Source organism: Nocardioides sp. URHA0020, from assembly GCF_000620705.1.
In the GTDB taxonomy this organism is placed as follows: domain Bacteria; phylum Actinomycetota; class Actinomycetes; order Propionibacteriales; family Nocardioidaceae; genus Nocardioides.
In genome coordinates, this window is record NZ_KK211166.1 from 607,117 (window position 1) to 719,707 (window position 112,591).

109 protein-coding genes and 1 riboswitch (1 of these 110 cut by a window edge) are annotated in these 112,591 nt (G+C 72.6%); of the genes, 38 read left to right on the forward strand and 71 right to left on the reverse strand.

Annotation, left to right across the window (positions count from 1 at the left end):
* Positions 1–148: 148 nt before the first annotated feature.
* Positions 149–838, reverse strand: coding sequence for a demethylmenaquinone methyltransferase (locus N542_RS0107440; RefSeq protein WP_028643391.1), 690 nt, complete (start codon positions 836–838; stop codon positions 149–151).
* Between the two features lie 128 nt (positions 839–966).
* Complete coding sequence (locus tag N542_RS0107445) at positions 967–1,608, reverse strand: hypothetical protein (protein WP_028643392.1); 642 nt, start codon at positions 1,606–1,608, stop codon at positions 967–969.
* Between the two features lie 64 nt (positions 1,609–1,672).
* On the opposite strand from N542_RS0107445, the gene N542_RS23810 reads away from it, so the two are divergent.
* Both N542_RS23810 and N542_RS0107455 read left to right on the forward strand, forming a co-directional pair.
* Positions 1,673–2,899 (forward strand): isochorismate synthase, encoded by a 1,227-nt coding sequence (locus N542_RS23810; RefSeq protein ID WP_036506645.1) that lies wholly within the window; start codon positions 1,673–1,675, stop codon positions 2,897–2,899.
* 64 nt (positions 2,900–2,963) lie between these two features.
* Positions 2,964–3,641, forward strand: a complete 678-nt coding sequence (locus tag N542_RS0107455) for a DUF6281 family protein (RefSeq protein WP_155992885.1) — start codon at positions 2,964–2,966, stop codon at positions 3,639–3,641.
* 1 nt (position 3,642) lies between these two features.
* Here the strand turns inward: N542_RS0107455 and N542_RS26505 are convergent, their stop codons facing one another.
* Together N542_RS26505 and N542_RS0107465 are read right to left on the reverse strand one after the other, a co-directional pair.
* Positions 3,643–4,461, reverse strand: a complete 819-nt coding sequence (locus N542_RS26505; RefSeq protein WP_155992886.1) for a hypothetical protein — start codon at positions 4,459–4,461, stop codon at positions 3,643–3,645.
* A gap of 235 nt (positions 4,462–4,696) precedes the next feature.
* Positions 4,697–5,332, reverse strand: coding sequence for an MBL fold metallo-hydrolase (locus N542_RS0107465; protein WP_028643395.1), 636 nt, complete (start codon positions 5,330–5,332; stop codon positions 4,697–4,699).
* A 36-nt stretch (positions 5,333–5,368) separates the two neighbouring features.
* Between N542_RS0107465 and N542_RS0107470 the strand changes: the two genes are divergently transcribed.
* From N542_RS0107470 to N542_RS0107480, 3 genes are read left to right on the forward strand one after another with little or no spacing between them, the layout of a single operon-like run.
* Positions 5,369–5,851, forward strand: a complete 483-nt coding sequence (locus tag N542_RS0107470; protein WP_028643396.1) for a GNAT family N-acetyltransferase — start codon at positions 5,369–5,371, stop codon at positions 5,849–5,851.
* A complete protein-coding gene (locus N542_RS0107475; protein ID WP_028643397.1) occupies positions 5,848–7,047 on the forward strand; it encodes a cytochrome P450 in 1,200 nt (399 codons plus the stop codon). Before N542_RS0107470 ends, N542_RS0107475 begins: the two co-directional genes overlap by 4 nt.
* Positions 7,044–7,874 (forward strand): NmrA family NAD(P)-binding protein, encoded by an 831-nt coding sequence (locus N542_RS0107480; protein ID WP_028643398.1) that lies wholly within the window; start codon positions 7,044–7,046, stop codon positions 7,872–7,874. Before N542_RS0107475 ends, N542_RS0107480 begins: the two co-directional genes overlap by 4 nt.
* Here N542_RS0107480 and N542_RS0107485 read toward each other — a convergent pair.
* Together N542_RS0107485 and N542_RS0107490 are read right to left on the reverse strand one after the other, a co-directional pair.
* Positions 7,864–9,723: a Na+/H+ antiporter gene (locus N542_RS0107485; RefSeq protein ID WP_028643399.1), complete on the reverse strand. Its 1,860-nt coding sequence runs from the start codon at positions 9,721–9,723 to the stop codon at positions 7,864–7,866. The genes N542_RS0107480 and N542_RS0107485 overlap by 11 nt on opposite strands.
* A 54-nt stretch (positions 9,724–9,777) precedes the next feature.
* Positions 9,778–10,686: a helix-turn-helix transcriptional regulator gene (locus N542_RS0107490; RefSeq protein ID WP_028643400.1), complete on the reverse strand. Its 909-nt coding sequence runs from the start codon at positions 10,684–10,686 to the stop codon at positions 9,778–9,780.
* A 111-nt stretch (positions 10,687–10,797) separates the two neighbouring features.
* Between N542_RS0107490 and N542_RS0107495 the strand changes: the two genes are divergently transcribed.
* Genes N542_RS0107495 through N542_RS0107505 form a run of 3 tightly spaced genes read left to right on the forward strand, consistent with a single transcriptional unit; the run spans position 10,798 to position 12,367 of the window.
* Positions 10,798–11,472 (forward strand): DUF2975 domain-containing protein, encoded by a 675-nt coding sequence (locus N542_RS0107495; protein ID WP_028643401.1) that lies wholly within the window; start codon positions 10,798–10,800, stop codon positions 11,470–11,472.
* On the forward strand, positions 11,469–11,714 hold the full coding sequence (locus N542_RS0107500) for a helix-turn-helix domain-containing protein (RefSeq protein WP_028643402.1): 246 nt from the start codon (positions 11,469–11,471) through the stop codon (positions 11,712–11,714). The genes N542_RS0107495 and N542_RS0107500 overlap by 4 nt, the downstream gene beginning before the upstream one ends.
* Positions 11,715–11,740: 26 nt before the next feature.
* Positions 11,741–12,367 (forward strand): hypothetical protein, encoded by a 627-nt coding sequence (locus N542_RS0107505; protein ID WP_028643403.1) that lies wholly within the window; start codon positions 11,741–11,743, stop codon positions 12,365–12,367.
* Here N542_RS0107505 and menD read toward each other — a convergent pair.
* Genes menD through N542_RS0107520 form a run of 3 tightly spaced genes read right to left on the reverse strand, consistent with a single transcriptional unit; the run spans position 12,333 to position 15,879 of the window.
* Positions 12,333–13,913, reverse strand: coding sequence for a 2-succinyl-5-enolpyruvyl-6-hydroxy-3-cyclohexene-1-carboxylate synthase (gene menD / locus N542_RS0107510; RefSeq protein ID WP_028643404.1), 1,581 nt, complete (start codon positions 13,911–13,913; stop codon positions 12,333–12,335). The two genes, N542_RS0107505 and menD, sit on opposite strands and share 35 nt — an antisense overlap.
* On the reverse strand, positions 13,910–14,866 hold the full coding sequence (locus tag N542_RS0107515; RefSeq protein ID WP_028643405.1) for an o-succinylbenzoate synthase: 957 nt from the start codon (positions 14,864–14,866) through the stop codon (positions 13,910–13,912). Before N542_RS0107515 ends, menD begins: the two co-directional genes overlap by 4 nt.
* Positions 14,863–15,879 carry an AMP-binding protein gene (locus N542_RS0107520; protein WP_028643406.1) on the reverse strand — a complete coding sequence of 339 codons (1,017 nt, stop codon included), beginning with the start codon at positions 15,877–15,879 and terminating at the stop codon, positions 14,863–14,865. The genes N542_RS0107515 and N542_RS0107520 overlap by 4 nt, the downstream gene beginning before the upstream one ends.
* 36 nt (positions 15,880–15,915) lie before the next feature.
* On the opposite strand from N542_RS0107520, the gene N542_RS23820 reads away from it, so the two are divergent.
* From N542_RS23820 to N542_RS28270, 3 genes are all read left to right on the forward strand, one after another.
* Complete coding sequence (locus N542_RS23820) at positions 15,916–17,160, forward strand: MFS transporter (protein ID WP_036506649.1); 1,245 nt, start codon at positions 15,916–15,918, stop codon at positions 17,158–17,160.
* Positions 17,161–17,170: 10 nt separating this feature from the next.
* Positions 17,171–18,046, forward strand: coding sequence for a 1,4-dihydroxy-2-naphthoate polyprenyltransferase (locus N542_RS0107530; protein ID WP_028643407.1), 876 nt, complete (start codon positions 17,171–17,173; stop codon positions 18,044–18,046).
* Positions 18,047–18,427: 381 nt separating this feature from the next.
* A complete protein-coding gene (locus tag N542_RS28270) occupies positions 18,428–18,559 on the forward strand; it encodes a hypothetical protein (RefSeq protein ID WP_269319763.1) in 132 nt (43 codons plus the stop codon).
* 9 nt (positions 18,560–18,568) lie between these two features.
* On the opposite strand, the gene N542_RS0107540 is transcribed toward N542_RS28270, so the two are convergent.
* A complete protein-coding gene (locus N542_RS0107540) occupies positions 18,569–18,829 on the reverse strand; it encodes a DUF4229 domain-containing protein (protein WP_028643408.1) in 261 nt (86 codons plus the stop codon).
* Between the two features lie 44 nt (positions 18,830–18,873).
* On the opposite strand from N542_RS0107540, the gene N542_RS0107545 reads away from it, so the two are divergent.
* Entirely contained in the window at positions 18,874–19,083 is a 210-nt protein-coding gene (locus N542_RS0107545) for a hypothetical protein (RefSeq protein WP_036506651.1), read from the forward strand.
* A 16-nt stretch (positions 19,084–19,099) separates the two neighbouring features.
* Here N542_RS0107545 and ccsB read toward each other — a convergent pair whose 3' ends face one another.
* Genes ccsB through hemL form a run of 6 tightly spaced genes read right to left on the reverse strand, consistent with a single transcriptional unit; the run spans position 19,100 to position 25,081 of the window.
* Positions 19,100–20,131 carry a c-type cytochrome biogenesis protein CcsB gene (ccsB, locus tag N542_RS0107550; RefSeq protein WP_028643410.1) on the reverse strand — a complete coding sequence of 344 codons (1,032 nt, stop codon included), beginning with the start codon at positions 20,129–20,131 and terminating at the stop codon, positions 19,100–19,102.
* Positions 20,128–21,738, reverse strand: a complete 1,611-nt coding sequence (gene resB / locus N542_RS0107555; RefSeq protein WP_028643411.1) for a cytochrome c biogenesis protein ResB — start codon at positions 21,736–21,738, stop codon at positions 20,128–20,130. The genes ccsB and resB overlap by 4 nt, the downstream gene beginning before the upstream one ends.
* Positions 21,735–22,496: a cytochrome c biogenesis CcdA family protein gene (locus N542_RS0107560; protein ID WP_028643412.1), complete on the reverse strand. Its 762-nt coding sequence runs from the start codon at positions 22,494–22,496 to the stop codon at positions 21,735–21,737. The genes resB and N542_RS0107560 overlap by 4 nt, the downstream gene beginning before the upstream one ends.
* Positions 22,489–23,076: a TlpA disulfide reductase family protein gene (locus N542_RS0107565; RefSeq protein ID WP_051551480.1), complete on the reverse strand. Its 588-nt coding sequence runs from the start codon at positions 23,074–23,076 to the stop codon at positions 22,489–22,491. Before N542_RS0107565 ends, N542_RS0107560 begins: the two co-directional genes overlap by 8 nt.
* A complete protein-coding gene (locus N542_RS0107570) occupies positions 23,073–23,756 on the reverse strand; it encodes a histidine phosphatase family protein (protein WP_028643414.1) in 684 nt (227 codons plus the stop codon). Before N542_RS0107570 ends, N542_RS0107565 begins: the two co-directional genes overlap by 4 nt.
* Complete coding sequence (gene hemL, locus N542_RS0107575; RefSeq protein ID WP_028643415.1) at positions 23,753–25,081, reverse strand: glutamate-1-semialdehyde 2,1-aminomutase; 1,329 nt, start codon at positions 25,079–25,081, stop codon at positions 23,753–23,755. Before hemL ends, N542_RS0107570 begins: the two co-directional genes overlap by 4 nt.
* A gap of 270 nt (positions 25,082–25,351) precedes the next feature.
* Between hemL and N542_RS0107580 the strand changes: the two genes are divergently transcribed.
* Positions 25,352–26,557: a lytic transglycosylase domain-containing protein gene (locus N542_RS0107580; protein WP_028643416.1), complete on the forward strand. Its 1,206-nt coding sequence runs from the start codon at positions 25,352–25,354 to the stop codon at positions 26,555–26,557.
* A 511-nt stretch (positions 26,558–27,068) separates the two neighbouring features.
* On the opposite strand, the gene hemB is transcribed toward N542_RS0107580, so the two are convergent.
* From hemB to N542_RS0107615, 7 genes are all read right to left on the reverse strand, one after another.
* Complete coding sequence (hemB, locus tag N542_RS0107585) at positions 27,069–28,070, reverse strand: porphobilinogen synthase (RefSeq protein WP_269319764.1); 1,002 nt, start codon at positions 28,068–28,070, stop codon at positions 27,069–27,071.
* On the reverse strand, positions 28,067–29,719 hold the full coding sequence (locus N542_RS0107590; protein WP_028643418.1) for a uroporphyrinogen-III synthase: 1,653 nt from the start codon (positions 29,717–29,719) through the stop codon (positions 28,067–28,069). The genes hemB and N542_RS0107590 overlap by 4 nt, the downstream gene beginning before the upstream one ends.
* Complete coding sequence (hemC, locus tag N542_RS23825; RefSeq protein WP_036506655.1) at positions 29,716–30,675, reverse strand: hydroxymethylbilane synthase; 960 nt, start codon at positions 30,673–30,675, stop codon at positions 29,716–29,718. Before hemC ends, N542_RS0107590 begins: the two co-directional genes overlap by 4 nt.
* On the reverse strand, positions 30,672–31,964 hold the full coding sequence (locus tag N542_RS0107600; protein ID WP_028643419.1) for a glutamyl-tRNA reductase: 1,293 nt from the start codon (positions 31,962–31,964) through the stop codon (positions 30,672–30,674). Before N542_RS0107600 ends, hemC begins: the two co-directional genes overlap by 4 nt.
* Positions 31,961–32,620 (reverse strand): redox-sensing transcriptional repressor Rex, encoded by a 660-nt coding sequence (locus tag N542_RS23830; RefSeq protein ID WP_036506657.1) that lies wholly within the window; start codon positions 32,618–32,620, stop codon positions 31,961–31,963. The genes N542_RS0107600 and N542_RS23830 overlap by 4 nt, the downstream gene beginning before the upstream one ends.
* Before the next feature lie 182 nt (positions 32,621–32,802).
* The gene (locus tag N542_RS0107610; protein ID WP_028643420.1) at positions 32,803–33,045 is read right to left on the reverse strand and encodes a glutaredoxin family protein; all 243 of its coding nucleotides are present in this window, start codon (positions 33,043–33,045) and stop codon (positions 32,803–32,805) included.
* Complete coding sequence (locus N542_RS0107615) at positions 33,042–34,640, reverse strand: class I adenylate-forming enzyme family protein (RefSeq protein WP_051551481.1); 1,599 nt, start codon at positions 34,638–34,640, stop codon at positions 33,042–33,044. The genes N542_RS0107610 and N542_RS0107615 overlap by 4 nt, the downstream gene beginning before the upstream one ends.
* Before the next feature lie 54 nt (positions 34,641–34,694).
* Between N542_RS0107615 and N542_RS0107620 the strand changes: the two genes are divergently transcribed.
* The 3 genes from N542_RS0107620 (at position 34,695) to N542_RS0107630 (ending at position 37,756) form a co-directional block, all read left to right on the forward strand.
* Positions 34,695–35,579 (forward strand): HAD family hydrolase, encoded by an 885-nt coding sequence (locus N542_RS0107620; RefSeq protein WP_028643422.1) that lies wholly within the window; start codon positions 34,695–34,697, stop codon positions 35,577–35,579.
* A 91-nt stretch (positions 35,580–35,670) separates the two neighbouring features.
* Positions 35,671–36,465 carry a sigma-70 family RNA polymerase sigma factor gene (locus N542_RS0107625; protein ID WP_028643423.1) on the forward strand — a complete coding sequence of 265 codons (795 nt, stop codon included), beginning with the start codon at positions 35,671–35,673 and terminating at the stop codon, positions 36,463–36,465.
* A gap of 79 nt (positions 36,466–36,544) precedes the next feature.
* Positions 36,545–37,756, forward strand: a complete 1,212-nt coding sequence (locus N542_RS0107630; RefSeq protein ID WP_028643424.1) for a DUF5667 domain-containing protein — start codon at positions 36,545–36,547, stop codon at positions 37,754–37,756.
* A gap of 12 nt (positions 37,757–37,768) precedes the next feature.
* Here the strand turns inward: N542_RS0107630 and N542_RS0107635 are convergent, their stop codons facing one another.
* From N542_RS0107635 to N542_RS0107655, 5 genes are all read right to left on the reverse strand, one after another.
* Positions 37,769–38,935: a lysophospholipid acyltransferase family protein gene (locus tag N542_RS0107635; RefSeq protein WP_028643425.1), complete on the reverse strand. Its 1,167-nt coding sequence runs from the start codon at positions 38,933–38,935 to the stop codon at positions 37,769–37,771.
* A complete protein-coding gene (locus N542_RS0107640; protein WP_028643426.1) occupies positions 38,928–39,980 on the reverse strand; it encodes an NAD-dependent epimerase/dehydratase family protein in 1,053 nt (350 codons plus the stop codon). The genes N542_RS0107635 and N542_RS0107640 overlap by 8 nt, the downstream gene beginning before the upstream one ends.
* 22 nt (positions 39,981–40,002) lie before the next feature.
* Positions 40,003–40,104 (reverse strand): 30S ribosomal protein bS22, encoded by a 102-nt coding sequence (locus N542_RS27095; protein WP_008356322.1) that lies wholly within the window; start codon positions 40,102–40,104, stop codon positions 40,003–40,005.
* Between the two features lie 139 nt (positions 40,105–40,243).
* Positions 40,244–40,447 carry a helix-turn-helix domain-containing protein gene (locus N542_RS0107650; protein WP_028643427.1) on the reverse strand — a complete coding sequence of 68 codons (204 nt, stop codon included), beginning with the start codon at positions 40,445–40,447 and terminating at the stop codon, positions 40,244–40,246.
* 198 nt (positions 40,448–40,645) lie between these two features.
* Positions 40,646–41,845 (reverse strand): acetoin utilization protein AcuC, encoded by a 1,200-nt coding sequence (locus tag N542_RS0107655; RefSeq protein WP_028643428.1) that lies wholly within the window; start codon positions 41,843–41,845, stop codon positions 40,646–40,648.
* Between the two features lie 168 nt (positions 41,846–42,013).
* On the opposite strand from N542_RS0107655, the gene trpS reads away from it, so the two are divergent.
* The 5 genes from trpS (at position 42,014) to N542_RS0107680 (ending at position 44,922) form a co-directional block, all read left to right on the forward strand.
* Positions 42,014–42,985: a tryptophan--tRNA ligase gene (gene trpS / locus N542_RS0107660; protein WP_028643429.1), complete on the forward strand. Its 972-nt coding sequence runs from the start codon at positions 42,014–42,016 to the stop codon at positions 42,983–42,985.
* Between the two features lie 78 nt (positions 42,986–43,063).
* On the forward strand, positions 43,064–43,480 hold the full coding sequence (locus tag N542_RS0107665) for a hypothetical protein (protein ID WP_028643430.1): 417 nt from the start codon (positions 43,064–43,066) through the stop codon (positions 43,478–43,480).
* On the forward strand, positions 43,480–43,923 hold the full coding sequence (locus N542_RS23835) for a DCC1-like thiol-disulfide oxidoreductase family protein (RefSeq protein ID WP_081795087.1): 444 nt from the start codon (positions 43,480–43,482) through the stop codon (positions 43,921–43,923). Before N542_RS0107665 ends, N542_RS23835 begins: the two co-directional genes overlap by 1 nt.
* Complete coding sequence (locus N542_RS0107675; protein ID WP_028643431.1) at positions 43,886–44,569, forward strand: TetR/AcrR family transcriptional regulator; 684 nt, start codon at positions 43,886–43,888, stop codon at positions 44,567–44,569. The genes N542_RS23835 and N542_RS0107675 overlap by 38 nt, the downstream gene beginning before the upstream one ends.
* Complete coding sequence (locus N542_RS0107680) at positions 44,566–44,922, forward strand: hypothetical protein (RefSeq protein WP_028643432.1); 357 nt, start codon at positions 44,566–44,568, stop codon at positions 44,920–44,922. The genes N542_RS0107675 and N542_RS0107680 overlap by 4 nt, the downstream gene beginning before the upstream one ends.
* On the opposite strand, the gene N542_RS23840 is transcribed toward N542_RS0107680, so the two are convergent.
* The 6 genes from N542_RS23840 to N542_RS0107710 all read right to left on the reverse strand — a co-directional run bounded on the left by N542_RS23840 (position 44,876) and on the right by N542_RS0107710 (position 49,546).
* A complete protein-coding gene (locus N542_RS23840) occupies positions 44,876–45,430 on the reverse strand; it encodes a TerD family protein (RefSeq protein ID WP_155992887.1) in 555 nt (184 codons plus the stop codon). The genes N542_RS0107680 and N542_RS23840 overlap by 47 nt on opposite strands.
* Before the next feature lie 10 nt (positions 45,431–45,440).
* Positions 45,441–45,983 (reverse strand): SRPBCC family protein, encoded by a 543-nt coding sequence (locus tag N542_RS0107690; protein ID WP_028643433.1) that lies wholly within the window; start codon positions 45,981–45,983, stop codon positions 45,441–45,443.
* Between the two features lie 2 nt (positions 45,984–45,985).
* Entirely contained in the window at positions 45,986–46,789 is an 804-nt protein-coding gene (proC, locus tag N542_RS0107695) for a pyrroline-5-carboxylate reductase (protein ID WP_028643434.1), read from the reverse strand.
* Positions 46,790–46,794: 5 nt separating this feature from the next.
* Complete coding sequence (locus tag N542_RS0107700) at positions 46,795–47,730, reverse strand: proline dehydrogenase family protein (RefSeq protein WP_028643435.1); 936 nt, start codon at positions 47,728–47,730, stop codon at positions 46,795–46,797.
* A gap of 92 nt (positions 47,731–47,822) precedes the next feature.
* On the reverse strand, positions 47,823–48,617 hold the full coding sequence (locus tag N542_RS0107705; RefSeq protein WP_028643436.1) for a sugar phosphate isomerase/epimerase family protein: 795 nt from the start codon (positions 48,615–48,617) through the stop codon (positions 47,823–47,825).
* Positions 48,614–49,546, reverse strand: a complete 933-nt coding sequence (locus N542_RS0107710) for a Ppx/GppA phosphatase family protein (protein WP_028643437.1) — start codon at positions 49,544–49,546, stop codon at positions 48,614–48,616. The genes N542_RS0107705 and N542_RS0107710 overlap by 4 nt, the downstream gene beginning before the upstream one ends.
* A gap of 47 nt (positions 49,547–49,593) precedes the next feature.
* On the opposite strand from N542_RS0107710, the gene N542_RS0107715 reads away from it, so the two are divergent.
* The 4 genes from N542_RS0107715 (at position 49,594) to N542_RS23845 (ending at position 53,112) form a co-directional block, all read left to right on the forward strand.
* Positions 49,594–50,358 (forward strand): hypothetical protein, encoded by a 765-nt coding sequence (locus tag N542_RS0107715; RefSeq protein WP_028643438.1) that lies wholly within the window; start codon positions 49,594–49,596, stop codon positions 50,356–50,358.
* 69 nt (positions 50,359–50,427) lie between these two features.
* Positions 50,428–51,066 carry a VOC family protein gene (locus N542_RS0107720; RefSeq protein ID WP_028643439.1) on the forward strand — a complete coding sequence of 213 codons (639 nt, stop codon included), beginning with the start codon at positions 50,428–50,430 and terminating at the stop codon, positions 51,064–51,066.
* Between the two features lie 41 nt (positions 51,067–51,107).
* Positions 51,108–51,818, forward strand: coding sequence for a class I SAM-dependent methyltransferase (locus tag N542_RS0107725; RefSeq protein ID WP_028643440.1), 711 nt, complete (start codon positions 51,108–51,110; stop codon positions 51,816–51,818).
* Between the two features lie 31 nt (positions 51,819–51,849).
* Positions 51,850–53,112, forward strand: coding sequence for a polysaccharide pyruvyl transferase family protein (locus N542_RS23845; RefSeq protein ID WP_051551484.1), 1,263 nt, complete (start codon positions 51,850–51,852; stop codon positions 53,110–53,112).
* Between the two features lie 20 nt (positions 53,113–53,132).
* Here the strand turns inward: N542_RS23845 and N542_RS0107735 are convergent, their stop codons facing one another.
* Positions 53,133–54,194, reverse strand: coding sequence for a LacI family DNA-binding transcriptional regulator (locus N542_RS0107735; protein ID WP_231482538.1), 1,062 nt, complete (start codon positions 54,192–54,194; stop codon positions 53,133–53,135).
* Positions 54,195–54,315: 121 nt separating this feature from the next.
* On the opposite strand from N542_RS0107735, the gene radA reads away from it, so the two are divergent.
* Together radA and disA are read left to right on the forward strand one after the other, a co-directional pair.
* Positions 54,316–55,728, forward strand: coding sequence for a DNA repair protein RadA (gene radA / locus N542_RS0107740; RefSeq protein ID WP_028643442.1), 1,413 nt, complete (start codon positions 54,316–54,318; stop codon positions 55,726–55,728).
* Between the two features lie 109 nt (positions 55,729–55,837).
* The gene (gene disA, locus N542_RS0107745) at positions 55,838–56,920 is read left to right on the forward strand and encodes a DNA integrity scanning diadenylate cyclase DisA (RefSeq protein ID WP_081795059.1); all 1,083 of its coding nucleotides are present in this window, start codon (positions 55,838–55,840) and stop codon (positions 56,918–56,920) included.
* Positions 56,921–57,029: 109 nt separating this feature from the next.
* Here disA and N542_RS0107750 read toward each other — a convergent pair whose 3' ends face one another.
* Entirely contained in the window at positions 57,030–57,830 is an 801-nt protein-coding gene (locus N542_RS0107750; RefSeq protein ID WP_028643444.1) for a hypothetical protein, read from the reverse strand.
* 62 nt (positions 57,831–57,892) lie between these two features.
* Between N542_RS0107750 and N542_RS23850 the strand changes: the two genes are divergently transcribed.
* On the forward strand, positions 57,893–58,759 hold the full coding sequence (locus N542_RS23850; protein ID WP_036507013.1) for an A/G-specific adenine glycosylase: 867 nt from the start codon (positions 57,893–57,895) through the stop codon (positions 58,757–58,759).
* A 51-nt stretch (positions 58,760–58,810) separates the two neighbouring features.
* On the opposite strand, the gene N542_RS0107760 is transcribed toward N542_RS23850, so the two are convergent.
* Complete coding sequence (locus N542_RS0107760) at positions 58,811–61,390, reverse strand: ATP-dependent Clp protease ATP-binding subunit (protein WP_028643445.1); 2,580 nt, start codon at positions 61,388–61,390, stop codon at positions 58,811–58,813.
* Between the two features lie 262 nt (positions 61,391–61,652).
* On the opposite strand from N542_RS0107760, the gene N542_RS0107765 reads away from it, so the two are divergent.
* A complete protein-coding gene (locus N542_RS0107765) occupies positions 61,653–62,606 on the forward strand; it encodes a pentapeptide repeat-containing protein (RefSeq protein ID WP_028643446.1) in 954 nt (317 codons plus the stop codon).
* Between the two features lie 121 nt (positions 62,607–62,727).
* Complete coding sequence (locus N542_RS0107770; protein ID WP_028643447.1) at positions 62,728–64,074, forward strand: hypothetical protein; 1,347 nt, start codon at positions 62,728–62,730, stop codon at positions 64,072–64,074.
* Between the two features lie 67 nt (positions 64,075–64,141).
* On the opposite strand, the gene N542_RS0107775 is transcribed toward N542_RS0107770, so the two are convergent.
* From N542_RS0107775 to N542_RS0107810, 8 genes are all read right to left on the reverse strand, one after another.
* Positions 64,142–64,477, reverse strand: a complete 336-nt coding sequence (locus N542_RS0107775; protein ID WP_028643448.1) for a histone-like nucleoid-structuring protein Lsr2 — start codon at positions 64,475–64,477, stop codon at positions 64,142–64,144.
* Between the two features lie 81 nt (positions 64,478–64,558).
* Positions 64,559–65,332 (reverse strand): type III pantothenate kinase, encoded by a 774-nt coding sequence (locus N542_RS0107780; protein ID WP_028643449.1) that lies wholly within the window; start codon positions 65,330–65,332, stop codon positions 64,559–64,561.
* Positions 65,333–65,335: 3 nt separating this feature from the next.
* Positions 65,336–66,238, reverse strand: coding sequence for a carboxylating nicotinate-nucleotide diphosphorylase (nadC, locus tag N542_RS0107785; RefSeq protein ID WP_231482548.1), 903 nt, complete (start codon positions 66,236–66,238; stop codon positions 65,336–65,338).
* Entirely contained in the window at positions 66,235–67,326 is a 1,092-nt protein-coding gene (locus tag N542_RS0107790; RefSeq protein ID WP_028643451.1) for a sulfotransferase family protein, read from the reverse strand. Before N542_RS0107790 ends, nadC begins: the two co-directional genes overlap by 4 nt.
* A complete protein-coding gene (locus tag N542_RS23855; protein ID WP_231482550.1) occupies positions 67,323–68,999 on the reverse strand; it encodes an L-aspartate oxidase in 1,677 nt (558 codons plus the stop codon). Before N542_RS23855 ends, N542_RS0107790 begins: the two co-directional genes overlap by 4 nt.
* Before the next feature lie 15 nt (positions 69,000–69,014).
* The gene (gene panD, locus N542_RS0107800) at positions 69,015–69,434 is read right to left on the reverse strand and encodes an aspartate 1-decarboxylase (RefSeq protein WP_028643452.1); all 420 of its coding nucleotides are present in this window, start codon (positions 69,432–69,434) and stop codon (positions 69,015–69,017) included.
* Positions 69,434–70,330: a pantoate--beta-alanine ligase gene (gene panC / locus N542_RS0107805; RefSeq protein ID WP_028643453.1), complete on the reverse strand. Its 897-nt coding sequence runs from the start codon at positions 70,328–70,330 to the stop codon at positions 69,434–69,436. The genes panD and panC overlap by 1 nt, the downstream gene beginning before the upstream one ends.
* The gene (locus N542_RS0107810) at positions 70,327–71,253 is read right to left on the reverse strand and encodes a Rossmann-like and DUF2520 domain-containing protein (protein ID WP_028643454.1); all 927 of its coding nucleotides are present in this window, start codon (positions 71,251–71,253) and stop codon (positions 70,327–70,329) included. Before N542_RS0107810 ends, panC begins: the two co-directional genes overlap by 4 nt.
* Positions 71,254–71,473: 220 nt before the next feature.
* Between N542_RS0107810 and N542_RS23860 the strand changes: the two genes are divergently transcribed.
* Positions 71,474–72,904, forward strand: a complete 1,431-nt coding sequence (locus tag N542_RS23860) for a bifunctional cytidylyltransferase/SDR family oxidoreductase (RefSeq protein WP_036506664.1) — start codon at positions 71,474–71,476, stop codon at positions 72,902–72,904.
* Between the two features lie 676 nt (positions 72,905–73,580).
* Here the strand turns inward: N542_RS23860 and N542_RS0107820 are convergent.
* Positions 73,581–77,153 carry a bifunctional glycosyltransferase/CDP-glycerol:glycerophosphate glycerophosphotransferase gene (locus tag N542_RS0107820; RefSeq protein ID WP_155992888.1) on the reverse strand — a complete coding sequence of 1,191 codons (3,573 nt, stop codon included), beginning with the start codon at positions 77,151–77,153 and terminating at the stop codon, positions 73,581–73,583.
* A 97-nt stretch (positions 77,154–77,250) separates the two neighbouring features.
* On the opposite strand from N542_RS0107820, the gene N542_RS0107825 reads away from it, so the two are divergent.
* Positions 77,251–80,763 carry a bifunctional glycosyltransferase/CDP-glycerol:glycerophosphate glycerophosphotransferase gene (locus tag N542_RS0107825; protein WP_028643456.1) on the forward strand — a complete coding sequence of 1,171 codons (3,513 nt, stop codon included), beginning with the start codon at positions 77,251–77,253 and terminating at the stop codon, positions 80,761–80,763.
* Here N542_RS0107825 and N542_RS26510 read toward each other — a convergent pair.
* Positions 80,753–82,843: a glycosyltransferase gene (locus tag N542_RS26510; RefSeq protein ID WP_051551486.1), complete on the reverse strand. Its 2,091-nt coding sequence runs from the start codon at positions 82,841–82,843 to the stop codon at positions 80,753–80,755. The two genes, N542_RS0107825 and N542_RS26510, sit on opposite strands and share 11 nt — an antisense overlap.
* A gap of 113 nt (positions 82,844–82,956) precedes the next feature.
* Between N542_RS26510 and N542_RS0107835 the strand changes: the two genes are divergently transcribed.
* The gene (locus tag N542_RS0107835) at positions 82,957–83,586 is read left to right on the forward strand and encodes a hypothetical protein (RefSeq protein WP_155992889.1); all 630 of its coding nucleotides are present in this window, start codon (positions 82,957–82,959) and stop codon (positions 83,584–83,586) included.
* Here N542_RS0107835 and wecB read toward each other — a convergent pair.
* Positions 83,583–84,665, reverse strand: coding sequence for a non-hydrolyzing UDP-N-acetylglucosamine 2-epimerase (gene wecB, locus N542_RS0107840; protein ID WP_028643459.1), 1,083 nt, complete (start codon positions 84,663–84,665; stop codon positions 83,583–83,585). The genes N542_RS0107835 and wecB overlap by 4 nt on opposite strands.
* Positions 84,666–84,754: 89 nt before the next feature.
* On the opposite strand from wecB, the gene N542_RS0107845 reads away from it, so the two are divergent.
* A complete protein-coding gene (locus N542_RS0107845; protein WP_269319765.1) occupies positions 84,755–86,002 on the forward strand; it encodes a nucleotide sugar dehydrogenase in 1,248 nt (415 codons plus the stop codon).
* Between the two features lie 6 nt (positions 86,003–86,008).
* On the opposite strand, the gene N542_RS0107850 is transcribed toward N542_RS0107845, so the two are convergent.
* The 13 genes from N542_RS0107850 to dacB form a co-directional block, all read right to left on the reverse strand.
* On the reverse strand, positions 86,009–87,091 hold the full coding sequence (locus N542_RS0107850; RefSeq protein WP_197025889.1) for a GNAT family N-acetyltransferase: 1,083 nt from the start codon (positions 87,089–87,091) through the stop codon (positions 86,009–86,011).
* A 69-nt stretch (positions 87,092–87,160) separates the two neighbouring features.
* Entirely contained in the window at positions 87,161–87,772 is a 612-nt protein-coding gene (locus N542_RS0107855) for a hypothetical protein (protein ID WP_028643462.1), read from the reverse strand.
* 9 nt (positions 87,773–87,781) lie between these two features.
* The gene (locus tag N542_RS0107860; protein ID WP_231482556.1) at positions 87,782–88,288 is read right to left on the reverse strand and encodes a DUF3180 domain-containing protein; all 507 of its coding nucleotides are present in this window, start codon (positions 88,286–88,288) and stop codon (positions 87,782–87,784) included.
* 7 nt (positions 88,289–88,295) lie between these two features.
* Complete coding sequence (gene folK, locus N542_RS0107865; protein ID WP_028643464.1) at positions 88,296–88,865, reverse strand: 2-amino-4-hydroxy-6-hydroxymethyldihydropteridine diphosphokinase; 570 nt, start codon at positions 88,863–88,865, stop codon at positions 88,296–88,298.
* On the reverse strand, positions 88,858–89,226 hold the full coding sequence (gene folB / locus N542_RS0107870; RefSeq protein ID WP_028643465.1) for a dihydroneopterin aldolase: 369 nt from the start codon (positions 89,224–89,226) through the stop codon (positions 88,858–88,860). The genes folK and folB overlap by 8 nt, the downstream gene beginning before the upstream one ends.
* A complete protein-coding gene (folP, locus tag N542_RS0107875) occupies positions 89,219–90,067 on the reverse strand; it encodes a dihydropteroate synthase (protein ID WP_028643466.1) in 849 nt (282 codons plus the stop codon). Before folP ends, folB begins: the two co-directional genes overlap by 8 nt.
* 425 nt (positions 90,068–90,492) lie before the next feature.
* Positions 90,493–91,113, reverse strand: coding sequence for a GTP cyclohydrolase I FolE (gene folE / locus N542_RS0107880; protein WP_028643467.1), 621 nt, complete (start codon positions 91,111–91,113; stop codon positions 90,493–90,495).
* Positions 91,113–93,185, reverse strand: a complete 2,073-nt coding sequence (ftsH, locus tag N542_RS23865; protein WP_036506668.1) for an ATP-dependent zinc metalloprotease FtsH — start codon at positions 93,183–93,185, stop codon at positions 91,113–91,115. Before ftsH ends, folE begins: the two co-directional genes overlap by 1 nt.
* Before the next feature lie 130 nt (positions 93,186–93,315).
* Positions 93,316–93,867 (reverse strand): hypoxanthine phosphoribosyltransferase, encoded by a 552-nt coding sequence (hpt, locus tag N542_RS0107890; RefSeq protein ID WP_028643468.1) that lies wholly within the window; start codon positions 93,865–93,867, stop codon positions 93,316–93,318.
* Between the two features lie 48 nt (positions 93,868–93,915).
* On the reverse strand, positions 93,916–94,716 hold the full coding sequence (locus N542_RS0107895) for a carboxypeptidase-like regulatory domain-containing protein (protein WP_028643469.1): 801 nt from the start codon (positions 94,714–94,716) through the stop codon (positions 93,916–93,918).
* 44 nt (positions 94,717–94,760) lie between these two features.
* Positions 94,761–95,738 (reverse strand): tRNA lysidine(34) synthetase TilS, encoded by a 978-nt coding sequence (gene tilS / locus N542_RS0107900; protein WP_028643470.1) that lies wholly within the window; start codon positions 95,736–95,738, stop codon positions 94,761–94,763.
* Between the two features lie 7 nt (positions 95,739–95,745).
* On the reverse strand, positions 95,746–96,783 hold the full coding sequence (locus tag N542_RS0107905; protein WP_028643471.1) for a zinc-dependent metalloprotease: 1,038 nt from the start codon (positions 96,781–96,783) through the stop codon (positions 95,746–95,748).
* Positions 96,784–96,812: 29 nt separating this feature from the next.
* Entirely contained in the window at positions 96,813–98,231 is a 1,419-nt protein-coding gene (gene dacB, locus N542_RS23870) for a D-alanyl-D-alanine carboxypeptidase/D-alanyl-D-alanine endopeptidase (RefSeq protein WP_051551487.1), read from the reverse strand.
* Positions 98,232–98,355: 124 nt separating this feature from the next.
* Here dacB and N542_RS0107915 point away from each other — a divergent pair, with 124 nt between their 5' ends.
* Complete coding sequence (locus N542_RS0107915) at positions 98,356–98,856, forward strand: inorganic diphosphatase (RefSeq protein ID WP_028643472.1); 501 nt, start codon at positions 98,356–98,358, stop codon at positions 98,854–98,856.
* A gap of 202 nt (positions 98,857–99,058) precedes the next feature.
* Positions 99,059–100,021, forward strand: a complete 963-nt coding sequence (locus N542_RS23875; protein WP_051551488.1) for a hypothetical protein — start codon at positions 99,059–99,061, stop codon at positions 100,019–100,021.
* Positions 100,022–100,147: 126 nt separating this feature from the next.
* On the opposite strand, the gene N542_RS0107925 is transcribed toward N542_RS23875, so the two are convergent.
* The 6 genes from N542_RS0107925 to N542_RS0107950 form a co-directional block, all read right to left on the reverse strand.
* A complete protein-coding gene (locus N542_RS0107925; protein ID WP_028643473.1) occupies positions 100,148–102,124 on the reverse strand; it encodes an acyl-CoA dehydrogenase family protein in 1,977 nt (658 codons plus the stop codon).
* A gap of 58 nt (positions 102,125–102,182) precedes the next feature.
* Entirely contained in the window at positions 102,183–103,469 is a 1,287-nt protein-coding gene (locus tag N542_RS23880; RefSeq protein WP_051551489.1) for a C40 family peptidase, read from the reverse strand.
* Positions 103,470–103,756: 287 nt separating this feature from the next.
* On the reverse strand, positions 103,757–104,794 hold the full coding sequence (locus N542_RS0107935; RefSeq protein ID WP_028643474.1) for a phosphatase PAP2 family protein: 1,038 nt from the start codon (positions 104,792–104,794) through the stop codon (positions 103,757–103,759).
* A gap of 27 nt (positions 104,795–104,821) precedes the next feature.
* Entirely contained in the window at positions 104,822–105,814 is a 993-nt protein-coding gene (locus N542_RS0107940) for an ABC transporter ATP-binding protein (RefSeq protein ID WP_028643475.1), read from the reverse strand.
* A complete protein-coding gene (locus N542_RS0107945; protein ID WP_028643476.1) occupies positions 105,814–107,448 on the reverse strand; it encodes an ABC transporter permease in 1,635 nt (544 codons plus the stop codon). The genes N542_RS0107940 and N542_RS0107945 overlap by 1 nt, the downstream gene beginning before the upstream one ends.
* Before the next feature lie 29 nt (positions 107,449–107,477).
* A complete protein-coding gene (locus N542_RS0107950; RefSeq protein WP_028643477.1) occupies positions 107,478–108,530 on the reverse strand; it encodes a thiamine ABC transporter substrate-binding protein in 1,053 nt (350 codons plus the stop codon).
* Positions 108,520–108,631: riboswitch (TPP riboswitch) on the reverse strand. It overlaps the preceding gene by 11 nt.
* Positions 108,632–108,688: 57 nt before the next feature.
* On the opposite strand from N542_RS0107950, the gene N542_RS23885 reads away from it, so the two are divergent.
* Both N542_RS23885 and N542_RS0107960 read left to right on the forward strand, forming a co-directional pair.
* The gene (locus tag N542_RS23885; protein WP_051551490.1) at positions 108,689–109,606 is read left to right on the forward strand and encodes an alpha/beta hydrolase; all 918 of its coding nucleotides are present in this window, start codon (positions 108,689–108,691) and stop codon (positions 109,604–109,606) included.
* Positions 109,603–110,034, forward strand: coding sequence for a GNAT family N-acetyltransferase (locus N542_RS0107960; RefSeq protein WP_028643478.1), 432 nt, complete (start codon positions 109,603–109,605; stop codon positions 110,032–110,034). The genes N542_RS23885 and N542_RS0107960 overlap by 4 nt, the downstream gene beginning before the upstream one ends.
* Here the strand turns inward: N542_RS0107960 and N542_RS0107965 are convergent.
* From N542_RS0107965 to N542_RS0107980, 4 genes are all read right to left on the reverse strand, one after another.
* Positions 110,024–110,530, reverse strand: coding sequence for an RDD family protein (locus tag N542_RS0107965; RefSeq protein ID WP_051551491.1), 507 nt, complete (start codon positions 110,528–110,530; stop codon positions 110,024–110,026). The two genes, N542_RS0107960 and N542_RS0107965, sit on opposite strands and share 11 nt — an antisense overlap.
* Entirely contained in the window at positions 110,527–111,273 is a 747-nt protein-coding gene (locus tag N542_RS23890; protein ID WP_051551492.1) for a hypothetical protein, read from the reverse strand. Before N542_RS23890 ends, N542_RS0107965 begins: the two co-directional genes overlap by 4 nt.
* Positions 111,274–111,351: 78 nt before the next feature.
* Entirely contained in the window at positions 111,352–112,407 is a 1,056-nt protein-coding gene (locus tag N542_RS0107975; RefSeq protein ID WP_028643480.1) for an MBL fold metallo-hydrolase, read from the reverse strand.
* A gap of 11 nt (positions 112,408–112,418) precedes the next feature.
* Positions 112,419–112,591, reverse strand: the 3' end of a protein-coding gene (locus N542_RS0107980) for an SDR family oxidoreductase (RefSeq protein WP_028643481.1). 634 nt of this gene lie beyond the right edge of the window; 173 of the gene's 807 nt are visible here — the last part of the coding sequence; its start codon lies beyond the right edge, outside the window; its stop codon occupies positions 112,419–112,421.

Below are 112,591 nucleotides of genomic sequence, written 5' to 3' on the forward strand. Positions count from 1 at the left end.
CCGCTGATCGAGCAGCGAAGGCCGCCAGGCCTGAGCGTCGACGAGATCCCACCAACGTAGGCAGGCGCTCGGCTGCGGGGGTCTCGACGACGCTCGCTAGCGCTCGCTGCTCGACCACCGACGACGACGCTCGCTGGCGCTCGCTGGTTCAGCGGGTGGCGCGGTGCAGGGCGACGATGCCGCCCGAGAGGTCGCGCCACTGGGGAGCGTCCCAGCCGGCGCCGGCGATCAGGGCGGCGAGGCCGCGCTGGTCGGGCCAGGCCCGGATCGACTCGGCGAGGTAGACGTAGGCGTCCGGGGCCGAGGAGACCGCGCGGGCGATCGGAGGCAGCGCCTTCATCAGGTACTCGAGGTAGACGGTCCGGAACGGCGACCACGTCGGGTGGCTGAACTCGCACACGACCAGACGGCCGCCGGGGCGCGTGACCCGGCGCAGCTCACGCAGGCCGGCCTCGGGATCGACGATGTTGCGCAGCCCGAAGGAGATCGTGACCGCGTCGAACGTCTCGTCGGCGAACGGCAGCTGGGTGCCGTCGCCGGCGGTGAACGGCAGGTGCGGCTTCGCCTTCTTGCCCACCTGCAGCATCCCGAGCGAGAAGTCGCACGGGACCACGGCCGCGCCACGGTCGGCGAAGGGCTGGCTCGACGTGCCGGTGCCGGCGGCCAGGTCGAGGACCCGCTCCCCCGGCTGCGGGTCGACCGCGGCGATGACGGCCTTGCGCCAGTTGCGGTCCTGGCCGAGCGACAGCACGTCGTTGGTGACGTCGTAGCGGCGCGCGACGGAGTCGAACATGCGACGGACGTCGGACGGCTGCTTGTCGAGCTCTGCGCGGACCACGGGCAGAGACTACTGAGCACGTCGTACGCCGTAGGAATCGACGTGTCGCCCGTCCGGCTCAGCGCGCGACGCAGCGAGCGCCGGCTGGGCCGACGCGCACGCGCTGCTCGGCGTCGAGGACCCCGGGCTCAGTCCTGCTTGAAGGTCTTGAGCAGGTTGTCGGCCACGACCACGAGATCCTTGGCCGCCACCGCGGACGAGCCGACCTGGACGGTCGCGCCGCCGTGGGTCACCTGGCACTGGCTGAAGGCCACCGGCGCCGGTTGTCCCTGCGCCTGCGCCTGGCCGTAGCTGAGGATGCACGCCCCCGCGCCGACCTTGACCAGCTCGGTGCCGGCCTGGCCGCCGGTGCTGGCGGGGTCCGGGATGCTGTTGGGGGCGAACGCGCCCCCGGTCGACTGGAACGCCTGCACGAAGACGGCCTCGGTGCCGTTGGCGACGTAGGTCCGGGTCGTCGCGGCGGTGCCGAGGACGTCGGGGAGGACCTTGTTGCCGTAGACCAGGGCGGCCTTCTCCTGCTTGACGATGTCGGCGGCCTGGGCGGCCAGCTGGCCACCCTCGAACGCCGCCGGGTCGTCGGATGCGACGTAGCCGCCGGGGAGCTTGTCGGGCAGCGTCAGGTCGAGCTCCTGGACCGCAGTCTCCGAGGCCTCGCCGCCGTTCGCCTTCGGCAGGCCGATCGCGAACGCGGCCATCAGACCGAGGACCACGAGTCCGAGCAGGATTCCGACCCAGGTGGACGTGCGGCCGGCGGCTGTGGGGGTGCTCACGCCCTCCGACGCTACCGGTCCTCCCGAGGCGGCGCCGCGCCGGGTCCGTGGGTAGTCTCGGCGCGTGACGCTGACCGTGCGCACCTCCCGGCTCGACCTCGCGGAGGCCACCCGACTCCTGGACCTGGTCCCCACCGACCGTCCGGTGACCTGGCTGCGGCGCGGCGACGGTCTGGTCGGCTGGGGCGTCGCCGCCGAGGTCCGCACGCACGGCGCGACCCGGTTCGCCGACGCGGACAAGTGGTGGCGCGAGACGACCGCGCACGCCGACGTGCGCGACGAGGTCAACGAGCCGGGCACCGGACCGGTGGCCTTCGGCACCTTCACCTTCGCCGACGAGCCCGGTGAGTCCGTGCTCGTCGTGCCCCGGGTCGTCGTGGGTCGCCGCGGCGAGGTCGCCTGGCTGACGGTCGTCGGCGACGGACCCGCGCCCGCTCTGGAGCCGGCCGAGCCGCCCGCGGCGCCGGTCGGCGTGAGCTTCGCGGACGGGGCCCTGAACGGCGAGCAGTGGATGTCCGTCGTCGCGGACGCCGTCGCCCGGATCAGCCGGGCCGACCTCGAGAAGGTCGTGCTGGCCCGGGACCTGGTCGCGACCGCCGACGCACCGATCGACGTCCGCTGGCCGCTGCGCCGGCTGACCGACACCTACCCCATGTGCTGGACCTTCCACGTCGACGGCATGTTCGGTGCGACGCCCGAGATGCTGGTACGCCGCGAGCGCGGCCTGGTCACCTCCAGGGTGCTGGCCGGCACCATCCGGCGGACCGGCGACGACGAGCGCGACCTGGCGCTCGCCGCCACGCTGGCGCGGTCGTCGAAGGACCTCGAGGAGCACGAGTACGCCGTACGCTCCGTCGCCGACGCCCTCGAGCCGCACTGCTCGTCGATGAACGTGCCCGAGGCGCCGTTCGTGCTGCACCTGCCCAACGTCATGCACCTCGCCACCGACGTCGCCGGCGTCGTCCACGACGCCGCGACGGTGTCCTCGCTGCAGCTCGCCGAGGCCCTCCACCCGTCTGCGGCCGTCGGTGGCACGCCCACCCCCGTCGCCACCGCCCTGATCGCGGCGATCGAGGGCATGGACCGCGACCGGTACGCCGGTCCGGTGGGCTGGATCGACTCCAGCGGCGACGGCGAGTGGGGCATCGCGCTGCGCTCGGCCCGCCTCTCCGGCGCCACCGTCCGCCTCTTCGCCGGCTGCGGGATCGTGGCCGACTCCGACCCGGAGGCGGAGCTCGCGGAGGCGCAGGCGAAGTTCGTGCCGGTGCGGGACGCTCTCACCTCGGACTGAGCTCCGCGGCACGAGGGAACCGAACACGCGCGCGGCCCGTCCCTCTGGTGTGAGACTCCAGAGCGTGATCGCGCGGACCCGCATCCTCATCGCCGTCGGCCTGGTCGCCGGCTCCGGGGCGCTGGTCGGCTGCGGCTCGTCCACGGAGGGCGGCGGCGGGGCGTCGGCCTCGTGCGCCGCGATCGTGGAGTACGACGGGGCCCGCTACCTCGGCACGGGCGAGGTCCACCGGACGCCGGTGACGACGGGACGCGTGATGCCGGCTGTCGCTCCCGGCTGCGATGACACCGGCGGCCAGGACGACCAGACCGTGCAGGACACGAAGGTGCAGGTGGAGGAGCTCGCCGCCGTCGACCCGCGCGTCGCGGTGCTCCTCAACGGCGGGATCTACGTCCGGGAGGGAGCCTCGGTCCCGGCCGTCGTCCGCAGCTGGCTCCGCGCGCCACGCTGCTCGACCCCCGGGGTCTTCGAGATCACCGCGGACTGGCTCGGCCTGACCGGGCCGCACGAGCCGCGCACGGACGGAGACGTCCGGCTGCCGTACCAGCTGGAGGTGCGCGTGACGGACGGCCCGGAGCGGTACGTCGGCGGCACCATCACCCTGGACGCCACCACGGCGACCGACCCGGAGCTGTCGTCCGACGACGTCGAGCAGTCCCTGTGGGAGGGCGGCCAGCTCACCGCGAGGGTGCGCTGCCTCCATCACGGGTTCGACGTCGTCGGCGTGCGCGCCGTCCGTTAGCTCAGCGCCAGAACGCGTCGATGCTGGCCACGGTCGCGACGACCAGGCCCGCCTCGATCAGCATCGTCAGCACGATCCCGAGCCACGCCCGCGCGCGGAGGCGACCGACCAGCTCGCCGCCGGCGTCCGGCTTCACGGCGTACGGGAAGGAGCTCACGCACAGCGCGACCGACGGCTTGCGGGAGTCGGCGAGCACCACGCCGTCGTCGTACGGCAGGCCCCTCAGCCTGAGCGTGCCGGGCACCCCGGCGAGCGAGTAGGAGATCTGCGTCGTGGTCGCGGGGCCGGAGTAGAAGTCTCGGGTGACGTCCCAGCCGCGTGCCTGCGGCACGATCATGTTGCTGTAGGTCACGCCCGAGTAGTAGGTGCCTTGGGAGAGCTCCTGCGCGCCGGTCACCGAGGCGACCTGGCCCCACTTCAGCAACCGCAGGCGGACCCAGCTCCTGCGGCCTCGGAGGACGACGATCGTGACCAGCGCGGCGATCAGACCCAGGGGGATGGTCCAGGGGAAGAAGCCCCAGAGGGCGATCGGTCCGGTGAAGCCGATCACGAGCCCGAACTGCTCCCACCAGCTCCACGAGAAGACCGCGAGCCGGAAGGCGATCGGCACCGACCGCGGCGGCGGAGCCAGCGGCGCGACGTCGGGTGTGCGCGGTGGGCCGGCGAAGCGGGCGGCGAGCCGGTCCACGAGCTGCGCTCCCGAGCCGCGACCGGCACCGGCGAGCTCGGCGTGCACCCGGGCGACCTGCTCGGTCGCCTCCGCCAGCTGTCGCTGGAGCTCGGCGATCCGCTCGGCGTCCAGGTCAGCCGGATCCGTCATGCCGCTCCCACCGCCGCTGGTCGCGGGTGCGACCGCCCCGATCATGGCGACGTGCGACGCCGGGCGGAATAGCCCAACCGGACCGGTCTGCGCGTGAGCGGGGTGGGCGACCTGGAGGCCCCACCAGCCCCGGGAATCACCGGTGCACCGGGGATCCCCGCACTTCTCGGGCGTTGCAAAGGCCGAGAAGTGACAGCAGTGCCCGAGAAGTACGGCGGGCCGGGCCCGGGAACCGCTACAGGTCCTCGCCGTCCGCCCGCCGCAGGTACTCCTGGCCGGCCTTCGACAGGAAGAGGTTCATCTGGCTCTCGAGGATGCCGTGCCCGGCATCGGTGTAGATCCGGTCGTGGATCGCCAGGTTGCGAGGCGCCTTCACCGCGCGGGCGAACTCGATCGCCTCGGAGGCCTTCAGCCACGGTGCCGAGGACGGCACCAGCAGCACGTCGATCTCCTGGCCGGGCTCGATCAGCGAGTCACCGGGGTGGTAGATCGTGGTGTCACCGGCGGTGATCACGTAGCCGCTGTTGAAGATCCGCGGGATCTCCGGGTGGATGACGGCGTGCAGCTCGCCCACGGCGCGCACGGACAGCCCGGCGTCGAACGTCTCGTCGGGGGCGACCACGGTGATCCGCTCGGCGAGGGCGGGGGCGTCCTCGCGGATCTTCGCCGCGACCGCCTCGACGGTGAAGACCGGTGCGTCGGCGGCGAGCAGGTTGGCCGGCAGGTAGTGGTCGGGGTGCTCGTGGGTGATCAGCACCGCGTCCGCGCCGTCGACGGCCTCCGGGTCGGTGAAGACACCGGGGTCCAGGACGATGGTGGTGCCGTCGTGCTCGATACGGACGCAGGCATGCCCGAACTTCGTGATTCGCATGGCACCCACGGTAATCGCGTTCCCTACGATGATCGGGTGACCCCCACGCTGCGGGCCGCCGTACCCGCCGACGCCGAGGCCGGTGCCGCCCTCCACGTCGCCTGCTGGCGCGAGGCGTACACGCCGTACGCCGATCCCGCGCTGCTCGCCGAGCGGCTGGCGACGCCCGACCGCTTCGAGTCGGCGTGGCGGCGCCAGCTCGTCGACGGGCCGCCGCGGGTGCTGGCCGAGGCGGACGGCGAGCTGGTCGGCTTCGCGGTGGTCGGCGACGGCCGGGATCCCGATGCGCCGACGCCGCGCGAGCTCTACGCGATCTACCTCCGGGCCGCGTGGTGGGGCACCGGACTCGGCCAGCAGCTCTGGGACGCCGTACGCCCGGAGCAGGCGTGCTCGCTCTGGGTCCTCGAGGACAACGCCCGCGCCCGCCGCTTCTACGCCCGCAACGGGTTCGTCGCCGACGGCAGCCGCGAGCTGTACGAGGGCCTCGGCACCTGGGAGATCAGGATGGTCCGACCATGAGCACCCCGCGCGCGCCGTACTTCGACCTCGCCGACCCGACCTTCGACGTCACCTCGCCCACGGTGCACGCCGCCCGTGACGAGAGCTGGTACGTCGAGACCAACTGGGGCTGGGCGGTGCTGCGGCACGCCGAGGTCAGCGCGCTGCTGCGCGACCGTCGGTTCCGGCAGGGCAACGCCCGCTGGCCGGCGCAGAACGGCATCCACTCCGGGCTCTTCTCGGACTGGTGGCAGGAGACGCTGCTCAGCCTCGAGGGCGACGACCACGCGCGGATCCGGCGACTACTGATGCCGGCCTTCCGCAACAAGACGATCGCCGCCATGCGCCCGCGCTTCCAGGCGCTCGCCGACGAGCTGATCGACGGCTTCGCGGAGCGCGGCTCGGTCGAGCTCATCAGCGAGTTCGCGGAGCCGTACGCCGCCCGCATCATCTGCGTGCTGCTCGGCCTGCCGGAGGACAACTGGCACCAGGTCGCGCAGTGGGCCGACGACCTCGGGGCGTCGTTCTCCATCGACGTCGGCAACCAGGTCCCGAAGATCGAGGTGGCGCTGTCCGGGCTCTACGCGTACGTCGAGGAGGTGGTCGCCGACCGGCGTGCGCACCCGCAGGACGACCTGGTGACGACCCTCGTCCAGGCCACCGACGACGGCGACCGGCTCACCGAGCACGAGCTCGCCGTCGCCCTGGTGTTCCTCGCCTTCGCCGGCATGGAGACCACGCGCAACCAGCTCGGCCTCGCCCTGCAGACCCTGCTGGAGCACCCCGACCAGTGGCGGCTGCTCGGCGAGCGTCCCGAGCTGGGCGACAACGCCGTGGAGGAGGTGATGCGGGTCAACCCGACCGTCACCTGGGTGACCCGGGAGGCGCTCGAGGACGTGGAGTTCCAGGGCCTGCACATCCCGCGGGGCGGCATCGTGCAGACGCTGTCGCACAGCGCCGGCACGGACCCGGCCGCGATGCCGGACCCCGCCTTCGACATCACCCAGCAGCGGCCGCCGCACCACGGCTTCGGAGCCGGCGTGCACCACTGCCTCGGGCACTTCGTGGCCCGCACCGACATGGCCGTGGCGCTGCCCCTGCTCGCTCGCCGGATGCCCGACGCCGTCCCGGACGGCCCCGGTCGCTGGCTGCCCGTCTCCGGCAACACCGGGGCCCTCAGCTTCCCCATCCGCTTCACCCCAGGAGGCACGTCATGATCGCGATCACCGGCGCCACCGGAGCCGTCGGAGGCCTGGTCGCCCGGGCCCTCGCCGAGGACCTCCGCACCGACCTGCGGCTCGTCGTGCGAGACCTCTCCCGAGCCCCCGACTACGACACCGACGTGCGTGCCTGCACGTACGGCGACGAGGAGGCCTCGATCGCCGCCCTGCGGGGCGTCGACACCCTCTTCATGGTCTCGGCCGCCGAGGCCGAGGACCGCCGCGAGCAGCACCGCACGTTCATCCGCGCGGCTGCCGCCGCCGGTGTCGGCCACGTCGTCTACACGTCCTTCGCCGGGGCCGCCGCCGATGCGACCTTCGTGCTCGCTCGCGACCACCACGACGCGGAGGCCGCGATCCGGGAGACCGGGATGGCCCACACGTTCCTGCGCGACAACTTCTACAGCGACCTGCTGCCCCACTTCGCGGACGAGGCCGGGGTGATCCGCGGCCCGGCGGGGGCCGGACGGTTCGCCGCGGTCGCCCGGGCCGACGTCGCCGACGCCGCGGTCGCGGTGCTGCGCTCGCCGGCCGAGCACGCGGGCGCGACGTACACCCTCACCGGTCCGGAGGCCCTGACGATGACCGAGGCGGCCGCCCGCGCGGGAGCCGCGATCGGCCGCCCGCTGCGCTTCGAGGACGAGACCGTCGAGGAGGCCTACGCCTCACGCCGGGCGGCGTACGACGCCGAGCAGTGGCAGCTCGACGCCTGGGTGAGCACCTACACCGCGATCGCGGAGGGCTCGCTGGCCGAGGTCACCGACGACGTGCCGCGCCTCACCGGTCACCCGGCGCGCAGCATCGAGGACGCGCTCACGCGGTGAGGTGGTGGACGTAGCACCAACGCCAGTCCTCGTCGGGCTCGACGGACTGCATGACCGGGTGGGTCGTGTCGTGGAAGTGCGCGGTGGCGTGCTGCAGCGGTGAGGAGTCGCAGCACGCGACGTTGCCGCACTCCAGGCAGCGGCGCAGCGCCACCCACTGGGTCCCGTCGTCCAGACAGCCCTGGCAGAACTCGCCCCGCGGCACGTCCGCGACCGGGTAGGCCAGCAGGTCGTCGCACTCGTCGCCGAGGTGGAAGCGCAGGGCGCTGTCCCGCTTGATCTGCTCGCGCTCCTGGGTGGCGATGTCGATCATCGACTCCTCGACGTCGAGGGACGCGAGGACCTCGGCGATCACCTCGGACGCGACCGTGCCCGACTTGCGGATCTCCAGGACCCGGCGGCGCTCCGCCCCGATCATCGCGATCCGGACGCGCGAGTAGAGGTCGCTCGGCGACTCCTGGTCAGCGGTGGTGCCCAGCCGCTCCCAGGCCGCGAAGTTGCGCTGGTCGGACCGCTGCCGGATCAGGTCGATCACGCCGTGCGGGTCGTCGTACTCCAGCTGCTCCAGCGCCTGGAAGCCGGCCTTCGAGGCCTGCTGCAGCAGGGTGGCCCGGGCCAGCGCGTCGTCCATCGGATCCGGCGGCGGCACCTCGAGCCTGCGCGCCAGCCAGGGCAGGGTGAGTCCCTGGATGAAGAGCGTGCCGGCCACCACCGTGAAGGCGATCAGCAGCAGGATCTCACGGTGGTCGAAGTCCTGGGGGATGATGAACGCCGCCGCCAGGGTGACCACTCCGCGCATGCCGGCCCAGCCGAGGATGAAGGTGTACTGCCACGGCGGACGCCGCCGGGTGACCGGGTCGGGACCGGGCCGCACCAGCGCGTAGCGCGCGATGAACACCCAGACCATCCGCAGCGCGATCACGCCGACCAGCGACGCGGTGCACACCAGCACGATCCGGCCCACGGACAGGTCGCTCTTGCCGACGTCGGCGAAGAGCCACGACGCCTGGAGCCCGATCAGCAGGAAGACGGTGTTCTCCAGCAGGAAGGCGATCGAGCGCCAGTTGATGCGCTCGGCGATCCGCGACTGTGCGGTCTGCAGGATCGGCGCCTTGTGGCCGAGCAGCAGACCCGCGACGACCACGGCGATCACACCCGAGGCGTGCGCCTCCTCCGCCAGGATGTAGGCCGCGAACGGCACCACGAACGAGATCGCGGTGTCGAGCAGCGGATCGTTGATCCGGCGGCGCACCCACGCCACGACCAGGAAGATCGCGAAGCCGATCAGCGCACCACCGGCGGCCGCCCACACGAAGTTCAGGCCGACGCGCCAGGCGGCGATGCTGCCGGCGAGCAGGGCGGTCCGCAGCGCCACCAGGGCGGTGGCGTCGTTGAGCAGCGACTCGCCCTCGAGGATCGTGACGATCCGTCGCGGCAGCCCGATCCGGCGCGCGATCGCGGTCGCGGCCACCGCGTCGGGCGGCGCGACGACGGCCCCGATCGCGAACGCCGCCGGCCACGAGACGTCGGGGATGCACTCGTGCACCAGCAGAGCGATCCCGACGGTCGTGAAGACGACCAGCCCGATGGACAGCAGCAGGATCGAGCGCCGGTTGGCGTTGAAGTCGACCAGCGAGGTCTGGATCGCGGTCGCGTAGAGCAGCGGCGGCAGCAGCCCGAGCAGGACCACCTCGGGCTCGAGGTGGACCTCCGGCATCCCCGGCGCGTAGGACACGGCCACCCCGGCCGCGATCAGGACCAGGGGCGGCGGCAGGTCGGCCCGGTCCGCGAGCGCCGTGACGGCGAGGACCCCGACCACGAGCGCGACCAGGAAGAAGGCGATTTCCACGGGCCCATCCTCGCCGACGATTGCGTCAGCGGCATGTCGCGTTCGCGCAGAGCGTCAGGCGGGCTGCGCGATCCACCGCATCGGGTCGCCCCAGCCGAGCTCGTCGACGCCGTGACGAGCGAGCGCGAGGGTCACGAGCGTGCGCCGGTGGGCGGCGAAGGTGAGCACGTGCGCGATCATCCCGCCGTACGTGAAGACCTCGGCCGGCTCGCACAGCGCATCGACGAACGTGTCGTCCAGGCGGCCGGCGTCGACCACCTCCCGCACGTGGGAGAGGTACGTCGACCCCTCCACCGCGAGCCGCTCGCGCATCGAGGGCAGCGACTCGTGGTCCTCGACCGACCAGTCGTAGTCACGGGTGGCGAGGGCGGCGTTCCACATCCCCATCTGCCCGACCAGCCGGGACAGCAGGGAGCGGATCGTCTGGTGGTCGTCGTCGACGTCGAGCTCGATGACCTGGTCGAGCTGGTCGTCCGTGAGCCGGGCGGCGACGCGGACCATCTCGCCGGTGAGCCAGACGTGGTGCTCGATCATCTTCGTGAGCAGCTCCATGGCAGTGACCTCATCTCGTGCGGGCAGCCGCAGGCTGCCGGGTGGGTGGAAGTGGACGCCGCTCGGCGCCTCGATCTGGAGATGTCCGGGCTTGCGACGCCACGCGGACGGCGCGGCGCCGTACGCCCGGGTGAAGGCGCGGGTGAACGCCTCGTGGGACCCGTAGCCCGCCTCGACGGCGACGTCGATCAGCGGGGCCGAGGTCGTGATCATCCGGTACGCCGCCCGCTCCAGCAGGATGCGCCGGCGGAAGGCCTCGGGCGGCTCGCCCGCGATCGACCGGATCATCCGGTCGAGGTGGTAGCGGGAGAAGTGCAGCCGCTCGGCCCGCTCGTCGGCGCTCAGGTCGTGGTCGTCGAGCGCCCCGGCGAGGTGGTCGACGAAGTCCGCGAAGGTGTCGGCAGCGGTCATGGCTCCATCATCGGCCGCGGATGGTCCGGGCCGCTTGATCGAAGTTGCGGACAGCCGCCAACCGATGCCATATCGTTTGTCGATACTAACGAAAAACGATATGGAGTGGCCATGAGCAAGACCTCGCGCGACCCGCTTGCCCCGATCGACATCGCGGTGACCGCGCTGCTCGCGCTCCTGGCTGGGGGTCTCGCGCTGCTCGCGGTCATCGCCATCGTCGATCTGGCGGTCCATGGCTCGACGGACGTGCGGGTGCTCGGCATCGGGCAACCGACCTGCGTGACGGCGGAGTCCGGTGACGTCCCCTGGGGAGGTAGCGGCGCCCAGGAGCCGCCGGCCGAGGGGGTCGTGGGGCTGCACACCGACGTCGCGAGGCAACGCGCGACCCAGGCCGAGGTCTGCCTGAAGGACCCCACGCCGATGCAGCAGGCAGCCGGCTCCCTGGCCACGCTCGGCGACATCGTCTTCGCGGTCGGCGGGCTGCTGCTCGTCCAGCGCGTGGTGCGCACCGCCCGCCGTCGAGGCCTCTTCACCGAGGAGACGGCCGACCGGACCCGTCAGCTCGGCTGGTTCCTGCTGGTGATGACCCTCCTGTGGCCGGTGCTGGCCGGTGCCGGCACGGGGGTCGTGCTGTCTGCTGCCGTCCGCGACGTCTCGTGGCGCCGCGGCCTGCTCAGCGCCGACCTCTCCTACACCCTGCTCGTCGTCGCGATCGGCGTGCTGACCTTCGCCCGGATCCTGCGCCAGGCCGTGCCGTTGCAGGAGGAGGTGGACTCGACCGTATGAGCGCGGCTCCGGAGGACCACCGCGTCGTCGTCCGTCTCGACGCCCTGCTGGAGGCACGCGGCATGACCCTCACCGAGCTCGCCGACCGGGTCGGGGTCACGGTCGTGAACCTGTCGATCCTCAAGAACGGTCGCGCTCGGGCGGTCCGGTTCAGCACGTTGACCGCCCTCTGCGACGCCCTCGACTGCCAGCCCGGCGACCTCCTGGGCGTCGACCGAGCCGGCGGGGACACGGCGCCCTGATCCCGGCATCCGCCTACGGTGAGGGCGTGACCTACCTGCTCCTGCCGAGCCCCCTCCTGGGCCCGACCTCGTGGGCGCGGGTCGCCGAGCTGCTCGACGCGCGGGTGGCCGATCCCCGCGGCGCGACGACGTCGGCCGACGTGCTGGCGGCGTACGTCGCTGCCGCCGAGGGCCTGAGCGACGTCGTGCTCGTCCCGCACAGCAACGCCGGCCTCTACGCGCCGCTGCTGGGCGCCCGGATCGGCGCCGACGCGGTCGTCTACGTCGATGCCGCGCTGGCCGGCGACGGTCCCGACACCGGGCTCGCGCCGGAGGGGTTCCTGTCGTTCCTGCGCGGGCTCGCCGACGCCGAGGGACTGCTGCCGCCGTGGTCGCAGTGGTGGGACGACCCGGTCGTCGACCTCGTCCCCGCCGACGGTCCACGGCTGCCGCTGACGTACTTCACCTCACGGATCGAGGTGCCTCCCGGCTGGGCGGACCGGCCGAGCGGCTACCTGGCCTTCGGCGACACCTACGCCGAGGAGATCGCCTTCGCGCGCACGCACGGGTGGCCGCTCGCCGCGCTGCCGGGGCGTCACCTGCACCAGCTGGTGGCGCCCGCCGACGTCGCGGCCGCCGTCAGCGACCTGGCTGCTCGGGCCGCAGCGCCCTGATCCGGGCGTCCAGCTCACGACGGTTGTCACGGCGTACGACGGCCTCGACGACCTCGATCCCGCCGTTGGGGCTGGCGAGCGCCTGCTCGAGCTCGGCCAGCGAGCCGACCTTCCAGTGGGGGGTCCGCGTCGCGGCGCAGAGCGCGGCGAGGTCGACGCCGTGCGGGGTGCCGAAGAGCTTGTCGAAGCGGTCGTCGTACGCCGGGTCGCCCTGCTCGAGCATCGTGAAGATCGAGCCGCCGTCGTCGTTGACCACCACGATCGTCAGGTCGGGCACGGGCTCACCGGGGCCGATCACCAGGCCGTTGGCGTCGTGCAGGAAGGTCACGTCGCCCATCAGCGCGAAGGCCCGGGTGGTGTCCGGTCGCGCGAGCGTGGCGCCCACGGCGGTGGAGATGGTGCCGTCGATGCCGGCGAGCCCGCGGTTGGCCACCACCTTGCGGCGGGCGCCGACCTCGTAGCGCGGCACCATCAGGTCGAGGTCGCGGATCGGGCTCGAGGCGCCCACGACGAGCAGCCCGCCGTGCGGGAGCGCACGGGCCACCGCACCGGCCACCTCGTACGGCGTGAGCTCCGCCTCGGCGGCGAGCAGCGCGTCGAGCCGGCGACCCACGCCGGCGTCGGCCGCGTGCCACTCCTCGAGCCAGGCGGGGTCGTCGGGCCGCTCGGCGTACGGCACGGCGACCAGCCGCTCGTCGACGGCAAAGGGTCGCTCGGTCCACACGCCCTGCGTCGGGGTGTCGACGACCTGCACGTCGGCGCGGGCGAGCAGCCGGCTGACCGGACGGGACAGGGTCGGGTGACCGCAGACGACGACCCTCTCGATCCGGTCGGCGAGCTCGCCGGCGAGCAGCAGGCGGTAGGTGCGCAGCGCGTTGGCGCCGGTGCGCGAGCCGCTGCTGGGCTCGGCGAGCAGGGGCCAGCCCCCGCCCTCGGCGAGCTGGCGGGCCTGCGGTCCGGCGTCGTCACCGGCCACCACGACGGTGCGTGGGCCGGAGGGGATCGTGATCCGCACCAGCGGCCGGGCGAGCTTCGGCGCCGGGCCGGGGGTGACCTCCGGCTCCCAGCGCGAGTCCGGCAGCAGCGGCTCGTCGAGCGGCACGTTGAGGTGGACCGGCCCGACCTGCTGCAGGTCGATCCCCGCGCTGGCGTCCTGGGTGGGGACCAGCGGCCCGAAGACGCCGAGCTGGTCGGTGGTCTGGTTGGCGTTGGTGCCGCGCAGCCGCGGCGGCCGGTCGGCGGTGACCACGACCAGCGGCAGCCCGACGTGCGCCGCCTCCAGGAGGGCCGGGTGCAGGTTGGCGACGCCGGTCCCGGACGTGCAGACGACCGCGGCCCGGTTGCCGTTCTTGGTCAGGCCGAGGGCCAGGAAGCCGGCGGTGCGCTCGTCGATGCGCGTGTGCAGCCGCACCAGGCCCGCGGCGGCGGCGTCGTACGCCGCGAAGCTGAGCGGCGCGTTGCGCGAGCCCGGAGCGATCACGACCTCGGTGACGCCGGCCTCGACCAGCGCGGTGACGACGGCGCGCGCGAGGTCGGTGGCGGTCACGGTCGACGATCCTGCCGCACGCGGTCGCTCCTGAGCGCACGCACCTCGGCCAGCCGGGCCTCCCAGTGCGCGACCCGGTCGGGCCCGGCGTGCACCAGCGACTCGTCCACGACCGGCAGCCGGACCGGCAGCGCACCGTCGACCGGCAGCAGCGACTCCGTCACGACGTCGGCCCCGAGGAGCTGCACGGTCGCCAGCCCGCAGGCGTACGGCAGCTCCGGCAGCGCCGCCGCCAGGGCCACCCCGGCCGCGATCCCGATCGACGTCTCCAGCGCCGACGACACCACCACCGGCAGCCCGATGTCCTCGGCGATCCGCAGGCAGGCGCGCACCCCGCCCAGGGGCTGCACCTTGAGGACCGCGACGTCGGCGGCCTCGAGCTCGCGCACCCGGTAGGGGTCGGCGGCCCGGCGGATCGACTCGTCGGCGGCGATGGGCACGCCGACCGCCCGGCGCACCCGCGCCAGGTCCTCGACGCTCGCGACCGGCTGCTCGACGTACTCCAGCCCGCCCGCGGAGCGCTCGAGCACCGGGATGCTCGCGATCGCGGTGTCGAGGTCCCAGAGCCCGTTGACGTCGATGCGGACCCTGCCGTCGCGCCCGATCGCGTCACGGACGGCCTCGAGCCGGGCCTGGTCGTCGGCGAGGGTCTGGCCGGGCTCGGCGACCTTGACCTTCGCGGTCCGGCAGCCACCGCGCAGCACGATCGCGTGCGCCTGGTCGGGCCCGACGGCAGGGACGGTCACGTTGACCGGCACCGAGTCCCGCACCGGCGCCGGCCAGTCACCGGCGGCGGCCTCCTCGGCGCAGCGCAGCCAGGGCTCGGCGACGGCCGCGTCGTACTCCAGGAACGGGCTCCACTCCCCCCAGCCGGCCGTGCCCCGGACCAGCACGCCCTCGCGGACGGTGATGCCGCGGAACCTCGTGCGCATCGGCACCGACCAGACCCTCATGCCAGCTCCCGGAGGGCGAGCCGGTCGGGCTTGCCGTTGCTGAGCAGCGGCATGTCGTCGAGCTCGACCAGCTGCCGGGGAGCCCAGGACCGCGGGTGCGCCTGGCCCACCCAGGTCCGGGCCGCGTCGAGCGACAGGTCACCGACGATGAAGGCGACGAGCCGGCCGCCCCACTCCTCGTCGGGCACGCCGAGCACCTCGGCCGCCCGCACGTCCGGGTGCTCGCGCAGCCGCGCGGCGACGGCCGGGGCCGGCACGTTGACGCCGCCGCTGACCACCACGTCGTCGACCCGGCCGAGCACGTGCAGGCGGCCGTCCTCGTCGAGCCGGCCCGCGTCGGAGGTCACGAACCAGCCGTCCACGAGCACCTCCGCGGTGAGGGCTGGGTCGCCGTCGTACCTCTCGAAGAGCGTCGGGCCGGCGATCCGGATCCGCCCGCCGGCGTCGAGCGCGACCGCGACGCCGTCGAGGGCGTAGCCGTCGTAGACACAGCCGCCGGCGGTCTCGGCCGAGCCGTACGTCGCGACCACCCGCACCCCGGCTTCCTCGGCCCGGCCGCGCAGCGCGGCATCGATCGGTCCGCCGCCGAGCAGCACCGTGTGGAAGCGTCGCAGCGCGTCGGCGTCGGTCTCGAGGAGGCGGTGCAGCTGGGTGGGCACCAGCGACACGAACGCGTCGGTGGTCGAGCTCGTCGGGCTCGTGGCGTCGGCCGCGTCGGCGAAGTTCGCGTGCTCGTCGAGCACCACCGGGTCGTGGCCGGCGACCAGCGACCGGCAGATGACCTGCACGCCGGCGACGTACGACGCCGGCAGCGCGAGCAGCCACCGGCCCGAGCCACCGAGGCGTCGGGCACTGGCCGAGACCGAGGCCAGGACCGCGTCACGGGACAGCACGACCCGCTTCGGGCGGCCGGTCGACCCGGACGTCTCGACCACCCACGGTGGCGGTGCGGGAGCCTCCAGCCAGTCCCGGAGCGCGTCGATCGTGGCGCGCGCGGAGCCGGCGGAATTCACGCGACCGACAGTAGTCGTGCGTGATGGGATGCCGGGGTGCCCACCCGCCTCGACCGCTTCCTGCCGCCCACCCCGCTGGCCCGACGGCTGTCGATGCAGTCGATCCTCTTCGCGTTCGGCGAGGGCGCCTTCCTCACCGGCAGCGCCGTCTTCTTCACCGAGGTGGTCGGGCTCAGCGCAGCGCAGGTGGGCCTCGGCCTGACCGCCTCCGGGATCGCCTCGTTCCTCCTCGCCGTGCCCCTCGGCAGGCTGACCGACCGGATCGGGGCGAAGCGGATGTGGGCGCTGGCGGCCGGCTGCGAGGCCGCGCTGTACGCCGTCTGGCCCTTCATCGGGGGCTTCGCGACCTTCACCGTGATGATGGTCCTGCTCGGCCTCGCCGACACGGGCGGGCGGGCGGGACGAGGGGCCTACACGATCGACGTCTTCCCCCGGGAGGAACGGGTCCAGTCGCTGGCGTTCATGCGGGCCGCGCTCAACATCGGCTTCACGTTCGGTGCCCTGCTCGGCGGCCTCGCCCTGGCCTTCGACAGCGACGCGGTGATCCGGGCGGTGCCGTGGCTGACCGCGGTGGTCCTCGCGTGCAACGCGGTGCTGATCTCGCGGCTGCCGTCGGCCGAGCACGACGTGGAGGTCCAGACGCCGGCCGAGAGGGCGCTCAGCCCGGCGGCCCTGCGCAACAGGGGCTTCCTGGCCCTGTGCACCTTCAACGGGGTGCTCGGCACCAACCAGGTGCTGCTCAACGTCGTCATCCCGCTCTGGCTGGTGCAGGAGACCGATGCCCCGCGGGTGCTGCTGGCGTGGCTGTTCGGGACCAACACGGTGATGGCCGTGCTGCTGCAGGTCCCGGCCGCGCGGGGCGTGAACTCGGTCGGCACCTCGTTGCGAGCGGCCCGGATCAGCGCCGGCTTCTTCGTGCTGTCGTGCCTGATCGTGCTGCTCACCCACGACACCCTCGGCTGGACGACGATCGCCCTGGTCTGGCTGGGCCACGTGACGGTGACCGGGGCCGAGCTCTTCCAGTCGGCCGCCCAGTGGGGCTTCCTGTCCGAGCTCTCCGACCCCGAGCGCCGGGGTGAGTACCAGGGCGCCGCGCAGCTCGGCGGCACGCTCGGCGGCGTGTGGGCTCCGGCGGCGTTCACCTTCCTCGCGATCCACTGGGGCACCCCGGGCTGGCTGCTGATCGCGGCGATCATCGGGGCGGCCGTCGCGGGGATGGGACCGGCTGCGCGGTCGGCCGAGCGCTACCTGACGCGCGCGCAGCAGCCGTCGGCTGCTTGAATCCTCCGTTGTGGCAACTTCCGCACAGTGGCTCGCCGGCGCGCGACCGCGCACCCTCCCCGCTGCCGTCTCCCCCGTGCTCGCCGGCACCGGGGTGGCGGCGTACGCCGACGGCGTCGTGTGGTGGAAGGCGCTGCTCGCGCTCGTGGTCGCACTCGCGCTCCAGGTGGCGGTCAACTACGCCAACGACTACTCCGACGGCATCCGCGGCACCGACGCCGACCGGGTCGGTCCGCTGCGGCTGGTCGGATCCGGTGCGGCGCCGGCCGCGGCGGTGAGGCGGGCGGCGTTCATGGCCTTCGGCGTGGCAGCGGTCGCCGGCCTGGCCCTGGCGGCGACGACCGCCTGGTGGCTGCTCGCCGTGGGTGCGGTCTGCGTGCTCGCCGCATGGTTCTACACCGGCGGCTCGAAGCCCTACGGCTACCTCGGCCTCGGCGAGGTGATGGTGTTCGTCTTCTTCGGGCTCGTCGCGGTCGTCGGCACGACGTACGTCCAGACCGAGACCTGGGAGTGGGCCGCGCTCTGGGCTGCGGTCGGCATCGGCGCGCTCGCCTGCGCGATCCTGGTGGCCAACAATCTGCGTGACATCCCGACCGACACCGTCGCCGGCAAGCGCACCCTCGCCGTCGTGCTGGGTGACCGCAGGACCCGACTGCTGTACGCCGTCCTGGTCGTGCTCGCCGCCGCGGCCGTGGTCGCCGTCGCTGCCGTCACCTCGTGGTGGGTGCTGGTCGGCCTCGGCTTCCTGGTGCTCGCGGTCCCCGCGACCCGCACCGTCCTCGGCGGGGCCGTCGGCCCGGGCCTGATCCCGGTGCTGCAGCGGACCGGGCTCGCCGAGCTGCTCTGGGCGGTCCTGGTGACTGCCGCGCTGGTCGTCTGCGGCTAGTCACGCGCGGCCGCCGGTGGGGGGTGGGCGGTGGGCTGTCCACCGATCCGGGCCGGGCGACCGGTGGAGGAGCCACCGCCAGCGCGGGCGGGGTGCCGCCGGCAAGGGGTAGCGGTGGGATATCCACCGATCCGAGCCGCACGACCGGTGGAGGACCCACCGCCAGCGCGGGCCGGGTGCCGCCGGCAAGGGGTGGCGGTGGGCTATCCACCGATCCGGGCCGCGCGATCGGTGGAGGACCCACCGCCAGCGCGGGCCGGGTGCCGCCGGCAAGGGGTTGCGGTGGACTATCCACCGATCCGGGCCGCACGATCGGTGGAGGACCCACCGCCGGCGCGGGCGGCCGGGCGGCGTGACCCACCGCCGGCGTACGCTCGGAGCATGTTCTGGGTGATCGTGCTGATCGTGGTGGCCGCAGTGCTCGCCTACCGCTTCCGGGTGCCACTGCTGGCCAAGCTGCTGGGCCAGGACAGGTCGCGCGTCGAGCGCCGGCTCAACCAGCGCAAGGACTGAGCGCGCAGCTCAGTCGGCGTCCTCCTTGGACCGCATCTCGTCCATCTTGGTCGTCATCGCCTCGGCACGGGTCTGCACCCGCCGGGCGAGGGCCTCGCGCTGGCGGTTGAGCAGGAAGTACGACCCCAGGCCGCTCATCAGGAACGCGATGATGATGGCCCACACCACGGGCACCTGGTCGTCGACCAGGAGCCAGATGCCGATGACGATCCCGAGCGACGCCAGGAACAGCACGACGCGCAGCAGGGTGTAGATCCAGAACTCCTTCACGGGTTCAGGGTAGGCCGTGACCAGGCGGCGCCTAGGCTGGAGGGGTGCTGAAGTTCCTCCTGGTGGTGATCCTGGTCGCGGTCGCGGTCTACCTGACGACGCGCGCGATCCAGCGCCGGGGCATCGCGCCGACGCCCAAGCCGCGCCCGCGGCGAGCCCAGCCGCCGCGGTTCATCGGTCCCGACGACGACCCCGACTTCCTGCGCGACCTCGACCGCAAGCGCAAGCACCCCGAGGATCCCGACTCCCCCTGAGGCTGAGGGTCGGACGTCAGAGGCCTCGACCCGGCGCGTGGGTCTCCGGGACGACCTGCACCTGCTTCGCCCCACCGGCGTACGAGTGCTGGGACGTCGAGGAGAAGTAGTTGATCCCGATGAAGTTGAACCACAGCGTCGCGACCCCGACCAGGGCCAGGATCGCCGCGTTGCGGCCCTTCCAGCCGGCGGTGGTGCGCGCGTGCAGGTACGCCGCGTAGACGACCCAGGTGATGAACGCCCAGACCTCCTTCGGGTCCCAGTTCCAGTACGACGACCAGGCCTGGTGCGCCCAGATCGGGCCGGTGATCAGCACCGCGAAGGTCCACACCGGGAAGCCGAAGGCGTGCAGGCGGTAGGCGGTCCGGTCGAGCACCTCGGGCTGCGGCAGGCGCGCGACGTACCCGGTCTCCTGCTGCCCGTGCTTCGCCAACCCGCGCGCCTTGACCAGGTAGAGCGCGGAGGTGATGCCGCCGAGGGTGAACGCGCCGGTCGCGATGATCGCGGACACGACGTGGATCACCAGCCAGTACGACGTGAGCGCCTCGGTCAGCGGCGCGACCGGCGAGTAGAGCCAGATCGCGGCGACCATCAGGATGGTGAGCACGAAGGTCAGCACGATCGGCGCCATCCAGGCCAGCCGGAACTTGCGGTAGAGCGCGACGTAGAGCGCGGCGACAACGAACGTGCCGGTCACCGTGAACTCGTACATGTTGCCCCACGGGACCCGGTTGGGATCCGCGGCCATGCCTCGGGCGGCCAGTCCGACGAAGTGCACGGCCACCGCGCAGCAGGTCAGCAGGAAGCCCAGCCGTCCGAAGAGCGCCGTACGCCGGGCGCGGTCCTCCGTCTGCTCGCTGTCCGGGCCGGTGGCGAGGGCCACCCCGCCCGGGATGTCGATCGAGGCGCGCGCCGCGGCCCCGGTCGCGACGGGCACCTTGCGCAACGACGCCCACTCGACGAGGTGGGACAGCAGAGCGAGGAAGTAGAGCAGTCCCGCGGCCGCGACCGCCTGGTTGCTGAGGGTCTCCCACGCTGCGTCGCTCACGACTCGTCCTCTCGTTGATGCTGCTTGCCCTGCAGGGTGTCCACGAGCTCGTCGACCACGACCGAGACGTCCCCGCCTCCGGACCGGTCGAGCGCGGCCACCTCCACCAGTGTGCCGTCACCCTGGCGACGCACCCGAACCCAGACCCGTCGCGGCCGGATGAAGAGCGAGCCGAGCAGGCCGATGAGCGCCATCACGACGCCCGTCAGCGCGATCCACTTGCCGGGGGTCTGGCTGATCTGGATCTTGTTCCAGCGCTCGAGGCCCTCGAAGGTGACCGTGCCCAGACCGTTGGGGAGCTTGGTGCTCTCACCCTCGCGGAGGTCGATGCGGAACGGCGTGCCGTCCTTCTTGGTCAGCATCGTGGTCCTCGACTTGTCCAGCGCGTAGACCGACTGCGACGCACCGTCGTCCATGCCCAGGTCGCCGGTGTAGACGAGCATCGAGATGGCCGGGTCCAGCGGCTTGCCCAGCTGCGAGAAGTAGCTGCCGGTCTGCGAGGAGAACGCGATCGTCGGGTAGAACTCGCCCTCGAGCCCGATCTGGGTCGGCTCCGCGTCGGGCGCCTTGACGACGCCGATCGACTGGAAGCTCTGGCTGGTCGGCAGGAAGATCGTCGGGCCTCCGCCGACGACGTTGCCGTCGTTGTCCTTGATGGTGATCACGGGCGCGTACCCGTGGCCGATCAGGAAGACGTCGGTGTTGCCGATCGTGAGCGGGTGGTTGACCCGGAGGTCGTACTGCTTCTCCGCCCCGTCCGGGGAGTCCTGGTAGGTGATGTGCGACTGGAAGCCGCGCGCCATGCCGGCACGCGGGCCCGTCAGCAGCCAGTCGACGTCGAAGTCGTCGATCCGGAAGGAGAACGGCTCCATGTCGTCGGCGCGGAAGAGGCTGCCGGGCTTGAACTCGTCGTACTGCGTGAGGTTGTTGGAGAAGCCGTAGTCATCGCCGACGAGCAGGATGACGCCGCCCTTGTAGCCGAACATGCCCCCCAGCGCGAAGCCGACCAGCACGACCAGCACGGACAGGTGGAAGACGAGGTTGCCGACCTCGCGCAGGTAGCCACGCTCGGCCGACACCGCGTCGGCACCGGCGTCGGTGGACCCCGTCGAGACGGACAGCCGGTAGCGGCGGCGCTTGAGCAGCGCCCGCGCGCGCTCGATGACGACCTCGGGAGCCTCGCTCGTCTCGTACGACGCGTGGTCGGGCAGCCGGTCGAGGTTGCGTGGTGCCGCCGGCGGCTTGGCGCGGATCCCGCGCCAGTAGTGGAACGTGCGCGGGACGATGCAGCCGACCAGCGAGATCATCAGCAGGATGTAGATCGCCGAGAACCACGGGGAGTCGTAGACCGAGAAGAGCCCGAGCCGGTCGTAGACCGGCGTCAGCTTCGGGTGGTCGGACTGCCAGTTGGAGGTCTTGAGGGAGTCGACACCCTCCTGCGGGATGACCGAGCCGGGGATCGCCGCGAGCGCGAGCAGCAGGAGCAGGATCAGCGCGGTCCGCATCGACGTGACCTGGCGCCAGACCCAGCGCAGCAGCTCGCGGAAGTTCAGCTCGCCCGGGCGGCGGTCGTCCTCCGGGGGGCGGGTGCTCAGCGACGTGCTCATACCGGCGTCTCCGTCGTGCCGACGAGGTGGACCTGCACCCAGGTGACCGACTCCGCCCACCAGCCGGTGAGGAGCAGCACGCCGACCACGATCAGCATCACGCCGCCCGCGCGCATCACCCACACCTGGTGCCGGCGCACGAACCCGATCGCGGAGAGCGCCTTCTCGTACGCGAGCCCGGCGAGGATGAACGGCACCCCCAGCCCCAGGGCGTAGAAGACCGAGAGGAACGCGCCGCGCCCGGCCGTGCCCTCGGTGACGGCCAGGGAGTTGATCACGGCCAGGGTCGGTCCGAGGCAGGGGGTCCAGCCGAGGCCGAAGAGGAAGCCGAGCAGCGGCGCTGCGGCCAGTCCGACGGCGGGCACCTGGTGGACGCGCCACTCACGGCTCAGGAAGGGCAGCCAGCCGGCGAAGGCCAGCCCGAGCACGATGCTGACGGCGCCCAGGACGATCGCGAGCTGCCGGTCCCACTCGACCAGCCAGGCGCCGAGCGCACCGCTGAGCGTCCCCAGGATCACGAACACGGTGGTGAAGCCGAGCACGAAGAGCACCGAGCCGAGGAACATCCGGCCCCGGCGGGTGCCGGCGACGCCGTTGGCGAGGTCGGCGCCCGAGAGACCGGTGGCGTACGACAGGTAGCCGGGCAGCAACGGGATCACGCACGGGGAGAAGAAGGAGACCAGGCCGGCGACCAGGGCCACCGGGATCGCGAGGGCGAGCGACCCCGAGAGCGCCGTCTGCTCGAACCAGTCAGCCATCGGCGGACTGCTCCGCGTCGCCCTCGACATCGGTGACCAGGTCGACGAGCGTCTGCGTGGAGGGCAGCTTGCCGATGATGCTCGCGGCGATCCGGCCGTCGCCGTCGAGCACCACGAACGCCGGGATGGTGCGCGGACCCAGGGTGCCGGGGAACTGCAGCATCGCCTTGCCGTCGGGCGAGTAGATCGACGGGTACGGCACGTCGAAGCTCCGCACGTAGGCCTGGGCGGACGTCGTCGAGGAGTCGCGCAGGTTGATGCCCACGAACTGCGCACCGTCGCCGAGCTCCTTCGCCGCGGCCACCACGTCGGGCGCCTCGCCGCGACACGGCCCGCACCACGAGCCCCAGACGACGACCACCACCGGCTTGCCGTGGAGGTCGGCGACGTCGAGCGGCTTGCCGTCGAGGTCCGTGCCGGCCAGCTCCACCGGGTCCGTGCGGTCGGCGGCGTCGATCGTGCGGATCGCGCCGTCGCCGGTCACGAAGCCCTTGTCACCGGTGCCCTGCAGCGACGTGCAGGCGCTGAGCGCGAGCAGCAATGGCACGGCCACTCCGAGGAGGGTCCGCCGCAACGTCACGGGCGCTGCTCCTCGGGCGCGCCACCGGCCGAGAACGGCGCCGACTTGTCCTTGACCGGGATCAGGTCGCCGGCGGGCTCGGAGTAGCTCACCTGGGTGATCCGGTCGCCGACGAAGTGCAGCGACGTCAGTGAGCACAGGGTGCACTGACGGTTGCGCGGGTCGTGCAGCTGACGGCGCTTCTCGACGTGCAGCCGCGTCGTCCAGATCGGCAGCTGGTGCGAGACGATCACGGCCTCGTGGCCGACCGCGGCCGCGCGGGCGTCCTCGACGGCGGCCATCATGCGGGCGACGATCTGCTGGTGCGGCTCGCCCCAGGAGGGCGTGAACGGGTTGTAGAGGTAGCGCCACAGCCGCGGCCGCTTGAGGATGGTCTTCGCCCCGTCGGCGAAGTTCAGGCCCTCGAACTTGTTCTCCGACTCGATCACCCGATCGTCGGTGACGATCTCCAGACCGCGCGCGGCCGCGAGCGGGCGCGCCGTCTCCTGCGCGCGCTCCAGCGGCGAGACCCGCAGGTGCACGATGTCGCGGTCGCCGATGCTGTCGGCGATCCGCTGGGCCATCGTGTTGCCGAGTGCCGAGAGGTGGAAGCCGTCGCGGCGCCCGTAGAGGATGCCGTCCGGGTTGTACACCTCACCGTGACGCAGCAGGTGGACGATCGTGTCGGGAGTCTGGCTCATGCGTGGGTCTCCTGGGCGCGGGCGGCGGCCCGGGCAGCGTCGGGCAGGGCGTCGAGCACGGTCTGCACGGCGCGGTCGTCGTGGGCCGAGGACAGGAACCACGCCTCGTACGCCGACGGGGGGAGGTAGACACCCGCGTCGAGCATGGCGTGGAAGAAGGCGCCGTACGCCGTCGCGTCGGTGCTGGAGGCCTCGCTGAAGTCGCGGACCCGACCGTCGACGCCGGGGCTGAGGAAGATCGAGAACATCGTGCCGGTCGACTGCACGACGTGGGTGACGCCGGCGGCGCTCAGCGCCTCGGACGCCGCGGCCTTGATGGTCTCGGCGGCGCCCCCGATGTGCGCGTAGACCTCGTCGGTCGCGAGGCGGAGCGTGGTGAGGCCGGCGGTGGTCGCGATCGGGTTCCCGGACAGGGTGCCGGCCTGGTAGACCGGGCCCTCCGGGGCCAGCCGTGACATCACGTCGGCGCGGCCGCCGAAGGCCGCGGCCGGGAAGCCGCCGCCCATCACCTTGCCGAAGGTCATCAGGTCGGGCCGCCAGCCCTCGACGGCGCCGTCGAGGCCCCACTGGCCGAGCCTGCTGGCGCGGAAGCCGGTCATCACCTCGTCGCTGACGAAGAGCGCGCCGTGCCGCGCGCAGGTCTCGGCGAGGAAGGCGTTGAAGCCCGGCTCCGGCGGGACCACACCCATGTTGCCGGGGGCGGCCTCGGTGATGAGGCAGGCGATCCGGTCCGGGTGCTCCGCGAAGACCTTCTCGACCGCGGCCCGGTCGTTGTACGGCAGCACCACGGTCAGCTCGGTCGACGACACGGGGACGCCGGGGGTGCCGGGCACCGCGAAGGTCGCAAGGCCCGAGCCGGCCGAGGCCAGCAGCGAGTCGACGTGACCGTGGTAGCAGCCGGCGAACTTCACGATGACGTCGCGACCGGTGAAGCCACGCGCCAGCCGGATCGCGGACATGGTCGCCTCGGTGCCGGAGGAGACGAAGCGGACCCGCTCGACCGGCGTACGCGCCACGATCTCCTCGGCCAGCTCGACCTCGGGCTCGGTGGGGGTGCCGTACGACGTACCGCGGGTCACCGCCTCCGCGACCCGTGCCTGCACCTCGGGGTGGGCGTGGCCGAGCAGCATCGGGCCCCACGAGCAGATGAGGTCGACGTACTCGTTGCCGTCGACGTCGGTCAGCCACGCACCGGCCGCGGAGCGGATGAAGCGCGGCGTGCCGCCGACGGCGTTGAAGGCCCGCACGGGAGAGTTCACACCACCCGGGGTCACTGCCAAGGCCCGGTCGAACAGGGCTGCGCTGGCGTCGGTCCGTCGGCTCACCGGCCCATTGTCCCCGAGTCCTCCAACCGGGCCCAGTCGAGGGCCGACCGGCGCCCTCGCGGGGTGGGCCAGGCCACGTCGCGCCTCGCGGGCGATCAGCCGGACGAGAACGGGTTTCACCGTCATGACCTGCGGGAATGGTCGTCACACCACTGAAGGGCTGCACACCGCGGACAACCGACGTACCGTAACTGGTGGAGGACTCGGTCGTTTGACGTCCGTCACAATGTGCTGTGGGAGCACCGGGTCCGAGGGAGCAGGAGCAGAGGGATGACCAGCACCAGATCACCAGCGCGCTTCGGCCGCAGCCACAAGATCATGGCCCTGGTCCCGCTCGCCATCCTCTCCGCCGCGTGGACCGCGAGCATCGCGACCACCGGCGCCGGTACGGCGCTCGCCGACTCCTCCAGCACCGAGCAGCAGCAACTCCCCGACGGCACCAGCCTGCCGACCGAGGCGATCGAGGCTCCCGCCAGCGTCTCCGCGGCGGGCGGCCTCGCGCCCGGCATCACCGGTGACGCCCAGCGGGCCGTCGCCACCGCCTCCACCTCCGGCATCCCTGCCGCCGCGCTCGCGGCCTACCAGCGTGCCGAGACGGTCATCAACTCCGCCGACTCGAGCTGCCACCTCTCCTGGCAGCTGATCGCCGCGATCGGCCGGGTCGAGTCCGACCACGGTCGCTCCAGCGGCAACACCCTCGACGCCCACGGCGTCGAGCGTCCCGGCCTCTTCGGCAAGCCGCTCAACGGCGGCAACGGCACCAGCCGGATCGCGGACACCGACGCCGGCCAGTACGACGCCGACGCCAGCTGGGACCGCGCGGTCGGCCCGATGCAGTTCATCCCCTCGACCTGGTCGGTCGTCGGGGTCGACGCCGACGGCGACGGCCAGCGCAACCCGCAGGACATCGACGACGCCGCCCTCGCGACGGCCGTCTACCTCTGCTCCGGCGGCGACGACCTGGCCAAGGCCCCCGGCCAGCAGGCCGCCGTCTTCCGCTACAACCACAGCCAGCCGTACGTCGACCTGGTCCTCTCCATCATGAACGCCTACCTCGACGGCGAGTTCACCTCCGTGCCCAACGGCGTCACGTCCGCCGGCTACGTCATCCCGCCGCTCCCCCAGCCGGTCCCCGGCACGAAGTCGCACTCGACCAAGGGTCACGGCAAGGGCCACGGCACCGGCGGCGGCTCCGGCGGCACCCCCAGCGGCAGCGCCCCGACCGCGAAGCCCACCTCGAAGCCGAGCGCGAAGCCCACGAAGGCACCGAGCAGCCCCTCCGTGCCGACCAAGGGCCCGTCGGCGCCAGTGCCCACGGTCGTCCTCCCGACCCTCCCCTCCACCTCGATCGAGCCCGTCGACAAGCTCCTCACCGAGGTCCAGGCCCGGGCCCAGTGCCTCCTCGACGGCTACGTCGACAACGTGCTCAAGAGCAACGACCCCTACGACCAGTGCGTGTACGCCTACACCCACTGACCACCGCGCCCCGGTGGTTGAGGCGCGAAGGCCGCCAGGCCTGAGCCTCGAGACCACGCGTCCCGGTGGTTGAGGTGCGAGGCGCGCTAGCGCCGAGCCTCGAAACCACCACGACTGCGAGCAGGCCACAGGTCCGCTCGGCTAGGGCGCCGAGAGGCTGACGCCGGCGTACGGCCAGCTCGGGTCGACGCCGTCTCACCGGTGGTCGAGCAGCGAGCGCCAGCGAGCGTCGTCGAGACCCCCGCACCCGCCGTACTGCCTCGCCTGCGGGGGTTTCGAGACGGGCCTGGCGGCCCTCCTCAACCACCGGGTGGGCAGCGTCCTCCTCAACCACCGGCGCCCCCGGTGGTCGAGCAGCGAGCGCCAGCGAGCGTCGTCGAGACCCCCGCACCCGAGATCGCACCTACGCTGCGGGGGTTTCGAGACGGGCCTAGCGGCCCTCCTCAACCACCGGTGGGCCGCCCTCGGTGGTTCGCGGAGCCCGAACGGCGCCCGACGGCGCCCTTGAAGCTCAGCGAGCAAGCAGCCGGGCGACTTCGCTCGCCCAGTAGGTGAGCACCACGTCGGCGCCGGCACGCCGGATCGAGATCAGGGTCTCCAGGATCGCGGCCTCGCGGTCGATCCAGCCGTTGGCGGCAGCGGCCTCGACCATGGCGTACTCACCGGAGATGTTGTACGCCGCGACCGGCACGTCGACCGCGTCGCGCACCTGACGGAGCACGTCGAGGTAGGCGAGCGCGGGCTTCACCATCACGATGTCGGCGCCCTCGGCGACGTCGAGCAGCGCCTCGCGCACGCCCTCGCGGCCGTTGGCGGGGTCCTGCTGGTAGGTGCGTCGGTCGCCCTGGAGCGAGGAGTCGACGGCCTCGCGGAAGGGGCCGAAGAAGGCGGACGCGTACTTCGCCGAGTACGCCAGGATCGAGACGTCGGTGTGCTCGGCGGCGTCGAGAGCCGCGCGGATCACGGCGACCTGGCCGTCCATCATCCCGCTCGGGCCGACCATGTCGACGCCGGCGTGGGCCTGGGCGCGAGCCATCTCGGCGTACGCCGCAAGGGTGCGGTCGTTGTCCACCTTGCCGTCGGGCGTGAGGACGCCGCAGTGGCCGTGGTCGGTGAACTCGTCGAGGCAGAGGTCGCTCATCACCGTGAGGGCGTCGCCGACCTCGGCGACGACGTCGGTGATCGCGAGGTTGAGCACACCGGCGGGATCGATGGCGCCGGAGCCGGTGGCGTCCTTGCTCTCGGGGATGCCGAAGAGCATCACGCCACCCAGGCCCAGCTCGGCGGCCTCGGCCACCGCCGCGAGGAGCGAGTCGCGGGTGTGCTGGACCACGCCGGGCATCGACGAGATGGGCTTCGGCTCGGCGAGACCCTCGCGGACGAAGAGCGGCAGCACCAGCTGACGCGCCTCGAGCGACGTCTCCCCGACCATCCGGCGCAGCGCCGGCGTGGTGCGCAGCCGGCGTGGCCGGACCAGCGGTCCGGTCACCGGGGCGACGTCGCGCTCGGTCACTCCGCGCGCACCCGACGACGGGCCGACGGCTTGCGCTCGGACGGCTTGGTCACCGGCTGGCCGGACTCGACGAGCGAGGCGCGACGGGCGGCACCGAAGTCGGCGAGCGCGTCGACGAGCTCCTCGACGTCCGGGCGGCTGGCGAGGACGTCGACGCGCAGGCCGTGCTCCTCGGCCGTCTTGGCCGTGGCCGGCCCGATCACCGCGATGATCGTCGAGGTGTGCGGCTTGCCGGCGATGCCGACCAGGTTGCGCACCGTCGAGGACGAGGTGAAGACGACCGCGTCGAACTTGCCGGTCTTGATCGCGTCGCGGGTCTCGGGCGGCGGCGGGGCGGCCCGGACGGTGCGGTACGCCGTGACGTCGTCGCACTCCCAGCCCAGGTCGATCAGGCCGGCGACGAGGTTCTCGGTGGCGATGTCGGCGCGGGGCAGGAAGACCCGGTTGATCGGGTCGAGCGCCTCGTCGTACTCCGGCCAGTCGGCCAGCAGGCCGGCAGCGGACTGCTCGCCCGAGGGCACCAGGTCGGCCCGGAGGCCCCACTGACCGATCGCCTCGGCGGTCTTGTCACCGACGGCGGCGATCTTGAGCCCGGAGAAGGCGCGGGCGTCGAGGCCGTACTCCTCGAACTTCTCGCGCACGGCCTTGACCGCGTTGACCGAGGTGAAGGCGATCCACTCGTAGCGGCCCTCGACGAGGCCGCGGACGGCCTTGTCCATCTGCTGGGGGTTGCGCGGCGGCTCGACCGAGATCGTGGGGACCTCGTCCGGGACGGCGCCGTACCCGCGCAGGCGCTCGGAGAGCGAGCCCGCCTGCTCCTTGGTGCGCGGCACCAGGACGCGCCAGCCGAAGAGCGGCTTGGTCTCGAACCACGACAGCGACTCGCGCAGGTCGACGACGTCGCCGACGACGGTGACGGCCGGCGGGGACATCCGCGCGGCCCGCGCGTCGACGGCGATCCGCTCGAGGGTCGAGGTGACGGTGGCCTGCTCGGTGGTGGTGCCGACCCGCGTCATCGCGACCGCGGTCTGCGGGCTGCGCCCGGCGGCGATCAGCGCCTTGGCGATGTCGCCGATCTGGCCGACGGCCGAGAGCAGCACGAGCGTGCGCTTGGTGGAGTACTGGCTCCAGTCGACCTTGTCGCCACACGTGACGACGGCGACCTCGCGGTGGTCCTTGGTCGTCAGCGGGATGCCGGCGTACGCCGGGACCGCGTTGACCGACGAGACGCCGGGGACGATCTCGAAGGCGAGACCGGCCTTGACGCAGGCCTGCGCCTCCTCCGGGCCCGAGGCGTAGAGGAAGGGGTCACCCGACATCAGCCGGACGACGCGCAGCCCCCTCTTGGCCTGCTTGACGACGACCTTGCCGCGCGCGGCGTGGGTCAGCGGCTGGCCGTCCTCGCCGAAGCCGCCGTCGACGATCTCGGGGCCGACCGGCTCCGAGGCGTCCTCGGAGGGCACCGGCAGGCCGAGGACCTGCCGGATCAGCTCGGCGTGGTCGGGCACCTCGGTCACCACGACGTCGGCGCGTCGCAGCAGCTCGGCGGCGCGCACCGTCAGCAGGCCCGGATCACCGGGGCCGCTGCCGACGAACGACACCCAACCACGCGGCTGGCTCTGGTTCGGGCTGGTCTGCGCTCGGGTCATGCGTTCTGCACCTTGTCTAGCGAATCGTTCGTTGGTAGCGCCAGGTCTGCTGCGCCGTCGGCGAGCATCTCCGTCGCGAGCCGGTCACCGACGCCCGCGGCGTCGGCGGGATCCCCGGTGGCGGACATCCGCACCGAGAGCCCCCCGTCGGGTGACAGGGCGATCGCCCGCACCCACAGCTCCTCGCCGTCCTCGCCCTCGACCACGTCGGCCAGGGCTCCGATCGGCGCGGAGCAACCTCCCTCCAGCGTCGCGAGCACCGCTCGCTCCGCCTCGACCGCGGCGCGGGTCCGCGGGTCGTCCAGCACCTCGCGCAGCTGCGCTGCGAGGTCGTCGTCGGTGCGGCACTCGACCGCCAGCGCGCCCTGCCCGGGGGCGGGCAGCATCTGCAGCGGGTCGAGCACCTCGGTCACCTCGTCGAGGCGGCCGATGCGGGCCAGGCCGGCCCGGGCGAGCACGACGGCGTCGTACTCGCCGGAGCGGACCTTGGCGATCCGGGTGTCCACGTTGCCGCGTACGCCGGACACCTCGACCCCGAGGCCGAGCGCGTGCAGCTGGGCCGCCCGGCGGGGCGAGCCGGTGCCGACGCGGCTGCCCACCGGCAGCTCGCCGAGGGTCAGCCCGTTGCGGGCGACGACCGCGTCACGCGGGTCCTCGCGCGGCGGGATCGCCGCCAGGGTGATGCCGTCGGCGGGGTAGGTCGGCAGGTCCTTGAGCGAGTGCACGGCGACGTCGACGCGACCGTCGAGGAGCGCGTCGCGCAGGGCGTTGACGAAGATGCCGGTGGACGACGCGCTGGCGACCGGCGTGCCGGCGGCCTGGCTGCGATCGCCCTCGGTGCTGATCTCGACCAGCTCCACCTCGCGCCCGAGCGACTCGGCGATCCGGTCGGCGACGAGCTGGGACTGGGTGGTGGCGAGGACCGAGGCGCGGGTCCCGACGCGGATGGCGCTCATGCCAGGCCTCCCGGACGGGTGACGGCGTCGACGGCCTCGGGGTCGAGCGCGAAGAGCTCGGCGAGGGCGGCGGCGTACGAGACGGCGCCGGACTCGTTGGCCAGCTCCTTGACCCGCACAGTTGGCTCGTGGAGCAGCTTGTCGGCGACGCGTCGTACGGCGTGCAGCACCTCGGCGCGAGTGGCCTCGTCGAGGTCGGGGAGGCGACCCTCGAGGCGCTCCATCTCGGCGTCGACGACCGCGGTCGCCATCGAGCGGAGGGCGACGACGGTCGGGGTGACGTTGGCCTGGCGGCGGGCGGCCAGGAAGGCGGCCACCTCCTGGGTGACGATGCCCCGGACGGCGGTGACCTCCTTGCCGGCATCGCTGTCGCGCAGCTCCTCCGCCAGCTCCGCCAGGTTGACCAGCGAGACGCCGGGGAGGTCCGCGACGGCGGGGTCGACGTCGTGCGGCAGGGCGAGGTCGATGATCGTGAGCCGGCGACCGTCGGTCGTCGCGGCGGCCACCGCGGCCGCGGGGACGATCACGCCGGTGGCGCCGGTGCAGGAGATGACGACGTCGGCGACGGCCAGCTCGGCGTCGAGGTCGGCCAGCGAGACGGCGCGCGCGCCGTACTCGGTGGCCAGCCGGTCGGCGTTGCCGGCGCTCCGGTTGGCGACGGCGATGCTGCCCGCGCCGCGACGGGCGACCGTGGCGGTGGCGAGGCCGGCCATCGCGCCGGCACCCAGGACGAGCACCCGCTTGTCCGACAGGTCGCCGCCGGCCGCGTGGCTGCGGTCGAGCGCTGCGCTGACGAGGGTCGGCGCGGCCTGGTCGATGTCGGTCTCGGCGCGGGCGCGCTTGCCCACGCGCAGCGCCTGCTGGAAGAGCACGTTGAGGGCGGGACCGGCGGTGCCGAGCTCCTGACCCAGGGCCAGCGCGTCGCGGGCCTGGCCGAGGATCTGGCCCTCGCCGATCGCCATCGAGTCGAGCCCGGCGACGACGCGGAAGAGGTGGGAGACGGCACCGTCGTCGTAGTGCACGTAGAGGTGCGGCAGCATCGCCTCGGCGGTCTCACCGGCCCGGTCAACCAGCAGCCGGGAGACGTCCTCGACGCTGCCGTGGAAGCGGTCGACGTCGGCGTAGATCTCGAGGCGGTTGCAGGTCGAGATGACGGTGGCCTCGGTGACGTGCTCGCACCGGGAGACCTCGTCGATGAGCTTGCGGACGCCCCCGGCGTCGGCCGCGACCTGCTCGAGCAGCCAGACCGGCGCGGACCGGTGGGAGATCCCGACAACCAGGACGCTCACGCCGTCGCCGCCTTCCGCTGCTCGTGGTACGCCAGGATCTGCAGCTCGATGGAGAGGTCGACCTTGCGCACGTCGACCTGCGCGGGCACCGCGAGCACGATCGGCGCGAAGTTCAGGATGCTGGTGACCCCGCAGGCGACCATCCGGTCCGCGACGTCCTGGGCGGCGACGGCCGGAGTCGCGATCACCCCGATGGCGACGTCGTGGTCGGTGACGATCTGCTCGAGGTGGTCGAAGGGGCGCACCTCGATGCCGGCGACGACCTCGTCGCGGCGGGCGGGATCGGCGTCGAGCAGCGCCACGACGCGGAAGCCGCGGCTGCGGAAGCCGGAGTAGTTGGCGAGCGCCTGGCCGAGGTTGCCGATGCCCACGATGACCACGGGCCAGTCCTGCGTCACGCCGATCTCGCGGGCGATCTGGTAGCGGAGGTACTCCACGTCGTACCCGACCCCGCGGGTGCCATAGCTGCCGAGGTAGGAGAGGTCCTTGCGCAGCTTGGCGCTGTTGACGCCGGCCGCGCCGGCGAGCTCCTCGCTGGAGCAGGTGCTGGTGCCCTGCTCGGACAGCGTCGTGAGCGCTCGGAGGTAGATGGGCAGCCGCGCGACCGTCGCTTCGGGAATGTCCCGGGAGCTGTCGGGTGAAGTCCGTGCCGTCACTGCGTTGCCTTCTCCATAGCCAGGGGGCTGCTGGGCCGTCGTCGGGCGCCCTGGAACGACTCGTTCCGGGTGCCCGGCGGCTCGATCACTGTAGGAGTTTGTGAACGGGAGAACAAAACGAGAGGCGGTCCCCGGGCCCGTGGGACTAGCACATGTGACATGACCCACGCCCGCCGGGTCGGTCAGGCGGTGAGAGCGGTGCGCAGGCGCTGCTCGTCGACGCGCCAGAAGTCGTGCTGCCGACCGTCCACGAAGGTCACCGGCACCTCGTCGGTGAAGCGCTCGCGCAGCGCCGGGTCGTCGTCGATCGACACCTCGGCGTACGACGCCCCGAGATCGGCACACACCTGCTCGATGACCGCGCGGGCCGCGTCGCACAGGTGGCAGCCCGGGCGGGAGTAGAGCGTGACCCGGGGCTCGCTCACTCGAGCAGCCCCAGGGCGCGGCGGCGCTCGATGCCCCGGAGCCGGCCCTTCTGGACCTTGCCGGTGACGGTGCGCGGCAGCTGGTCCACGATCTCGATCCGCGAGGGCTGCTTGAACCGCGCCAGCCGCTCGCCGCAGTGCGCGCGCACGGCGGCCTCGACGGCGGCGGCGTCGGCTCCCGGGGCGCGGACGTAGGCGACGACGGCCTCGCCGGTCTGCTCGTCGGCTACGCCGATCACGGCGACCTCCACGACCCCGGCCACCTCCTCGATGACGTCCTCGACCTCGACCGGGTAGACGTTGAAGCCCGAGACGATCACCAGCTCCTTGAGCCGGTCGACCAGGAAGAGGTCACCGCTGACGTCGAGGAAGCCGACGTCGCCGGTCGACCACCACCCCTGAGCGTCGGGGCCGCCGGCGCCGTCGGGCCAGTAGCCGCTGAAGAGGTTGTCGCCGCGGACCTGGATCTCGCCGGGATCGTCACCCTCCGGCGGTCGCCCGTCCTCGTCGACGAGCCGGATGTCGATGCCCGGCAGCGCGGCGCCGACCGAGCCGACCTGGAAGGCCTCGCTGCACAGCGTGCTGGTCACGACCGGCGACGCCTCGGTGAGGCCGTAGCCCTGGTGGACCGGTACGCCGGTCCGCTCGCTGAACTCCCGCACGACCTCGGGGCTCAGCGGCGCCGAGCCCGACAGCATCAGGCGGACCGGACCGAGCCGCTCCTCGAGGTCGGGCTCGCCGCGCCAGTAGGCGAACACCGGCGGGGCGACCGGCACCACGCTGCACGCCTCGTCGTCGATGATCGCGAGCGTCTCCTGCGGGTCGAACCGCTCGACCAGCACCAGCTTGGCCCGGTGTCGCAGCACCCCGCCGAGGACGGCGTTCAGGCCGTAGACGTGGAAGAGCGGGAGCACGCCGAGGACGACGTCGTCGCCGTGCATCATCGGCGGCTCGACCCGGGCGACCTGCTCGATGTTGGCCAGCAGCGCCCGGTGCGTCAGCATCGCGGCCCGCGGCAGGCCCGACGTGCCGCTGGTGTAGAGCAGCGCCGCGAGCTTGTCCGGGTCCTGCAGCAGCGGGGCCGGCCGCGCGGTGTCGGCACGCAGGTGGTCGTACGAGCGCTCCCCCGGCAGCAGCGTGGCGCCGACGACCACGACCCGGGGCACGACCGCGCGAGCAGCGAGCTCCGGATCCAGCCCGCCAGCACCGTCGGCGGCGCTGCGCACCAGGTCGACCGCAGCGCGCATCGTGACGACGGTGTCCGCGTCGACCACCACCATCCGCGAGCCCGAGTCGGCGATCATCCGCGCCAGCTCGCCCGGCCTGGCCAGCGGGTTCACCGGCACGGCCACGGCCTGGGCCCGCAGGACGCCGAGGTACGTCGTCACGAACTCCAGCCGGTTGCCGATCGCGATCAGCACCCGGTGCCCGCCGATGATCCCGGAGGCGGCGAGCCCGGTGGCGATCCGGCCGACCTCGTCGTCCAGCTCGGCCCAGGTCAGGCTGCGCCCGCCGGCCTCGACGACCGCCAGGCGGTCGGGGCTCTCTGCGGCCGCCAGCGTGGCGAGCTCAGCGACGTCGCGGGTCCCGGACATGGGTGGATACTTCCACACCCCGCGGGGCCACTGGGTTGGGTCTACCCTGCCGGTGTGACGCCCGCTGACCGGAGACCGCGACCGCGCAACCTGCAGCAGCGGTCGACCCTGGCCGGCGAGGCCGCGGCGGCCGCGACCGAGGTGGAGTCGGCTCTCACGCCGCCTTCCGACCCCGGCGCGGCGGCGTTCTTCGACGTCGACAACACCGTCATGCAGGGCGCGAGCATCTTCCACCTGGCCCGCGGGCTCCACCGGCGCAACTTCTTCACCACCCGCGACATCCTCGGAGCCGCCTGGAAGCAGGCCTACTTCCGCGTCGTCGGGGTGGAGGACCCCGAGCACGTCGCCGAGGCACGCTCGTCGGCGCTGAGCTTCATCGCCGGCCACACCGTCGCCGAGCTGGAGGAGCTGGGCGAGGAGATCTTCGACGAGGGCATGGCGCACCGGATCTGGCCGGGGACCCGCGCGCTCGCGCAGCTGCACCTCGACGAGGGCCAGCGCGTCTGGTTGGTGACGGCGGCACCCATCGAGATCGCCCAGATCATCGCCCGCCGCCTCGGCCTGACCGGTGCCATGGGCACCGTCTCGGAGCACGTCGACGGCGTCTACACGGGTCAGCTGGTCGGCGACATGCTCCACGGCCCGGCCAAGGGCGAGGCCGTCAAGGCGCTGGCCGCCCGCGAGGGCCTCGACCTGCGCCGCTGCTCGGCGTACTCCGACTCCTACAACGACCTGCCGATGCTCTCCCTGGTCGGCGACCCCTGCGCGATCAACCCGGATGCCCGGCTGCGCGCCCATGCTCGCGAGCAGGGCTGGCGGATCCGGGACTACCGGACCGGCCGCAAGGCGCTGCGGGCCGGCCTGGTCGCCGGCGGCATCGCCGGCGCCGCGACGGGCACCGTCGCAGCCGGTCTCGCGCTGCGGGGCCGACGACGCTGAGCAGGGCTTTACCCACCCGGTCTGGTCCAGGAGGAGTAGCTCCCGTTTACTGGGGAATGGCTCGGTGGAAGCATTCGGGAGGGTCCGTCACATGCCAGAGGTTGGTTCCGACGTCGCGCGCGGGCTTGAGTCGCTCCGCCGCCTCGTCGCCGAGGTACTCCTCGCCGAGCGCCCCGCGCTCGCGGGTGCTCCCTCGCTGCCGCCCTCCTGGCTGTGCTCCGAGGCGACCACGAGCCGACCCGACGACGGCCTGCGGGCCGGAGCCACGGGCGGCGGAGGCAGCGGTGGGTACGACGACTCCGACCTGGCCGCCTCCTCGGAGGACGACGAGGCCGAGCGGGGGCGGCTGATCGCGCTGGTCGAGCTCGCGCGAGGCGGCGACGCGGAGGCGTTCGGCCTGCTCTACGACCACTACCAGGGCTCGGTCTACCGCTTCCTCTTCTACCGCACCCGGTCGAGCACGCTCGCCGAGGACCTCACCTCGGAGACCTTCTTCCGCGCGCTGCGGAGCATGAACGGCTTCCGGTGGCAGGGCAAGGACTTCGGTGCCTGGTTGATGACGATCGCGCGCAACCTGGCCACCGACCACTTCAAGGCCGGCCGGACCCGGCTCGAGATGACCACGGAGGACATGGGCCTCCACGACGACGCCACGGACGGGCCGGAGGGCACCGTGCTCGCCGGCCTGACCAACGAGGTCCTGATGCGCGCGCTCACCGAGCTGCCCGCCGAGCAGCGCGACTGCCTGGTGATGCGCTTCCTCCAGGGCATGAGCATCGCCGAGACGTCCGCCGTGCTCGGCCGCAGCGACGGCGCCGTCAAGCAGCTCCAGCTCCGCGGGGTGCGCAACCTCGCGAAGCTGATGCCGGAAGGGATCCGGGACTGATGGCACGACTGCCCGGGACCGTCTGCCTTCTCGATGGGACCGCCGTAACTCCGCCGCCCGACACGTCGTTGAGCACGACATGACGTGGGGGATCCGGGCGCAGCGCCGCGCCGACGACTTCGACAGCCTGGTCGGGCGGTCCTCGTCCGACGGTCTGCCCGAGGCACCCAGCCCCCGCGACGCCGAGCTCCTCGAGCTCGTCGGCGCCCTGCGCGCCATCCCCGACGTCCAGCCGCGACCCGAGTTCGTCGCCGACCTGCGCGGTCGCCTGCTCGCCGAGGCCGACACCGCGCTCGTCCCGACCGACGTCTCCAAGCTCCGTCTCCCCGCACGGCGTACGAAGCGCGAGCGCCGGATCGCCGCCGTCGTCGGCGCCGTCGCGATCGTGGGGGCGTCCACCTCGGTCGCCCTGGCCTCCCAGTCGGCGCTGCCCGGCGAGTCGCTCTACCCGATCAAGCGCGTCATCGAGTCCGCCCACACCGGCCTCTCGCTCGGCGAGGCACGCAAGGGCAGCACGGAGCTCGCCAACGCCAGCAGCCGGCTCGACGAGGTCACGGCGCTCACCGAGAGCGACGGCCTCGGCGACGACCAGCGGGTGGCCCGCACGCTCGGCACGTTCACCGAGCAGGCCACCTCCGGCGCCGACCTGCTGCTCTCCGACTACGCGCAGACCGGCCGCAAGGAGTCGGTCGTGGAGCTGCGTGACTTCGCCTCGAGCAGCATGGAGCAGCTCACCGCGCTGGAGCCGCGGATCCCGTACGTCGCCCGCGACGAGCTGATCGCCGCGGCCGGCACGATCGCCCAGATCGACACCGAGGCGGCTCAGCAGTGCCCGTCGTGCGGCGGCGCCCCCATCGGCTCGATCCCGCCGGCGCTGCTCTCGGCCGAGCAGGTCGACCTGCCCTCCGCCTCGCCCGCCGCCTCGCCGGGCGCGAAGGCCAAGCAGCCGAAGGGCTCGTCCGGCACGAAGTCGGGCTCCGGGGCCCCGGGCACCGTCGACGACCCGACGCTGCCCGACCTCGACGGCGCCGTGCCTCCCGGCAGCGTCAGCAACCCCGACGTGCCCGCGCCGTCGACCTCCGCCAACCCCCTCCAGGGCCTGACCGACGGACTCACCGGGATCCTGACCGGCGGCAAGGGCACGCCCGCGCCGTCCGGCTCGGCCACGTCGGGCAGCAGCGCGTCGCCCGGGGCGGTCAACGAGGTGCTCGGGGGCGTCGGGGCGATCCTGAACGGCGTGCTCGACCCGATCACCGGCCAGCTGGTGCCGCGGAGCCCGTCGACCCCGTGACCGCTCGCGCTGCTAGCGGAAGACGGACTGCCGCTTCATCAGCAGCGAGTAGAGCGTCTGCTGGATCGTCTCGCGGACCTGGTCGGTGACGTTGAAGACCAGCATCGGGTCGTCGGCGGCGCCCGCGTCGAACTCGTCGGTGCGGATCGGCTCGCCGAACTCCAGCAGCCACTTCGACGGCAGCGGCACCAGGCCGAGCGGGCCGAGCAGCGGGAAGAACGGCGTGATCGGGATGTAGGGCACGCCCAGCAGCCGCGCCAGCGACGGCACGTTGCCGACCAGGGGGTAGATCTCCTCCGCGCCGACGACCGAGAGCGGGATGATCGGGACCCCGGTGCGCACGGCGGCGGAGACGAACCCGCCGCGGCCGAAGCGCTGGAGCTTGTAGCGCTCGGCGTACGGCTTGCCGATGCCCTTGAAGCCCTCGGGCCAGACGCCGACGAGCTCGCCGCCGCTGAGCATCCGCTCGGCGTCCTCGGTGCATGCCAGGGTGGCCCCGCTGCGCCGGGCCATCGAGCCGACGAACGGCATCTTGAACACCAGGTCGGCGCCGAGCGGTCGCAGGAAGCGGCCGATCTCGTCGTGGATCGAGACCATCGTCATCAGGCCGTCGACCGGGATCGTGCCGGAGTGGTTGGAGACGACCAGGGCGCCACCGTCGAGGGGGATGTTCTCGATCCCGCGCACCTCGATGCGGAACCACTTCTGGGCGATCGGGCGCAGCGCGGCCATCAGGAACCGCTCGGTGATCTCCTGGTCGAAGCCGTACTCGTCGATCCGGTAGCTGCCGGCGACCCGGCGCCGCAGGAACGCCAGGAACCGTGCCAGCTGCGGCTCCCAGTCCTGTCCGAAGACCTCCGCAGCTGCGCCCTGGATCGCCGCGAGCCAGTCCGCGGCCGGGATGCCGTCGGCCGTGGGTACGTCGGTAGTGGTCGGCGCCCGGGACGGCTCGACCACCGGGGGCGCCGGCGCCGCCTTCGCGGCGGGCTTCTGCTTCGGCTTCGGCTTCGGCTGGGGAGCGGCCTTCGCCGCGGGTCGGGGCTGGCCGCTCGGCGTGGCAGCCGTCTTCGACGGGGTGGACCGGGGCGCGAGGCTGCGCGCGGCGGACGACGGCTGGGTGCCGGTGCCGCGGCCGGGTCGGCCCCGGGTGCCGATCGGGATGATCTCGGCGTCAGCCATGGTCGACCCCTTCGACGGCGGGCACGGCGTCCGGGTCCGGAAGCCGCTCGGCGAGGCGGGCCAGCACCCGGTCGGTGCGACCGCCGGTCGCCGCGAGCGGAGCGGCGAAGTCGGCGAACGCCTCGGCGGTGGAGTACGACGGCTCGAACCCGAGGTGCGTCCGCATCCGCGTCGTGTCGACGCCGCGACCGTAGGTCAGGAAGGCGGTCTGCTCGGGGGAGAAGTCGGCCATCCGGGCCGAGCGCAGCACGGAGCCGACGTTGCCGACCGCGAACGACGGCAGCCCGATGCTCGGCCGCTGCAGCCGGCGGACCGCCTGCGAGAGCATCAGCAGGCCGTCGCCGGCGACGTTGAAGGTGCCGGAGACGTCGGTGTGCGTCGCGTGCCGCAGCACGTCGAGCAGGTCGCGCTCGTGCAGGAACTGCAGCCGGGCGTCGTGACCGAGGACCGTCGGGATCACCGGGAGCCGGAAGTACGACGTGAGCGGGCTGGTGACGCCCGGCCCGATCACGTTGGCCGCCCGCAGCATCGCGACCCGGACGTCGGGCCGGCGACGGGCGAACCCGCGCACGTAGCCCTCGACCTCCGCGACGTCCTTGGCGTAGCCCGAGCGGGCCGAGCGCCGCGGCTCCATGTCCTCGGTGAACATGGCAGGGTCGCGGCTGCTCGCGCCGTACACGGTCGTCGTCGACTTCACGATCAGCGCGCGCAGCCCGGGGGCCTTCTGACACGCGGCCAGGAGCTGCATCGTCCCGATGACGTTGAGCTCTTTCATCGTGTTGCGACCCCCGGCGCTGCCGGGGGTCGAGATCACGCTCATGTGGACGACGGTGTCGACGTCCTCCTTGACGATGACCTTCGCGATGACCGGGTTGCGGATGTCGGCGCGCACGAACGACACGTCGCCCATGTCGCCCCGAGGCGGCACGGCATCCACGCCGATGACCCGCGAGACATCCGGGTCGGCGGCGGCAGCGCGCGCGAACTTCCGACCGAGGTCACGTGAGACCCCGGTGACGAGGACGACCCTGCCGGCGCTGGCCATACGGCGAAGGAGCCGCTCAGCCCTACTTGCCGAGCTTGCGACGCTGGACGCGCGTCTTCTTCAGCAGCTTGCGGTGCTTCTTCTTGGCCATGCGCTTGCGCCGCTTCTTGATGACAGAACCCACAGGGAAACCTTTCAACAGCCGTCCAGCCGCCCCGGATGAGCCCGGAGGACCGGCCCAGCCTATCCGGGGTCGGTGCCCCGGCAGAATCGGCCGGTCCGTCCGGACCCGGTGAGCCCTGCCTCAGCCCCTCCCGGGGCGGTCAGCCGGCGTTGTAGAAGCTCTTGCGCAGGTACTCGTCCACGTCGGACTCGAGCACGCGGAAGGAACGGCCGACGCGGACGGCAGGCAGGTCGCCGCCGTGGACGAGCCTGTAGACGGTCATCTTCGACACCCGCATCATCGCCGCCACCTCGGCGACGGTGAGGAACTTGGAGTCAGAGATGTCCCCGGAACTGGTAGCCATCGTGCACCGATCTTTCTGTCCGACGCGCCACCGGCTTCCCCGCCGGTGTCACACGCGCCGCGCTCCGTGAGAATAGAGCCTGATGTGACTCGTGGGGAAGGGGTTGCAGAAAGAAGCGTATGGGACGCGGCGTGTCCGCTTGCGCAGGTCGCGGATCGATGATCCTGGTCGAGCGGGGCCGCGACGCCCGGATCCCCGTCAGGGCAGCGGATCGAGGCCGTGCAGCGGGAATGCCTCCATGCGCGTCGCGTGGATCGACCGGTCTAGCCAGGTGTCGGGGTCGTAGCCCTCGCGCCAGTCGCGGTACGCCGGCGTGCGGCCGTCCGTCAGGCGCATCGGCGCGACCCGACCCAGCCGGTGCAGGATGTGCTCGCGCCAGCCGTCGGGCGTCTCCCGCGCGGGGTCGAGCGGCACCCCGGACACGATCGCGAGCAGGTGCGACCAGGCTCGCGGGACGACGTCGACGATCGCGTAGCCGCCGCCGCCCGTGGCGACCCAGCGTCCCTCGCAGAGCTCGTGGGCGAGGTCGTGCACGGCGAGGTAGGCGGCGCGCTGCCCGTCGACCGTGAGCATCATGTGCGCGAGCGGGTCCTCGGCGTGGGAGTCGCAGCCGTGCTGGCTGACGAGGACCTGCGGCTTGAACTCCCGCAGCAGCGGCGGCACGACGGCGTGGAAGGCACGCAGCCAGCCGGCGTCCCCGGTGCCGGGTGGCAGCGCGACGTTGACGGCCGAGCCGAGGGCGTCCGGCCCGCCGAGGTCCTGCGGGAAGCCGGTGCCGGGGAAGAGCATCTGGCCGGTCTCGTGCAGGGAGACGGTCAGCACCCGCGGGTCGTCCCAGAACATCCGCTCGACGCCGTCGCCGTGGTGCACGTCGAGGTCGACGTACGCGACCCGCTCCGCGCCCTGGTCGAGCAGGCTCTGGATGCCCACGGCGATGTCGTTGTAGATGCAGAAGCCGCTCGCACGCCCGGGCATCGCGTGGTGCAGGCCACCGGTGATGTTGGCGGAGTGCAGGGACTCCCCGCTCCACACCTGCCGGCACGCCTCCACCGTCGCGCCGACGATGTGCGCGGTGGCGTGGTGCATGTCGCGGAAGACCGGGTTGTCGTCGGAGCCGAGACCGTGCACCCCGTCGATCGTGCGCGGGTCCTGACCGGCCCGGATCACGGCCTCGATGAGCTCGGGGCGGTGCACGGTGGCGATCAGGTCGTCGCTGGCCATCGGCGGGCGTACGACGCGCAGCCGGTCGCCCACGACTCCCAGCTCGGTCGCGAGCCGCATCGTCAGGTCGACGCGCATCGGCGACATCGGGTGCTCGGGGCCGAAGTCGTACTCGGTCAGGCTCTGGTCGAAGACGACCGTCGCCGGCCCTGGACACCCGAGCGACGACTGCGACATGTGACGGACGCTACCGCTATCGTGGATGAGTGCTCGTGACCCGTACCACCCAGTGGTGGCCCGCCTGAGCGGCGGCCCACCCTCGAAGCACACCTTCCATCGGCCGCCCGCGGGCGGCCGATCTGCATGTCCGGGCGACCCGTGGGCTCCTCACCCCCAGGAGACACCATGTCGTCCCGACCGCACCGCAACCTCTCGCTCCTCAAGCCCACCGGGCAGCTGACGCTCGGCAACCTGCTCGGCGCGCTGCGACCGATGGCGGCCGCCCAGACCGAGGCGGACTGCTTCTACGGCATCGCCGACCTGCACTCGCTCACCGTCCCGCACGACCCGCCCCGGCTGCGCGAGCTGGTGCGGGAGACCGCGACGCTGCTGCTCGCGGCCGGCCTCGACGAGTCGACCCTCTTCGTGCAGAGCCGGGTCCCGGCGCACGCCCAGCTCGCCTACCTGCTGGAGTGCACCGCCCACACCGGCGAGCTCAACCGGATGATCCAGTTCAAGGAGAAGGGGCGCGGGGTCGACTCCACGCGCGCCTCGCTCTACACCTACCCGGTGCTGATGGCGGCCGACATCCTGCTCTACCGGCCGCACCGGGTGCCGGTCGGCGACGACCAGCGCCAGCACGTCGAGCTGACCCGCGACCTGGCCCTGCGCTTCAACCATGCCTACGGGCCGGTGTTCACCGTCCCGGAGATCACCACGCCGCCGGTGGGCGCCCGGGTCATGGACCTGGCCGAGCCGACCTCGAAGATGGGCAAGTCCGGGCTCGACGACTCCGCCGGCATCGTCCGGCTGCTCGACCCGCCCGACGTCGTACGCCGCAAGATCGCGCGAGCGGTGACCGACTCCGAGACGGGCCCGGACGCCGTGCGCGCGGACCCGGCGAAGCCCGGCGTCACCAACCTCCTCGAGATCCTGGTCGCGTGCGGCGGATCGGCCGCGGGCCTCACGACGTACGGCGCCCTGAAGCGCAGCGTCGCCGACGCGGTCGTCGCGGAGCTGGAGCCGCTGCAGAAGCGGTACGCCGAGCTGGCCGCCGACCCGGCGTACGTCGACGGCGTCCTCCGCACGGGTGCCGCGCGCTGCCGTGAGGTGACCGCGCCCGTCCTGGCCGCCGCGGAGTCGGCGATGGGCCTCTGACCAGATCTTGAACATGTTCAAAACCTGCCCTATGCTGCAGTCACCACTAATTGAACATGTTCAAGAAACGGAGTCACCATGACCTGGACCGTCGGCACCTACGTCGTCTACCTGCTCGTCACCGTCCCGCTGACCATCTGGGTGGCGACCACGCTGTCGCGCAACGGACGCGTCTTCCTCGAGGACGTCTTCGCCGGCAACGACGCGCTCGCGCACGCGGTCAACAAGCTGCTCGTCGTGGGCTTCTACCTGCTCAACCTCGGGTTGGTGATGCTCTTCCTGCGCGTCTCGACACCCGTGCTCGACCTGCGCGACCTCGTCGAGACGCTCAGCATCAAGGTCGGCGTCGTCCTGCTCACGCTGGGTGTCCTGCACTTCCTCAACGTCTACGTCTTCAACGCGATGCGCCGCCGCAGCCGGTTCGAGCGGGCACGCGTCGCGCCGGTGCCTCCGCAGGGCTTCGTCCCGCCGACCCAGCCCGCCTACCCCCGGTGATGCCCACCGACCTGAGGCTCACGGTCCTCAACGACCCGGCGTGCCCGCTGTGCCGCCGGTTCGCGGACTGGCTGGCCCGGCAGCCGCTGCTGGTGCCGCTGGACCTGGTGCCCGCCGGCTCCGCCGAGGCGCGCACCCGGTTCCCCACCCTCGACCACGCGCGGACCGCCGAGGAGATCACCGTGATCGGCAGCGACGGGTCCGTGTGGACCCGCGAGCACGCCTGGGTGATGTGCCTGTGGGCGACCCGGTCGCACCGCGGCGCCGCACTGCGGCTGAGCCGTCCCAGTCTCCTCCCGCTCGCCCGCGGCGCGGCGTACAGCGCTGCCGGCGTGCGTCACCTGCTCTCCCGCACGCAGGTCGGGGACCGGCTCCAGGTCGAGGTGCACGGAGGTGACTACGCTGATGGCTGTGCCGGATGCCGCCCGCTCCCCCAAGGCTGAGCAGACCCGCCAGACGATCGTCGCCTCGGCGATGCGGCTCTTCCGCGTCAGCGGCTACGACCGCACCACGATGCGGGCGATCGCGCAGGAGGCGGGCGTCTCGGTCGGCAACGCCTACTACTACTTCGGCTCCAAGGAGCACCTGGTCCAGGCGTTCTACGACCAACTGCAGGCCGAGCACGCCGAGGCCGCGGCCGGTGTCCTCGACGAGGAGAAGGGGTTCGCCGCGCGTCTCGAGGGAGTGCTGCTCGCGTGGCTGGACGTGGCCGCGCCGCACCACGCGTTCGCCGGACAGTTCTTCCGCAACGCCGCCGACCCCACCAGCCCGCTGTCGCCGTTCAGCGAGGACTCCGCGCCGGCGCGCGACACGAGCATCGCGCTCTTCGGCACCCTCCTGGACGGCTCGGACGCCAAGGTCGCGCCGGCGCTGCGCGCGGAGCTGCCCGAGCTCCTGTGGCTGCTGCAGATGGGCATGGTGCTCTTCTGGGTCTACGACCAGAGCCCCGACCAGGCGCGCAGCAGGACCGTCGTACGCCGGGTCGTGCCGATCGTCGACCGCCTCGTGCGGCTCTCCCGGATGCCCGTCGTCCGCGGCATCGTCGACGACGTCGTCGCGCTCATGCGCGAGCTGCGCGGACCGTCGTGATCCCCACGACGCGGGGCGGCCGGTTCGTCGCCCTGGCGTACGTCGTGGCCGTCGCGGCACTGACCGCCCGCGCGTTCTCGGACGGCCACCAGGACCACTGGGGCGCAGAGATCGCCGCGGCCGTCCTCACCCTGCCGCTGATCGTGCCCGCGCTGCCCGTGATCTACGTCGTCGGCGCCTTCGCCTGGGCCGTCACCGACGCTCGTGACGACGGGTCGGTGTGGCCGGTCACCGTCACCTTCACGCTGATGATGGTCGTGGTCGCCGGCGCCGACGTGGTGCTCGCCCGGACGGTGTGGCGCAGCCTCAGAGGAAGCGCTTCAGCTTCAGCCCGGACTCGGTCGGGAGCGTGACCGCGATCCCCTCGGCGACCGCCCGCAGCCGCCAGCCGTCACCGTCGCGCGAGACCCGGGCCATCACGACGCCGGTCTCCGGCACGCCGAGCGTCAGCGTGATCCGGGCCAGCTCGACGTCGTGCTCGTCGACCACGCGGCAGTAGGCGTTGGCGACCCACTCCAGGGAGTGGCCCTGGTAGCTGGTGACCAGCAGGAAGATCGTGTCGATCTGGCGGTGCACCCGGGCGAGGTCGACGGTGATCGTCTCGTCGTCACCCTCCCCGCTGCCGGTCGTGTTGTCCCCGAGGTGCACGACGGAGCCGTCGCGGGTCGTGCGGTTGTTGTAGAAGGCGAGGTCGAAGAGCTGGCCACCGCCGAACTCCACCGCCGACGCGTCCAGGTCGACGTCGCGGACGCCGCTGCTGAACGGTCCGGCGCTCGGGTTCTTGTCCCAGCCCAGCCCCATCCGGAGCACTCCGCCCTCGGTGGGCAGCACCATCTCCTGGCCCGCACTCAGCTCGATCACGGAGTCGACGCTACCGGGCACCCGGGCGGCCGGCAGCGTCACCTTCGGCGAGCCGTTTGAGGGTGCGCAGCTGCTGGCGCATCATCACCAGGTCGCCCCAGGCGAGCAGCCGGGACCGCGTCCAGCCCACGGCACCGCCCTGGTCGACGGCGAAGCGGCACACGATCCGGGACCCGGCGCCGTCGGGCTCCGCGGCGTACGTCACCGCGACTGGGCCGAAGAGCCGCTGCCCCCGGGGGGTGGTCAGCGCGGTCCAGTGGCGCGGGGCGTCGTACGAGACGAGCTCGAAGACGACCGCCATCCGCTGGCCGAGGACCAGGCGGTCAGCGCCCGGCGTCAGGGTCCGCGGGCTGCGGCGGCCGCGGTTGTCGATCCAGTCGTAGGAGTACGGGGCGACCGCGATCTGGCACAGCCACCGCCAGGTGAGCTCGGGCGGCGCCGCGACGGAGATCGCGCGGGTCAGCCTCAGCACCGATCCCTCGACGAGGTCGTCGGCGGCGTACGGTCGGCGCGCCTCTGCCGGGGTCGCACCCCAGGTCAGCGGCAGCGCCATCGTCAGCTGCCCTCGGCGAGCTCCCGGGACCGGTCGCGGGCAGCCTCCATGGCGGCCAGGAAGGCGGCGCGGACCTTGTGGATCTCGAGCTCGCGGAGCGCGGCCGCGGTCGTGCCGGCCGGGGAGGTGACCTGCTCGCGCAGCACGGTCGGGTGGGTGCCGGTCTCGCGGAGCATCTTGGCCGAGCCGACGAGGGTCTGGACGACCAGGTCGGTGGCGGTCGAGCGCGGCAGCCCGAGGTGGACGCCCGCCTCGATCATCGACTCCACGACGAAGAAGATGTACGCCGGACCGCTCCCGGAGATCGCCGTGACGGCGTCCTGCTGCCTCTCGGGGATGCGCAGCACCTTGCCCACCGAGGCCATCAGCGCCTCGGCCTCGGCGAGGTCCTCTTCGCTGCAGTGGCTGCCGGGCGAGATCGCGGCCATGCCCTCGTCGACCAGCGCCGGGGTGTTGGGCATGACCCGGACGACGGCGACCCCCTCGGGCACCCGCGCCTCGATGAAGGCCGTGGTGATCCCAGCGGCCAGCGACACGAGCAGCTGACCCGGGCGGAGCACCGGGGCGATCTCGTCGAGCACGTCGCCCATGTCCTGCGGCTTCACGACCAGCGCGATCGTGTCGGACTTCCCCGCCGCCTCGACGTTGGAGACCACCGCGACGCCGTACCGGTCCTCGAGCTCCTTCGCCCGGTCGGCGCGCTTCTCGCCGACGAGCAGGTTGTCGACGCGGCGGCCGGCGCGGACCAGGCCGGAGAGCAGGGTCTCGCCCATGACTCCGGCGCCGAGGATCGCGGTCTGGGACATGGGACCTACTTCTTCGAGATCAGGGACCGGACGAAGAATGACAGGTTCTGCGGACGCTCGGCGAGCCTTCTCATCAGGTAGCCGTACCACTCGGTGCCGTAGGGCACGTAGACGCGGACCCGCTCTCCGCGGTCCGCCAGCCGGCGCTGCTCGTCGGGGCGGATGCCGTAGAGCATCTGGTACTCGTACGTGCCCGGGGTGCGGCCGTAGCGGCTCGCCAGCGACCCGGCGATCTCGACCATGCGCGGGTCGTGCGTCGCGATCATCGGGTAGCCCTCGCCGGCCAGCAGCACCTTGAGGCACCGGACGTAGGACTTGTCGATCTCGAGACGGTCCTGGAAGGCCACCTCCTCGGGCTCGAGGTAGGCGCCCTTGCAGAGCCGGACGCGCGAGCCCTCGTAGGCGAGCGCGCGGCAGTCGGCCTCGGTGCGGTGCAGCATCGCCTGGACGACGGCGCCGGTCTCCGGGAAGTCCTTGCGCAGCTCGCGCAGGATGCCCAGCGTCGAGTCGGTCGTGGTGTGGTCCTCCATGTCGAGGGTCACCGTGGTGCCGGCGTTGCGCGCGGCGCGGCAGATGGTGCGCGCGTTCTCGAGCGCCGTCTTGTGCCCGACCTCGGGCAGGAACTGGCCGATGGCGCTGAGCTTGACCGACACCTCGGCGCCTCGGGTCAGCCCGCGCGCGGAGAGCTGCTTGAGGAGGTCGACGTACGCCGCCACCGTGGCCTCGGCCTGCTCGGCGTCGAGGGTGTCCTCGCCGAGGAAGTCGAGGGTCACCAGGAGGCTGTCCTCGGCGAGCGCGGCGGTGGCGTCGGCGGCGGACTCGTTGGTCTCGCCGGGGACGTAGCTGCGGACGATGCCGGCCGAGACCGGCATGGTGCTGACGAGCTTCTTGACCTGGCCGCTGCGGGCGAGCAGGAGCAGCGGCTGACGGAGGAGCGACATGTCTCTCAGGCTACGACGGACCCCCGCGGATGCCCGATTTCAGGCCGTACGCCGCCGCGCTCACGGCCGGCCACGGGCTGACCACGGCCTGCTCAGGGCGTGCCCACGGCCAGGTGCTCGCGGGCGAACTCCAGCGACTCCACCAGGTCGCGCTCGCGCTCGGCCCGGTCGACGCACTTGCGGGTGTTGATCTCGAGGACCACCTCACCCGAGAAGCCCGTGGTGGCCAGGTGGCGCAGGAAGGTGTCGGCACCCATGCCGCCGCGGCCGGGCACCAGGTGCTCGTCCTTGGCCGAGCCGCTGCCGTCGGTCAGGTGGATGTGGCGCAGCCGGTCGCCGAGGCGGGTCGCCATCGCCACCACGTCGGAGTGCGCGATCGCCGCGTGGGACAGGTCGATCGTGGTGTTGGCGTAGGGCTCGGCCGAGGGGTCCCAGCCCGGCAGGTACATCTCCGCCTTGCGGCCGGACGCGCGCCAGGGATACATGTTCTCGACCGCGAAGGCCAGGCCGGTGGACGCCTCCAGCGCCGCGATCCCGTCGACGAAGTCGCGCGCGTAGGTCTTCTGCCAGCGGAACGGCGGATGCACCACGACGACCTCGGCACCCACCGCGTGCGCCATCTCGGCGGACCGCTCCAGCTTGCCCCACGGCTCGGTGCCCCAGACCCGCTGGGTGAAGAGCAGGCACGGCGCGTGCACGGCTGAGATCGGCATCGCGTGGTGGTCGGAGAGCTGCTTGATCGCCGACGTCTGCTGGCTCAGCGCGTCGATGCCGACCATCACCTCGACGGTGTCGTAGCCGAGTGCCGACGCGTACGCGAAGGCGTGGGCGGACGACTCGGGGTAGACCGAGACCGTGGACAGCCCGATCCGGGGGACGCCGGTCATATCAGGCCACCGATCTGGTCGAGGCGTTCGAGGATCACACCCTCGCGCAGGGCCCACGGACAGATCTCGAGCGCGGTCAGCTCGAAGATGTCCATCACCGCCTCGGCGACCAGCGCGCCCGGCACGATCTGGTGGGCGCGGCTCGGCGAGACCCCGGGCAGGTCGGAGAGCTCCGCTCGGGTCATCGCCGTCAGCTTCGGGATCCACTCGACCAGGGAGCCCAGCGGCAGCGAGCGCTGCGCCAGCGGGCCCTCGGCGGAGGGTGCGGCGCCGCAGATCCGGGCCAGGGAGCGGAAGGTCTTCGAGGTCGCCGCAGCCTGGTCGGGAGCGCCGTGGCGCAGCAGCCGGCCGGCATCGCGGGCGACGTCGGCCCGGATCTGCTTGCGCAGGAGGCGGAGGGCGTCGTCGTCGAGCCGCTCGGTGGTGAAGTGCTGGCGCGCCAGCCGAGCCGCGCCGAGCGGCAGCGACCAGGCGACCTCCGGCTCCTCGTCGGCCCCGCCCGCCATCTCCAGCGAGCCACCGCCGATGTCGAAGACCCACAGGCGGCCGGCGGACCAGCCGAGCCAGCGGCGTACGGCGAGGAAGGTCAGCCGCGCCTCGTCCTCACCGGAGAGCACCGTGATCGAGAGCCCCGTCCGGTCGCGCACCTCACCGAGCACCGCGTCGCTGTTGTCGGCGTCGCGGACCGCCGACGTCGCGAACGCCAGCATGTCCTCGCAGCCCTTCTCCTCCGCGACCCGCTGGGCCTGTGCGGTGAAGGCGGCGAGCGCGTCGATCCCCTGCTGGGTCACGGCTCCGGCGTCGAGGTGCTCGGCCAGGCGCAGCGGCTCCTTGTAGGAGAACGCCGGCAGCGGCGCCGCACCACGGTGGGCGTCGACCACCAGGAGGTGCCCGGTGTTGGACCCGATGTCGAGGACGCCCAGACGCATGTGTCCAACGTACTAGGGCATTCAGCGCTGGGCCGTAGGGTTGGCGCGTGCCCGAAGTCGACCTGGTCTTTCCCCGCGCGTACGTCGAGTTCGTGAACCCCGCCGACGAGTCGGAGGTGATGCGCTGCGACCTGACCTGGCTGACCTCCAGCTACAAGTGCATCTTCGGCGAGGGGTGCTGCGGCATCTACGCCGACGCGCCCGACGTGGGCTGCTGCACCCTGGGCGCCCACTTCGCCGACAAGGCCGACGAGAAGCGGGTCGAGGCGTACGTCGAGATGCTCGACGACAAGCTGTGGCAGCAGAAGCCGCGGGGTCGCGCCGTGAAGAAGAAGGACTGGATCGAGGTCGACGAGGACGGGGAGCGCAAGACCCGCACCACGGTCGTCGACGGCCAGCAGGCCTGCGTCTTCCACAACCGCACCGACTTCGCGATCGGAGCGGGCTGCGCCCTGCACGCACTGGCGTTCGTGATCGACAAGAACCCCGTCGAGACCAAGCCCGACGTGTGCTGGCAGCTGCCGATCCGACGCACGTTCCGCAACGTCGAGCGGCAGGACGGCACGACGTACACGGAGGTCTCGATCGGCGAGTACGACCGCCGCGGCTGGGGGCCGGGTGGCCACGACCTCGACTGGTACTGCTCGGGCAACACCGAGGCCCACGTCGCCCGCGAGGCCGTCTACGTCACCCACGAGGCCGAGCTGACCGCACTCATGGGCCGGCCGGCGTACGACGAGCTCGTGCGCCACTGCGACGCCCACGTCCGCTCCCGCTCGGCTCTCGCCCTGCATCCCGCCGACCCTCGCTGACCTATCTCGACGTCGAGAAACACCGACCCCGGTGTCCGTCGGCCCCGTCACGGCGCACAGAATCTCCATATGCGCTTGGACCATCTCTCTTTCGCCGCAGGACCTGATGGCCTCGCCAGCACCGCCCAGCGACTCGGGGGACTGCTCGGCAAGGAATTCGTGGACGGCGGCGTGCACCCACGCTTCGGCACCCGCAACATGATTCTGCCGCTCGCCGGCGACACCTACCTCGAGATCGTCGAGGTGCTCGACCACCCCGCCTCCGACAAGGCCCCGTTCGGCCAGGCCGTCCGCGCCCGCTCCGCCCTCGGCGGCGGCTGGCTCGGCTGGGTCGTGGCGGTCAAGGACATCTCGGTCGTCGAGTCACGCCTCGGCCGAGAGGCCGCCATCGGCAGCCGGCACCGGCCCGACGGCGAGGCCCTGCGCTGGAAGCAGATCGGCGTCAGCGGCCTGATGGCCGACCCGCAGCTCCCCTTCTTCATCGAGTGGGAGAGCCCGGCGGAGATGCACCCCAGCACGGGTGCCGACGACAGCTTCTCCCTTGCCTGCCTGGAGATCGCGGGCGACCCGCAGCGCGTCAGCGAGTGGCTCGGCGAGTCCGTCGAGTCGCCGCTGGAGGACGTCAAGGTCGAGTGGGTCGCCCCCAACGGCACCCCCGGCATCCTGGCCGCGCAGTTCCAGACGCCGAACGGCCTCGTCCGGCTCTGACGGAGATCGAGCAGGCTCCGCGGCCCGGGACCGAGGTCGTCATGGGCGCATCGGGATCGAGGGTCTCCCCGGGGGCCCGCCCGAGTCCCAACATCTGGCACCACCCGGCGACGTACGAGACCGAGAACCGCGCGGTCGACCCCGACGGCGCCATCGAGACCGCCATGCGGTCGGTCGCGTCGTGGTCGGACCGGGCGGTGCTCGACATCGGCTGCGGCACCGGCTTCCACCTGCCGCGCTTCGCGGAGACCGCGGCGTCGGTCGTGGGTGTCGAGCCGCACGGCGACCTGGTCGCGCTGGCCCGCCGGCGTACCCGCCGCCTCCCCCACGTCAGCGTCCTCGCCGGCACCGCGCAGTCGCTCCCGGTGCCCGACGCGTCGGTGGACGTCGTGCACGCACGGTGGGCCTACTTCTTCGGTCCCGGCTGCGAGCCGGGACTGGCCGAGCTGGACCGCGTCGTGCGTCGCGGCGGGACGGCGTACGTCATCGACAACGACCCGACCCGCTCCACCTTCGGCGGCTGGTTCCGGCGCGGCTACCCCGAGGTCGACCCCGTGGCGGTCGAGCGCTTCTGGTCCACGAGGGGCTGGACCCGGATCCCGGTCGACATGCGGTGGTCCTTCACCTCCCGCGCGGATCTCGAGTCGGTGGTGCGCATCGAGCTCGCTCCTGCCGTCGCGGAGGCCGTGCTCAGCGAGCACGCCGGCACGGAGGTCGACTACGCCGTGAACCTCTGGTGGCGAGGCTTCTAGGCCCGATCCGCTCGGTTACGCTGAAGTTACTATGACCAACGTCTTCGTTCGCTCCTACCTCAGCGCGACCCAGCACCCCGACGCGCGGCGGGTCTTCGACGAGAACCTGATCGGCAACAACCTCGGGAACCTCCTCTACGCCTACGCCGCCGAGCGCCAGCTCTCCGCCAGCGGCAACACGATCATCGCACGGGCGACCCGCGGCAAGGCCCTGCAGCCGGAGTGGATGCAGGCGAAGGCCGACCACCTCGTGATCCCGCTGGCCAACGCCTTCCGGTGGAGCTTCCTCAAGCGCCTGGACGGACTCAGCGAGCTGATCGAGGGGCTCGACATCCCGGTCACGGTCCTCGGCGTGGGAGCCCAGGCCGGCGTGGACGGCGCGATCAAGCACGAGCACGGCGACGAGGTCGACGCCTCGGTGAAGCGGTTCGTCGCCGCCGTCCTGGAGCGCGGACCGTCCATCGGCGTGCGTGGCGAGTTCACGCGTGACTACCTGGTCTCACTGGGCTTCCCCGACGCCGCGGTCGACGTCATCGGGTGCCCGTCCCTCTTCCTGCGCGGCGACGACCTGACGCTGCACCCGCTGCCCGACCTCACGCCGGAGTCGCGGATCGCCCTCAACCTCTCGCCGTACGTCGCCGAGATGGGCCCGGTCATCCAGCACAACGCCGAGCGCTACCCGCGGCTCGACTACGTCGCACAGGACATCGACACCCTAGGGATGCTCCTCGGCGAGGAGTACACGGGCTCGCGCCGCAACGACCCGCTGCTGCCCACCGGGCCCCAGCACCCCCTGATCCAGGGCGGCCGCACCTGGATGGCCGTGAACCCGCCCACCTGGATGGAGGAGCTCGGCCGCTACGACTTCAGCTTCGGGACCCGGATCCACGGCAACATCGCCGCGCTCCTCGGGGGCACGCCGGCCTTCGTGCTGGCCCACGACTCCCGCACGCTGGAGCTCGCGCGCTACCACGAGATCCCGCACCTGGACCTCCGCTCCGTCGACGGCGCGGTCGTCGACGCGGCCACAATCGCCGCCGAGGCCGACTACGGGCCGGCCACGGCCAACCACGCGGAGCGGTTCCGCCGCTACGTGGCCTACCTCGACCGGCACCACCTGAAGCACGTCTTCGCCCCCGGCGAGAGCGGGGCGGACTTCGACGCAGCGGTCGCGGCCACGTCGTACCCGCCGGTCGTGCGCGCCGGACAGCCGCTGCCCCCGGCCCCGGCCGCCGAGTCGCCGTCCGCGTGGCGCCGGCTGCGCTCCAAGGTCGGCGCCTCGCTGCGCCGCTAGCCAGGCCGCTAGTCGGGCCGCTAGCTGGAGCCGCGGACGGCGAGCGTCGGCGCCAGCATCACGCCGGTGCCCCTGACCGGCGGGTGGGCGAGCAGACCCTCGAGCGCGGCGACGACCTCCACGGCCACCTCCTCCAGGGGCTGACGCACCGAGGTCAGCCCCGGCGACACCACCTGGGCGACCTGGGAGTCGTCGAAGCCGACCACGGCGACGTGCTCACCGGCGCGCAGGCCGCGGTCGCGCAGGGTGTGCAGGACCCCCATGGCCAGGGTGTCGGAGGCACAGACGAACGCGGACGGCTGCGCGCTGTCGAGCAGGTGGGCGCTGGCCTCGCGTCCCGAGGCGACGGTGTCCTCCACCCGTGAGGCGAGGCCGGTCGTGGGCAGCCCGCGCTCGTGCATGGCGCGGGTCCAGCCCGACCGGCGGTCCTCGCCGATGCGCGAGTCCTTGCGCCACCCGATCCAGGCGATCCGGTGGTGCCCCTTGTCCAGCAGGTGCCGGGTGCCGAGCTCGGTGCCGGCGGCCCCGTCCACGTCGACCCAGGAGTGCCGCGACCCGAGGCTCTCCCACGGCCGGCCGAAGGCGACGAACGGCGCCCGGCGCTCCTCCAGCCAGGCGGCCTGGGGGTTGCCGAGGTAGGTGTCGGTCACGACGAAGGCGTCGACCGCGGTGGAGCGCAGCAGGTCGTCGTACCCCGCCACCGGGTCGCGGCTGTCGCCGGAGAAGAGCAGCACGTGGTAGCCGGCCTCGCGGGAGGTCTCGACCAGGGAGTGCACGAAGCGGTCCATCGTCGCGTTGGCCGTGCCCTCCTGCGCCGCGCCGATCCGCATCCCGATGAGGTTCGACGACCGGGTGCGCAGGTTGCGCGCGGCGCGGTTGGGCGAGTAGCCGAGGGCGTCGATCGACTCCAGCACACGGGTGAGCGTGTCGGGTCGGAGCAGGTCGGGGTTGTTGACGGCGTTGGACACCGTCTGCCGCGAGACGCCCGCCCGCTCGGCCACGTCCGCGAGCGTCGGTGGGGTCGCGGACAGCGCCGGCCGGGCGTAGACGCGCCCGCCCTCGTGCTCGTCGCTCCGGGGCACCCACACCTCCTCGACCTGAAGGGGGCCGCTTGATCGATCCAATGACACCACACCCGACCGCCGTCCGACACGCGTCCTGCGCCGTACGGCGAGTGTCGGCGGCGCCGCCTAGCGTGTGCGCATGTCGAAAACCGCCCGCCCTGCCTATCGCTGCTCCGAGTGCGGATGGGAGACCGGCAAGTGGGTCGGCCGGTGCGGCGAGTGCCAGGCGTGGGGCTCAGTGGCCGAGGCGGCCGTGGTGCCGACGGGCCGCACGACGGCCGCCCCGGTGACCACGCCGGCGGTCCCGATCGGCCAGGTCTCGGTGAAGGAGTCGGCGTTCCGCTCCAGCGGGGTGCCGGAGCTCGACCGCGTGCTCGGCGGCGGCCTGGTGCCGGGCGCGGCGATCCTGCTGGCGGGCGAGCCCGGGGTCGGCAAGAGCACCCTGCTGCTCGAGGTGGCGGCCCAGACCGCCCGCTACCAGCGCCGCACGCTCTACGTCACCGGCGAGGAGTCCGCCTCGCAGGTGCGGCTGCGCGCCGACCGCACCGGTGGCGTCCACGACGAGCTCTTCCTGGCCGCCGAGACCGACCTGGGCGCGGTGCTCACGCACATCGAGCAGGTGCGGCCGGCGCTGCTGGTCGTCGACTCCGTCCAGACCATCGGCGCGTCCGGGATCGACGGCGTGCCGGGCGGCGTCACCCAGGTCAAGGAGGTCGCGGCCGCGCTCATCCGGGTGGCCAAGACCCGCAACATCACCACGGTCCTGGTCGGCCACGTCACCAAGGACGGCTCGATCGCCGGACCGCGGGTCCTGGAGCACCTCGTCGACGTGGTGCTCAACTTCGAGGGCGACCGCAACTCCCGCTTCCGGATGGTCCGCGCGATGAAGAACCGCTTCGGCCCGATCGACGAGGTCGGCTGCTTCGACCTCGGGGCCGACGGCATCAGCGCCGTCACCGACCCGACCGGGCTGTTCGTGGAGAACCACCACAGCCAGGTGCCGGGCACCTGCGTCGCGGTCTCGATGGAGGGCCGGCGGCCGATGCTGGCCGAGGTGCAGGCCCTGGTGACCCACAGCGCCGCGGAGCGGCCACGTCGTACGACGTCGGGGCTGGACTCCTCGCGGGTCGCGATGGTGATGGCGGTCCTCCACCAGCACTGCCAGATCCGGCTGCAGACGATGGACGTCTTCGCCTCGACGGTCGGCGGCGCGAAGATCGTCGAGCCGGCGAGCGACCTGGCGGTGGCCGTCGCGCTGGCGTCCGCGAGCCGCAACCTGCCCGCACCCCGCGGGATGGTCGCGATGGGCGAGATCGGGCTCGCCGGCGAGCTGCGCCGGGTGCGCGACCTCCCGCAGCGGCTGGCGGAGGCCGCCCGACTGGGCTTCCAGCTCGCCGTGGTGCCCAGCGAGCCGGGTCGCACGGGCCCGCGCTCGCCCGAGTCGTGGACGGTCGACGGGATGCGGGTGGTCGACGTCCCGGACGTCAAGGGGGCCCTGCGGCTGATCGACCTGGCGGCCGAGACGCGTGGCGACCGGCCGCGATCGGTCTGAGCGCGCGGCTGTGAGCATTCTGTGACCTCCGAGACGACGCGCACGCCCTAGACTGGGCGCGCGGGGTCGACGGATGCCGCCCGAGTCAGTCCAGGGGAGGAACGTCGCAGTGGCCATCGACCGCTCTGACGAGCAGCTGCGGCTGCGCGCGACACTGGCCACGATCGCTCCCGGCACGGCCCTGCGCGACGGCCTCGAGCGCATCCTGCGCGGCCGTACCGGCGCCCTGATCGTGATGGGCCACGACAAGGTCGTGGAGTCGATCGCCACCGGTGGCTTCCTGCTCGACGTGCCCTTCACCGCCACCGGGCTGCGCGAGCTGGCCAAGATGGACGGCGCGATCATCGTCGACAAGGACGTCACCCGGATCCTGCGGGCCGCGGTGCACCTGATGCCCGACCACACGATCCCCTCCGAGGAGACCGGCACCCGGCACCGCACCGCCGACCGCGTCGCCCGGCAGACCGGCTTCCCGGTGATCTCGGTGTCGCAGTCGATGCAGATCATCGCGGCGTACGTCGGCGAGACCCGCCACGTCCTCGAGGACGTCGGCCAGATCCTGTCGCGGGCCAACCAGGCGCTGGCCACCCTCGAGCGCTACAAGCTGCGACTCGACGAGGTCTCCAGCACGCTGTCGGCGCTGGAGATCGAGGACCTGGTGACGGTGCGTGACGTCGCCGTCGTCGCCCAGCGGCTCGAGATGGTCACCCGCATCGCCCGCGAGATCGAGGACTACGTGCTCGAGCTCGGCACCGACGGCCGGCTGTTGTCGCTGCAGCTCGAGGAGCTGATCACCGGCGTCGACATCGAGCGCGAGCTGGTCATCCGCGACTACCTGCCGGTCGGTCGCCGCTCCCGCACTCCCGAGTCCGTGCTCGCCCGGCTCGAGTCGCTCTCCTCGATCGAGCTGGTCGACCCGGCCGCCGCCGCCCGCGCGCTCAGCCTCGGCACGGGCGAGCACCTCGACGGCGCGGTCGCCCCGCGCGGCTACCGGCTGCTGGCCAAGGTGCCGCGGCTGCCGAGCACGGTCGTGGACCGCCTGGTCGAGCACTTCGGCACGCTGCAGAAGCTGCTCTCCGCCGGCATCGACGACCTGCAGGCCGTCGACGGGGTCGGCGAGCTGCGCGCCCGGAGCGTGCGCGAGGGACTCTCCCGCCTCGCCGAGTCGACGATCCTGGAGCGGTACGTCTGACGACGTGAGACCTGCCGGTCGACAGTGGTCGAGCCGGCGGCACGACGCCGGGACCAGGCAGTGACCGTCGCGACCTGCGTGTCGAGACCGGGTGCGCCGAGCAGCGAGCTCAGTGCGACGACGCCGTGCTCGACGGCTTCTTCGTCGCCTTCTTCGTGGCCTTCTTGGTCGCCTTCGCGGTCGGCTGCTGCCGGGGCGTCGCCGTCACGGTGACGGTCGCGGCGGTCGGCGTCCTCAGCTCGAACTGCAGGTCCGACGGCTCGCCCCCCAGCGCCGCCGCGGTCACGTGGTACCACCCCGGCAGCGCCCACTCCGTGCGCGGCGAGCAGTCCGCGTCCGAGCGCTTCGCCTGCTTCCAGACGACCTTGACGTTGGTGGTCGCGGCCTTGCGGACCACGACGTCGCCCTTCGGGATCGCCCGCTGGCAGGAGCGGGTGTTCCAGATCGCGTCCTTGCCGGAGGTGATCGAGACGGCCAGCGCGCTCGACGAGACCCGCCAGGTGCAGGCCTCCGCGGTCATCGTCCGCAGCTGGAGCACGAGCGTCACGTCGCGACCGGCGACGCCGTTGTCGACCTTGGGGGTGACCGCGATGTCCGAGCCGACGCACCTGCCCACCGGAGCGGCCAGGACCGGCGCCGCGCTGGTCGTCGGCGCGGTCGGCGTGACCTCCTTCGTGGGGCTGGCCGACGGCGACGCCGCGGCAGTCCCGAACGACCCGGACGACGCGGACGACGAGGGGGTGTCGGCGGAGAGTCGAGCGGCTGCGTCACCGTCGCCGGACGAGGCGTCGCTGCCGTCACCCAGCATCCGCGCGATGGCGAGGACGAGCAGGGCGGCGGTGCCGAGGACCATCAGCCGGCGGAACCAGTAGACCCGGGCCGGGTGCGGTCCGTGGGTCAGCGCAGGCATGCGGCCACGCTAGTCAGGGGGGAGCCGCCGATCGTGGTGCCACACCGACGACAATGGTCGCGATGAGTGCTCTGCATGCACCAGTGCTCCGCTGGTACGACGACCACGCGCGCGAGCTGCCCTGGCGTGGGCCCGAGGCCTCGGCGTGGTCGGTGATGGTCTCGGAGTTCATGCTCCAGCAGACCCCCGTCGCCCGGGTGCTCCCCGTTCACGAGGCGTGGCTCCGGCGGTGGCCGACCCCCGCGGACCTGGCCGCAGAGAGCACCGGCGAGGCCGTGCGCGCCTGGGGCCGGCTCGGCTACCCCCGGCGGGCGCTGCGCCTGCACGCAGCCGCCACCGTGATCGCCGAGCAGCACGACAACCAGGTGCCCTCGGCGTACGCCGACCTGATCGCACTGCCGGGGGTCGGCGACTACACCGCGGCGGCGATCGCGACCTTCGCCCACGGTCGGCGCCACGTCGTGCTCGACACCAACGTGCGGCGGGTCCTCGGCCGCGCCATCGGCGGCGTGGAGCTCCCGCCCGCCTCGATCACCAAGGCGGAGCGGGAGGAGGCGCTGGCGGTGCTGCCCGCCGACGAGCCGACCGCGGCGACCTGGTCCGTGGCGGTCATGGAGCTCGGCGCGCTGGTCTGCACGGCCAGCAGCCCGCGGTGCGGCGACTGCCCGGTCGCCGATCTCTGCGCCTGGCGGGCCGCCGGCCACCCGGCGTACGACGGCCCACCCCGCAAGGTGCAGACCTGGGCCGGCACCGACCGGCAGTGCCGCGGCCGGCTGCTGGCCGTCCTGCGCGACAGTGACGGGCCGGTGCACCGCTCCCGGCTGGACGCGGCCTGGTCCGACGAGGCGCAGCGCGCGCGGTGCGTGGCGAGCCTCATCGCGGACCGGCTGCTCGTCGTCGCCGGCCCGGACACCTACGCGCTCCCCTGAAATCGCCGAGTCGGCGCCAGCTTCCGTGAAGCTGGCGCCGACCCGGGTTGCTCAGATCTCGCGGGGCAGGTCCGTCCCGCTGTCGGAGTCGTCCGGACCCTCGAGCGGTGCCGCGCCCTCGCCCGCCACGATCTCGGCGGTCTCGAACGGCGGCAGGTCCGGCAGCTCGCCCATCTTCTGGCCGACGAAGGTGAAGGCGGCCGCGGGGCCCTCCCCCTCCACGTCGACCAGCACGATCTGGCCGGGGCCGACCTCACCGAAGAGCATCTTCTCGGCGAGCACGTCCTCGATCTCGCGCTGGATGGTGCGGCGCAGCGGCCGGGCACCCAGGACCGGGTCGAAGCCCCGCTCGGCGAGCAGGTTCTTCGCGGGCTGCGTCAGCTCGATCCGCATGTCGCGGTCGCGCATCCGCAGCTCGACCGAGGCGACCATGTTGTCGACCATGTGGACGATCTGCTCCTGCGTCAGCGGCGGGAACACGATGATCTCGTCGACGCGGTTGAGGAACTCCGGGCGGAAGTGCTGCTTGAGCTCCTCCGACACCTTCGCCTTCATCCGGTCGTAGGAGCCCGCGTCGCCACCCTGCTGGAAGCCGAGGTTGACGCCCTTGGAGATGTCCCGGGTGCCAAGGTTGGTCGTCATGATGATGACGGTGTTCTTGAAGTCGACGACCCGACCCTGCGAGTCGGTCAGGCGACCTTCCTCGAGGATCTGCAGCAGGCTGTTGAAGATGTCCGGGTGGGCCTTCTCGACCTCGTCGAAGAGCACCACGGAGAACGGCTTGCGGCGCACCTTCTCGGTGAGCTGGCCGCCCTCCTCGTAGCCGACGTAGCCGGGAGGCGAGCCGAAGAGCCGCGAGACGGTGTGCTTCTCGCCGAACTCCGACATGTCGAGCTGGATGAGGGAGTCCTCGTCGCCGAAGAGGAACTCGGCGAGCGTCTTGGACAGCCACGTCTTACCGACACCGGACGGACCGGCGAAGATGAACGAGCCGCCGGGGCGCTTGGGGTCCTTCATGCCGGCACGCGTACGACGGATCGCGCGGGAGATCGCCTTGACGGCCTCGTCCTGCCCGATGACCCGCTTGTGCAGCTCGTCCTCCATGTTGAGCAGTCGGGTCGACTCCTCCTCGGAGAGCTTCACGATCGGGATGCCGGTCGCCACGGCGAGGACCTCGGCGATGAGCTCCTCGTCGACCTCGGCCACCTCGTCCATGTCGCCCGCGCGCCACTGCTTCTCGCGCTCGGACTTCTTCAGGATGAGCTGCTTCTCCTCGTCGCGCAGACGAGCGGCGGCCTCGAAGTCCTGGCCGTCGATCGCGGCCTCCTTGCGCTGGCGGACCTCGCCGATCTTGTCGTCGTACTCGCGCAGGTCGGCGGGCGCCGTCATCCGGCGGATCCGCAGCCGCGAGCCGGCCTCGTCGATCAGGTCGATCGCCTTGTCCGGGAGGAACCGGTCGGAGATGTAGCGGTCGGCCAGCGTCGCGGCCGAGACCAGCGCCTCGTCGGTGATCGTGACGCGGTGGTGCGCCTCGTAGCGGTCCCGCAGACCCTTGAGCATCTCGATCGTGTGAGCGATCGACGGCTCGGCGACCTGGATCGGCTGGAAGCGACGCTCCAGCGCGGCGTCCTTCTCGAGGTACTTGCGGTACTCGTCGAGGGTGGTCGCACCGATGGTCTGCAGCTCGCCGCGGGCCAGCATCGGCTTGAGGATGCTGGCGGCGTCGATCGCGCCCTCAGCCGCACCGGCGCCGACGAGGGTGTGGATCTCGTCGATGAAGAGCACGATGTCGCCGCGGGTGCGGATCTCCTTGAGCACCTTCTTCAGGCGCTCCTCGAAGTCACCGCGGTAGCGGGAGCCCGCCACCAGCGCACCCAGGTCGAGGGTGTAGATCTGCTTGTCCTTCAGCGTCTCCGGGACGTTGCCCTTGACGATGTCCTGGGCCAGGCCCTCGACGATCGTCGTCTTGCCGACGCCGGGCTCACCGATCAGGACCGGGTTGTTCTTCGTGCGCCGAGACAGGATCTGCATGACCCGCTCGATCTCCTGCTCGCGACCGATGACCGGGTCGAGCTTGCCCTCGCGGGCGTCCTGGGTCAGGTTGCGGCCGAACTGGTCGAGGACCAGCGAGGACGACGGTGCGTCGCTCGTGGAGCCACCGGGCGCGGCGCCGGCACCGGACGCCTCCTTGCCCTGGAAGCCCGAGAGCAGCTGGATGACCTGCTGGCGGACCCGGTTGAGGTCGGCGCCGAGCTTCTGCAGCACCTGGGCGGCTACGCCCTCGCCCTCGCGGATCAGGCCGAGCAGGATGTGCTCCGTGCCGATGTAGGAGTGACCGAGCTGCAGCGCCTCGCGCAGGGACAGCTCGAGCACCTTCTTGGCACGCGGCGTGAAGGGAATGTGGCCACTGGGCGCCTGCTGGCCCTGGCCGATGATCTCCTCGACCTGGGCACGCACGGCCTCCAGCGAGATGTCGAGGCTCTCGAGCGCCTTCGCCGCGACCCCCTCGCCCTCGTGGATGAGGCCGAGCAGGATGTGCTCGGTGCCGATGTAGTTGTGGGAGAGCATGCGGGCCTCTTCCTGGGCCAGCACGACAACTCGTCGGGCTCGGTCTGTGAACCGCTCGAACATGCGCATCGCTCCTGATACTTCGTGGGGCCCTCCCGCGCCTGAGCGGAGGGGAGGGTACGAGACAACTAACCCCGCTGACAGCCTACGCGTTCCCGCACAGGCGCCAATGAAGTCCGCTGAGAGCGAACACGTCCAGACCAGCCCGGCCAGGTGGCGCCGCAGTAGCCCGTCTGCGTCACGCGGCGTCGGCCCGCGCGCCGCTACGTTGCGACCACGGACGGGTTCGTCCCGAGAGCCCGTCACTCCGGGCAGGGGTCCGCTCATGCTGAAACGCTCGTCCAACCACCTGGCGCTGGTCATCGCGCTGTGCGCGCTCTTCTTCGCGATGGGCGGCCCCGCCTGGGCCGCCGAGAAGATCAACGGCGGCGACATCAAGGCCTCGACGGTCACCGGCAAGCAGGTCAAGAACTCCTCGCTCGCCGGCGTCGACGTCAAGGACGGCTCGCTGGCCGCCGCCGACGTCAAGAACAGCTCGCTCACCGGCGCCGACGTCAAGGACTCCTCCCTGAGCGGCGCCGACCTCAAGAACGGGTCCGTCGGCAGGTCGGACCTGGCCCCGGGATCCGTCACGACGGGGAGCTTCGCCGGGTCTGCGGTCGCACCGGCGGCCGTGTCCGCCCAGTCCGCCGCGTCGGCGCAGGCGCTCCCGGGGGTGCAGCCCGGCGACTTCAGCGCCGCCGGCGGCACCGGCAGCACGGCGGGTGCCTTCAGCCTCGCGGTCGGCCGGCGCGCCCAGGCCGTCAACTCGGGCTCCTTCGTCTGGGCCGACGGCACCGACGCCGACTTCGCCTCGACCGCGGACAACCAGTTCGCGGTCCGCGCCGCCAACGGCTTCCTGATCGCCAACGACGCGGGCAACGGCGCGACCGTGCCGGTGGGCACCCGCTACCGCGACAACGCGGTGGTCGCCTGGGCCCGGGTGACGGCCAACGGGACGCTCGACAGCAACTTCAACGTCGGCTCGATCACCAGGCTCGGCACCGGGCACTACCACGTCCTGCTCAGCTCCTCGCTGCAGAGCGGCTTCAGCCTGATCCCGACGGTGACGCCCGAGGTCGACGAGGCCGTCGGCAACGTGCCGCCCACGGGTGCCGCCAACGTGCGGCTCGCGGCGACCAACCAGTTCGCGAGCGGCTCCACCTTCGACGTCTACCTCTACAACGGCAGCTTCGCCTCGGTCGACAACGACTTCCAGCTCGTCGTCACCGGCCGCTAGACGAGTCGCGCAGGGTCATCCTCGCGAGGGTGGCCCTGCGCCCCGTCAGCACTCTGAAAGGCCCTTGCAAGCGCACCACGCGACGCTCCTCCCGACCGCACCCCCGATCGAGGAGCCTCCTGTGCACCGAACCATCCGCGCCACCGCCGTCGCGGCCCTGATCACCGGCCTCACCACGGCCGCCGGCCTGACCTCCTCGGCGGGCGTCGCGTCCGCGGACCCGGTGGGGACCACCTGCTCCGGGGTGATCGAGGTCCACCAGTCCTCCGACCAGGCCCTGCTCGGCTACGTCCGCGCGCAGCTCAGCCAGTTCGGCACCTACGTGGTGATCGGCGACCACAACCAGGCCGCCACCGTGACGGCCACGCCGGCGTACGGCGCCGGCATCGACCTCGTGGTCGACGGTGCGCCCCAGGACACGCCCAACCTCGGCGCCGCGGTCGGCTTCACCATGGACGGGGACGGCCTGGCCGTCGGCAGCGAGAACTACGACTTCCTGGTCCAGACGGCGAGCACCCCGAAGGACGCGCCACCGCAGTCGGGCACCAACAGCAACACGAAGGCGACGAACGGCGCGACCAAGATCGAGTCGGCGATCTGGAGCATCGCACCCGACGGGGTGCTGACCGCCCAGTGGACCAACAGCGACGCGTCGCAGCCTGCGACCTCGATCGCCGTCGTGGACCACACCCTGGCACTGACCGGAGACCTCGCGGCCTTCACCTCGACGTACGGCGGCCAGGGCGTGTCCCTCGTCCTGGCACCCTCCGCCGGGGCCGATGCCTGCGGCAAGCAGACCCAGGCCGTCGGATTCACCTCGAGTCCGCTGGCACACCAGGTGGTCGGCTCGACGTACGCCGTCTCCGCGACCGGCGGCGGCTCCGGCAGCCCGGTCGTCTTCTCGTCGCTGACCGGCGGAGTCTGCACCGTCGCCGGCAGCGTCGTCAGCCTCACCGGCGCTGGGACGTGCACGGTCGCGGCCGACCAGGTCGGCAACGACGCCTACTTCGCCGCGCCCCGGGTCACCCGGTCGTTCACGGCGGTCATCGACCCGCAGATCGCGGCCAGGCTCACCAGCACGAAGCCCAGGTCGGCGGCCGGCTGGTATCGCGCCCCCGTCAGGGTGACCTTCCGCTGCACCATCGGATCGGCTGCCCTCACCGGGTCCTGCCCCGCCCACCTCACGCTGGCGAGGAGCAGCGGCGGCCGGGTCGTCACCGGGACCGTGACGGCCGGCGACGGCGGGAGCGCCACCACGAGCGTCGTGGTGCGCATCGACCGGATCAAGCCACGGCTGCGCATCGCCGGCGGCCACCGGGTGCGCTGCGTCGCGAGCGACGCGCTCTCGGGCGTCCGCGGGCACTGCACGCTGAAGCACCGCGACCTTTCCCACCACCGCGTCCGCTACACCGCGACCGTGACCGACCGCGCCGGCAACACCGCCCGCGTCGTCCGGACGCTCCGCTAGAGACGACGAGTCGGCGCCGTCCCACCCTGTCAGGGGCGCGACGACGCCGACTCGGCGATCGGGTCGCTCAATTCGCGGCGTCGTACGCCGAGCGCACCTCGGCGGAGACGCGACCGCGCTCGGGGACGTCGTAGCCGTTGCTCCGGGCCCAGTCGCGGATCTCCTTGGCGCTGGGGCCGTCGGTGGCGGCGCTGCCGGCGCTGGTCTTGCGGCCGCGACGCGGAGCCGCGCCGAGCTTGCGTGCGTGGCCGACGTAGCCGGACAGCGCGTCGCGCAGCTCGGCGGCGTTCTTGTCGTTCAGGTCGATCTCGTACGACGTGCCGTCGAGGCCGAACGTGACGGTCTCGGTGGCTTCACTGCCGTCGAGGTCGTCGACGAGAACAATGCTGACCTTCTGGGCCATTTCGAATTACCTCGTTCACGAAAGCGGAATTGTCACAATGATCATGCCACGCACTATCTGATTCTCGAACTCCAGCGGTTTTCAGCGATTGCGCGAAAAGACCAGCTCGAGCCCGCGCAGCGTCAACCACGGGTCGTGGTCGGTGAAGCTGCGGCATTCCTCGAGCACCAGGGGCGCGAGATAGCCGGTGGCGACGACGTGCACGTCCTGCGTCTCCACACCGAGCTCCTCGATCATCCGGGAGACGATTCCCTCGACCTGGCTGGCGACTCCGAAGACCATTCCCGCCTGCAGCGCCTCGACGGTGTTCTTGGCGATCACCGAGCGCGGCCGGAGCAATTCGACTTTGCGCAGCTGGGCGCCGCGCCGCCCGAGCGCCTCGAGCGAGATCTCGATACCGGGGGCGATAGCGCCGCCGACGTACTGGCCTTTTCCGGAGACCACGTCGAACGTCGTGGCGGTGCCGCCGAAATCGACGACAATCGCCGGCCCGCCGTAATCGTGCACGGCGGCGAGGGCATTGATGATGCGGTCCGTGCCGACCTCGCGCGGGTTGTCCATCAGCACCGGGATGCCGGTGCGCACGCCCGGCTCGACCACCAGGTGCGGCACGTCGGGGAACGCCTGGGGGAGCATGTCGCGCCACTCGTGCAGCACCGCCGGGACCGTCGAGCAGACCGCGACCCCGGTGACGTCGTCGAGGTCGTCGCCCAGCAGCCCGCGCAGCAGCACCGCCCACTCGTCGGAGGTGCGTCGCTCGTCGGTCGCCACCCGCCAGTCGGCGACCACCCGCCCGTCGGTGACGAGCCCCAGCACGGTGTGGCTGTTGCCGATGTCGGCCGCGAGCAGCGCCATCGCTCAGCCCTCGGTGAGGTCGAGACCGAGGTCGAAGACCTTGACGGAGTGGGTCAGCGCACCCACGGAGATGAAGTCGACACCGGTCCGGGCCACCTCGCGGGCGCGCTCCAGCGTGAGCCCGCCCGAGGCCTCCAGCGTCGCCCGTCCGTCGGTGATCGAGACCGCCTCGGCCATGGTCGCGGCGTCCATGTTATCGAGCAGGATCTCGGTGCAGCCGACCGCCAGCAGCTCACGCAGCTGGTCGAGGTCGGTCACCTCGACCTCCACGCGCAGGTCGGGGTACGCCGTACGCACGGCCCGGTAGGCCGGCACCACGCCGCCGGCGGCCACCACGTGGTTGTCCTTGACCATCGCCCGGTCGCTGAGGCTGAAGCGGTGGTTGACGCCGCCGCCACAGCGCACGGCGTACTTCTGCAGCGCCCGGTAGGTCGGCAGCGTCTTGCGGGTGTCGAGGACCCGGGCGCGGGTCCCGGCGAGGGCCGCGACCCAGTGCGACGTGGCGGTGGCGACGCCCGAGAGGTGGCTGGCGTAGTTGAGGGCGGTCCGCTCGGCGGTGAGCAGGCCGCGGGTCGGGCCGGACACGCGCATCACGACGGTGCCCGCCTCGACGTGGGTGCCGTCGGGCACCCGGTCGGAGACCGTGACGGTGTCGCCCATGACGTAGTGGAAGACGAGCGCGGCGACGCCGAGCCCGGCGACGACCCCGGGCTCGCGGGCGGCGAAGACCCCGCTGCCCCGGGCGTCTGCGGCGATCGTGGCGACGCTGGTGACGTCATCGCCCGGCAGGTCCTCTGCGAGTGCGGCGACGACCTGGTCGTAGACGGCGCGCGCGTCGAGGCCGGCGGCGCCGAGCTCGGCCAGCAGCTCGCCGGGGAGGGCGTCCAGGGGACGGTGGGGGATCACGGGCGGTGGCCTTCCTGCTCGGGTGGGGGCCGGCGCAGCAGCCTGCGTCCGACGATGCGCATCAGCTCGCGGCTGCGGAGCTCGTCCACCGGGACCGACCCGGCGGCGACCGCCTCCTCAGCAGCCAGCCGACGACCCTCCTGCACGCCCGTGGACCGGGCCCGCCGGGTCGCCTCGTAGAGCGCCTCCTGGTCCAGCAGGGCGGCGTCGGCGACGAGCCAGCGGTAGTCCTCGGCGAGCTCGTCGAGCCGGGCCTCCGACCCCGGGTCGGAGGCGCCGCGGCCGACCAGGGCCGAGCAGCTCTCCCAGACCTGCTCGGCCGTCGCCCGCAGGAGGTGCGGGACCGGCACGTCCGCCCAGGAGGCGTCGTGGCGCCGCAGCCCGGGGTCGATGAAGTCGTCGACGGGGTGCGGGCTGACCTCGACCGGCGGGTCGTAGCGCAGGCCGAGCTCGACGCCCACCCGCGACAGGGCCGGACGCCACTCCTGCAGCAGGTCGGCGTAGTCGACGAAGGACCGGACCGCGCCCCGCGTCTCCCGCTCGCTCACCAGCGTGGTGTTGATCCAGCGCATCAGGTTGAGGCTCGCCTGCTCGCGCGGCCCCTCCGCGCCGGCGGCGCGCGCATAGTGGGCGTAGTACGTCGTGCGGCTGCTCACCACCTCGGCCGGGTGCCGCAGCATCGACAGGTAGCGGATCTCCCGGCCGGCCGCGTGCGCGGCGTCGGCCCACAGGTGCTGGGTCCAGACGCTGCGGGGATCCTTCACCACGAGCTGCGGAAGGTCCTCGTGCCGGGCGAGGTAGCGGCCGAGCTTGGCGCGCGCCTGGTCGTCGATCACGGCGTGGACCCGCTCGAGGGCGTCGGGTCGGCCGTCCACGGCGTTGATGCCGGCCCGGCGGATGAGCTGGTTGTGGAAGCGCACGGACCAGCGGGACTCGTAGAAGCCCTTGGGGTTGGACTCGTTGGCGTCCATGAAGGGTCCGGGGACGTCCAGGCCGAGGTGGTGCAGGGTGCCCGCGGCGGTGCTGGTGCCGCTGCGGGCGGCACCGGTCACCAGCACCAGGACGCGTGGGCCGCTCGGGGGCATCACGCCCCCACGTCGCTGGCGGGGGCGCGGGCGAACTCGAGCGTGCTCGCACCGTCGTCCATGACGACGTCGACGTGGCCGGCGAAGTCGGCGTCGTCGCGCTCGGGGAAGTCCTCGCGCCAGTGCGAGCCGCGGGTCTCCTCGCGCAGCGAGGCGGCGGCCGCGAGCGCGGCGCTGATGGTGATCAGGTTGGTCGTCTCCCACGACTCCTGGTCCCCCGCGCCCGCCGACTGGCCGGCGAGCTTGTCCAGCCGGAGGCCCGCCTCATCGAGTCCCTCGGCGTTGCGGAGCACGCCGACGCGCGCGGTCATCACCTCCTGCATCTCACGTCGTACGCCGCCGGCGACCAGGCCGGGGGTCCGCGGGTCGGCCACCGGCGGCAGGAGCGGGCGGAGCTCCGCGGGCAGCACGGTCGCGATCCGACGCGAGAAGACGAGGCCCTCGAGCAGGGAGTTGGAGGCCAGCCGGTTGGCGCCGTGGACACCGGAGCAGGCGACCTCGCCGGTGGCGTAGAGGCCCGGGACGTTGCTGCGCCCCCACAGGTCGGTGCGGACTCCGCCGGAGGCGTAGTGGCAGGCCGGCGCGACCGGGATCAGATCGGTCACCGGGTCGACGCCGTGGCTGCGAGCGGTCGCCAGGATGGTCGGGAAGCGGCGTTCCCAGAAGGCGGCACCCAGGTGCCGGGCGTCCAGCCACATGTGCGGGTGGTCGCTGTCGATCATCCGGCGCATGATCGCCTTGGCCACGACGTCGCGGGGCGCGAGGTCGGCCAGCTCGTGCACGCCCTGCATGAAGCGGTTGCCCTCGAAGTCGACGAGGAAGGCGCCCTCGCCGCGGACGGCCTCGGAGATCAGCGGCTGCTGGCCACGGGAGTCGGGGCCGAGGTACATCACCGTGGGGTGGAACTGGACGAACTCGAGGTCGCGCAGCACCGCTCCGGCGCGGAGCGCGACCGCCATCCCGTCGCCGGTCGAGACCGACGGGTTGGTGGTCTGGGCGAAGACCTGGCCGAGCCCACCGCTGGCGAGCACGACCGCGCGGCACAGCACCGCTCCGACGCCGTCGCGCTGCCCCTCGCCCATGACGTGGAGGGTGAGGCCGGCGACCCCGCCGTCCTCGGCGAGCATCAGGTCGACGGCGAGGGCGTGCTGGATGACCTCGATCTCCGGAGCCTGCTCGACCGCGGCGATCAGCGCCCGCTGGATCTCGGCGCCGGTGGCGTCGCCGCCCGCGTGCGCGATCCGGTCGCGGTGGTGGCCGCCCTCACGGGTCAGCGAGAGCTCGCCGTGGTGGTCGTGGTCGAAGTTGGTGCCCAGCGCGATCAGCTCGCGCACGGCTTCGGGCCCCTCGGTCACCAGCACCTCGACGGCGGCCCGGTCGCACGCGCCGGCACCGGCGACGAGGGTGTCGACCTCGTGCTCGTGCGGGGTGTCCCCCGGGCCGAGGGCGGCGGCGATGCCGCCCTGCGCCCACTGCGTCGAGCCCGCGGCGAGGACGTCCTTGGTGACCACGAGGACCTTGTCGACCTCGTTGCGCAGCCGCAGGGCGGCGGTCAGTCCGGCGATGCCGGAGCCGATCACGACGACGTCAGCGGTCGTGGTCCACCCGGGTTCAGGAGCGAGGAGGCGGCCGGGCACGCGTCGTACGGGGACCGTGTCGGCTGAGTTGAGGACCACCGAGGCAGGCTAGCGCTACCGACCAGCGACCCGGTCGCCGCGGACCAGGCCCGAGCCGTCGGGCGCCTCGGCCGGGTCGAACCCGGTCGCGAGGATGGCGTTGTCGGCGTCGACGAAGACCACGCTGGGCTGGAACTCACGCGCCTGCGCGGTGTCCATCTGGCCGTACGCGATCAGGATCACCAGGTCGCCCGGGTGCACGAGTCGGGCCGCGGCCCCGTTGATCCCGATCACGCCGGAGCCGCGCTCGCCCGCGATCGTGTAGGTCTCGAGCCGTGCTCCGTTGGTGATGTCGACGATGTGCACGAGCTCGCCGGAGAGCAGGTCGGCGGCGTCGAGCAGGTCCTCGTCGACGGTCACCGAGCCGACGTAGTGCAGGTCCGCCTGGGTGACGGTGGCCCGGTGGATCTTGCTCTTCATCATGGTCCGCAGCATCAGGACGTCCCTTCCCGCGACGCCACGGGTGCCCCCAGGACGAGCGGCATGTTGTCGATCAGGCGCGTGGAGCCGACGCGGGCGGCGATCAGGATCCGGGCCTCCGTGCCGGGAGGTACGACGGCGGGCAGGACGCCGAGGTCGGCGTCCGTGACGACGAGGTAGTCGAGGTCCACGCCGTCGGCGGCGCGCAGCTCCGCACGGGCCGAGTCGAGAGCGACGTCGGGGCCGTAGCGCTCGACCTCCTGCGCCGCCCGCAGGGTCCGGTTCAGGGCCGCAGCCTGCTGTCGCTGCTCCTCGTCGAGATAGCGGTTGCGGCTCGACAGCGCGAGGCCGTCCTGCTCGCGGACGGTCTCGGCCCCGACGACGTCGACGGCCAGGTTGAGGTCGAGCACCATCCGCCGGATCAGCGCGAGCTGCTGGTAGTCCTTCTGGCCGAAGACCGCGACGTCCGGGCGGACCAGCCCGAAGAGCTTGGCGACGACGGTCAGCACGCCGCGGAAGTGGCCGGGCCGGGTCCTGCCCTCGAGGACCTTGCCGAGCGGCCCCGGCTTCACCGTGACCTGCGGGTCGCCGCCCGGGTAGACCTCGTCGACCGACGGCGCGAAGACGATGTCGACGCCCTCCCGCTCGCAGATCTTGAGGTCGTCCTCCAGCGTGCGCGGGTAGCGGTCCAGGTCCTCGCCGGCGCCGAACTGCAGCGGGTTCACGAAGATCGACACGACCACCTGGCCGTCGCCCACGCGCTCGCGAGCCGTCTGGATCAGGCTGGCGTGGCCGTCGTGCAGCGCACCCATCGTGGGCACCAGCCCGACCGTCCTGCCCGCGGCGCGGGCAGGGGCGAGCAGCGCCGCCAGCTCCGCGCGGGTGGCGGCGACGGTCGGCGTACCGCTCATCGCCGGCGGAGGGGCGAGCGCGTGCCGGCGGTCGCCCGCTCGGCTCCGTCCAGGGCCCGCAGGATCGCGGCCGCTCGGATCGGCAGCACCCGGCCGTCGGTCACCGCGCGGCTGAGGGTGTCGCGCGCGAGGGCGACGTACGACGGCAGCGTCTGCGGGGCGTTGTCGCGGAGGTCGGCGAGGTGGGCGCGGACGGTGTTGACGTCGCCGCGGACGATCGGGCCGGTCAACGCGGCGTCACCGTGGTCGAGCGCGTTGTCGAGGGCCGCGGTCAGCAGCGGGCGGAGGGTGCCGGCCGGGTCGTCGGCACCGGCGGCGGCGAGCATCTCCATGGCCTGGGTCACCAGGGTGACCAGGTGGTTGGCCCCGTGCGCGAGACCCGCGTGGTAGAGCGTCCGCATCTCCTCGGGCACCCACATCGCGCGGCCGTCGAGGTCGGCGACCAGCGACTCGGCGAGCGCGTGCTCGGCGGGCTCCGCGGTGAGGCCGAAGACGCACCCGGCGAGCCGGTCGAGGTCGAGCGCGGTGCCGGTGAAGGTGAGGGCGGGGTGCATCGCGACGACGCGTGCGCCGACCGCGACGGCCGGGGCCAGGACCTCGAGACCGTGGCGGCCCGACGTGTGCACGACGTACTGCCCGGGACGGATGGCACCGGCGTCGGTCAGCGTCGTGACGACGTTGCGCAGCATGTCGTCGGGGACGGTGAGCAGCAGCAGGTCGCAGCCCCGCGCCACCGCGGTGGGCTTGAGCGTCGGGACGCCCGGCAGCAGGTCCGCGATGCGGGTTCGCGATGCGTCGGACTCGCCCGCGGCAGCGACGACCTCGTGGCCGGCCTCGCGCAGGGCGGCGGCCAGGACGGCTCCGACGCGACCCGCGCCGACGACCCCCACCCGCAGACCGGTCTCCCGGGAGTGCAGCGTCATGAAAGGACCTCTCGTTCCAGTCCCTCCGACCACTCGCTCCCAGGACTGCGGGGCCGAGCCGGGTGGGGTACCGGACTATGGATGCTGACGTCCTGAGCGTACGCCGCGCGTCACCGGGCAGAAACAGACGCTCCTCGTGCGATGGGTCACACGCCCGCGGCCGGGGCACGGCGGAGTGCTGTGGGAAACTACGGCGGTTGTCGTGCTGAGAAGGAGTGCCGTGTCGGGATCGCGCAAGAACGTGGCCGTGCTGCTCGCGGGAGGCGTGGGCGTCAGGGTCGGCCTCGGCGTCCCCAAGCAGCTCATCAAGATCGCCGGGCACTCGATCATGGAGCACACCCTGGCGATCCTCGACCGGCACCCGGACGTGGACCAGATCGTCGTGATGATGGCGCCCGGGCACCTCGACGCCGTGCACGCGATGGTCCGCGACGGCGGCTACAGCAAGGTCACGGCGATCCTCGAGGGCGCCGGCACCCGCAACGACACCACGCTCGCCGCCCTGGCCGCGCTGGGCGAGGACGACTGCAAGGTCCTGCTGCACGACGCCGTACGCCCGCTGGTGAGCGCCCGCATCATCAGCGACTGCTTCAGCGCCCTGGACACCCACGACGCCGTGGACGTCGCGATCCCCTCGGCCGACACGATCATCGAGGTCGGACCGGACAACACGATCCGTGACATCCCCCCGCGCGCCAACCTGCGCCGCGGCCAGACCCCGCAGGCCTTCCGGCTGTCGACCATCCGCGCGGCGTACCGCCTCGCCGGCGAGGACCCGAACTTCGAGGCGACCGACGACTGCACCGTCGTGCTGCGCTACCTGCCCGACGTCCCGATCTGGGTCGTGCCCGGCGACGAGCGCAACATGAAGGTCACCGAGCCGATCGACATCTACCTGGCCGACAAGCTCTTCCAGCTCACCGGCAACGACGCGCCGGCGATGCGCAGCGACGAGGCGATGCGGGCAGCGCTCGAGGGCAAGACGGTCGTCATCTTCGGGGGCAGCTACGGCATCGGCTCCGACATCGCCGACCTCGCGGCGTCGTACGGCGCCAACGTCGCCTCCTACAGCCGCTCGACCACCCAGACGCACGTGCAGCGCCGCGAGGACATCGCGAGCGCGGCCCGCGACGCCGTGGAGCGGTTCGGGTCGGTGGACTTCGTCGTCAACACCGCCGGCGTGCTGCCGCGCGGGACGCTGGTGGAGGCCTCCGACGAGACGATCTACGCCGCGACGGACATCAACTACATCGCGCCGATCCTGATCGCCCAGGAGTTCCACCCGCTGCTGCGCGCCACCGGCGGCAGCCTGCTGCTCTTCACCTCGAGCTCCTACACCCGCGGTCGCAGCGGCTACAGCCTCTACTCCTCCGCGAAGGCCGCGACGGTCAACCTGACGCAGGCGATCGCCGACGAGTGGGCCGCCGACCGGATCCGGGTCAACTGCATCAACCCCGAGCGCACCGGCACCCCGATGCGCACCAAGGCCTTCGGCGAGGAGCCCGCGGGCTCGCTGCTGGAGTCCACCGCCGTGGCGAAGGCGTCCCTCGAGACCCTGATCTCGGCCGGCACCGGCCACGTCATCGACCTGCGCCGCCTCGACCCCCTCGAGTCCCTCCGCATCGCCGAGACCGAGGCCCTCCAGCCCTAGCGGTGCCCCGCGCGTGAGGCGGCGACGTACGACGGCGCTTCCGGTGGTCGAGCAGCGAGCGCCAGCGAGCGTCGTCGAGACCCCCGCACCCGACCTTGCGCGTGGGCTGCGGGGGTTTCGAGACGGGCCTAGCGGCCCTCCTCAACCACCGGAGGGCCGCCGTTCGGTGGTTGAGGTGCGAAGGCCGCCAGGCCTGAGCCTCGAAACCACCCCGCACCCGAGCCTCCGGTGGTCGAGCAGCGAGCGCCAGCGAGCGTCGTCGAGACCCCCGCATCCCGACGTACTGCCTCGGCTGCGAGGGCTTCGAGACGGGCCTAGCGGCCCTCCTCAACCACCGGAGGGGCCGCGGTCCCCGGTGGTCGAGCAGCGAGCGCCAGCGAGCGTCGTCGAGACCCCCGCATCCCGACGTACTGCCTCGGCTGCGAGGGTTTCGAGACGGGCCTGGCGGCCCTCCTCAACCACCGGAGGGGCCGCCGTTCGGTGGTTGAGGTGCGAAGGCCGCCAGGCCTGAGCCTCGAAACCACCCCGCACCCGACCTCGCGCGTGGGCTGCGGGGGTTTCGAGACGGGCCTGGCGGCCCTCCTCAACCACCGGGTGGGCCGCGGCCCTCCTTAACCACCGGTGGGCCGGGACCTCCTCAACCACCGGTGGGGCCGTCCTCGACCACCGGTCGTCGCTAGACGAAGAAGGTCTTCACGACCTTCTCGGCCGACCGCCCGTCCTGCAGGTAGTTGTACTTCTCGTGGAAGGCGGCCAGCGGGGCGGCGGAGCGCTGCCGCAGCCCGTCGAGGTCGCGCAGGAGGGTGATGACCTCGTCGGGGGTGTTGACCAGCGGTCCGGGCGCGGACTCCTCGAAGGGGTAGAGGAAGCCGCGGACGCCGCCGACGTACGACGCGAGGTCGGGGACCAGGAAGATCATCGGCCGGCCCGTGAGCGCGAAGTCGAAGCGCAGCGACGAGTAGTCGAGGACGGCGACGTCGGAGGCCAGGATCAGGTCGTTGATCTCCGGGTAGTGCGTGACGTCGATGAGCTGAGCGCCGAACTCGCCACCGGTCGCCTCGGCGTGGAACCGGTGCCCGCGCATCAGCAGGACGTAGTCGCGACCGAGCTTGCGGCTGGCGACCTCGACGTCCAGGTGGTGCACCACGTCGGCCGAGCGCCAGTTGGTCGCCATGTCGTCGCGCCAGGTCGGGGCATAGAGGACGACGCGCTGGCCAGGGGCGATGCCGAGGCGGGCGCGGGTCTCCTCGCGGATCCGGTCGGCGTCCGACGAGACGAGCACGTCGTCGCGGGGATAGCCCTCGTGATGGATCGGGCCGTCGTAGCGGTACTCGCGCCGGTAGTGCTCGTCCATCTCGGGCGCGGGAGTCAGGATCGTCGTCCAGTCGCCGGAGGTGCGGGCGAGCTCGAGGTCGATCCGGCGGGGGGTGTAGCCCTTGCTCTCCCACATCCGGATGCCCATCGACTTCGCGGGGTAGCCGTGGAAGGTCTGCAGGAAATGCTGCCCCGGTCGCACGGAGAACCAGCGCTCGGGGTCGATGTTGAGGCAGAGGTAGCGCGCGGTCGCCAGCACGCGGTACCACTCCCGCGAGCGCATCAGGACCGGTACGCCGCCCTCCGGCACCACCGAGGAGCCGCTGGCGACCCCCCAGTAGATCGTCAGGTCGGGTCGCGTACGACGCAGCTCGTGGTGGATCGCGAGCTGGCTGTCGGTGGCGGTCAGCCCGGTGTACGACTGCAGGTAGACGGCCGTGTCATCGAGGGGCAGGTCGCAGGTGCGGTACCGCTCCTGCAGCCGCGCCTGGGCGAGCGGGCCGGAGTCGGTCTCCGCGATCGGGGGCTGCAGGACGAGGCACGCAGCCGCGTCGTCGCGCGCCGGGCGCATCCGGAAGTCGTCGTTGGCCGTGACGTCGAAGAGCCGGCCGATCAGGTCCTCGCCGAGCAGGGCCAGGCCCTGGTGCTGAGCCGCCTTCGGACCGTGGTGCACGCGGAGCTCGTAGCGACCGGTCGGGATCAGCGACGCCCCCAGCGTCCACTCGTCCCAGCGGGTCGGGAGGTGCACGCGCAGCCGACCGGCGGCCTCGGTCGGCGTACCGCTGACCGTGACGCGGCCGCCCGTGAGGGTGACGGCGTACTGCGCAGGCGCGACGCCCAGCCACCGCGCCGTGACGTCGATGCCGCCGTCGACCAGCGCCAGGTCGTCCACGACCAGGGTGCCGATCGCGTCGACCACCTCGGCGTTGCCGTCCTCGGTGCGGCTGAGCACCACCTCGCCGACACCGGTTGCGAGCCACTGCGGAGCCGCTGCGGGCCAGGCGACCGGCACCTCGCTGCCGTCGTGGCCGATCGCGACCAGCCGGAGCCGGCGCGAGGGGTCCCCCGGCCTCGGCCGGGGCAGCTCGAGGGTGGCGACGACCCGCCCGCCGTCGACGCCGCAGCGCGCGGACGCGACGACGCCGACGTCGTCCACGGCCCGCAGCTCGGCGACCCCGACGGGACCGGGAGTGATGGTGGCCGTGACCACGGACCCGACGACGGCCGCGTCGACCAGCTGGGGGGCCGACGACGGTCGGGCGACCAGCCGGAACCTGGCCGCGGTCCGGCCGCGGATGCCCACCCGGGCATCGGCCAGCACGCGGTCGCCGAGGTGGCCGGTCTCGATCAGCCCGGTGGAGAACCGCTCCTCGATCCGCGTGATCGCGCCGGTGCGGACCAGCCCCCGCGCCCGCATCTCCAGCTCGACGGTCCACGTGACCAGGCGGCCAGCTTCGCGGGCCCGCTCGGCCAGCGCCGTGGTCGGGACCGCGAGCGTGAAGCCGCCGTTCGCGTAGTCCTGGTAGCGCGACCCGTCGAGGAGGTTGGCCCTCGAGGTGGCGTACCGCGAGACCTCGAGCGGCCGACGCTCGCCGCTGCCGCCCTCGACCAGCCAGGCGCGGAGCTCGGTGTCGTCGCCGAGGTCGACGTGCTCGATCCGGGCGGCCCCGCGCAGCTCCAGCCGCTCCGGGTCGACCCAGGTGATCGCGTAGAGGGCGGCCGACAACGGAGTCTCCGCCTCGCGCATCTCGTACGCGCCGCGCGGCACCCCGACCGCCGGGTCGTCGAAGAACGGCAGCCGGGCCAGCACGACCCCGTCGCTCACCTCGGTCGGGCGGTGGGAGTTCTCGAAGAGCCGCGACGTGACGTAGTCCTCGAGCTCGGCGCGCCTGCCCTCGCGGACCAGCCACAGCTTGACCCGCGAGTCGGCGCGCAGGGCCGCCCAGGCGCTCTCGCCGCCGGAGGTGACGAGCTCGTCGACCACGACCCGCAGCCGCTCCCACTGGTACGGCGTCGCTCGCTCGATGTCGCCGAGGAACGGCTGGATCGCCGCGTCGAGCGTGCCCCACAGCCACCAGTCCAGCACGTCGGGGAGCCCGAGGGCCGCGACCTCGGTCTGCGTCGCCTCCCGCTCGTCGAGCCACCGGTCGAGCTCGGAGAGGACGTCGCGCACCGCACCGACGCTGACACCCTCCCGGCGTCCGGTCGGGGTGTAGCTGGGGTCGGTCAGGAGGTCGAACTCCGGAGCCCGCGTGTACGTCGACAGCGCGAAGCTGGTGCCCAGCCGGTCCTCGGCGTCGAACTGCAGGCCGGCGTCGACCCAGAACGAGCGCCGGATCATCCGGTTGCCGACGGCGAGGTCGGTGATCGCCACAGGGGTGGCAGCGAGCGTCGTACGCCGGATCTCGGTGTGGTGCGCGGCCTCCAGCGGCGACTCCACCGAGGCGTTGAGGTTGAACGGCGGCTGGATCCGACCGACGGCCATCGCCGACCCGGTCTCCTCGAGCGCCGCGACCATCCGGGCGATCGCGTTGGGCGCGAAGTCGTCGCCGCCGCGACCGAACATCAGGTAGCCGTCCTGCGCCCGCTTGGCGCCGGCGTTCCAGGCGGCCGCCAGGTCGCTCTCGGGCGGCGCCACCCGGATCCGCCAGTCCTCGGCAGCCTCCGGCCGCACGGAGGCGAGCGCACCGGTCGCGGGGCCGTACGGCACCACCAGGACGTCGAGGTTGGGGTAGGCCTGGCCGCGGATCGACTTCATGCAGGACGCGACGCGGCTGGTCTCGGTGTCGCTGACCGCCACCACGATCGTGACCCGGGGACCCTTCCACCGCCCGCGCAGCGTGCGCGTCGCCCGACCGAGCGGACCGCGGATCGCCACCGGGGTGGACTTGCCGACCTTGACGAGAGCACGCTCGACGCGCTGACGTGAACGCAAGAAACAGGCCCCTCTTCAGTCGGCTGAACGACTGATCGTATCCCGCGTGGACTGGGCTACGCTGCGCCCGTACTCCGCCGGACGCGAAGACAGGCAGATGTCAGACCGAGAGCTGCGCCACCGATCCACCGCGGTCGCCCGTCGCGTGCTCCGCTCGGCGCGACGCCACCGGCCCGCGAGCCCCGCCGAGCCGGTGCTGACCGTGGTGATCCCGGTCTACAACGTCGAGGCCTACCTCGCCGAGTGCCTCGACAGCGTGCTGGCGCAGTCGTTGGCCGAGCTCGAGGTGATCGCCGTCGACGACGGGTCGACCGACGGCTCGCCGCAGGTCCTTGCGGCGTACGCCGCCCGCGACCCTCGCCTGCGCGTCCTGACCCAGCCGAACTCCGGGCAGGGCATCGCCCGCAACGCGGCCGTCGCGCTGGCACGTGGCGAGTTCCTCACCTTCTGCGACTCCGACGACGTCGTGCCGCGTACGGCGTACGCCCACATGGTCGACACCCTGCGCCGAAGCGGCTCCGACCTGTGCGTGGGAGCCGTGCGGCGCTTCACGCACCGCAAGGTCTTCGGCACCTCGTGGGCGACCGTCCACGACCACGACCGGCTGGGCACGACGCTCGACGAGTCGCCGGACGCGATGCAGGACATCATCGCCTGCAACCGGATGTTCCGGACGGCCTTCTGGCGCGACCGGGTGCCGCCCTTCCGCGGCCACATCGCCTACGAGGACCACGTGCCGATGCTGGCCGCCTACGTGCGCGCCGAGCGCTTCGACCTCCTCGCCCGGGTGACCTACCGCTGGCGGATGCGGGAGGACAACACCTCGACCGGCCAGCAGAAGGCCGACATCGAGAACCTCCTCGACCGGATCGCGGTCAAGGAGGAGGCCCACGACCTGCTGCGCGCCGAGGCGTCGGCGACGGCGTACGACGCCTGGGTCGCGCGCACCCTCGACATCGACTTCCAGCCGTTCATCGAGCCGGCGCTGGCGGCGGGCGAGATGTACCGCAACGTCCTGGCGGCCGCCTTCGCCACCATGCTGGAGCGCGCCACCGAGGCGGCCCTCGGCGAGGTCCGCTTCGTCTCGAAGGTGCGGTCGTGGCTGTGCGCCCACGGCGAGTGGGACACGATCGTCGACACCGACGAGTACTTCCGCACCCATGGCCGCCACCCGGCGGTGTCCGCGGAGGGACAGCGCCTGATGGCGCGGCTCGACGACGAGGCGCCGTTCGTCGACCTGGTCCCACGCGCGCTGTGGGGTCTCGCCCGCCACGAGTCGAGGCTGGACGCCGGGCTGCGCTCCGCGACGTGGACCGACCGGACCCTCGACCTCAGCGGGTACGTCGTGGTGCGCGGACTCAGCAGCGTCGGCAACCCGCCCGCGATCGAGGCCTGGCTGCACGACGACGCCACGGGCACCCGGCTCGACCTCCAGCCCCGGGCCGTCTCGGGGCCGGGTGTCACCGCGCTCGTCCGCGCCGCCACCGCCGACTACGACGAGTCCGGGTTCGAGGTCTCCGTCGACCTGGCCCGGCTGGTCACGACCACTCCGACCACCCCGACGACGTGGTCGCTCCGCCTGCGGGTCCGCCAGGGCGAGGTGGTCCGCGAGGGCGGTCTGCACTCCGCCGTCGAGGGCTCCCCCGCCGCCCGGCTGCGCGCGCGGGTCGTCGACGGCTCCGTCCTGGTGCGGCCGGTGCTGGCGGACCACGGCCTGGAGATCGTCGTCGCCCCGGTGCCGGTGTCCGCGGAGCCCGGTCGCTCCGGGCCGGGGACCGTGTCCGGACGGCTCGTCGGAGACGTCCGGGGCGTCGCGCTGGCGCTGCGCCCCGGCGACCGCCGGGTCGCGGGCGACCTGACGACGGACGGCCGGTTCGAGATCGCCCTGCCGGGCGATGCCCCCTGGGTGCGCGGCGAGCTGCTCGCCCGGGTGGCGGACGGTCAGGAGGTGCCGGTGCCGCCGGCCGCCGTGGAGCCGGACGGGCGCCCCGGCCCCGACCGGTCAGGGTGGACCACGAGCCCCCGGGGCCACCTGGAGGTCCTCGCCGACGCTCGGCGCGCGGCCGTGCGCGAGGTGCGGGTCGACGCCGCCACCGTGACCTACGAGCTCGACGCGGCCGCGCTCGGCCCCGCCGAGGTGCGCGCGGGCGCCCTCGTCTCCGACCACGCCCGCCACGACACCGCCGAGGTCGAGCAGCTGGGCGACGGGGTCCTGCTGGTCTTCCCGCGCCGCGTCGACCGGTGGGGCACCGGCACCGCCACCGTGGTGCCGACCGGCAACTACCGGCTCGAGGTCACGCTGGCCGACGGCACCGTGCTGGTCGCCCAGCCGACCGACGAGCTGGGCGCACGGCTGCCGGCCGCCGAGGTCGACGGCGACCTGCGCCTCAACCTGCGCGTGCGGCGCACCGGCCACCTCGGCACGGTCGTCGCACCGCCGCTCAGCCAGCGCGACGGCACCACGCGCGGGCAGCAGCTGCTGCGCACGGCGTACCGCCACGCCAGCGGCCCCGCCGACGGCGTGCCGACCGACTCGGTGCTCCTCGTCTCCGCCGACGGCTGGCAGGTCGACGGGCACCCGTTCGCCCTGGACCGGGAGCTCGCCCGCAAGCGTCCCGAGCTGGTGCGCTTCTGGGGCGTGCGCAGCCACGAGCTCGCCGCCCCGCAGGGATCGGTCCCGGTCGTGATCGGCTCACCGGCCTGGTACGACGTGCTGCGCACCAGCCGCTACCTCTGCGTCGACGGCGACCTCGACACCTACGTCGAGAAGCGGCCGCACCAGCGGCTCCTGCAGACCTTCCGCGGTCGCCCGTTCAAGGCGATGGGGCGGTCGCTGTGGGAGCACCAGGGCCTCTCCGAGGCGCGGATCGAGCGCGAGACCGCCCGCCGACAGCGCGAGTGGGACGCGGTCCTGGCGCCCGACGAGGCGGCCGCCGAGCTCTACCGGCGCGAGTTCGCGTACGCCGGGCCGACGATCACCACCGGCTCACCGCGCTGCGACCTGGTCCTCGGCCGCGACCGCGAGAGCACCCGCCGCGACGTCCTCGCCGGTCTCGGCCTGCCGGAGGACGCCACCGTCGTCCTCTACGCACCCACCTACCGCGACACCCTCAGTCCGCGGGTGCCCAGCGCCGGCCTCTTCGCCGAGCTCGACCTCGACCGGCTGACCCGCGGCCTCGGCCCGGACCACGTCGTCCTGCTGCGGGCGCACCCGCTGGATCGTCGCGAGTCGCTGCGCGCCGTCCGCGGCACCTCCGTCGTCGACGTCACCGACCACCCCGACCTCGCCGGCCTGCTCCTCACGGCCGACGCAGCGATCCTGGACTACTCGAGCCTGCGCTTCGACTGGGCGCTGACCGGCCGGCCGGCCGTCTGCTTCGTCCCCGACCGGGAGCACTACCTGCGCGTCCGGCCGTCCCTCTTCGCGTACGACGACACCGTCGCGGGCCCGCAGCTGAGCACCACCGAGGAGGTCGTCGACCGGCTGCGCGACCTCCCGCGACTGGCCGCGGAGCAGCACGACGCGATCGCCGAGATCAACCGCCGGTTCAACGGTGCGGAGGACGGCGCGGCCTCGGCGCGCGCCGTGGCCGCCTTCTTCACCGACTGAGGTCGGCGATCATCCGGCGCAGCTGGGCGGTCGCGCCCGCGACGTCGCCGAGCTCGGAGCGGTACGCCGTGCTCATCGAGTCGAGCATGCTGCCCGGCTCGACCACCGCCCAGACGTCGGTGCCGCTGCCTGCGTAGTCCGACCACTTGGACGGCAGGTAGGGGTTGACCGGGTAGTGCGGCTTGGTCCGGGCGTCGTTGACGAGCAGCACGTCCATCTTCGTCGTGAGGTTGAGGAACTCCAGGTAGGGCACGTACGGACCGGCCTCGACGACGTCGGCCAGCCCCTTGGCCGCGACCTCGGCCGTGAGCTCCTCGGGGTCGGCGGTGAAGACGCGCAGCACGATCCGGGCCCGCTCGTCGGGCTCGAGGGCACCGAGCGCGTCGACGATCTCGGTGAGCCCGCGCGTGGTGTAGAAGGCGCCGAAGTAGGCGAGGTTGACCCGGCCCGGCGTGCGCTCCACCGGCGTGACGACGCGGTGGTAGAAGTCCGGCGGCAACGTCGGGTGGTGGTCGACGACCGCCCGGCTGCGGATGCTCTCGACCAGCTCCTGCTCGGGCAGATAGCCCAGCATGAACTCCATCTGGAGCTCGTTGGTGAAGTGGATCTCGTCGGCCAGCGCGTAGGTGACCAGCTCGACGAGGTGCGGGACGTCGAGGTCGTCCGGCACCCGCACGCCGTGCGCGACCAGGCCCTCGGTCAGCTCGGTCAGCAGCGCGCCCCGGCGTACGCCCGTGGTCCGACGCTCGCCGCGCGAGTCCCACAGCATCGGGTCGGAGAACTCCGCGATCCACCGCGTCCCGGGCCAGCGCAGCTTCACCTGGGCGGCCAGCAGGTGCGAGGCGGGGAACATGGCCCGGCTGTAGACCGAGCGGTAGGTGCCTTTCTCCTCCACCCACCGGGTCACCGTCGCCAGCCCCTCGCGGCAGAAGGCCGCGACCGGGCGCCAGCGGAAGGCGACCGCGTCGGTGGCGACCCGGTGGTGCCGCCCGACGTACCGGTCGACGATGACGTCCGCCCCCGGATCGGTGCCCCGGAGCCGGTCCAGCGTGTTGGACACGACGTCGACCATCACGCCCCGCGCGCGGACCCGGCGGGCGGCGACGCCGGCGCTGGTGTCGGCGTACGGCGTGAAGGCGTAGAGGATCGCCAGGTCGTGGGCCATCTCGCCCTGGAGCACCCGCCGGTCCACCGCCGTGTCCAGACCTCGGCGGTCGATCTCGTCGAGCACCCGCTGCTGGTCGCCGGGATGACGGTCGAGGTACGCCGCCAGCCGCTTCGTGACCGAGACGACCAGGTCCTGCCGGAGCCGCTGGGCGTCGGGCGCCGCCGGCGTCCGCGACGCCAGTCGCTCGATGATGTCGAGGAGCGGCTCGACCGCCTCCTCGAAGCCGGGCTCGCTCACCGGCGTCGTGACCGTCCGGTGGTACGCCGCGTCCTCGTCCACCGCGCCGACGTGCAGGCCGAAGGGCACCCGCGCGTAAAGGTCCGCCCAGAAGACGAGGTCGTCCCCGCTGCGCAGGTCCTCGTCGAAGCCCACGCGTCGGGCGTACGCCGTGGGCACCAGCGTGCCCGCGAGCGATCGCAGGACCGCGCTGTCCCCGTCGACCGGGCCGGTCGTCCCCACCCGCGGCCGCAGGCGGCGAGCGAGGTCGGTGTCGAGGTCGGGGTCTGCCCCCGGCACCACCTCGGCGACGGGGGCGACCGGCACCACCCCCGGCTCCGCCGCTCCGAGCAGCGCCTGCAGGTAGCCGGGCCCGACCCGGTCGTCGGGGTCGACGAAGGTGACCAGCCGGCCGACGGCCGCTGCGATGCCGAGGTTGCGGGCGCGCGCCCCTCTCGGGTCGGCGCTGCGCACGGTCCGCAGCCGCAGGGCGGGGTGCCGCTCCCGGGCCGCGGCCGCGCCGGCCGGCGTCCCCTCGCGACCGTGCAGCACGACGACCACCTCGTACTGCTCGCCGGGGAGCGTCTGGGCGGCGAGCGAGTCCAGGCAGCGCCCGATCTGGTCGACCTCGCGGAGGCTGGGCACGACGACCGACACCTGTGGCCGGACCGTGGCGCCGTCGCTCGCATGCGCCATGGCGCAGTCCTCCAGTGATCTACGATGACCCGGGCCGTTTCCACCGGGCCGCGCGCAGTTTAACGACGACCCGGCGCCACCCCCAGGGGCGACGCCCCCCGAGGTGATGATCCGTGGCGACGCCGTACCGAGTGATCGTGGTGACCGAGGACCCGGCGCCGGTGCTGGAGCGGCTGGGTGACGTGGCCCCCGACGTCGTGGTCGTCCCCGACCTCACCGACGCCGGCCCGCTCGGGGATGCGCTGGTCCTGCTGCCCGGGGCGAGCGGCCCGGACCTGCTGGTCCGTGCCGCAGATGCGCTCGCCGCCGCGCCCGAGGCCGTGCTGGCCCTGGACCTCGCGAGCCGGCCGGACGCCGCCGCGGTCACCGGAGCCGGGCTGGGCGTCGTCGAGACCCGGTGGGTCGGTGGCGTCCCGGTGCTGGTCGTCGCGGCGGGTGGTCCGGCGCTCGACCCGCGCACCGTCGAGCTGATCGGCGGTGTCACGCCGCCACCCGAGCGGGCCGACGCCGACGACGAGGTCGAGCTGCTGCGGTCGGAGCTGGCACGCGCCGCGGCGACCACCGCGGAGCTGCGGCAGGCCCTCCTCGCCGCCGAGCAGGAGCGTGACGGGGCGCGCGCCGACCAGCAGCGCGCGAGCGACGAGCTCGAAGCCGTCCGGTCCAGCCCCGTCTTCCGGGTGTCGAGGCTCGTCTCGCCCGTCCGGCGGCGGCTGGGACGCCTCGGCCGACGGGCCCCGGACTAGCCGGCGAGCTCGGCGGCGACGATCCGGGCGATCCGCTCGCCCGCGGACCCGTCCCACAGCGGCGGCACCGGCCAGGTCGTGCCGCGCTCGGTGGCGAGCGACGCGGCGACCGCGCCGCCGACCGACGCGGGCGTCACCAGCATGTTGGTGCCGTCGGTGATCGTGACCGGGCGCTCGGTGTTGGGGCGCAGCGTGAAGCACGGCACGCCGAGGACGGTGGTCTCCTCCTGGATGCCGCCGGAGTCGGTGACGACCAGCGCGGATCCGGCCACGAGGCCGAGGAACTCCAGGTAGCCCAGCGGGTCGGTGGCGTGGACGTTCGGGTGCTCGAAGAGCCCCGACTCCTCCAGCCGGGCGCGACCGCGCGGGTGCACGGGCAGCACGAGCGGCACCTGGTCGGCGACGCCCCGGACGGCGGCGACGAGCTCGGCCAGGACGCCGGGCTCGTCGACGTTGCCGGGGCGGTGCAGCGTGACGACGCCGTACGCGCCGTCGAGGCCGAACTCCTGCACCACGCGGGACCCGTCGAAGCGGTGCCGGTGGGCCAGCAGGGTGTCGATCATCGGGTTGCCGACGAAGTGGATGCGGTCGGGGTCGACGCCCTCGCGGGCCAGGTGCGCGACCGCGTCGACGCTGGTCGCGAAGAGCAGGTCGGAGAGCCGGTCGGTGACGACCCGGTTGATCTCCTCGGGCATCGTCCAGTCGAAGCTGCGCAGGCCGGCCTCGACGTGCGCGAAGCGCACCCCGAGCTTGGCCGCGACCAGGGCGGCGGCGACGGTCGAGTTCACGTCGCCGTAGACCATGACCAGGGCCGGACGCTCCTGCTCGAAGGTCTCCTCGAGCGCGGTCATCATCTTGGCCGTCTGCACCGCATGGGAGCCCGAGCCGATGCCGAGGTTGATGTCGGGGTAGGGCAGCTCGAGGTCGCGGAAGAAGACCGCCGACATGTTGTCGTCGTAGTGCTGACCGGTGTGCACGATCTTCTGGGCCAGGCCGTGCCGGGCGAGGGCCTTGACGACCGGGGCCGCCTTCGGGAAGTTCGGACGGGCGCCGGTGACGTGCAGGACCAGGTCGGACATCTGCTCTCTCAGGGTGTGATGTGGGACGTGCGGCCGGTCCGTGAGACGGTTAGCCGTCGGAATGGCAAGACGGAAGGGCAATTTCAGTGGTGACACTAGTCGTCGGGCTCGGTTATGTCGGACTTCCCCTCGCGCAGGTGGCTGTCCGGCGTGGGCACACGGTCGTTGGCTTCGACACCTCCAAGCGAGTGGTGGACAACCTCAACGCCGGGATCTCACACGTGGATGACATCTCCGACGAGGAGGTCGCCACGATGACCGCCGCCGGTTTCGTCGCCACCTCGGACGCGACCGCGATCGCCCAGGCGACGACCGTGGTCATCTGCGTCCCGACGCCGCTGAGCTCGGCCGGTGGACCGGACCTGTCGATGGTCGAGTCCGCCACGCGCACCATCGCGGCCAACCTGAGCCCCGGCACCCTGGTCATCCTGGAGTCGACGACGTACCCCGGCACCACCGAGGAGGTCGTCCGGCCGATCCTCGAGGAGGGCTCCGGCCTCGTGGCCGGCACCGACTTCTGCCTGGCCTTCTCCCCCGAGCGCGTCGACCCGGGCAACGAGACCTACACGATCGAGAACACCCCCAAGGTCGTCGGCGGGCTCACCCCGGCCTGCTCGAAGAAGGCCGAGACCTTCTACTCGGGCCTCACCGAGACCGTCGTGGTGGCCAAGGGCACCCGCGAGGCCGAGATGGCCAAGCTGCTCGAGAACACCTACCGCCACGTCAACATCGCGCTGGTCAACGAGATGGTGCAGTTCTCCCACGAGCTCGGCATCGACTTCTGGGACGTCATCAACCTCGCCGCCACCAAGCCCTTCGGCTTCCAGGCCTTCTACCCCGGCCCCGGCGTCGGCGGTCACTGCATCCCGATCGACCCGAACTACCTCTCGCACCGCGTGCAGGAGCAGCTCGGCTACCCGTTCCGCTTCGTGGAGCTGGCGCAGGAGATCAACACCGGGATGCCCGGCTACGTCGTACGCCGGATCCAGGACCTGCTCAACCAGAGCTCCCAGGCCGTGAACGGCGCCAAGATCCTGCTTCTCGGCATCACCTACAAGGCCGACATCTCCGACCAGCGCGAGACCCCGGCCGAGCCCCTGGCCGAGCGGCTCCTCGAGCTGGGCGCCGAGGTCAGCTACTTCGACCCGCACGTCGAGTCGTGGGCCGTCGAGGGGGTGCGCAAGGAGACCGACGCGCTGGCCGCAGCGGCCGCCGCGGACGTCACGGTGCTCGTGCAGCGCCACAAGGCGCTCGACCTCGAGGGCGTCACCCGCTCCGCCCGGCGCCTGCTCGACCTGCGTGGCGTCGTCGAGGGCGACAACGTCCACCGCCTCTGACCCGGCTCAGGGCACCGGCACGTCGCGGTGCCAGGACTCGGTGACGTACTTCGTCGCCCAGCCCATCGAGGTGTAGAGGCCGGCGGCCCCGGTCGGGGAGTCGGCGTCGACCTCGAGCCCGACGCGGTCGCGCCCCCGCGCGGCGGCGTCCGCGATGATGGTGCGCAGCAGTCCCTTGGCGACCCCGCGGCCGCGCGCGGCCTCCAGGACCCCCAGGTAGGACACGTACGAGCCGTCCGGAGCGGTGCCGGACTCCGAGACGGTGCCGACCAGGGCGCCGACCGGCTGGGGCACCTCTCCGTCGACCAGCTCGGCCAGCCACCAGTGGTCCCAGCGGTGGCCGGGGTCCTCCCGGAGCCGGAAGAGGAACTCCTCGAAGGTCTCCTCGCTGGAGTTGAAGTGGTCGACGAAGGCGCTCTCCAGCACCTCGTGGACCCCGCGCAGGTCGTCGCGGTCGGGCAGGCCGTCACCGGTGCGGCGGACCAGGCGTACGACGACGCCGTCCTGCTCCCAGTGCTCCGGTGAGGGGACCAGACCCGCCTCGGCCGGCTGGACCGGCCTGCTCATCTGCCACCAGGTCCGGACCCGCTCGAACCCGGCCGCGGTCAGCCACCGGGCCTGCCGCTCGTCGTCGGGGAAGGCGCCGGTGTCGATCTGCTGGATGTCCAGGCCCCGGGCCGCGCCGACCGTGCGCGCCTGCGCCTGGGCCCACTCGAGCAGCAGGTCCGAGCAGCGGTCGGCGACGTCGTCGGGCAGCTCCCGCTCCACCACGTGCACGAAGAGCATCCGGCCGACCGACCGGTCGTGCACGCTGCCCCAGGCCCGGATCTCGCCGGCCTCGTCGCGGACGACCACGTTCTCCCGCATCTTCAGGCCGCGCTCCGAGACCTCGACGAGCACGTCGTCGACGCCGGCGCCGGCCCATCCGCGGCCGTGCCGCTCATGGGCCCGGAGCAGTCGGGTCAGGCGAGCCACGTCGAAGCGGTCGGCGGGGTCAGGGGTGCCGACCGTCCACCCCTCCGGCAGACCGGAGACGCCCCCCAGGGCTGCGTCAGGATTGCTCTCGAACCGGTTCTCGTCGGGGATCACAGTCGTCCATTGTGCCCGCAGCCGGGCAGCACGAACCCGGCGTACGGGCTCGCGGACGTGACCTTCGGCTCAGGCGTGGCGGCGCTGGGCGGCCTGAGCCGCGCGCCAGGCCTGCGTGACCGTGACGAGCTCGGCCCGCGCGACGTCGAGCTCCGCCTCGAGCTCGGTGACAAGTCCGACGGCCTCGGCCGCCAGCTCCTCACCCTCGGCGAGCCGCTGCCCGAGGCGCTCCTCGAGGTCTCGGCCGTGGCGCTCGGCCGCGTCGGCCCGCCGAGCCTCGGCGTTGAGCTTGCGGGTCGCGTCGGCGGCCCGCTGCTGGGCGGCGGTGAGCGCACCCTCGAGCTCGGCGACCGCGACCTCGTGGCGCGACAGCTTGTCGTGCATGGCGGCGACGAACGTGGCGTTCTCCGCGGCCCGCTCGTCGGCGAGGCGCCGGTAGGCCTGCGCCTGCTCCGCACGGTCGCGCGCGGCGTCGTGGCGGGCGGTGACCAGCTCGGTGTGGGTGATCTTGGTGGAGGCGGCGCCGAGGAGCACGCCGAGGGCGGCGGCCAGGGTGACCAGGAGCCACGAGCCGCTCACGATGGCGCCCAGGACCGCGACGGCGGCGAGCGCGAGCAGGGCGACAGCGACGGTCAGCCGGGTGCTGCGCTGACGGCGCCGGGTGGAGCGCGGGGAAGCCATAGGGGCAGGCTAGAGGTGATCGGGGTCCGATCGGATGCGACACGCGCGCTCGAGGAGCAGCGCTGTGACGACGATCGCGACGCCGGCGAGACCCGCCGCGGCCGAGCGCCACACCCGCTGGTCGGCCAGCTCGGTGTCGATGCCGAGCCAGCTGACGGCGTACCCGAGGTAGCCGCCGGCCACCAGCGCACCCACCAGGGCGCACGCGCGGGCGAGCACGAGGCGGTTGACGGCGCGGTGCGGGTCGAGGCGCCGGTGGTGCACGTGGACCTCGCGCCAGGTGAGGTACGCCGTCGCTCCCAGGATCGCCGCCACCAGCAGCAGCGCCAGCGGCTGCGCCCAGGTGACGATCGGGGCGGTGTCGCGCACCCGCTCGGCGATCGGCCGCAGCAGCCAGCCGCCGACCAGTCCCGCGATCGCCCACGCGGCGATCGCCCCGGCTGACGTCGGCCGCAGCTGCCCGGGGTGGGCCCGGTCCGGCTCGTCGTCCTCGGGGCCGGGCGGCCCGTCGATCACCGCAGGATCACTGGAACTCGAGGACCAGGTCGTCCCGCACCGCGATGCCGCTCTGGTCGGCCTGCTCGAGCAGGTCCGCGACCGGGCCACGGTCCGGCACCTCGGCCGTCGGGTCCACGTCGAGCCACGGGCGCAGCACGAAGGCACGCTCGTGCGCCCGCGGGTGCGGGAGTCGCAGCGACTCCTCGTCGCTGCGGCGGTCGCCCACCACGATCAGGTCGACGTCGAGGGTGCGCGGGGCGTTGTGCACCTCGCTGCGCTCACGCTCGAAGGCGTCCTCGATGGCCAGCGCACGGTCCATCAGCCGGGTCGCCGCCAGCGTCGTGTCGATCAGGACCACCGCGTTGAGGTACTTCTTCGCCTCCGTCGGGGAGTCGACCGGCTCGGTCTCGTAGACCGGCGACACTCCGGTCACCCACACGTCGGGCGTGTCCGCGATGGCGTTGACCGCGCCCTGGAGGCTGGCCATCCGCTCCCCGAGGTTGGACCCGAGGGCCAGCACGGCCCGTCGGATCGGTCGCATCTCACCGGTCAGGGTGTCGGTGTCGACGATGTGGGGGTTCGGGGTCTCAGTCACGGGCGGCCCTTCGGGTGATCGTCAGCGCCACGTCCGAGAACGTGGCGTCGATGGGTGCGTCCGGCTTGTGGACCGTCACCCTCGCCCATTCAACACGGTCGTCCAAGAGGCAGACGCCCGCGATCCGCTGGGCCAGGGTCTCGATCAGGTCGACCGGATCCGTCTCCACGGCGGCTTTCACCGAGGCCACGAGACTCCCGTAGTCGACGGTGTCACGCAAGTCGTCGCTGGTCGCCGCGGGGGCGGTGTCGATGCCTAGGACGAGGTCGATCACGAAGATCTGGCCCTCGCGCCGCTCGAACTCGAAGACTCCGTGGTGGCCGTAGCACTCGATGCCAAGCACGGCGAGCTCGTCAGTCATGGGCGGCCTCCTCCTGGTCGATCCGCTCGAGCACCCGGAGGGCGTCCTTGGCGGCGCGTACGTCGTGCACCCGCAGGCCCCACACACCCTGCTGCGCGAGCAGCACGGTGAGCGCGGTGTTGGCGTGCTCGCGATCCCCGACCGGACGCGGTGTCCCGCCGGAGGCGAGGAGCGTACCGAGGAACGACTTGCGGCTCGCACCCACCAGGAGCGGGTGCCCGAGGTCCTGCAGCGGGGCGAGGTCGCGGACCAGCTGCCAGTTGTGCTCCGGGCGCTTGGCGAAGCCGAGGCCGGGGTCGAGCACGATCCGGTCCGGAGCGATGCCGGCCGCGAGCATCGCGTCGACCCGGGCCGCCAGCTCGTCGCGGACCGCCGCGACCACGCCGCCCGGCCCGTCGTACACCGCGAAGTCACGCATGTGGTCGGCGTGCGCACGCCAGTGCATGGCGACGTACGTCGCCCCGGCGGCCGCGACCGTCGCGAGCATCTGCGGGTCGGCGAGCCCGCCGGAGACGTCGTTGACGATCGTGGCCCCGGCCGCGAGCGCCGCGGCGGCGACCTCGGCGCGCATCGTGTCGACCGAGACGGTGGCGCCCTCGGCCGCCAGCGCCGTGATGACGGGGACCACCCGGTCGAGCTCCTCGGTCACCACGGGCCGGGTGGCGCCCGGACGGGTCGACTCACCGCCGATGTCGATGATGTCGGCGCCCTCGGCGAGCAGGTCGCGCCCGTGCGCGATGGCGGTGTCCGGGCTGAACCAGCGGCCACCGTCGGAGAAGGAGTCGGGGGTGACGTTGACGACGCCCATCAGCACCGGGGTCGACACGCTGCCCGTCGTCATGCCCCCGAGGCTAGTGGTCCGGGCCGAGGACCGGTCCGGCCGCCCCTGGGCGCGGGCCGCGCCGGCCACCTCGACGGCGGGTCGGTGGAGCGGGGTCGGTGGAGCGGGTCGGTGGAGCCGGGTTGGTGAAGCCGGGTTGGTGAAGCCGGGTCGACGGGCCCCGGCCGCGTCGTACGCCCCACTGGTCGGGCACTCCCGGCACTTCTCGGGCGTTGCAACGGCTGAGAAGTGCGGGGATCCCCGGTGCACCGGTGATTCCCGGGACGGACGGGACAGCGGCGACCACCGCCAGCCGCCGGTGATCAGGCCGCGTCGTACGCCCCACTGGTCAGGCACTCCCTGCACTTCTCGGGCGTTGCAACGGCTGAGAAGTGCGGGGATCCCCGGTGCACCGGTGATTCCCGGGACGGACGGGACAGCCGCGACTACCGCCGGCCGCTGTTGATCAGCGCGAAGGCCTCGGCGCGGGTGGTGGCGCTGGAGAGCATCGCGCCGCGCACGGCCGAGGTGATCGTGCGGGCACCGGCCTTCTTGACCCCGCGCATCGTCATGCACAGGTGCTCGGCCTCGATCACGACGATCACGCCGCGGGCGTCGAGGATGCGCATCAGGGCGTCGGCGACCTGGGTCGTCAGCCGCTCCTGGACCTGCGGTCGCTTCGCGTAGACGTCGACGAGCCGCGCGAGCTTGGAGATGCCGGTGATCTTGCCGGACTCGGCCGGGATGTAGCCGACGTGAGCGACGCCGGTGAACGGCACCAGGTGGTGCTCGCACATCGACCACAGCTCGATGTCACGCACCAGCACCATCTCGCTGTGCCCGATGTCGAACGTCGTGGTGAGGACGTCCTCGGGGACCATCCGGATGCCGGCCGTGACCTCGGCGTACGCCCGCGCGACGCGCGCCGGCGTCTCGAGCAGGCCCTCGCGGTCGGGGTCCTCGCCGATGGCGAACAGCAGCTCGCGTACGGCGGCCTCGGCCCGCGCCTGGTCGAAGGCGGGGATGTCCTCGGGTGCCCGGTCGTCCGGACGGATCGAGTCGGCCATCAGCGAGGCGGCAACGTCGGGCCCGACCCGGAGACACCGGGATCGCCGTGGACGTCGCCACCGGAGCCCGGAGGCGTGAGGATCACGCCGGCGCCCTCGTCGTCGTCCGACTTCGGCGCGTCGCCGTTCGAGGCGGCGAACGCGGCCGCGTTGGCCGTGGTCCGGTCCTTGATCCACTGCGGGATCTCGACCGGCGGGATCGCGGACGGCACGCGCCGGTCCGAGCCCGTCCAGGCCGGACGCTCCGGGCGTCGGCGCAGCGGCTCGAAGATCCGGGCGACCTGCTCCTTGTCGAGGGTCTCCTTGTCGAAGAGCTCGAGCACCAGGGTGTCCAGCACGTCGCGGTTCTCCTCGAGGATCTCGAAGGCCTCCTGGTGGGCGACCGCGAGGAACTTCTTCGTCTCCTCGTCGATCTTGGCCGCCACGTCCTCGGAGTAGTTGCGCTGGTGGCCCATGTCGCGACCCAGGAACGGCTCGGAGGTGGAGTCGCCGAGCTTGATCGCGCCGAGCGACTCCGTCATGCCGTACTGCGTCACCATCGCGCGGGCCAGGCCGGTGGCCTTCTCGATGTCGTTGCCGGCGCCGGTGGTCGGGTCGTGGAAGACCATCTCCTCCGCCGCGCGGCCGCCGAGCATGTAGGCCAGCGTGTCCAGCATCTGCGAGCGGGTCTGGGAGTACTTGTCCTCGTCCGGCAGCACCATCGTGTAGCCGAGGGCGCGACCGCGCGGCAGGATCGTGATCTTGTGCACCGGGTCGGTGCCGGGCAGCGCCGCCGCGACGAGCGCGTGGCCGCCCTCGTGGTAGGCCGTGATCAGCTTCTCCTTCTCGCTCATCAGGCGAGTACGGCGCTGCGGGCCGGCGATCACGCGGTCGATGGCCTCGTCGAGGCTGAGGTTGGTGATCAGCTTCTGGTTGGCCCGCGCGGTCAGCAGGGCGGCCTCGTTGAGCACGTTGGCGAGGTCGGCGCCGGTGAAGCCCGGCGTACGACGCGCCACCGACAGCAGGTCGATGTCGGACGACATCGGCTTGCCACGCGAGTGGACCTTGAGGATCTGGTGGCGACCGGACAGGTCGGGTGCGTCGACGGCGATCTGGCGGTCGAAGCGACCGGGGCGCAGCAGCGCCGGGTCGAGGACGTCGGGCCGGTTGGTCGCAGCGATCAGGATGACGCCGCCACGGACGTCGAAGCCGTCCATCTCGACGAGGAGCTGGTTGAGGGTCTGCTCGCGCTCGTCGTGTCCGCCGCCCATGCCGGCGCCGCGGTGGCGACCGACAGCGTCGATCTCGTCGATGAAGACGATCGCGGGGGCGTTCTCCTTCGCCTGCTCGAAGAGGTCACGGACGCGGGAGGCACCCACGCCGACGAACATCTCGACGAAGTCGGAGCCGGAGATCGAGTAGAAGGGGACGCCCGCCTCGCCGGCGACGGCGCGCGCGAGCAGGGTCTTGCCGGTGCCGGGAGGCCCGTAGAGCAGCACGCCCTTGGGGATCTTGGCGCCGACGGCCTGGAACTTGGCGGGCTCCTGGAGGAACTCCTTGATCTCGCCGAGCTCCTCGATGGCCTCCTCGCAGCCGGCGACGTCGGTGAACGTCGTCTTCGGCATGTCCTTGGAGATCAGCTTGGCCTTGGACTTGGCGAACTGCATGACGCCCCGACCACCGCCGCCCTGCACCTGGTTCATGAGGAAGAGGAAGAGGAAGATGATGAGCGCGAAGGGCAGCAGCGTCGCGAGGATGGAGCCCAGCAGGCTCGGCTTCGGGACGTCGACGGTGAACTTCTCGGTCTGGCCGGCGTCGACCTGCTTCTGCACCTCGGCCTGGATGGACTCCTGGGTGCCGTCCAGCCAGTACGCCGTGACCTTGTCGCCGTTGTCGAGCGTCGCCTTGATCTGCTGCTCGCCGCCGTCGACGAAGGTGATCTCCTTGACCTCGCCGCCGGAGATGTACTTCTCCATCTTGGACGACTCGATCTCGTTGTAGCCGCCGCTGGGCGCCAGGAACTGGAGCGCGACGAGCACGCCGACCACCGCGAGGACGATCCACAGCCATGGACCCTTGAATATGCGCTTCACAGACTTCTCTCGGACGAGCTCATATGAACAGCCGACGGTACAGGCACGTCCCTCGACCCTCCCAGTGTCTCAGGCTGCACCAGCGCCGTGTCCCGCGCCCGCGCCTGCGCGGTCCCGACCCGTGGGCCGGTCACGAGTAGACGTGCGGGGCCAGGGTGCCGATGTCGCGCAGGTTGCGGTAGCGCTCGCGGTAGTCGAGGCCGTAGCCGACCACGAACTCGTTGGGGATGTCCCAGCCGACGTACTTGACGTCGACCTGCATCGTCAGGGCCTCGGGCTTGCGCAGCAGCGTGCAGATCTCCACGCTGGCGGGGTCGCGCGAGGCGAGGTTGGCGGTCAGCCACGACAGCGTCAGGCCGGTGTCGATGATCTCGTCGACGATGACCACGTGGCGCCCGGAGATGTCGGTGTCGAGGTCCTTGAGGATGCGGACGACGCCGCTGGACTTCGTCCCCGAGCCGTACGACGAGACCGCCATCCAGTCCATCTCGAGGTGACGGGTGAAGCTGCGGGCGAGGTCGGCCATCACCATCACCGCGCCGCGGAGGATGCCGACGATCAGCAGCTCCTTGCCGGCGTAGTCGGCCTCGATCTCGGCGGCGAGCTCGCGCAGCCGCCCCTGGATCTGCTCCTCGGTGAAGAGAACGTTGACCAAGTCGTCCGGCACGTCGGATGCGTCCATGGACGAGAGCCTAGGAGATCGACCGCGCCGCGTCTGCGCCCGGGCGGATCACCGACCGTTGCGCGTGACCTTGAACGTGACCACGACGGGCTTGCTGGACGCGGCCACGGCGCTGTTGCCGGCGAAGGTCACCGCGACCTCGTGGCGGCCGAGCGCCTGGCGGGGCAGGGTCACCGTCAACCGGCCCTGGTGGCTGGCCTTGAGGGTCGCGAGGCGGACCCGCTGGCGGTCGACCCGGACCCGGACGGACCCGGTGATCGCCCGTACGTCGGCGCTGCTGAGCCGCAGCTTGAGCCGCGGGGACTGGCCGGTCTTGACGCGGGCGTCGACGACCTGGACGGTCAGCTTCGCGGGGACTCGGTTGACCAGCGTGATCGCCGTCGGACCGAGCCGGACGATCGAGCCCTTGCCGACCTTGACCGGCTTCGTCCACAGCGTGCGGTAGCGCTCCTTCTTCGGGGTGCCGGAGGGGCTGGTGATCTTCACCTTGTAGGTGCCGGGAGCCAGGTCGTAGAGGCGGAACCAGCCGTGCTCCGGCCCACCCTGGGGGTGCTCGTAGGTCTGCCAGTTGGCGACCGGGTCGGCGTCCGGGTCCTCGCGCAGGTCGCGGACGTCGTACGCCTCCACGTCGACGCCGTCGAGCAGCCGGCCGGCGCGGTCGACGACCGTGCCCTGGATCCAGCCCGTGCCGGGCTCCGGCTTGGTGGGGACCAGGCGGAGGCTCGAGGTCGGCTCGGCGTCCGCGGAGGCGGCAGGCGAGGTGTGCGCGGCCGCGCCCGGTACGCCGTGGGCGACGATGCCCACGGCGAGGAGCAGGACGAGGCTGGCGACGACGCGACGGTGTGGCATGACCGGACTATCGGCAGCCGGCCGCCGTAGCGGAGGGAAACCGGCTAGCCGACGCGGGCGACCAGCAGCCGGCCGTCGACCCGGGAGCACCGCACCGGACCCGGCAGGTCGACCCAGCGCTGCCCGTGCCAGTCGGTGAGCAGCGCGTCCATGGCGAGGACGTGCTCGTGGAAGAGCTCGGACGCGGGGGCGCCGGCAGCGAGAGCGGCCAGCCGGAGCACCCGTCTGCGGATGGCGTCCGGTCGCTCCAGGAGCGCGGCGACCGGCAGGGTGCCGTCATCGGCGCGCAGGTCGCCGTACGCCGTGCCCGCGAGGTCGTCGAGCAGGTCCATGTCGCTGCGCAGCTGGTCGGCCGTGCGCGCCAGGGTGGCCGCAACGCCGGGACCGAGCTGCTCCTCGAGCATCGGCAGCACCTTGGCCCGCACCCGCACCCGGGTGTACGCCGGGTCCGCGTTGTGGGGGTCGTCCCAGGTCTCGTGCCCCTCGACTAGGCAGGCGGTGACGGTGTCGGAGCGCGCCACGTCGAGCAGCGGCCGGACGAACCGGTCGTACGCCCGGCGCATCCCCGCCAGCGAGCGCCCTCCCGAGCCCCGGGCCAGCCCGAGCAGGACGGTCTCGGCCTGGTCGTCGCGGGTGTGGCCGAGCAGCACGGCGGCGGCATCGAAGCGCTCGCCGACCTCCTCGAGCACGGCGTACCTCGCCTGCCGGGCGGCCGCCTCCGGTCCCAGCCCGGCGCCCTCCACGTGCACGCGGGCGCTCAGCGTCTCGTCGGCCCCCATCGCCGCCATCCGGGCGACCAGGGCCGCGGCGTGGTCGGCCGACCCGTCCTGCAGCCCGTGGTCGATGGTGGCACCGACCACGTGCCACCCGGCCCGTCGGGACTCGAAGACGGTGGCCGCGAGCAGCGCGGTCGAGTCGGGGCCGCCGGAGCAGGCGACGACGACGGTGCGGCCGGGCTCGACGTGCGCCAGCGCCCGGCGTACGCCGAGCCGGACCGCGGCGACGGCCGGGTGGAGACTCACGCCGGCCTCAGAGGACCCGGGAGATCCAGGCGCTCGGGTCGGCGATCTCGGCCTTGCTCGGCAGGTTGTCGGGGCGCTCCCACACGGCGTTGAACTCGGCCATGCCGGCCTTGTCCACCACGGCGCGCACGAAGATCGCGCCGTCGCGGTACTGCGCCATCTTGGCGTCGAGCCCGAGCACCCGGCGCAGGGTCCGATCGAGGACGCCCACCCCCTTGCGGCGCTGGGTGAAGCGCTTGCGGATGTCGTCGACGGTCGGGATGACGCTCGGCCCGACACCGTCCATGACGACGTCGGCGTGGCCCTCGAGCAGCGACATGACGCCGGTGATGCGGTCGACGATCTCCTTCTGCTCCGGCGTGCTGACCGCGTCGAGGAGGTTGCCGCCCTCGGGGCCGCCGCGCAGGGCCTTGGTGAGCCGGCCCAGGCCGTCGTCGAGGAGGCGGGTGGGCTCGATGCTGTCGGCGATGCCGTGCATCTCGCCGAGCAGGTGCTCGGTCAGCCACGGCGTCGCCGTGAACTGCACCCGGTGGGTCTCCTCGTGCAGGCATACCCACAGCCGGAAGTCCTGGGGGTCGACCTCGAGCTCGCGCTCGACGTGGACGATGTTGGGCGCGACCAGCAGCAGCCGCCCCGAGGGGGCGAAGAACGGGTCGAACTGGCCGAGGACCTTGCCCGCCAGGAAGCCGAGCAGGCCACCGACCTCGGCGCCGGCGACGCGGGAGCCGACGGCGTGGGTGAGCCGCGAGGGCTCCTTGCCGCCGGAGAGCTTGTCGACGATCGGGGCGAGGACGGTCGCGAACCCGTCGGCGTTGGCCTGCACCCAGCCGGCCCGGTCGACGACCACGATCGGCGCCGTGTCGGACGCCGCCTCGAGCCCGGTGAAGTCCCGGACGAGGCCGGTGGAGCGGTTGGCGTCGGCCCGGAGCTCGGTCACCACGGCCGCGGCTTCCTCCCAGGTCACGGCCGGCCCGTCACCGGCCAGTCGGGAGCCGATCGAGACCGCGAGGTCCCAGTCGACCATGCCGGCGCGGGAGTTCGTCATGCGCCGACGGTACCCGTGCCCGCCAACGCTCAAGCCGCGCACCGGCAGGCGGCGAGGGCGGACGCGACGGCGTCCAGCGCCGCTCGCGCATCGAGGGTGTCGGCCAGCGCGATGTGGTCGGCCATGACCGCGAAGACCATCGGGGTGCCGGTCCGGTCGGTCACGGTGCCGGCCAGGCCGCTGACGCCGGTCAGGGTGCCGGTCTTGGCGCGCACGCTGCCCCGACCCGCCCGGTCGACCGTCTCGGTGAAGCGCTCCGACAGCGACCCGTTGAAGCCGGCGACCGGCAGCCCGGTCAGCACCGGGCGCAGGTCGGGGTGCTCCTCGGAGCCGACCACGTGGAGCAGCGCGGTCAGCAGCGTGGGGTCGAGCCGGTTGTCGCGGGAGAGCCCGCTGCCGTCGTACGTCGTCGCGCCGCTGGTCGGCACCCCGAGGCCGGTGACGACCTTGAGGACCGCCCCGGCGCCGCCGGCGAACGTGGCGGGCACCCCCGTCGTGACCGCCACCTGCCGGGCGAGCACCTCGGCCGCCTCGTTGTCGCTGACCAGCAGCGTGTGCTCGACCAGCTGCGACAGGGGCGGGCTGGTCACGCGGGCGACCTCGGTGGCGGCCGGATCGGCGGGGCGGGGCGTCGGTGCCCCGACGACCCTCACGCCGGCCCGGGTGAGCGCGTCGGCGAAGGCGTTCGCGGCCGCAAGAGCGGGGTCCGCGACGCGCTCGTCGCGGTCGCCGTCGACCGGGCGGCCCTCGTCGACCCACAAGGACTGGATGGGGGCGACCACCGCGTCGGGGATGTAGGACTCGGGCCAGTGCGGGCTGACGTCGGGACCGGTGAAGAGGGTGGCGTCGTACCCGAGACGGACCCGGGAGGTGCCGCCGGCCAGCAGCTCGGTGGCGGTCGCCCGGGCGAGCGTGACGACGTCGGCCGGCCGCGGGTAGGCGTCGCGGGCGGGTCGGGTCGCGGAGAGCAGGGGGTCGCCGCCGCCGACGAGGACGATCCGGCGCGGCCCGGTCGTGACGACCGTGGTGGCGAACGTGTGGTCCGGGCCCATCGTCTCGAGCGCGGCCGTGCTGGTGAGCAGCTTGAGCGTGGAGGCCGGGACGACCTCGCCGCCGCCCCGGGTGAAGACCGGCGTGCCGTCCAGCCCGGCCACCGCGGCGAGCACGTGCGGGCCGAGGTCCGGGTCGGCGAGCAGCGGGGCGAGCGCGCGCCGTACCTTCACGGGGTCGGCGGTCCCGGCTGCCGCGGCGGCGACCGGTGCGGGCGCGGTCAGCGGCGGGAGCTCGAGGCCCGCCGGCGGCGCGACCTGCTCGGGGTCCGTGTCGGGGTCGGGCTGGTCGCGGTCGAGCCAGTACGTCGTGCCGGCGCCGGCGAGCAGCGCCAGGACGAGCACCACCGGGAGCCAGAACGCCAGGCGCGAGCCGTGGCGTGCGTCACGTCGACCCACGTCCTGCTCCTTCCCGACTCCACGTTTGGCGTCATTGTGCGCGAGACTGGTCGAGGCCCGCCGCGCGGGCCACCCCGACACTTTGATGGTGGCCTGACGATGGCCTGAGATCGCGGAGGATGACGTGCTCGAGTTCGACGTGCTGGTGGAGATCCCCAAGGGTGAGCGCAACAAGTACGAGGTCGACCACGAGTCCGGCCGGCTCCGCTTGGACCGCACCCTCTTCACCTCGACCGCCTACCCGGCCGACTACGGCTTCATCGAGGACACCCTCGGCCAGGACGGCGACCCGCTCGACGCGCTGGTGATCCTCCAGCAGCCGACCTTCCCCGGCTGCCTGATCCGCTGCCGCGCGATCGGCATGTTCCGGATGACCGACGAGGCCGGCGGCGACGACAAGGTCCTCTGCGTCCCCGCCCAGGACCCGCGCCTGGAGCACCTGCGCGACATCTCCCACGTCTCGAAGTTCGACCGCCTCGAGATCCAGCACTTCTTCGAGGTCTACAAGGACCTCGAGCCCGGCAAGTCCGTCGAGGGTGCGGAGTGGGTGGGTCGCACCGAGGCCGAGGCCGAGGTGCACGCCTCCTTCGAGCGGGCCAAGACCGAGGGCTACACCGCCCACTGAGCTCGTGGGCGTCGCTGCTGTCGCTGCTGCTGCCCCTTGCGTCCCGGGAATCCCCGGTTCACCGGTGATTGCCGCACTTCTGGGCCGTTGCAACGCCTGAGAAGTGCGGGAAGCGCCCGAGAAGTGCGGGAAGCCGGGCCGGTTGTCCACAGGCGTCCGATCCCCGGGTGTCGGCCGTCGAGGTCAGGGCAGACGTGGTGGCATGACGCTGCCACCGCCTCGCCCGCCCGACGATCCCCGCAACACGCCGGTACTCCTGCGCAGGACGCTGCTCGGCCAGGGACACGATGACCGGTCCATCGCACGCCTGATGGCCGATGGCGTGCTGGTCCGGGTCCGGCGCGGCGCCTACGCGAGCAAGCCGGCGTACGACGTCCTCGATGCGGCTGGTCGCCATGGCCTCCGGGCCAGGGCGGTCGTCCAGCAGGCGAGCACGCGGGTCGTGCTGTCGCACGTCTCCGGGCTTCCTGAGTACGACGCGCCGACCTGGGGACTCGACCTCTCCGACGTCCACGTGACCAGGCCCGACGGCCGGGCCGGCCGTCACGAGGCAGGCGTCCACCAGCACTGCGGCACGATCATCGACGGCGACGTCGTCGTGCGCAACGGCCTCGAGGTGATGAGCCCGACCCGGCTCGTGCTCGAGGTCACGACGGTCGGCACCCTAGAGTCGAGCCTCGTCGTCGCCAACCACTTCCTCCACTGCGGGGCGACGACCCGGCAGGCGTTGAGCACGCGAGCCGCACTGATGGACAAGTGGCCGCACACGCTCCGCACCGGTCTCGTGCTGCGGCTGGCCGACGATCGCATCGAGTCCGTCGGTGAGACCCGGAGCTTCGTGCTGCTCTTCAACCACGGCCTTCCGCTTCCCGTGCCGCAGTACCCGATCCTCGACCGCGACGGCCGTGCGATCGCCCGGGTCGACTTCGCCTGGCCGGAGCTCGGCGTCTTCCTGGAGTTCGACGGCAAGGTGAAGTACGAGAAGCTGCTGCGCCCCGGTCAGCGGGCCTCCGACGTCGTACTGGCCGAGAAGGAGCGGGAGAGGCTGATCTGCCGGACGACGGGATGGCGCTGCATCCGCATCACCTGGGCCGATCTCGGACGCCCAGCGGCGACCGCCGCCATGATCCGCGACGAGCTCTTCCCGACCTTGGCCGTCGCCTGACGGCTCACTTCTCAGGCTCTTCCTGCACTTCTCGGGTGTTGCAACGCCTGAGATGTGCGGCAATCACCGGTGAACCGGTGATCGCCGCAGGGCCCAGCGCACGACAAGACCGCAGCCACCCCACGCTCAGACCAGGTCGGGCGACCGCAGCATCTCGACCGGCACACCCCAGGCGTCGACCAGGTCGACGGCGAGCGGGCGGATCTTGCGGCACAGGGCGTTGACCTCGCGGCTGATCGACTTGGAGCGCTGGACGGTGAGCCGGCCGTGCTCCATGAACCACGCGCGGTCCGCCTCGATGGTGGACAGCGCGAAGAGGTCGCACAGGAGCGCGAGCGCCACCCGGTTGCCCTCGGGCGCGTCGGCGGGCAGGTCGCGCAGCCGGTCGACGAACGCCTCCAGCACGAGCCGCTCGACGTGCGCGTTGGCCGCGCCGATGACGTGGTCCTGGACCTCCGAGAAGACGACGCCGGGGTTGCGGCCCTGGTCGACGCCGCGCTTGAGCCGGCGCGCGACGCCGGACAGCATGTGCTCCTCGCGGAAGCGCAGCATGGCCAGCTGGTACTCCGAGTCGAGCAGCCCCGCCTCCTGGTCCCACTCGTCGCCGCCGGGCAGCAGGTCCTTGACCCGCTCGAGCAGCTTGTGGGCCGATGTCCTCTCGATGACGGTCCCCACGGCGAGGTTGGTGACGAAGCGGACCATCCCGAGCTGGTCCATGTCCTCGAACTCGCTGGCGTAGTCGGTCAGCAGCCCCTTGGCCACGAGCTGGAGCAGCACGTGGTTGTCGCCCTCGAAGGTCGTGAAGACGTCGGTGTCGGCCTTGAGCGCGGCGAACCGGTTGACCGCGAGGTAGCCGGCACCACCGCAGGCCTCGCGGCACTCCTGGATCGTGCGGGTCGCGTGCCACGTCCCGAGCGCCTTGGTGCCGGCCGCGCGGCCCTCGAGCTCGCGCCGGGTCGCCTCCAGGGCCGCGTCGGGGGTGCTGGAGAAGACGTCGTGCAGCTGGGTGCGTACGACGTCCTGCGCGAAGTGCAGCGCGTAGGTCCGGGCGATCAGCGGCAGCAGCCGCCGCTGGTGCATCCCGTAGTCGAGCAGCACCTGCTCCTCGGTGTCCGACGCGGCCTCGAACTGACGACGGCGTACGGCGTACCTGGTCGCGATCGTCAGCGCCACCTTGCTGGCGTTGATGCCCGCACCCCCGACGCAGACCCGGCCCTGCACCAGCGTGCCGAGCATCGTGAAGAACCGCCGGTTCGGGTTCTCGATGGAGCTCTCGTAGACCCCCGCCGGCGACACGTCAGCGAAGCGGTTGAGCAGGGCCTCGCGCGGCACCCGCACGCCGTCGAACCACAGCCGCCCGTTGTCGACGCCGTTCAGGCCCATCTTGAGGCCGTCGTCCTCGACCCGCACGCCGTCGAGGACCGCGCCGCCCTCCCGGATCGGGACGACGAACGCGTGCACGCCCTCGGACCGCCCGCCGACCTCGAGCTGGGCGAAGACGACCGCGACCTCGGCGTGCTTCGCGGCGTTGCCGATGTAGTCCTTGCGCGCCGCGTCGCCGTGGGTCGTGATCACGAACTCCCGGGTGGCGACGTCGTACGTCGCCACCGTGCCGAGGGCCTGCACGTTGGAGCCGTGGCCGGTCTCGGTCATCGCGAAGCAGCCCATCAGCCTCCCGGTCACCAGGTCCTGGAGGTACGCGTCGTGGTGGCGCTTCGTGCCGAGCTGGAGGATCGCACCGCCGAACAGCCCGAACTGCACCCCGACCTTGACCAGCACCGACAGGTCGCCGAAGGCCAGCGTCTCGAAGGCCGCGATCGAGGCACCGATGTCCCCGCCGCCGCCGTACTCCTCCGGGAAGCCCATGCCGGTCTGCCCGGTCGCGGCCATCTCGACGACGACGTCGCGGACCCGCTCGCGGAAGGCGTCGACGTCCAGGTCCTCGGCGTCGTCGAGCACGGAGGCGTACGTCGCGAGGTTGGTCCGGACCAGCTGCCGGACCTCGGCGTACCGGCCGTCGAGCAGGGCGGTCAGCGCAGGTACGTCGACCTCGGGCTCCGCGTAGCCGGGCGCGCTGGCAGGGGCGGCGGTGTCGGTGGACATGCCCGACGATTACCCACCCGGTGGCGCCCTCAAGCGGTGATCTGGACCTCGTCCGGGGTCAGGGGCGGGCGTAGAAGTTCGGGGTGATCCAGCCGTACATCGAGACCTCCTGGACCGGCACCCCCGTGCGCGGCGCCTCGATGATCCGGCCGTCGCCGACGTAGAGCGCGACGTGGTAGATCGAGCCCGGGTCGTTGCTGGAGCCCCAGAAGACCAGGTCGCCGGGCCGGAGCTGGCTCGCGGAGATCGAGGTCGACTGCTCGTACTGCGCCACCGAGTAGTGCGGCAGGTACGTGCCGCCAGCCGCCCAGGCACCGGCCGTCAGGCCGGAGCAGTCCCACGCGTCGGGCCCGGCAGCGCCCCAGCGGTAGGGCTCACCGATCTGCGCGCGAGCGAAGGCGATCGCGGCCTGCGCACCGGACCTCGGAGACGGCGCGGAGGCGACCGGGGCCGGCGCGGCCGGCGCGGGCTCGGGGGCCAGCTCCGGCTCCGGCGCCGGCTGCGGGGCCGGCTCGCCGCCGGCCTCGGCGGACGGCGCGGACTGCGGCTCGGGTGCCGGCGCGGGCTTCGCCTCGGCGGCAGCCGCCGCCGTCGCGGCGGCCTGGGCTGCCTGCTCGCGCGCGGCCGCGGCCGCGGCCGCCCGAGCAGCGCGTGCCTCCAGCGCCGACTGGCGCCGCTGGGCCAGGTCGACGCTGACGTGCTCGAGGTCGGCGAGGCGGGCGATCAGGGTGGCCTTCTGCGCGGCGATGGCCTGGGCGTCGGCGGCAGCGGCGTCGGCCGCCTGCTGGGCCGCGGTCTTGGCCTTCAGCGCGCTGCGCTCGGCCTTCTCGGCGCCGGCCCGGGCCCGCTCGGCGCGGTCGCGGGCGACGTCCGCGACGACCGCCGCGGCCCGGAGCTCGTCGTAGTTGCCGTCGAGCGCGTCGTTGGCGTTCGCCATCGTCACCGAGCGCTGCAGGACCGAGTCGATCCCGTCGGAGTGGACGACGGCCGACAGGGCGGTGAGCTGCGGGGCGAGCTCGTACGACGTGACGAGGGAGTCGGTGTAGGCCTGCCGCTGACGGCGTACGTCGGCCTCGGCGGCCTCGAGCGCGGTCGTCGCCCGCGCCGCCGCCCGACGCGCCCGGTCGGCGTGCCAGCGCGCACCGTTGTAGGCCTCGGCCGCCTGAGCGGCGGCGACGGCGGACGTCTGGAGGTCCTGGTTGGCGACCGCCAGACGGGCGCGGACCGAGGCGACGTCGTCGACCTGGGCGCGGACCGCCGTACGAGCGTCCGCGACGTCCTGCCGGCTCGGCACGGTGTCGTCGTCGGCGACGGCGATGCCGCTCGCCAGGCCCGCTGCCACCACAGCGAGGACAGTGGTCGCTGCTACGCCGAGCGCTCGCACCGGACTGCCTCCTCTGGGTCACCACCTCCAACAGGCGGCACTCGGAGCACGCTAGACAACTTTCGTCCCATTGGGAACAACTTTCACAATTTTAACTTCCGTCACCGGCGTGTCCCCTTGACGAACTACAAGGTTGTAATTCTCGAACGCTCGCCCGGCCGCGCACGTGGTGGCGCGCCGGGAGCGCGCGGAGGCGACACCTCGTCGGTGGCCGTCCGTGCGGAGATGGGTGGCGAGCGGGCGACCGCTCAGCGGTCGACGGGCACCTTCGAGGTGGTGGTCGTCGGGTGCGACGTCAGCCCGAGGTGGTCGAACTTCTGGCCGCTGGCGATGCCGCCGAGGTAGAAGGAGACCAGCGCGATGCAGACGCCCGCGATGTCGTCCGCGATGTAGTGCCAGCCGAAGTACAGGGTGGCCACGAGGATCAGGGCGAAGTTCACCCAGAACGCGACCCGGATGATCCGGTTGCGCACCGTGAACTGGACCATCAGCGCCCACAGCAGGGCGATCCCCGTGTGCAGGCTGGCGAAGCCGGCGACGGTCTGCGCCTGCCCGTCGCTCCACAGGACTCCCTGGCGCGCGTTGACCAACGACGCCATCAGGTCACTGGTGCCCGTGTGCGCCAGGCTCTGGTAGAGGTAGGTGTACTCGAGGCCCGGCCCGATCGTCGGGAGGGCGTAGTACGAGATCGTCCCGAGGGTCCAGGCGATCCCCTGGGAGGTGACGAACCACCAGCCGTACGACAGGTTGCGCGACCACACCAGCCAGACCGTCACCATGATGGCGACCATCGGGATGAAGAACAGGTACGAGGTCGACAGGACGTGGGCCACCACGGTCTTGCCGAGGATCTCGTGGAGCACCGTGGCGGGGTTGGACCCGAAGAACAGGATCCGGTCGAGCGAGTGCAGCTCGCGGTCGTACATCCGGTCGGTGACGAGCGGCAGGAACGACTTGAGGTTGCGGTAGCAGACGTAGATCACGTAGAAGCAGACGATCCCGAGCAGCACCAGGACGATGCGCTCCCGGGTCCAGTGGGTGCGCCAGCGCTCGCGGACCAGCTCCGGCCACCGGCTCGGCCGACCACGCGATATCCAGAGCGCCCGCGGCACCAGGTCCAGGAAGAGGGCGCCGACGCAAAGGATCGGCAGCCGCACCATGGCAGGACCGAGGAAGCTGCCGTCGGGGTCGATCAGCGGTCGGTCGACCGACCATGCCGTGATCGCCGCCCAGACGCCCATCAGGGCGGCGTTGACCACGAGCAGGGTCCAGGCGCGGCGATACACGGAGGTCAGTCTAGAGATCCCGTCCAGTCATGAGGTGGTCGGCGTCACGGCCAGCCGTGAGGCGTCGACCACCATCGAGACGCGGTCGCCCGCCGCCGGGTGGGTGTCCAGGCGGGCCACGGCGTCGACCGCGCCGATCCCGTCGACCTCGACGACGAGCCGGATGAGCTCGGGCGTGACCCGCGCCGAGACCACGACCCCGGCGAGCGGCCCGGCGTCGGCCACCACCAGCGCGGAGCGGCGTACGGCGACCGCGGCGTCGTCGTCCGGCAGCCCGGCGGCGCGCAGCAGCGTGCCGGCCGACTCCCCCTCGAGCACCCGCGCGTAGCCCAGGAAGAGCGCGGTCTCCGGGTCCGCCGGCGCCCGCCACACCGCCGCGATGTCGCCCTGCTGGACGATCCGGCCCGCCCGCATCACCGCGAGCCGATCGGCGACCGTGAAGGCCTCCTCCTGGTCGTGCGTGACCATCAACGCCGTGGTGCCCGCCGCCCGCAGGATGTCGCGCAGGTCGTTGGCCAGGCGCTCGCGCAGCCCGGCGTCGAGGGCCGACAGCGGCTCGTCGAGGAGCAGCAGCCGCGGCTGCACCGCCAGCGAGCGGGCCAGCGCGACCCGCTGGCGCTCGCCGCCGGACAGGGTGGCCGGCAGGCGGTCGCCGTACCCCTCCAGCCCGACGAGCTCGAGCAGCTCGCGCACCCGCGCGGCGGCGTTCGGCGTACGGCGCAGCCGCAGCGCGTAGCCGACGTTGCGGGCGACCGTGAGGTGCCCGAAGAGCTGTCCGTCCTGGAACATCAGCGCGAAGCCGCGCTTGTGCGTGGGTACGCCGGCCAGGTCGCCGTCGTCCCAGGCGATCCGCCCGGTCGTGACGGGCTCCAGGCCGGCGACGGCGCGCAGCAGCGTCGACTTGCCCGAGCCGCTGGGACCGAGGACGGCGAGCACCTCCCCGTCCTCGAGCCGCAGGGAGGCATCGATGACGGCGGGCACGCCGTCGTACGCGATCGAGACGCCGTCGAGCGTGAGCATCAGAAGGCTCCCAGCGACGGCACCCGCAGCCGCTCCACGGCGAGCATCACGACCGCGGTGGTGGCGGCGAGGACGACGGACGCGGCGAGGGCCATGCCGTAGTTCATCGCACCCGGGTGCCCGATGAGGTGGAAGATCACGATCGGCATCGTCGGGCTCTCGTCGCGCGCCAGGAAGGACGTGGCGCCGAACTCCCCCAGCGACACCGCGAACGCGAAGCCGGCGGCCGCCAGCAGCGGCTTCCACATGACGGGCAGGTCGACCGTCGCGAAGGTGCGCAGCGGTCCGGCGCCCAGCGACGCCGCGGCCTGACGCTGCCGGTCGTCGACGCCTCCGAGCGCCGGCGCGAGCGTGCGTACGACGAGCGGGAGCGCCACCAGCGCCTGGGCGATCGGCACCAGCAGCAGGGAGTCGCGGAGGTCCAGCGGCGGCTCGTCGAGGGTGATCAGGAAGCCGAAGCCGAGCGTCACCGCGGACACGCCCAGCGGGAGCATGAAGAGCCCGTCGAGCAGGCCACGGACGCGGCGCTCGGCGCGGGTGTGCGAGCGCCGCGTCACGACCACGGCGACCAGCAGCCCCAGGGAGAGGGCCATCCAGGTGGCGTCGACGGCGGTGCGCAGCGAGGTGACCAGTGCGTCGGTCACCGGCACCAGCAGCGCGTCTCGGGACCCCCCGGTCGTCAGCGCCCGGTAGTTGCCCAGACCCCAGCCGTCGCCCACCTGCAGCGAGCCGACCACGAGCGCGGCGATCGGCAGGCCGACGAGCACGCCCACGAGCACCGTCGCCAGCACGCCCGGCCAGTCGCCGACCGAGACCCGCGGCGGGCGGGCCGTCGTGCGCGCGAGGCGCGGATCGGCGACTGCTCGCAGGCGGCTGGTGACCACGAGCAGGGCCGTGATCGCCACGAGCTGCACGATCGAGAGGGCCGCGGCCGCCTGCAGGTCGAGCAGGTTGGTGGTGAGCAGGTAGATCTCGGTCTCGATCGAGGAGTAGCGCAGGCCACCGAGCGTCAGCACCACCCCGAACGCCGTGGCGCAAAAGAGGAAGACCACGCTCGCGGCCGACACGATCGCGGGCCGCAGGGCCGGCAGGGTGACGGTGCGGAAGACCTGCGCCGGGCTCGCCCCGAGCGCGGCCGCGGCCTCGGCCGGCCGCGGGTCGAGCGACTCCCAGGCCGCACCGACCGCGCGGATCACGACCGCGACGTTGAAGAACGCCAGGCCCGCGACGATCGCCCCCGCCGAGCCGTCGAAGCCCAGGAAGCCGAGCGGTCCCGCCTCCCCGATCAGCTCGCGGAAGGCGACGCCGACCACGACGGTCGGGAGCACGAACGGCACCAGCAGCAGCGCCCGCAGCACGCCGCGCCCGTGGAAGCGCCGCCGGTGCAGCAGGTGCGCGGCCGGCACGCCGAGCAGCACCGACACCGTCGTACCGGCCAGGGCGGACCAGAGCGTGAACCAGATGACGCGCAGCGTGCGCGGACGGGTCAGCACGTCGGCGACCGCCCCCGGGTCGAAGCGACCGTCGACCCAGAAGCCCTCCGAGAGCATCCCGCTGACCGGCAGCACGAAGAACACGCCGAGCACGGCCAGCGGCACCGCCGCCAGCCCGACCAGCGCGAGGATGCGCCTCATCGCCCGATCATCGCCCGATCAACGCCCGCTCATCGGGAGGTGACGTCGCTCCACTCGCGCAGCCACTCGTCGCGGTGCTCCGCGATGTCGGCGGGGTCGACCTGCCACGGGTCGGTCGGCTGCTTCGCGAACGCCGACCAGTCGGCCGGCAGCTCCACCGAGGAGTCCACCGGGAAGACGTACATGCTGTCCGGGAGCGCGGCCTGCACCTCGGGACTGAGCAGGAAGTCGACCAGGGCCTTGGCGCCCTGGGGGTTATCGGCGCCGGCGAGCACGCCGGCGTACTCCACCTGGCGGAAGCAGGTGTCGAGCAGCGCGCTGGTGGTGGACGTCCCGTCGTCGCCGACGGTGAACGCGGGCGAGGAGTCGTAGGACAGCACGATCGGCCGCTTCCCCTTGCCGCCGCCCTGGGTGAAGTCGACCTGGTAGGCGTCGGACCAGCCGTCGGTGAGCTGCGTGCCGTTGGCCATCAGCCTGGTCCAGTACGCCGGCCAGTCGTCGCCGTACCGGGCGATCGTCGCGAGCAGGAACGCCATGCCCGGAGAGCTGGTCGCCGCGCCGGAGGTGACGAAGAGGCCGCGGTAGGCCGGCTTCACCAGGTCGTCCAGGGTCGTCGGCGGCGCCACGCCCTTGTCGGCGAACCAGGCGTCGTCGACGTTGACGCACACGCTGGCGCTGTCCACCGGGGCGAGCGTCTTGCCGTCGTCGCCGGCCAGCACGAACCGGTCGGCACCGTCGGGCAGCGCCGCGGCGTACGGCGCGAAGACCCCCTCGTCGAGCGCCCGCGACGCGAACGTGTTGTCGACGCCGAAGGACACGTCACCGAGCGGGTCGTCCTTGGTGAGGACCAGCTTGTTCGTCAGCGCGCCGGCGTCGCCGGAGGCCCGGACCACCAGGTCGTAGCCCGACTCCTTCTCGAACTTGCGCGTCAGCTCCTTCGGCAGGGCGAACGACTCGTGGGTCACCAGGACGACCCGGTCCGAGGCGGGCTTCTCGGACGACGAGTCCCCGCCGATGACCGAGCAGGCGGTGGTGCTGAGGGCCAGTGCCATCAGGGGCACGAGCACGCGAACAGATCTCATTCCGACTCCCTTCGCCGGTGCTAACCGGAGCAGGTTCTTAGGGTCTGCGGCTGTTCCGCACTCTCAGCACGTTGTTGAGGCGTGCTCCCCTGTCATGTGGGAAAGACTCTAGCGTCCGGCTCGGCACCGGCGGTGGGTGACCTCTCTACTGTGGGCACATGCCGCAGAGCCGTCGTCACCAGCTGCTCGCCTGGGCCGTGCCCCGGATGCGCCGCTCGCAGGAGCAGCTCTCCCCCGACGCCGAGCGCGAGCGGATCGAGCAGCTGCACGCCGGCCAGGAGCCGTCGCTGCCGACCAACGCCGTGCGCGGCTTCGACAAGCGCTACTCGGTCGTGACGGAGATGGTCCCGAGCGACGCCGGCGCGTTCGCGTCGTACGTCGTCACCCCGCGGCACCGCGACCCGCGCCGGACGGTCCTCTACCTGCACGGCGGCGCCTACGTCGCGGGCATCGACGCGTTCCACGTGCGCTACCTGGCGCGCCTCGCGACCGAGCTCGACGCCCGCGTCGTCGTGCCCGCCTACCCGCTCGCTCCCGAGCACACCTGGCGCGACTCGCACGACGCAGTCGCCGACCTGGCCGCCCGGTGGGCGACGGAGTCCGACGAGCTGGTCCTGGCCGGCGACTCCGCCGGTGGCGGCTACGCGCTCGCGGTCGCCCTGACGCTCCGGGACCGCGGCGGGCCGCAGGCCGGCCGCCTGCTGCTGATCTCGCCGTGGGTCGACCTGACGTCGAGCGCCCCGGAGACCGCGGAGTTCGCCGCCCGCGACCCGTGGCTGCACCTGGGCAAGCTCGAGACGTACGCCGCCTGGTGGGCGGGCTCCCCGGACGACCTGGGCCGGCCCGAGGTGAGCCCCGCGCTCGGCGACCTCTCCGGCCTGCCGCCGACGCTGATGTTCTGCGGGACCCGCGACGTCCTCGCGCCGGGCTGCCGGCTGCTGGAGCGCCGAGCCGCCAGCACCGACTGGGACCTGACGTACGTCGAGGTGGCCGACCTCATCCACGTCTACCCGCTGCTGCCGCTCGTCCCCGAGGCGGAGGACGCCTGGGCACGCACGAGGGAGTTCCTGGCTTGATCACCATCACGGCCGGCCCCTTCACGGCCCTCGACGGACCCACGGCGTACGCCGTGTGGCGGCTGCGCCAGGACGTCTTCGTGGTCGAGCAGGACTGCCCCTACCCCGACCTCGACGGCCGCGACGCCGAGCCGGGCACCCGGCACGTCCTGCTGCGCGACGACGACGTGCTGCTGGGCTACGCGCGGGTGCTCGACGACAGGCGGTGCTGGCGGATCGGCCGGGTGGTGCTCGCGCGGGCCGCCCGCGGCAAGGGACTGGCCGACCTGGTGATGTCGACGGCCCTGCAGGTCGCGCAGGACCGCGACGTGGTGCTGGACGCCCAGTCGCCGCTGGCCGGCTGGTACGCGACGTTCGGCTTCGAGGTCTCCGGCGAGGAGTTCCTGGAGGACGGCATCCCACACCTCCCGATGCGCCTCAGTCGCTGACGCTCACCACGGTCGGCTCGTGCGCGCGCGGCATCCAGTCGTAGACGACGGAGGTGCGCAGCACGATGTCCTGGATGCTGCGCGACCTCGGGTTGACCACGCACCAGAAAAGGCCGATCGGGAAGAGGACGCAGAAGGCTCCCCGGGCCAGGGCGACGAGCACCCGGAGGCGGTGTCCGCGGCGGCCGACGACCCGGAGCCCCATGACGTGGCAGCCGTAGGTGCGGGCGACCAGCGCCCAGGAGACGCCGAGGTAGAGCCCGGCGACGACGAACGCCGACGTCAGCGTCAGGAGCGGGACCGGCTCGTGGAAGTGGAAGCTGCGCGGGTCGAGGAAGAACAGCAGGCCGTTGATCCCCAGGTAGCCGGCCAGCAGCAGCGCACCGACCACGGCCGCGTCGACAGCGTTCGCGATCATCCGGCTCACCAGCCCGGCGGGCCGGCCCTGGAAGGCACGCGCTTCGCGCGGGATGTGGCTCAGGTCGGGCTCGCTCACGGCACCACCGCCGGCGGCGGGTCGAGCGGGCGGCGGCGGCTGCGCCGCAGCCGGAAGCGGTCCACCGCCCGGCCGAGCGCCTCGTCGGCCGTGATGCCCTGCATCCGCACGCCGCGCACGGTCTCGGAGGCCATCGACCCGGTGGACTCGCGGATGATCTCGGGCAGGTCGACCTCGGCGATGACGTCCTCCGCGAGTCCGACCAGGTCGATGCGCGCGATGACGGCCTCGATGTCGATGCGCGCCGCGATGGCGTCGATGTCGACGGTCGCCACGAGTCCGTCCAGGTCCACCCGCTCCCGGACGATGCGGTCGAGGTCGAGGCGGCCCACGACCGCGTCCAGGTCCAGCCGCGCGGCCACGCCGTCGAGGTCGACGGTGGCGACCAGCTCGTCGAGGTCGACGTGGCGACGTACGACGTCGGTCAGGTCCATCCGGCGCAGGAGCGCCTGGGCGATCGCCGGCACGAGCACGTCGAGCAGCGCCCTCAGCTCGACCTCCAGCCACGAGCGCCGCTCGGCACCGCGCCGGGCGGCGTGGAGGAGCCAGGTGCCCGGCTGGTGGCGCGCGGGCACGACCGGTGGACGCAGCACCACGCCCGCGATCGGCCCGGTGATCGTGACCACCCGCCTGCCGACCAGCGCGGCGACGCCGATCGCCGACGCGGTGACCCCGATCGCGGCGTCGAGCGCCGTGATCCGGTCCCGCCCCGAGATCGGCTCCAGCTCGACCGACCCAGCCATCGCTCCTCCTGACACCCTTCCTGAGGAGCCAGCGTGGACCCGAACGCGCCGGTTGGCTTCACCCGGTACGGACGAAAGTCAGCTCCGGATCGCGAACAGCACGCCGTCGACCGTGTCCTCGCGGGTGGCCCGCCCCTGGGCGACCAGGAGCTCGAGGTGGGCCTTGGTCTCCATCGCGGCCATGCCCTGGCTGAACTCATCGAGCTCGTCGTAGGCCCGCTCGTGCCGGGTCCAGCCGAGCTGGTGCGCGACGGTGAAGCCGGTCGCCGGAGCGTCGGCGATCGCGGCCAGGCTGAGGTCGAGCCGCTGCTCGTGGAAGGCCAGCAGCTCGTCGACGCGCTCGTGCGAGGACGGCGCGACCGGCCCGTGGGCCGGCAGGATCCGCAGGTCCGGCAGCGAGCGGACCTTGGTCAGCGACGCCATGAAGTCGCCGAGCGGATCGGGCGTCGGCGGCACCGTGAACCCGATCGACGGCGTGATCGTCGGCAGCACGTGGTCGCCCGCGAAGAGCAGCCCGGCCGCCCGGTCGGCGTACACGTAGTGGCCGGGCGTGTGCCCCGGGGTGTGGACGGCGTCGATGGTGCGCGCACCGACCGCGATCTCGTGGTCGCCCTCGAGCCAGGTGTCGGGGTACCTCCAGATCGAGGTGTCCGGGCCCTCGCCGTCCCCGGCTGCCCACAGCTCGGCCAGCTCGCGCGCGCCGGCGGTGCGGAGCACGTCGAGGAACGGGTTCTGGTCGAGGTCGGGGTCGTTGAGCAGGTCGAGCGCCGGCTTCTCCCCGAGGCCGAGCGCGACGTCGGCGCCGTACTCGTGGCCCAGGACCGTCGCGAGCGTGAAGTGGTCGCGGTGGACGTGGGTGACCAGGAACCGCTTGATGTCGCCGAAGCCGTAGCCGACGTCGCGCAGGCAGCGCTCGAGCAGCTCGCGGGCCTCGGTGATCGCCCAGCCGCCGTCGATCAGGGTCAGGCCGTCGTCGGTCTCGATGACGTAGACGTTGATCGCCTTGAGCCCGTCCAGGGGTAGTGGCAGCGGGATCCGGTGGATGCCCTCGGTGACCCTCCAGGCCCCCTCCTTGCTCCAGTGCTCGCCGGAGTCGGGCGAGACGGCGTACGCAGTGGGGACGGAGGTGCTCACGGTGCGCGACCCTACGGTGAGACGTCGGGGAAGCCGAGGTCGAGGGTGGGCTGCTGGATGCCCCCGTCGATCTCGATCAGCTTGCCGGTGACGTACTGCCCGGCCCGCGAGGACAGGTAGAGGACACCGGCCGCGATGTCCTCCGGCTCGCCGACCCGGCCGAGCGGGGTCTTGCCCTCGAGCT

What these genes read in the sequence shown, in the direction of transcription:
- N542_RS0107480 (WP_028643398.1), top strand. Translation starts at nt 7,044, where the DNA reads ATGATCGCGATCACCGGCGCCACCGGAGCCGTCGGAGGCCTGGTCGCC.
- N542_RS0107925 (WP_028643473.1), bottom strand. Translation starts at nt 102,124, where the DNA reads ATGTCCACCGACACCGCCGCCCCTGCCAGCGCGCCCGGCTACGCGGAG.
- N542_RS0107945 (WP_028643476.1), bottom strand. Translation starts at nt 107,448, where the DNA reads ATGAGGCGCATCCTCGCGCTGGTCGGGCTGGCGGCGGTGCCGCTGGCC.
- panC (WP_028643453.1), bottom strand. Translation starts at nt 70,330, where the DNA reads ATGAGCGGTACGCCGACCGTCGCCGCCACCCGCGCGGAGCTGGCGGCG.
- hpt (WP_028643468.1), bottom strand. Translation starts at nt 93,867, where the DNA reads ATGGACGCATCCGACGTGCCGGACGACTTGGTCAACGTTCTCTTCACC.
- N542_RS0107590 (WP_028643418.1), bottom strand. Translation starts at nt 29,719, where the DNA reads ATGACCCGAGCGCAGACCAGCCCGAACCAGAGCCAGCCGCGTGGTTGG.
- N542_RS23890 (WP_051551492.1), bottom strand. Translation starts at nt 111,273, where the DNA reads ATGGCTGGGTCGGTCGAGCTGGAGCCGATCTCGGGGCGGGACCGGATC.
- N542_RS23835 (WP_081795087.1), top strand. Translation starts at nt 43,480, where the DNA reads ATGCCCACCGACCTGAGGCTCACGGTCCTCAACGACCCGGCGTGCCCG.
- N542_RS0107640 (WP_028643426.1), bottom strand. Translation starts at nt 39,980, where the DNA reads ATGGCCAGCGCCGGCAGGGTCGTCCTCGTCACCGGGGTCTCACGTGAC.
- N542_RS0107710 (WP_028643437.1), bottom strand. Translation starts at nt 49,546, where the DNA reads ATGCGTCTGGGCGTCCTCGACATCGGGTCCAACACCGGGCACCTCCTG.
- N542_RS0107810 (WP_028643454.1), bottom strand. Translation starts at nt 71,253, where the DNA reads ATGACGCTGCACTCCCGGGAGACCGGTCTGCGGGTGGGGGTCGTCGGC.
- N542_RS0107635 (WP_028643425.1), bottom strand. Translation starts at nt 38,935, where the DNA reads ATGGCTGACGCCGAGATCATCCCGATCGGCACCCGGGGCCGACCCGGC.
- N542_RS0107725 (WP_028643440.1), top strand. Translation starts at nt 51,108, where the DNA reads ATGGGCGCATCGGGATCGAGGGTCTCCCCGGGGGCCCGCCCGAGTCCC.
- N542_RS0107580 (WP_028643416.1), top strand. Translation starts at nt 25,352, where the DNA reads ATGACCAGCACCAGATCACCAGCGCGCTTCGGCCGCAGCCACAAGATC.
- N542_RS28270 (WP_269319763.1), top strand. Translation starts at nt 18,428, where the DNA reads ATGTTCTGGGTGATCGTGCTGATCGTGGTGGCCGCAGTGCTCGCCTAC.
- N542_RS0107570 (WP_028643414.1), bottom strand. Translation starts at nt 23,756, where the DNA reads ATGAGCCAGACTCCCGACACGATCGTCCACCTGCTGCGTCACGGTGAG.
- N542_RS0107690 (WP_028643433.1), bottom strand. Translation starts at nt 45,983, where the DNA reads ATGGCGCTGCCGCTGACCTGGGGTGCGACCCCGGCAGAGGCGCGCCGA.
- N542_RS26510 (WP_051551486.1), bottom strand. Translation starts at nt 82,843, where the DNA reads ATGGCGCATGCGAGCGACGGCGCCACGGTCCGGCCACAGGTGTCGGTC.
- N542_RS0107515 (WP_028643405.1), bottom strand. Translation starts at nt 14,866, where the DNA reads ATGAGGGTCTGGTCGGTGCCGATGCGCACGAGGTTCCGCGGCATCACC.
- N542_RS0107495 (WP_028643401.1), top strand. Translation starts at nt 10,798, where the DNA reads ATGAGCAAGACCTCGCGCGACCCGCTTGCCCCGATCGACATCGCGGTG.
- wecB (WP_028643459.1), bottom strand. Translation starts at nt 84,665, where the DNA reads ATGTCCGACCTGGTCCTGCACGTCACCGGCGCCCGTCCGAACTTCCCG.
- N542_RS23850 (WP_036507013.1), top strand. Translation starts at nt 57,893, where the DNA reads ATGAGTGCTCTGCATGCACCAGTGCTCCGCTGGTACGACGACCACGCG.
- N542_RS0107780 (WP_028643449.1), bottom strand. Translation starts at nt 65,332, where the DNA reads ATGGCGCTGCTCGCGGCCGACATCGGCAACAGCCACACCGTGCTGGGG.
- N542_RS0107895 (WP_028643469.1), bottom strand. Translation starts at nt 94,716, where the DNA reads ATGCCACACCGTCGCGTCGTCGCCAGCCTCGTCCTGCTCCTCGCCGTG.
- N542_RS0107465 (WP_028643395.1), bottom strand. Translation starts at nt 5,332, where the DNA reads ATGCGAATCACGAAGTTCGGGCATGCCTGCGTCCGTATCGAGCACGAC.
- N542_RS23885 (WP_051551490.1), top strand. Translation starts at nt 108,689, where the DNA reads ATGCCGCAGAGCCGTCGTCACCAGCTGCTCGCCTGGGCCGTGCCCCGG.
- N542_RS0107940 (WP_028643475.1), bottom strand. Translation starts at nt 105,814, where the DNA reads ATGCTCACGCTCGACGGCGTCTCGATCGCGTACGACGGCGTGCCCGCC.
- trpS (WP_028643429.1), top strand. Translation starts at nt 42,014, where the DNA reads ATGTCGTCCCGACCGCACCGCAACCTCTCGCTCCTCAAGCCCACCGGG.
- N542_RS0107655 (WP_028643428.1), bottom strand. Translation starts at nt 41,845, where the DNA reads ATGTCGCAGTCGTCGCTCGGGTGTCCAGGGCCGGCGACGGTCGTCTTC.
- N542_RS0107490 (WP_028643400.1), bottom strand. Translation starts at nt 10,686, where the DNA reads ATGACCGCTGCCGACACCTTCGCGGACTTCGTCGACCACCTCGCCGGG.
- N542_RS23845 (WP_051551484.1), top strand. Translation starts at nt 51,850, where the DNA reads ATGACCAACGTCTTCGTTCGCTCCTACCTCAGCGCGACCCAGCACCCC.
- N542_RS0107825 (WP_028643456.1), top strand. Translation starts at nt 77,251, where the DNA reads ATGTCAGACCGAGAGCTGCGCCACCGATCCACCGCGGTCGCCCGTCGC.
- N542_RS0107665 (WP_028643430.1), top strand. Translation starts at nt 43,064, where the DNA reads ATGACCTGGACCGTCGGCACCTACGTCGTCTACCTGCTCGTCACCGTC.
- N542_RS0107855 (WP_028643462.1), bottom strand. Translation starts at nt 87,772, where the DNA reads ATGGCTTCCCCGCGCTCCACCCGGCGCCGTCAGCGCAGCACCCGGCTG.
- N542_RS0107475 (WP_028643397.1), top strand. Translation starts at nt 5,848, where the DNA reads ATGAGCACCCCGCGCGCGCCGTACTTCGACCTCGCCGACCCGACCTTC.
- radA (WP_028643442.1), top strand. Translation starts at nt 54,316, where the DNA reads ATGTCGAAAACCGCCCGCCCTGCCTATCGCTGCTCCGAGTGCGGATGG.
- N542_RS0107630 (WP_028643424.1), top strand. Translation starts at nt 36,545, where the DNA reads ATGACGTGGGGGATCCGGGCGCAGCGCCGCGCCGACGACTTCGACAGC.
- proC (WP_028643434.1), bottom strand. Translation starts at nt 46,789, where the DNA reads ATGTCCCAGACCGCGATCCTCGGCGCCGGAGTCATGGGCGAGACCCTG.
- N542_RS0107700 (WP_028643435.1), bottom strand. Translation starts at nt 47,730, where the DNA reads ATGTCGCTCCTCCGTCAGCCGCTGCTCCTGCTCGCCCGCAGCGGCCAG.
- hemC (WP_036506655.1), bottom strand. Translation starts at nt 30,675, where the DNA reads ATGAGCGCCATCCGCGTCGGGACCCGCGCCTCGGTCCTCGCCACCACC.
- N542_RS0107625 (WP_028643423.1), top strand. Translation starts at nt 35,671, where the DNA reads ATGCCAGAGGTTGGTTCCGACGTCGCGCGCGGGCTTGAGTCGCTCCGC.
- N542_RS23875 (WP_051551488.1), top strand. Translation starts at nt 99,059, where the DNA reads ATGACGCTGCCACCGCCTCGCCCGCCCGACGATCCCCGCAACACGCCG.
- N542_RS0107500 (WP_028643402.1), top strand. Translation starts at nt 11,469, where the DNA reads ATGAGCGCGGCTCCGGAGGACCACCGCGTCGTCGTCCGTCTCGACGCC.
- folE (WP_028643467.1), bottom strand. Translation starts at nt 91,113, where the DNA reads ATGGCCGACTCGATCCGTCCGGACGACCGGGCACCCGAGGACATCCCC.
- N542_RS0107765 (WP_028643446.1), top strand. Translation starts at nt 61,653, where the DNA reads ATGCTGAAACGCTCGTCCAACCACCTGGCGCTGGTCATCGCGCTGTGC.
- N542_RS0107750 (WP_028643444.1), bottom strand. Translation starts at nt 57,830, where the DNA reads ATGCCTGCGCTGACCCACGGACCGCACCCGGCCCGGGTCTACTGGTTC.
- N542_RS0107650 (WP_028643427.1), bottom strand. Translation starts at nt 40,447, where the DNA reads ATGGCTACCAGTTCCGGGGACATCTCTGACTCCAAGTTCCTCACCGTC.
- N542_RS0107760 (WP_028643445.1), bottom strand. Translation starts at nt 61,390, where the DNA reads ATGTTCGAGCGGTTCACAGACCGAGCCCGACGAGTTGTCGTGCTGGCC.
- N542_RS26505 (WP_155992886.1), bottom strand. Translation starts at nt 4,461, where the DNA reads ATGACGGATCCGGCTGACCTGGACGCCGAGCGGATCGCCGAGCTCCAG.
- resB (WP_028643411.1), bottom strand. Translation starts at nt 21,738, where the DNA reads ATGAGCACGTCGCTGAGCACCCGCCCCCCGGAGGACGACCGCCGCCCG.
- N542_RS0107950 (WP_028643477.1), bottom strand. Translation starts at nt 108,530, where the DNA reads ATGAGATCTGTTCGCGTGCTCGTGCCCCTGATGGCACTGGCCCTCAGC.
- folP (WP_028643466.1), bottom strand. Translation starts at nt 90,067, where the DNA reads ATGACGACGGGCAGCGTGTCGACCCCGGTGCTGATGGGCGTCGTCAAC.
- N542_RS0107675 (WP_028643431.1), top strand. Translation starts at nt 43,886, where the DNA reads ATGGCTGTGCCGGATGCCGCCCGCTCCCCCAAGGCTGAGCAGACCCGC.
- N542_RS0107905 (WP_028643471.1), bottom strand. Translation starts at nt 96,783, where the DNA reads ATGACGAACTCCCGCGCCGGCATGGTCGACTGGGACCTCGCGGTCTCG.
- folB (WP_028643465.1), bottom strand. Translation starts at nt 89,226, where the DNA reads ATGACTGACGAGCTCGCCGTGCTTGGCATCGAGTGCTACGGCCACCAC.
- panD (WP_028643452.1), bottom strand. Translation starts at nt 69,434, where the DNA reads ATGCTGCGGACCATGATGAAGAGCAAGATCCACCGGGCCACCGTCACC.
- N542_RS0107775 (WP_028643448.1), bottom strand. Translation starts at nt 64,477, where the DNA reads ATGGCCCAGAAGGTCAGCATTGTTCTCGTCGACGACCTCGACGGCAGT.
- N542_RS0107560 (WP_028643412.1), bottom strand. Translation starts at nt 22,496, where the DNA reads ATGGCTGACTGGTTCGAGCAGACGGCGCTCTCGGGGTCGCTCGCCCTC.
- N542_RS0107615 (WP_051551481.1), bottom strand. Translation starts at nt 34,640, where the DNA reads ATGTCCGGGACCCGCGACGTCGCTGAGCTCGCCACGCTGGCGGCCGCA.
- N542_RS0107705 (WP_028643436.1), bottom strand. Translation starts at nt 48,617, where the DNA reads ATGACCGGCGTCCCCCGGATCGGGCTGTCCACGGTCTCGGTCTACCCC.
- N542_RS0107720 (WP_028643439.1), top strand. Translation starts at nt 50,428, where the DNA reads ATGCGCTTGGACCATCTCTCTTTCGCCGCAGGACCTGATGGCCTCGCC.